Origin of the sequence: Reyranella aquatilis (assembly GCF_020880995.1) — a bacterium.
In the GTDB taxonomy this organism is placed as follows: Bacteria; Pseudomonadota; Alphaproteobacteria; order Reyranellales; family Reyranellaceae; genus Reyranella; species Reyranella aquatilis.
The window spans coordinates 279,478-392,428 of sequence record NZ_JAJISD010000004.1 but is presented as its reverse complement, the minus strand read 5'-3'; the positions used below and the strand labels follow the sequence as shown (position 1 = coordinate 392,428).

Sequence of the window (112,951 nt, the reverse complement as noted above, 5' to 3'; positions counted from 1 at the left end):
AAGGACGGGGCGGTCGAGCAGACCAACTTCGACAGCTACAACGTGATGCGCATCGACGAGATGCCCGACGTCGAGACGGTTCTCGTGCCGACCCACGATTTCTGGGGCGGCGTCGGCGAGCCGACCATCGCCGTCGCGGCGCCGGCCGTGCTGAACGCGATTGCCAAGGCGACCGGCAAGCGCGTGCGCAACCTGCCGCTGATGAACAACGATCTGAAGAAGGGCGCCTGATGCATCGCGCGCTGCTGTCGGGCCTGGCCAGCATCGTGCTGCTGGTCGGCCCGGCAACGGCGGCCGATGCGCCGCCGGGCGCCAGTTCCTGCACCGGCTGCCATGCGCCTAAGAAGGTGGCGGATTCGGTGATTCCGCACATCAACGGCCGCAAGGCCGAGGATATCGTCACCTTCATGCGCGAGTATCGCAGCGGCGCCTGGCCCTCGAGCGTGATGGGCCGCATCGCCAAGGGCTTCGACGACCAGCAGACCCAGGCCATCGCGGCCTGGTTCGCCGCGCAGCCCGAATAGCGGAGCGGGCATGGCGACGCGCCGGCATTTCCTGAAGTTCACCGTCGCCGCCGGCCTCGCGCCCGCGGTCGTGTCGGCGCAGGGCAAGGCCCGGGTCGTCGTGATCGGCGGTGGCTTCGGCGGCGCCACGGCGGCGCGCACGCTGAAGGCCCTGCAGCCCACGCTCGACGTCACCCTGGTCGAGCCCAATCCCATCTACACGTCCTGCCCGTTCAGCAACGCCGTGCTCGCCAACCTGCGCGAGATCGACCAGCAGCAGTTCCGCTACGACGGGCTCAAGGGCGCAGGAGTCACCGTCGCGCAGACGAGCGCGACGGCGGTCGATGCCGAGGCGAAGACGGTGGCGCTGGCCGACGGCAACCGGCTTTCCTACGACCGGCTGGTCATGTCTCCCGGGATCGATTTCAACTGGGGCGCCATCGCCGGCTACGACGAGGCCGCGGCGCAGAAGATGCCGCATGCCTGGAAGGCGGGCGCGCAGACCGTCCTGCTGCGCCGGCAGCTGCAGGCGATGGAGGATGGCGGGCTGGTCGTGATGTCGGCGCCGGCCAATCCCTTCCGCTGTCCGCCCGGCCCTTACGAGCGCGCCAGCCTGATCGCCTACTGGCTGAAGATCTGGAAGCCGAAGTCGAAGCTGCTGCTGCTCGACGCCAAGGATGCCTTCTCCAAGCAGCGCCTGTTCCAGAACGGCTGGGCCGAACTCTATCCCGGCATGATCGAATGGGTGCCGCTCAGCCAGGGCGGCAAGGTGACCTCGGTCGATCCCGCGACGCTGACGCTGACGACCGAATTCGGCAGCCACAAGGCCGCCGTCGCCAACGTGATCCCGCCGCAGAAGGCCGGCGCCATCGCCGCCCAGGCCGGCGTCGCCGACCGTACCGGCTGGTGCCCGGTCGAACCCGTCGCCTTCGAATCGACGCTGCGGCCGAACATCCACGTGCTGGGCGATGCGGCCATCATGGGCGGTATGCCGAAGTCCGCCTTCGCGGCCAATGCCCAGGCCAAGGTGTGCGCCGCCGCCCTCGTGCGCCTGCTGGCGGGAGAGAAGCCGCAGGAGCCGATCCTGATCAATACCTGCTACAGCCTTCTGGCGGCCGACTACGGGATCTCGATCGCCGGCGTCTATCGCCCCGACAAGGGCCAACTCGCCGACGTTCCCGGGGCTGGCGGCGTCAGCCCGCTGGTCGCCGTGGGCGGTCTGCGGGGCCAGGAAGCGCTCTACGCATCGAGCTGGTTCCACACCATCGTCGCCGAGACCTTTGGTTGACGCGATGCGGATCCTGCCTGTCCTCGCCCTCCTGCTCGGTGCCCAGGCCGCTGCCGCCCAACCCGTCACGCCGCAGATCGTGGACGATGCGATCCCCACCTCGCTCACCGGCAGGCCGGGCGATGCCGCACGGGGCCGCGCCATCGTGGCCAGTCGCAGCACCGGCCTCTGTCTGCTGTGCCATTCCGGGCCGATCGCCGAGGAGCGCTTCCAGGGAGATCTCGCACCCAGCCTCGCGGGCGCCGGCTCCCGCTGGTCGGAGGGTCAGCTGCGCCTGCGCATCGTCGACGGGACGCGTCTCAATGCCGACACGATCATGCCGGCCTATTATCGGACCGGTGGCCTGCAGCGGGTCGCCCGTGCATTCGACGGCAAGACGATCCTCTCGGCCGAGCAGGTCGAGGATGTCGTGGCCTATCTCGTGACCCTGAAGGATTGAATGGACCGACGTCGCTTCCTGACCGGCACCACCGCCGCCGTACTCGTCCTGCCGCTGGCGCCCGCGTCCGCGACACAGGAAGCCATGGCCGAGGCGATCCGCAAGGTCGTCGGAACGGCCACGCCGACCGAGGGCCGGGTCAAGCTCGACGTGCCGCCGCTGGTCGAGAACGGCAGCACCGTGCCGCTCACCGTGACGGTCGAGAGCCCCATGTCGGAGGCCGACCATGTGAAGGCGATCCATGTCTTCAACGAGAAGAACCCCCAGCCCAACGTCTTCTCGGCACGGCTCGGCCCGCGCAACGGCAAGGCCGTGGTCGGCACGCGCGTCAAGCTGGGCGACAGCCAGCGCATCATCGCCATCGCCGAGACGAGCGACGGCAGGTTCTGGAGCGGCGGCGCCGACGTGATCGTGACGCTGGCCGCCTGTCTCGAGGAGTCGCCCTGATGTCGAACATCCTGGTGAACGCCCCCAAGACCGCCAGGCGTGGCGAGGTCGTCGAGATCAAGGCGCTGATCCTGCACCCGATGGAGACCGGCTTCCGGCCCGGTCCGAACGGCCGCATCATCCCGCGCAACATCATCGAGCGCTTCACCGCGACCTGGAACGGCGCCGAGATCTTCGCGATGGAGATGTCGCCCGCGATCGCGGCCAACCCGTTCGTCTCCTTTTTCGCCCAGGCCCGCGAGAGCGGCACGGTGGTCCTGCGCTGGACGGGCGACGAGGGCTTCGCCGCCGAGGAGCGCGTGGCCATCGCCGTCGAATGACCGCGCGGCTTCTGGCCTTCGGTCTCGCGCTGGTCTTCGCCGCATCCTATGCCGCGGCCCAGGCGGGCGCGGACAAGCGCCGCTCCGGCTACCAGGACATGGGCGAGGCCCTGCAGAAGATGCAGGACGACGACACCGCCAATCCCGGCATGCTGTTCGTCCAGCTCGGTGGCCAGCTCTGGGCGAAGCCGGCGGGCGCCGAGAACAAGTCCTGTGCCGACTGTCACGGCGTCGCGGCCGACAGCATGAAGGGCGTCGCCACGCGCTACCCCGCGATCCCGCAGGGTGCCGACCGGCCGGTCGATCTCGAAGGCCGCATCAATATGTGTCGCACCGAGAACCAGAAGGCCGAGCGGCTGCCGCCGGAGAACCGCGACCTGCTTTCCCTCGAAGCCTACGTCGCCCACCAGTCGCGCGGCATGCCGATCGCGCCGCCGTACGGTCCCGTCGTCGATGCGTTCCGCGCGCAGGGCGAGGGCATCTATCGGCGCCGCCAGGGCCAACTCAACCTGTCCTGTGCGATCTGCCACGACGACAATGCCGGCAAGAAGCTGGCGGGGATCGTCATTCCCGAGGCGCATCCCACCGGGTATCCGATCTACCGCCTGGAATGGCAGGCGCTGGGTTCGCTGAAGCGGCGGCTGCGCAATTGCCTGGTCGGCATCCGCGCCGAAGCCTGGTCGCTCGATGCACCGGAGTATGTCGCGCTGGAGCTCTATCTCATGGAGCGAGCCAAGGGCATGAAACTCGAGACTCCGGCGGTCCGGCCTTAGAGTCCTTCCGAGCAGAGCGGGATCACACTCCTACCTCATGCTGAGGAGGCCCGAAGGGCCGTCTCGAAGCATGGGCACGAGCACCACGTTTGTTGCCCATCCTTCGAGACGCGCCGTGGAGTTTACCCCGAGGCACTCGAGGGGCGGCGCTCCTCAGGATGAGGTCAGTGCCTGAACCGATTCAATTTATGCCCGGTCAGACTCTCAGGATGAGGCGGATGTTTGATGCATCTGGATCGTGAAGCCTCAAGCGCCGCGGACGGGGAGAGATGAATTTTCTCCCGATGGCGATCCGAGAAGCTATTTCTGCCGTCTGCGCGCGCCGATTCGACCGACCGTTTCATTGCCGGTTTCGCCGGCCGGACCGTAGACTCCCCATCATGCTCAGCCTCGCCAGCACCCTCGTTGCCCGCGCCGCCCGGATGTTCCAGGCAGCCTATGAGGAGCCGTCCCTGTGGACGATCTCCGCGCACGGCCGCGTCGTGGGCTCGCTGGTGTGCGAGGCGGGTGAATGGCGCATTTCCTGGTTCAACGGCGCGGATCCGCGCCTGTTGAGCTATGGCGGGCGGGTCGACGGTGACGTCGACGCCCTTGCGACCCTGCTCAGCGAGCGTCTGGGGGCCCCGGTTCGCCTGGAGTTGCTTCCGGTCTAGACTGGCCGGCCGCTGCATATGGATGTTCGAAGCATGGATGCCATCGACAGGAAGATCGTGGCGCTCCTCCAGGAGGATGCGAGCCTATCGCTGGCGCAGATCGCCCATCGGGTCGGTCTCTCGCAAAGCCCCTGCTGGAAGCGCATCCAGCGGCTGGAGAAGTCCGGCGTCATCCTGAAGCGCGTGGCGCTGATCTCGCCCGAATCGATCGGCGTCGGCCTCACCGTGTTCGTGTCGATCGAGACGGGCGACCATTCCTCGGCCTGGCTCTCGAAGTTCGCCAGCACCATCACCGCCATGCCCGAGGTGATGGAATTCCACCGCATGGCCGGCGACATCGACTACATGCTGCGCGTCGCGGTCTCGGACATGCAGGCGTACGACGCCTTCTACAAGAAGCTGATCGACACGATGCCGCTGAAGAACGTCACCTCGCGCTTCTCGATGGAGCGCGTGAAGTCGACGACCGCCTATCCGATCGCGTCCGACCTCAAGCCCGTCCGTAAGCGCTAGGGCGGGCCGGCCCGAGGATCACGCGGTCGAGCGCGAGGCTGCCGGGACCGAACTTGGCGAGATAGAGCAGCGAGACCGCCCAGACGCCGTGCGTGTCGAAGGCGTTGGGATAGACGAAGATCTCGATCACCAGCGTCATGCCGAGCAGCGCGAGCGCGGCCGGCCGCGTGAACAGGCCGAGGAAGAGCAGGATCGGCAGGCTGAGCTCGGCCGCCGTGGCCATCAGGGAAGCGAGTTCCGGCGGCAGGAGCGGCAGCTGGTATTCCTCGCGGAACAGCGCCAGCGTGGTGCCGCTCTCCCAGCCCTCGAGCTTGAGCATGCCGGAGCGCAGGAAGATCGTGCCGATCGAGAGCCGTGCGAGGAGCGCCATCAGTTCGTGCGGAATGCCCGACAGGAGCGTGTCGAGGCGTCGAAGCAGAGAGATCATTCGGGGGCTCCCTTGAGAAGACCGGTGATGGCGCCGGCACCGAAGAGCACGGCGAGCATGTGGGGCAGGTCGAAATCGGCCGGCGCGCCGGCGATCGCTTCGCCGAGGGGGCGGCCCGCCTGCAGGCTGGCGATCGCCACCCCCGCACCGGCCGGCAGCCGGTGGATCAGGACGTCGTGCCGGGGGCGCGTGACGAGCGCGGTCTCGGCGCCGTGGTCGGGTCCGATCGGGCGCACTTCCTCGTCGACGCTGTTGGTGGTCCAGATCGACACGATGGGCCAGGGCGAATCGACGAGGGCGGCCGCCGGGTGGAGGACGAGCCTCGCGTCATGGAGATCCTCGGGGGCGAGGGCGGCGAGCCGGTCGATCCCGATCGGCGCCGCATCGGCCGCGTGATAGGCCGCGTGACGCGCCCATTCGAGACGTGCGACGTCCGGGAGATACGGCAGATCGGCCGCGGGCTCGAACCCTTCCAGGAAACGGGCGAAGCCGGCGCCGTACTCGGCGAGAACGGGGGAGAGGGGAGGATGCTGCCCGATGAACACGAGCGCCATCGCCTCGAAGAACTCGTCGCCCACGAGACGGCGGACCACCGGGAACCTGGCGGTCAGGGCCGCGACCAGGCTTGCCTTGACGTTGTTGCGATAGACGCGGAAGCGCCGCTCGCGCGAGGTTCCGGCCCGTTCGCCGACGGCGTCCGGCACCCGGAGCACGGGCTGCAGCAGGGCGTGCGTGAAGGTCCGCTGGATGTCGGCGAGTGCGCGCATGTCAGGCTGCCCGGGCGCGCGACACGCCGTCTTGGCGCAGCACCGATTGAGCCCGCGCCACCTCCGCCTCGAGGACAGGCCAGGCCGGCACGTCGGCGTCCCATTCGATGAGTGTCGGGAGGGGGCCCAGCCGCCCGATCAGATGGCGATGCAGGTCCCAGACCTCGTCGGAGACGGCCCGGTCGTGCGTGTCGACGAGAAGGCGCTCGCCGCCAGGCGCCGCGCCATCGTGCAGCACGGCATGGCCCGCCAGATGGATCTCCCCGACATGCTCGACAGGGAAGGCGGCGAGGTAGGCCGCGGGATCGAAGCCGAGATTGGCCGCGGATACGACGACGTTGTTGATGTCCAGCAGAAGGCCGCAACCGCTCTGCCGGGCGAGGGTGCGCAGGAACTCGGTCTCGGCCATCTCCTCGCCCTCGAAGCGGAGATAGGTCGATGGATTCTCGATCAGGATCCGCCTGCCCAGAACCGACTGGACCTCGTCGACATGCCGCGTCACCAGTGCCAGCGTGGCCTCGTCGTAGGGAAGCGGCAGCAGGTCGTTGAGGAACACGCCCTCGTGTGTCGACCAGGCGAGATGTTCGGAGACGACGAAGGGCTCGTAGCGATCGGCGACCGTCTTCAGGCGGGCGAGATGCCCGGGCGTCATGCCGCCGGCCGATCCGATCGACAGGCCCACGCCGTGCAGGGAAAGCGGGTAGAGCGCGCGGATGCGCTCGAGGAAGGAATGCGGCGGACCGCCCGCCCCCATGTAGTTCTCGGCATGCACCTCGAACCAGCCGATATCGGGCTGGGCGTCGAGGATGTGCCGCTGGTGCTCGGGCTTCAGCCCGGCGCCGGCACGAGGGGAGCGATCCGCCGTCACGACGCGCGTCCTTACATCGGCGACAGGGTGCCCTTGCGCTTCATGCCGTCCTTCAGCGTCACTTCCATGGTCGCGCACGAGCCCTTGGCGACGTACTTCCAGGCCTTGGCGTCGTAGTCGGCCTTGGACTGGCCGGCGCAGGAATTGTTGCCGGTGGCGGCGCAGTCGTTCTTGCCGGCCATCGCGATGCCGTAGCAGCGCTCCTTGTCGGCGTTGGCGGTCTGGGCGTTGGCGCCGGCCGACATCAGGGCGGCGGCGGCGACGGCGGCCGCGAGCGCGGCGTTGGTGGTACGATTGATCATGGAAAGATCCCTCTTGCTGTCGGGCCACTGTCGGCCCGCAAGAGGTCATTCGCAGGATCGTGTGGAAGCGTTACATCGCCGACGGTTTCTTTTTTCGGCGCAGGGCCTGTAATGTTTGTGCCCTTCAACACGAATACGTGAAGGATCGAGTCTGTTGCCTGATCCGGACGATCTCTCCGCACTCATGCGGGCAGCCCGGAAAGGGGACGACGAGGCCTATCGCCGCCTGCTGATCCTCGTTGCCGCTTGGTTGCGGGGCGTGGCCTCGCGCAGTCTCGCGGCCGCCGGCCGGCCACGGGCCGATTGTGAGGATGTCGTTCAGGAGACTTTGCTGGCCATGCATCTGAAGCGCGACACCTGGGACGAGACACAGCCGCTTCAGCCGTGGCTGCGGGCGATCGCGCGCCACAAGCTCGTCGATCACCTGCGCCGGCGCGGTTTCACCGATCACATCGACATCGACGAGCATGCGGAAACGCTCGCCGCGCCGCAGGCGGCGGAGGAAGGAAGCGCGCTGGACGCGCAGCAGATGCTGGCGGGACTTCCCGAGCGCCAGCGTCGCATCGTCGAGGGAATTTCCATCCAGGGTCAGACGGCCCGCGAGGTGGGCGCGCGGATGGGGCTGAGCGAGGGCGCCGTGCGCGTGGCGCTGCATCGCGCCCTTCGCTCGCTGGCCGAAGCCTATCGCAGGGGCAGGACATGAAAACCGAGCAACTCGTCGAGTCCCTGGTCGCGGATCGCGCGCGGTCCGCCACATCGCTCAGCCGCTCGGTGGCGCGTGCGGTGGCGCTGGGGTCGGTCCTGTCTTTGGGCATCTTCGTCCTGGAGCTCGGTCCGCGCGTGGACCTCGCGGCGGCGTTCGCGACGTGGCGATTCGATTTCAAGCTCGTCCTGGTGCTGACGGCGCTGCTCGCCGCCGCGTCCGCCTGCATCGCGCTGGCGCGGCCCTTGGCTTCGCGATCGTGGCGCCGGGGTGTCGTCGTGCTGGCCGTTCTCGCCGTGTCGGGCCTTGCGATCGAATTGATGCTGGCGCCCGCGGGAAGCTGGGGAACGCGACTGGTCGGCAGCAATGCCCGCGACTGCCTGAAGGCGATCCCCGTGCTTGCGCTGGGCCCGCTCCTCGGGTTGCTCCTGGTGCTGCGCCGCTCGGCGCCGGCCTCTCCGATCCTGGCCGGTGCGGCTTCCGGCGCGCTGGCCGCCGCCGCCGCCGCTGTCCTCTATGCCTTTCACTGCTTCGACGACTCGCCGCTCTTCGTGCTCACCTGGTATCCGCTGGCGGCGGTGCCGGTGATCCTCCTCGGTGCCGTCGTCGGCCATCGACTGTTGCGCTGGTAGCCGGTGCTCAACCCGGCTTGCGCAAGGCGTCGTACAACAGGCGGGCCGGACGCGTGAGACGACGGGAATCGCGCACGATCAGGCTGAGCTCCCGCAGTGACCACGCCTCGCTCAGACGCAGCGCCGCGATCGGCAGGACGCGCCGGTGGCGCGACAGGGTGGTCTCCGGCACGATGCCCACGCCGACGCCCGCCGCCACCATGGCGCAGACCGCGTCGAGGCTGTTCACGCGGACGCGCAGCCTGAGCGCCCGGCCGAGCCGGGCGGCCTGCATGGAAACGTGATCGTCGAGCGCCGTGCCGCGCGGCAGGCCGACGAAATCGAGATCGAGCAGCTCCGCGAAGCTGGACTTGCGCCTGCGGGCCAGTGGGTGGTTCGCCGGCACGGCCAATACCAGACGGTCGGTCCTGAAGGCGTGGCATTCCAGCCCCGGAACGAGGGCGGCCTGCGAGCCGATCCCGATATCCGCCTCGCCGGCCCGGATGGCGACGCCGATCGCCGGGCTCTCGCGATCCTCGAGGTCGACGTCCACCGTCGGGTGGGCGGCGAGGAAGCTGGCCAGCAGTGCCGGCAGGTGTTCCGACAGCGCGGACGTGTTGGCCAGGATGCGGACACTACCTTTGAGGCCGCGCGAGTAGGCGCCGAGGTCGCCGCGCATCGTTTCGATCTGCTGCAGCACGATGCGCGCGTGGTCGAGCAGGCTCCGACCCGCTTCCGTCGGCTCGACGCCGCGCCGGCCACGCGTCAGCAGGGGAACGCCCAGCGCCTCCTCCATGCCGCGGATGCGCGCGCTCGCGGAGGCCAGCGCCAGGTGGGCGCGCTCGGCGCCGCGCGTGATGCTGCCGGTCTGGATCACGAACTGGAACAGGCGGAGGTCGGTGAAGTCGAAGCGCAAGGATCGCTCCCGTGAGCCTTCGGGCTGTCCGAAGGCAGACTCCGTATTCTCCACATTGCGCATCGTCCGGCCAGATCTCATCAGTGCGGCATGATCCTCTCCACGTTCGGCTTCGTCCTGGCGGTCTTCCTGGTGGCGGGCTTCGCCAAGGGCATCATCGGACTGGGCCTGCCGACCATCTCGATGGGCCTGCTGGCCATCGTCCTGTCGCCTGTCGAGGCGGCGGCGCTGCTGATCCTGCCGTCGCTGGTCACCAATCTCTGGCAGATGGTCGACGGTCCGCATCTCGCGAGGCTGCTGCGACGGCTGTGGCCGCTGAACCTCGGTGTCTGTGTCGGCACATGGCTGGGCGCGTCCTTCCTCTCGGGCCTCGGCGGGCCCTACGCCGCGCCGGCGCTGGGCATCGCGTTGATGGCCTATGCCGTGTCCGGGCTGGCGGCCTTCAGGCTCGCGGTCCCGGCTTCGGCGGAAGGATGGCTGGGGCCGCTGGCCGGGGCGGCGACCGGGGCGATCACCGCCGCGACCGGCGTCTTCGTGATACCGGCGGTGCCGTACCTGCAGGCGGTCGGCCTCACCCGGGATGAACTCGTTCAGGCGCTGGGCCTGTCCTTCACGGTTTCGACCCTGGCCCTCGGCGCGACCCTGGCGGGCCGCCCGGGAATCGGCCTCGAGATGGCCTGGCCCTCGCTGGCCGGCGTGGCGGTGGCGCTGGCCGGGATGCGGCTGGGTCAGGCCGTGCGGACACGCCTGTCGCCGCAGGCGTTCCGGCTGTGGTTCTTCGCGGGTCTTCTGGCGCTCGGCGCCTATCTCGCAGCGCGCGGGCTCTTCTGAGCCATCGATGGACGCTCCGGGGCTTCGCGGCGTACGGTCCGGAACCCTTTCATTTCCGGAGCGTTTCAATGGCCGTGCACGCCCTCAAGACTTCCAAGGTTGCCGATCTCCGGTCGAACGTCTCGCCGGAAGAATGGCAGGCCCGCGTCGACCTCGCGGCCTGCTACCGGCTGATCGACCTCTACGGCATGTCCGACCTGATCGCGAACCACATCTCGGTGCGGGTGCCCGGCGAGCACGATGCTTTCCTCATCAACGCCTACGGTCTCCTCTACGAGGAGATCACCGCGTCGAGCCTCCTGAAGATCGACCACGAGGGCAACATCCTCAGCCGGCCGGAGTTCGCGGGCGGACTTGAGTATGGCGTCAACCGAGCGGGCTTCGTGATCCACAGCGCCATCCACATGGCCAAGCCCGAGGTCGCGTGCGTGATCCACACGCACACCTGGCCGGGCATGGCCGTGTCGACCATGGAATGCGGCCTGCTGCCCAACACCCAGACCTCGATGCGCTTCGCCAGGATCAGCTATCACGACTTCGACGGCGTGGTGCTCGATCTCGCGGCGCGCGAGGCGCTGGTGAAGAGCCTGGGCGACAACAACGCCATGATTCTGCGCAACCACGGTCTGCTGACCACCGGCGCGACGATACCCGAGGCGTTCAATGCCATGCACCGGCTGGAGCTGAGCTGCAAAACGCAGATCGCGGCCATGTCGTGCAACACCAAGCTGATCGACGTCCCCGCCGACGTGGTGGACGCGACCTACATGAACTATCAGCCGAAGACCCGCCGGCCGTTCGGCCTGCTGGACTGGCCGGCTCTCCTGCGGAAGCTCGACCGGATCGATCCGGGCTTCCGCGACTGATTGGATACACCGCACAGCTCGATACGCGCTTTCGCCGCCGTTGCCAGTGGTTACTGGACGGCGCCGGGGTATCGTGCCGTCGCCTGGTCCCTGACCGGCGGTCTGGTGGTGCTCGGTGCGGCCAATGTCGGCATCGCGCTATGGCTGAACATCTGGAACCGCGACTTCTTCAACGCGCTCGACAAGCGTGACGTCGGGCAGCTCATGGAGCTGCTCTGGATCCTGGCGGCCATCGTCGTGTCGGCCGGCGTGGCGGTGGCGATCCAGCTCCACATCAAGCGGCGGCTGCAGATCAACTGGCGGTCCTGGCTGTCGCACGTCACGGTCCAGCGCTGGCTGAACGCGGGTCGCCAGTACCAGCTCGGCATGCTGGCCGACGAGGTCGACAATCCCGACGGCCGCATCGCCGAGGACATCCGCATCTCGACCGAATACGCGGTCGAGTTCGCCCAGAGCATCCTGCAGTGCGTGCTGCAGCTCTTCACCTTCCTCAGCGTGCTGTGGATCCTGTCGGGCACGATGCCGATCAGGCTGTTCGGCTTCGAGTTCGACCTGCCGGGCTACATGGTCTGGGCCGCGGTCGCCTATGCGCTGGTCGGCTCTCTGCTCACCTATTTCCTCGGCCGTGGCCTCATCCACGCCGGCAATATCCGCCAGAGCCGGGAGGCCGACTTCCGGTCCGGCCTGACGCGCGCGCGCGAGCACGCCGAAGGCATCGCCCTGATGCGCGGCGAGGACGACGAGCGCGAACGGCTGCGCGGCTCGCTCTTCGACCTGCGCACCGCCTGGAACGTCCAGACCCGCGGCCAGGGCAACCTGTCCCTGCTCACCAGCTCGCTGGCCTATCTCGCGCCCATCGTGCCGCTGATCGTCGCGCTGCCGCGCTATCTCGGCGGCGAGATCGCACTGGGCGGCCTGATGCAGACGGCACAGGCCTTCTCCAGCGTGCAATGGGCGCTCTCCTGGCTGATCGACAACTTCCCGAAGTTCGCCGAGTGGCGGGCCTCGACCGATCGCGTCGTGCACCTGCACGTGGCGCTCACCGACCTAGAGGAAAGCAGCGAGGTGGCCGACGTGGAGCGGATCGTCGTCCACCCGCCGGCTGATTCGGACCGGCTCGTCATGCGCGAATTGGGGGTGGCGCGGCCCAGCGGCGAGATGCTCGTCGCCGAAGCGGAGGTCGAGATCCAGCGGGCCGAGCGGGTGCTGATCCGCGGCAAGTCCGGCAGCGGCAAGAGCACGATCATGCGCGCCGTCGCCGGGGTCTGGCCCTGGGGCCGCGGCGCCATCCACCTTCCGACCGGCAACATCACGTTCATGCCGCAGAAGCCCTACTTCCCGCTGGGAACGCTGCGCGAGGTGATGCACTACCCGATGGCGCCGGAAGGCATCACCGATGATGCCCTGAAAGACGTGCTGCACAAGGTGGGCCTCGACCATCTCCGCGACCGACTGGATGAGACCGAGCGGTGGGACCACATCCTCTCCGGTGGCGAGCAGCAGCGCGTCGCCTTTGCCCGGGTGCTGATCCACAAGCCCGACTGGATCTTCATGGACGAGGCGACCTCGGCGCTTGACGAAGCCGGTCAGGAGAACGTGATGAAGCTCCTGATCGAGGAGCTGCCCGAAACATCGGTCGTCAGCATCGGCCACCGCCCCGGGCTGGAAGTCTTCCATACGCGCGAGCTCACGCTGGAGCCCGGCGCCGATGGAACGACGTTGCGGGCCGACGCCAGCAAGCGGTCGCTCGGCGATCTCTACCGCAAGATGGCGGCGGCCAGCCGTTCGACGCCGCGGGACCCCGGTTTCTGGGCGCATGTCCGCGCCAACCTGCTGGGTCGCTGAACGCACCCGCCGTCTTTTGTCGGTCCGGGGACGGCGTGATATCTCCGCCGAAGCATGCTCCGCCGGCTGGCATCCCACGTTGGACTGACGAGACCCTATCGCTTCGAGCGGACGATCGCCGTGCTCGTGGCGCTGGTGTTGGGGATTGCGGCCCTCGCGGCTACCTGGCGCTACGGGCTCGCCGCAGAACTGATGCCGGGCCTGAGACGCAGCTGGTACTTCGCCTATCTCGCCTCGCTGTTGGTTCTCGGCATCGTCTGCGCACGCTGGCCGCGCGTCACCATGGTCGTGTTGTCGCTGGCCGCGATCGAGATTGGTCTCGGCTTCGGCTCGGTCGCGATGACGCGACACGACCTGGCCGACAGCGACCTGATGCCGGCAAACGCGCCGCGCGAAGTGGAACGGGTCTGGCATCCGCTCCTGCAGGCGACGAACCTGCCGACCGTGAAGGGGTCGCGCGGGATTCATCGTGTCGATTCGCAAGGATTGCGCGGGCGGGAGCGTTCGGCCGCGGAACTGCGCGACAGGACGGTCGTCGCGGTGTTCGGCGGGTCGACGACCGAGGATCTTGCCGTCGACGACGGCGAGACGTGGGCGGAGCGCCTGGAAGGACTTCTCGGCCGCGACCGCTTCGCGGTGCTGAACCATGGCGTCACCGCCAACAGCACCGTCCAGATCGTCATTCGCACGGCCTTCTACCAGCAGGCCTACGGCATCCTGCCCGATTGCGCCGTCTATTATGTCGGAGGAACCGACATCGCGAGTTCGCACATTCGCGACCTAGATCCCGGCTTTGCGACCTACCAGACGCCGCGACTGGTCGATGCGCTGGAAGTCCGCCGGGTCGAGCGCCTGCTGCCGCAGGTCTCGCCGCTGGTGCGCCTTCTCGGCCGGCTTGCGGCGTTCGCCTTTGACACGGCGCGCGCACCGCCGGCGCCCGAGGGGCGGGCGAGCGTCGAGCCGGATCGCGCACTGGAAGCGATCTTCCTGCGCAACGTACGCTCGATCTCCTCGATCAACCGCGAACGCGGCATCGCCACCCTCTGGATCGGCGAGATCTTCGACTTCGCCTCGCTGGTCGGATCCAGCGGCCGCCGGGACATGTGGGGTCCCCATCTGCGGGCGGGCGATCTGCAGGCGCTGCTGTCGCGTCTGAACTCTCTCCTGCAGCATGAGGCTGCGACCCTGGGGGATACCTACATCGCGCTCGACGGGAAGCAGTTCAGCCCCGACGACTTCGCCGACGGCGAACATTTCTCCGCCAAGGGCGCCGCCCGGTTCGCCTCCCTGATCGCGCCGCGTGTCGCCGAGGTCTGCCGCAAGAGGGAGCGGCCGGCGCGTCCCTAGAGCACTTCTGGGCGAGATTGAATCAAGCCGAACATTCAAACAACGACCTCACCCTGAGGAGCATCGCGCGGCGATGCGTCTCGAAGGGTGGGCACGCGCACCTTGCCTGTTGCCCATCCTTCGAGACGCGCTGCTCCGCAGCGCTGCTCAGGATGAGGTAAGTGGGTCAATGTGACGTGGAACGGCTCTAGAGCACCTCGTGGAAGCCGATCGCAACCCTGTCGGGCGCCCGCGTTGCGACCCCAACGAAGGTCGCGCGTTCCAGCCACTTGAGCGTGGGCTCCGACGTCTCGAAGCGCGGGGCGGTGCGGAAGTGGTAGCTGCCCGGCGGCACCAGCTCGCCCTTGGACATGCGTTCCAGGATCTCCGGGCTGGCGACGCGCAGGCCGTCGTTCTGGACGTAGATCATCGCGCCGGCGGCGCTGCGGATCGTGTAGCGCGCCACCACCTCGATCGTGCCGTCGGGCCGCACGATCTGCCAGTCGGCCCCGCCCGGCAGGATCTCGCCCTCCAGCCGCGGGCCGCGCACCTCGCCGCCCAGGATGTCGATGATGCGGCGATGGCCGCGGGCCGTCTGGCCGAGATCCTGGATGGGCCCCACCTTCGCCTTGATGGAAAAGGCGAAGCGCAGCGATGGCGCGGTCTGGATGAAAGTGTCGATGTCCATCTGGCTCATGCCTTCTGCTTGCCGAGCAGGTGGTCGGAAATGATGCGCTGCTGGATCTCGGAGGTTCCCTCGAAGATCTTGGTGAGGCGCGCATCGCGCCAGTAGCGCTCGACGGCGTGCAGCGTCGTGTAGCCGGCGCCGCCGAACACCTGCAACGCCTCGGAGGTGACGCGCTCGGCCATCTCGGAGGCGTGGAACTTCACCATTGCGGCTTCCTTGTCGCAGCGCCGCTTCTGGTCGATCTCGTCGCACACGAAGTACATCAGCTGGCGCGAGGCCTCGATCTCGGTGGCCATGCGCGCGAGGCGAAAGCGCGTGTTCTGGAAGTCGCCGATCGCCTGGCCGAACTGGCGGCGCTCCTGCGCGTAGGCGGTGGCGTCTTCGAGCGCCCCGCGCGCGAGGCCGATGGCGCGGGCCGCGGTATGGGCGCGGGCGCGTTCCAGGCCGGCCGAGATGTAATAGAAGGCGCGGCCTTCCTCGCCGATCAACGCCGAGCCCGGCAGCCGGCACTCGTCGAAGGCCAGCTCCCACGTCTTCCAGCCGAAATAGCCGATCTTGGGAATGGGCGATCCCTTGACGCCCGGCGGCAACGTGCCGCGCGGCTTCTCGATCAGGAAGGAGGAGAGGCCGACATGCTTGCGCTTGGGATCGGGCGCGTCGGAGGTGCGGGCGACCAGCATGATGTAGTCGGCGCCGTCGGCGAAGGTGCACCAGTATTTGTTGCCGGTGATCACCCAGTCGTCGCCGTCCCGCCGGGCGCGGCAGGAGATGCTGCCGAGGTCGGAGCCGACATTGGGCTCGGACATGGCGGCGGCGCCCAGGAACTCACCGCGGGCGGCGCGGGGCAGGAAGACGGCGCGCTGGGCCTCTGTCATGCCGCGGCCGGCGCTGAGGCCGTTGCCACGGGCGATGATCGAGGCCACGCTCATCCAGCCGCGCGCCAGTTCCTCGGTGATCAGGCAGTATTCGAAGACGCCGAGGCCCATGCCGCCATACTCTTCGGGGATCACGATGCCGAAATAGCCCATGTCCGCCAGCTTCCGGATCAGCTCCGGCGGGATGTCGCCCTTCTCCGGATCGAGCCTGTTCGCGACCGGCAGCACTTCCTTCATGACGAAGGCGCGCGCCGTCTCCTGGATCATGCGGCGCTCGTCGGTCATGTAACCCATGGATTTTCCCCGTTTCTTGCATGAGCATAGTATCGGACTCGAAGGAGATCACAGTGCGCAGATTTCTGCTTGGCGCCACGGCGCTTTTTCTCTCTGCGGCTTGCGCCGTCTTTCCCGCGGCGGCACAGGACTGGCCCACCCGGCCCATCAACATCGTCATGGGGTTCCCGCCGGGCTCCGGCACCGACGTCGTCGCGCGCATCCTGCAGCCGCTGCTCGACAAGGCGCTCGGCCAGCGCATCGTGATCGACTATAAGGCCGGCGCCGGCGGCAACGTGGCGTCCGAGTTCGTCGCCAACGCCAAGCCCGACGGATACACCTTCCTCTTGGGGACGGCCGGCACGCACGGCATCAATGCCGCGCTCTACAGCAAGCTGCCGTTCGATCCCGAGAAGGACTTCACGCCGATCTCGACCCTCGTCGACGTGTCGAACGTGCTGGCGATCAATCCCAAGGCGATCGACGCCAAGGACGTGAAGGACTTCATCGCCAAGGTGAAGGCGGCGCCCGGCAAGTACAATTACGCCTCGACCGGCAACGGCGCCGGCACGCACCTCGCCTTCGCCGAGTTCAACGCCAAGGCCGGGCTCGACATGGTGCACGTGCCCTACAAGGGCTCGCCCGACGCCATCCAGTCGGTGCTGAACGGCGACACCTGCTGCATCTTCGCCCAGGTCCAGATCGCGATGCCGCAGGCGGCGGCGGGCAAGATGAAGCTGCTGGGCGTCTCGACCAAGCAGCGCGTGCCGGCCATTCCCGACGTGCCGACCATCGACGAGGCGGGCCTGCCGGGCTTCGACAGCTACACCTGGTTCGGCATCTTCGCGCCGAAGGGGCTGGATCCCGCGATCGCCCTCAAGATGAACCTCGCGATCAAGTCGGCGCTGGCCGATCCCGACGTCCAGAAGAAGCTGGTCGAGCTCGGCAACACGCCGCGCTATGAAACGATCGAGCAGTTCCAGGCGACCGTGAAGCGCGACCGCGCGAAGTGGGCCGACGTCGTGAAGACGGTCGGTGCCAAGATCGAGTGAGCTGGAAAGAAAGAGGAACCGTTCCATGAAGAAGATGTTCGCCGCGATGGCGCTCGGTGCGGCGCTTGCCCTGCCGGCCGGGGAGGCACTGGCCGGCAAGGACCTCGATGCGGTGAAGGCCCGCGGGCAGCTCGTCTGCGGCGTCGCGGTGGGCGGCATCGCGGGCTTCATGGTGGTCGACAACCAGGGCAAGTGGACCGGCATGAACGTCGACATCTGCCGCGGCGTCTCGGCCGCGCTGTTCGGCGATTCGGAGAAGGTGAAGTATGTGCCGCTGTCCGGCCAGCAGCGCTTCACCGCGCTGCAGGCCGGTGAGGTCGACCTCCTGTCGAACAACTCGACCTGGACGCTGACGCGGGACACCGCGCTCGGTCTCGATTTCGTGGGCGTCACCTACTATGACGGCCAGGGCTTCATGGTGCCGAAGAAGCTCGGCGTGAAGAGCGCCAAGGAACTGAACGGCGCCTCGATCTGCGTGCTCACGGGCAGCACGTCGGAACTCAACATCGCCGACTATTTCCGCAGCAACAAGATGACCTTCAAGCCGGTCCTGTTCGAGGATCCGGACCAGAGCCGCAGCGCCTTCTTCAGCGGCCGGTGCGACGCCTATTCCGGCGACCAGGCGCGCCTCTACGCGACCCGCATCGCCAACGCACCCAACCCGGACGACTACATGGTGCTGCCCGAGGTCATTTCGAAGGAGCCGCTGGGACCGGTCGTGCGCCACGGCGACAACCAGTTCGAGGACATCGTGCGCTGGACCCAGTTCGCGATGCTGGAGGCCGAGGAATACGGCATCACCTCGAAGAACGTCGACGAGATGCTGAAGAGCGACAATCCCGCCATCAAGCGCATCCTCGGCGTCACGCCGGGCATGGGCAAGGCGCTCGGCGTCGACGAGAAGTGGGTCTACAACATCGTCAAGCAGGTCGGGAACTACGGCGAGATCTTCGAACGCAATGTCGGCTCGGGTTCGCTGCTCAAGATCCCGCGCGGCCAGAACGCGCTGTGGACCCAGGGCGGCCTGCAATACGCGCCGCCCATCCGCTGATCGCGAGTTTGAGGGGCAACAACACCCCCTCATCCTGAGGAGCGCGCCGCAGGCGCGCGTCTCGAAGGATGGGCATCAGACGTGTTGCGCGTGCCCACCCTTCGAGACGCTCACTGCGTTCGCTCCTCAGGGTGAGGCCGTTGATGAGCGAGGCGAAGGACCTTTGCTCATGTTGCAACCCGTCAGATCGGCTTCACCGGCTGCCGCAGGATCGTCTTGAGTTTCTCCGGTGCGGTGCGGCGCGGATCGCTGAGATAGATCTCGTGATGCGGGCCGGCGAAATCGAGGCCCCGGGCCGGCATGATCTCGTCGTGCAGATGGGCGAGGGTGGGGCCTTCGTCGTCGTAACGGCCGACGTGCAGCGTCTGCAGCGCGCGGCCCTCGGCGAGCGGCTCGAACCTCAGGGTCGCGGGTGCGTCGCCGAGCTTCTTCCTCGCCTTCTCGACCGCTGCCTCGAAGACCGACGGTTCGATGAAGTCGGGCGCCATGATCATCATCGTCCAGCGCCAGCGCTCCTTGCGCCGGGCCACGAAGTCCGCCGGATCGTCGGCCCACCAGAGGCCTTCCAGCGGAGGCACGACATAGTCCCTCCCGGCCGCCTTGGCGGCGAACTTCATCGCGTAGCTCACCGGATAGAGCCACTCGATCGCCCGCCTGTAGGCTGGTGCGACGTTGGGATCGCCCTCGCCGTCGACCTTCACGAAGCCGAGCGCCGGCACATCGATCTCGGCGAAGCGGCCGGCGGGCGCCGTGTAGAGCGCCGCCAGCGTCTTCCTGAAGTCGATCCTGCTCACCGAAGGGTCCGGCGATTTATGCGGCCGCGTCTTCCCGGATCATCGCCGCGCCCTTCTCGCCGATCATGATCGTGGGGGCGTTGGTGTTGCCGGTGGTCAGCGTCGGCATCACCGAGGCGTCGATAACGCGCAGGCCCTGGAGGCCGTGCACACGCAGGCGCGAATCGACGACGGCGCGCGGATCCTCGCCCATCCGGCAGGTACCCACCGGGTGGTAGAGGGTATTGCCGGCGCGGCGGGCATAGGCCAGCAGGTCGGCGTCGGTCTTCACGTCGGGCCCGGGCTGGATTTCGCCGGTGCTGTGCTGGGCGAGGGCGGGGGCGGCGAAGATGCGGCGCACGTGCCGGACGCCGCCCAGCAGCGCCAGCTCGTCGGTATGCGTCGAGAGGTAGTTGGGCTTGATGTGCGGCCGCGCGAAGGGATCGGCGGACGCCGCCATGATGGTGCCGCGGCTGTCGGGCTTCACGACGCAGACCACGCAGCTCATGCCGGGCTCCTCGTCGAGCTGGCCGAACTTCAGCGGATGGGTGCTGCCCGGCGTGAACAGAAGCTGCAGATCGGGCGAGGCCAGCCCCTCGCGGCTGTCGCAGAAGACCTGCGCCGTCGTCACGCCGAAGGTGAGCGCGCCGCGGCCGGTCAGGGCGAAGCGCAGGATCTCCGGCAGCACGCGCGGGAAGCGCGAAATCTCATTGACCGTCTCGGCCCCCTTCACGCGATGCACGACGCGCACGACATAGTGGTCGATCAGGTTGCCGCCGACTCCGGCGAGGTCGTGCACCACCGGGATGCCGAGCGACTGCAGGTGCGCGGCCGGTCCGATGCCGGAGATCTGCAGGATGTGCGGCGAGTTGATCGCGCCGCCCGAGACGATGACCTCGCGATTGGCGCGCACTTCCGTGAGGCTGCCGCCGCGCTGGAAGGTGACGCCGACGCAACGGCTGCCCTCGAAGATCAGCTTGCCGCCCTGCGCGTTGGTCTCGACGCGCAGGTTGGGACGGCCGCGCGCCTCGCGGAGATAGGTCTGCGCCGTCGATCCGCGCCAGCGGCCGCGCCGGGTCATCTGCGAGTAGCCGACACCCTGGCGCGTCTTGCCGTTGAGGTCCGGGTTGAACGGAATGCCCGCCTGCTGCGCGCCTTCGACGAAGCGGTGGGTGAGCGGCAGGATGGTCCGATAGTCCTCGACCTTGAGGGGGCCGTCCTGGCCGCGCACCTCCTTGTCGCCGCCCTGCACGTACTGCTCGGACTTCATGAAGAAGGGCAGCACGTCGTCGTAGCTCCAGCCGCGGCAGCCCATCTGCGCCCAGCCGTCGAAGTCGGCCGGCGCCCCGCGCACATAGAGCATGCCGTTGATCGAGCTCGAGCCGCCCAGCGTGCGGCCGCGCGGCCATTCGATGCGGCGATCGCCCGAGCCCTTCTCCGGCTCGGTCGTGAAGTTCCAGTTCACCAGCGGATTGCGGATCAGCGAGCGGATGCCGGCCGGAATGTGGATCATCGGATGCCAGTCGCTGGGACCGGCCTCCAGCAGGATCACCGAGGCGCCGGTCTCGCTGAGGCGCGCCGCGACCGTGCAGCCGGCCGATCCCGCGCCGACGACCACATAATCCGCCTGCATGTCTCTCTCCCTTTCAGAGCGTGCCGGACCGCTTGTCGCGCGGCACGAAATAGTCGGTCGGCGCCAGCTCCGGGTCTTCCTGTGCGAACATGTTCTGGACGTGCCGGTCGATGTCCGCGCGGAACATCGCATGCGAGATCGCCTGGACGAGGCGCGTCGAGCCGACGAAGAGACCGGGAATGTCGCCGGCCAGCGCGCCGTGACTGAGGATGCTGCCCCAGTTGAAGAGATGGATGTCGCCCATATGCGGCGTGCGCCCCGGCACCTTCTCGACCAGCTCGAAGCCCGGACCGAGATAGGGATAGCGGGCCGCCTCGGCGTTGGCCTGCGCCTCTTCGGCAGAGCGTCGGTCGCCCCACAGGGTCGCATTGCCGGCGAAGGACGCGAGTTCGGGCCGGCGCGACAGGTCGACGTCGAAGCCGGTGCCGATCAGCACGGCATCGAAGCGCTCCGTCGCCCTGGCCGTCTTCACGACGACGCCATCGCCTTCGATCCTCATGTCGAGCCAGGGTTCGGCGAAGCGAAAGGCGAAGCCCGGCAGCTTCTGGGCGCGCAGCACCGATTCGTGCGGCGGCGGCGAGCCGGCGGCCAGCATGTAGGTGTAGATCTTCCAGCGCCAGTCGTCGTCCAGCATGCCCTGCCCGCGCTGGAAGCCCGGGAAGGACACGCCCTTCGACTTGTTGACCTGCGGCAGGTGGGGCCGCCGCGCGTAGCAGATCGCCTCGCGCGCGCCAGCCTCCAGCGCCGTGCAGGCATTGTCGATCGCGGTCGCGAGCACGCCCAGGATGCCGATGCGCTTGCCCTTGAGCGCGTCGAAGTCGATGTCTTCCAGCGTGTGAAAGACGCGGCCGGCGCGGGCCGGGTCTTCCGGATCGAACGAGGGCAGCGACGGCCAGCGGAAGCCACCCGATCCGTCGCGGCCGTTGGCGAGCACGAGCTTGCGGGTCAGCACCGTCTCGCCGGTCGACAGGCTCGCCTGCAGGAAATCGCCCGCCGCCTCGACCTTCAGCAACGACACGCCGTTCTCGACCTTCAGGTCGACGACCTTGCGCACCCACAGGAGATAGGACAGCCAGTCGAGCCGCGCGATCTTGTAGAGCGTCTCCCAGCCCTCGGCGCCGTGCTGCGCCTCGTACCAGGCACGGAAGGTGAGGGACGGAACGCCGAGATCGGGCCCGGTGAGATGCTTGGGCGAGCGCAGGATCGGCATGCGCGCGGTGGTGTTCCACGGCCCTTCGTGGCCGTGGGTGTTGCGCTCGATCACCCGGATGTTGCGGACGCCCTCGCGCATCAGGCCCCAGCCGACGGTCTGGCCGCACATGCCGGCGCCGACCACCAGCACGTCGAGCACGCGCCTTCCGTCCGGGCCGGTCTTCTCCGGCACCCAGTTGGCCGCCGGATAGTTCAATCGCGCCAGATCGTGGCGCGCGATCTTCTCCAGCGCGTCCAGGCCCGCCGAATGCCGCTCGACAACACCGTCCATGCCGTGCTTCTGACCCTCCACGGATTTCCTTAGCAGGGCCGCCCGCATGATTGAACTGCCGTGCTTCTACAGCCTGTCCTCGCCCTGGGCCTATCTCATGGGGCCGCAACTGGAGGACATCGTGCGGCGCCACAAGGTGCGGCTGGTCCTGAAGCCGTTCGACTTCCAGGAGATCGTTCCGCGGACCGGTGGCGTGCCGCTGCGCACGCGGCCGCCGGCCCGCCGCTCGTATCACGAGGAGGAACTGGACCGCTGGCGGCGCTACCTGCAGATGCCGCTGGCGCTCAGGCCCCGCTACTATCCGGAGAAGGTCGCCGATCCGGACTGGAACAAACGGCCCGGGTGGATGGTGATCGCCGCGCAGTTGCGCGGTCTCGATGCCTTCCGGCTGAGCCACGCGCTGCTGCGCGCCCTGTGGGCGGAGGAGCGCGACACGGCGTCGGCCGAGGTGAGGATCGCGATCGCCGAGGAGAACGGGATGGACGGACACGCGCTGCACCAGGCGGAGACCAGTGCCGAGGTGCAGGCGGCCTACCGGACCTTCACGCAGGAGGCCGAGGCGCTGCAGGTGTTCGGGGCGCCGACCTTCATCGTCGATGGTGTGCGCTTCTGGGGGCAGGACCGGCTGGGATTCGTCGACCGGGCGCTGGATGCGCTGCGGTCGAAGCAGGGAAATTGAAAGGGAGAGATCAAATGCGCGGACGTCAGGTCCTTCTGGAAACGCTCATCAATCACGGCGTCGATCGCATCTTCGGCAACCCGGGCACGACCGAGAGCCCGCTGCTCGATTCGCTGCCCGACTATCCGGAGCTCCAGTACATCGTTCACCTGCACGAGGGCGTCGCGACCGGCGCGGCCAACTTCTATGCGCAGGCCAGCGGCAAGACCGCCTTCGTGAACCTCCACGTGGCGCCCGGCCTCGGCAATGCCATCGGGGCGATCTACAGCGCCCTCAAGAACAGTTCGCCGATGGTCGTGACGGCCGGCCAGCAGGACACGCGCATGCGCCTGCGCGATCCGATCCTCGGCCACGACCTTGCCGCCATCGCCGCGCCTGTCACCAAGTGGAGCGTGCAGGTCGAGCGCGCCGACGAACTCGGCCCGATCCTCCAGCGCGCCTTCAAGATCGCCAACGAGGCGCCGGCCGGCCCGGTGTTCGTGGCACTGCCGATCGACGTGATGGAGCAGGAGACCTCGATCCCCGCCGGCAAGCCCGGCCATTCCTACACCGCGACCCGTCCCGATCCGGCGGGCATCGCCGCCATGGCGAAGCTGCTGGCCGCCGCGAAGAACGCGGCCATCGTGGCGGGCGACGACATCGCGCGCGCCGGTGCCGACAGGACGCTGGTCAAGCTCGTCGACAAGCTGGGTGCCTCGGTGTGGTTCCAGGGCCTGCGCGGCCAGAATTCCTTTCCGACCGATCATCCGGCCTATCGCGGCACGCTGGCCTTCGACGCGCCGGGCGTCGCCAAACAGCTGGCCGAGAACGATCTTGTACTGATGGTGGGTGGGCCGTTCTTCGAGGAGGTGTGGTACGGGCCGGGTTCGCCCTTCGCGGCGGGCACCAGGGTGCTGCAGATCGAGGCCGGCGCCTCGCGTCTCGCCTACAATTTCGCGCTCGATGCCGGTGTGCTGGCGGACCCCGGCGCGGCGCTCGAAGCGCTCGATGCCGCGCTGACGGGTGTCGATGCCGCGGCGGCGAAGAAGCGAAATGACGCGATGAAGGCCCGCAAGGATGCCGACGATGCCGCGCAGAAGGCCCGCGTCGAGAAGGCCTGGTCGCGCACGCCGACCTCGATGGCGCGCGCGATGGCCGAGATCCATGCGGGCTCGCCGGAGGACGTCGTCGTTGTCGATGAGACGATCACGGCCAACCTCGATCTCTTCAAGACCTTCACCTTCAAGGGACCGGGCGACTACTACAGCGGCCGCGGCGGCGGCATCGGGCAGGGCCTTGCCGGCGCCATCGGCGTCGCGGTCGCGCAGACCAAGCGGCCGGTCCTCTGTGTCTCGGGCGACGGCTCGTCGATGTACTCGATCCAGGCGCTGTGGACCGCGGCCCATCACGACCTGCCGATCGTGTTCGTCATCCTGGCGAACCGCGAGTACCGCGTGCTCAAGCACAATATCGACGCCTACCGCGCGCGCTTCGACGTGAAGTCGAACAAGCCCTACATGCACATGGACCTGACCGGCCCGACCATGGGGTTCGTCGATCTCGCCAGGGGCATGGGCGTCGCCGGCACCTATGTCTCGAAGGCCGACGACATCAAGGCCGCCGTCGAAGCCGCCTTCAAGTCCGGCAAGCCGCACCTCATCGAGATCGAGATCGAGGGGAAGCGGTAGACGCTATCTGAGATCCTGCATGAGCCGCATGTGAGCGCCGTGAGGGTCGGAAAGGGGAAGACGCCAGGAGCAGTATCCAAGGGAAACGCCCGAACAGAGGCTTGCAAGTTCGGAGTCGAAATCTTCCGTTGCGATCAGGTGACCTGGCCAGAATGCAGGCTGGAACACCGTTGTGCCGGCCGGTATTCGACTCTCGATCAGCGTGATTGATTTGGCGCGCTGCCAGCGCGGGCACGAGACGTACTTCGCCCCATCGACATTCGCGAACTCCGATGCCAGCTCGGACGTGAGGCTGAGCGAGGTAAGGTCCTGTTCGAAGGGCACGATGTCCTCGCGGAAGGCGGGATGTCCGCGGTTGACTAGCGATCTGGTCAGATCGATGCAGTCGATCGTGCGCAGGATCTTCACCGCGAAGTAAGCTTCTCGCGGTGACTTTCCATCGTCGTGGCGGACGTCGATCCGAACGGCTTCCGCCTCGCCCCCTGCGATCCTGATCAGGAAGTTCCTTATCGTCTCTGAAGCGATGAAGAAGTCGTCGTAGTGGTAGATGTTCTGGACAATCTCCCGGCCGTCCAGGTCCGGCAGAGGATGGGACATCCGCCGGAAGGTGAACTTCTTATCGGCAATCCACCGAGGCAACCGGCTCGGTGCACATTCGTCCTGCGCCCCGACCATGCGTATGTCGGGGCGAGGTCCGACTGGGCCCGAGGCCTTTAGAGTGTTGCCGTAGGAGGACGGAATCAGGAGTTGGAAGTCCCTGGCTGGCCCAAGGCCCAGATCCCGTCGGTTCATTTCTGGAACGCCCGCACCTTGGCCTGGTGCGCGCGGGCGGCGGCGGTCAGCATCGGCAGGTCGTTGCCGGCCAGCAGGAACTTCATGCCCTTGTCGGTGTAGATCTTGAGCAGCTCCTCGGTGTAGGCGCCGCCCATGCCCGGCCACTTGCCGTGCTTCCGGCAGGCGGCGACGACCTTGTCGACGGCGGCCTGGACCTTCGGGTTGCCGGTGTCGCCCGGGATGCCCATTTCCATCGACAGGTCGCTCGAACCGACCAGCAGGCAATCGATGCCCGGCACCGCCGCGATCGCCTCGGCATTCTCGACCGCCCTGGGCGTCTCGATCATCACCACGATCAGCGTGTTCTCGTCGGACTTCGTCGTCATCTCGCCGAGCGGCATCGGCTCGTAGTCGAACTGCGCCTGGCCGCCGCCCACCGAGCGATGGCCGCGCGGCGGATAGCGCAGCTTGTCGGCGATCTCCTTCGCCTCCTCGGGCGTGTCGACATGTGGAACGACGATGCCCAGCGCGCCGCCGTCGAGGACGCGCGTCGCCATGGTGAGTTCGCCATACGGTACGCGCACGATGGGCGCGATGCCGGAATCCTGGGCGGCAATGGCGATCTCGCACGCCGTCTCGATCGACGTCGATCCATGTTCGAGGTCGATGAACAGCCAGTCGAAGCCCGCCGCCTTCATCACCTTCACGATGTCGACGTTGCGGACCAGCCGGATGCCGATGCCGATCGACAGTTCGTTCTTCTTCAGACGTGCCTTGGCGGCATTGACGGCGAACGCCATTCTCTCCTCCATGCTTTTCATGCCCTTGCCCGAAGGAGGCTATTCGCCATGACCTTCCGTGTCGAACGCATCGATCATGTCGTGCTGCGCGTCCGCGATCTCGCCGGCATGGTCCGTTTCTACGAGCAGGCGCTGGGGTTTCGCGAGGAGCGGCGCCTCGAGCGGCTGAACCTGGTGCAGATGCGGGCCGGCGCCTCGCTGCTCGACCTGATCGCGACGGACGCCTCGTCCGGCGCGCCGAACATGGATCATCTCTGCTTCCGCGTGGAGCCGTTCGATCGTGACGCCATCGTCATGCGGCTCGCGCCGTTCGGCATATCGGTCGGCGAAACGGTCGATCGCTACGGTGCCGAAGGCAACGGTCCCTCGGTCTATTTCCATGATCCGGAAGGCAACCAGATAGAACTGAAGGGTCCGGCGCATTAAGGCTTGGCCGTCGCACACGATGTGATAGCCTCCCGGGCAACGGGGAAGAAGAATCACGCCAACGAGCGTGTCTCTGGGAGGATTGAAATGCGTAAACGCCTGGCAACCATTGCCGGCGGTCTCGTGGCCGCCGTCGCGCTGTCCGCTCCCGCCTTTGCACAGAAGCAGGGCGGGACACTTCGTGTGTCCCATCGTGACAATCCGCCGAGCGCCTCGATCCACGAGGAAGCGACGATCTCGGTGAACATGCCGTTCATGGGCGTGTTCAACAATCTCGTCTTCTTCGACCCGAAGGAGAAGATCAACAGTCCCGACAAGATCGTGCCCGAGCTCGCCGAGAGCTGGTCGTGGAACGACGACAAGACCAAGCTTACCTTCAAGCTGCGCGAAGGCGTGAAGTGGCACGATGGCAAGCCGTTCACGTCCAAGGACGTGAAGTGCACGTGGGACGCGCTGCGCGGCGACGAGAAGCAGGAGATCATCCGCAAGAACCCGCGCAAGGTCTGGTACAAGAACGTCAAGGAGATCACCACCAACGGCGACAACGAGGTGACGTTCACGCTGGAGCGCCAGCAGCCCTCGTTCATGTCGATGCTGGCCGCCGGCTATTCGCCGGTCTATCCGTGCCATGTCGAGGCGCGGGTGATGCGCTCCAAGCCGATCGGCACAGGCCCGTTCAAGGTCGCCGACTTCAAGCGCAACGAGGCCATCAAGCTGGTGCGCAACCCCGACTACTGGCGGAAGGGACGCCCCTATCTCGACGCCATCGAGTTCAAGATCGTGCCGAACCGCAGCACCCGCGTGCTGGGCTTCGTGGCCGGCGAGTTCGACCTGACCTTCGATTCCGACATCACCTTTCCGCTCCTGAAGGACGTGAAGGACCAGAAGAAGGATGCGATCTGCGAGGCACGGCCGACCAACGTCCACAGCAACCTGCTGGTCAACCGGGACGCCCCGCCGTTCGACAATCCCAGGCTGCGCGAGGCGCTCGTCTATTCGCTCGACCGCAGCCCGTTCAGCGACATCCTGGCCCAGGGCAACGACCTGCGCGGCGCGACGATGCTGCCGCCGCCGGCCGGCGTCTGGGGCATGACGCAGGACGAGCTGCAGAAGCTCCCCGGCTTCGGGCCCGACATCGAGAAGAACCGCGAGGTTGCGCGCGGCATCATGAAGGAACTGGGCTACGGTCCGGACAAGCCGCTCAAGATCAAGGTGGCGACGCGCAACATCGCGATCTATCGCGATCCGGCGGTCATCCTCATCGACCAGCTGAAGCAGATCTACATCGACGGCGAGCTCGAGCCGATCGACACCACGATCTGGTACAACAAGATCCAGCAGAAGAACTATCAGGTCGGCATGAACCTGACCGGCGCCGGCCTCGACGATCCGGATGGCGTTTTCTACGAGAACTTCTACAGCACGTCGGACCGCAACTACACGGCGTACAAGAATCCCGAGATCGACAAGATGATCGACGAGCAGTCCGCCGAGACCGACGTCGCCAAGCGCAAGGTCCTCGTGTCGAAGATCGAGCAGGCCCTGCTCAAGGACGCGGCGCGGCCGCCGATCACGCACGGCGTCGCCAATACCTGCTGGGCGCCGGCCGTGAAGAACCTCGTGCTGCAGCACAACAGCATCTACAACGGCTGGCGTCTCGAAGACGTCTGGCTCGACAAGTAAACCGGCCCGCCGGACGGAGGCACGACGAGGATGGGAGCGTATCTTACCCGCCGCGTACTGTTGATGGCTCTGACACTCTTCGGAATGTCGGTACTCATCTTCGTCATGCTGCGTCTGGTGCCCGGCAACATCGCCGACATTCTGGTGGACTCAGCGGGCATCGCCGATCCCAAGGAGAAGGCCAAGATCGCCCGCGAGCTTGGCCTCGACCGCCCGATCTTCGACCAGTACCTGCAATGGATCGGCGGCCTAGTGCGCGGCGACCTCGGCTTCGCCTACGTGTCCGAGCGTCCCGCCCTCGAGGAGATCGCGCCGCGCATCCCGATCAGCGCCAAGCTGGCGGGGCTCGCGCTCTTCTTCTCGGTCATCCTCGGCGTGCCGCTGGGTGTCATCAGCGCCGTCCGGCAGAATTCCGTCGTCGACTATCTGCTGCGCATCATCAGCCTGAGCGGCCTGTCGCTTCCGTCCTTCTGGCTCGGCCTGCTGATCCTGATGGCGTCGGTCCAGTGGTTCGGCATGATCCCGATCTACACCAACGAGCCGCGAAGTTTCATCGACGAGATGCTGCTGCTCAGCATCCCGGCCGCCGCCGTCGGGTTCCGAAGTTCCGCCCTGATCATGCGCCTCACGCGATCGTCCATGCTCGAGGTGCTGCGACAGGACTATATCCGCACGGCGCGTTCCAAGGGCGCCTCGCAGACCACGGTCAACTACGTGCACGCGCTGCGCAACGCCCTGCTGCCGGTCGTCACCATCATCGGCATCGAGGCGGCGTTCCTGGTCGGCGGCCTGATCGTGACGGAAACGGTGTTCAACATCCCGGGCGTCGCGCGCTTCCTCGTCGAAGCCATCCTGTGGCGTGACTACCCGATCGTGCAGAACCTGGTGATGCTGATCGCCTTCTGCGTGGTCGTCGTCAATTTCCTGGTCGACATGGCCTACATGGCCCTCGACCCTCGCATCAAGTACGCGGACTGAGGCGCCCATGGCTGTCATCGACCACGATGCCGCTCTGGCCAAGGCCGGCGCCAACGTCTCGGGCTTCTGGAGCCAGGCGGGCTTCCTCGCCCGCCGCTATCCGCTCGGCGCGGTGGGGGCACTCCTCGTGCTGCTCTTCGTGCTGACAGCCCTGTTCGCCAACTTCATCGCGCCGCACGATCCGCTGTCGACCAACTCGCGGGCGTCGCTCGCCCTGCCGGGCGGCACCTACTGGCTGGGCGCGGACTTCATGGGCCGCGACATGTTCAGCCGCATCGTCTTCGGCGCGCGCATCTCGCTCGCCGTCGCCGTCGGGGCCACGCTGCTGGGCGGCATCCTGGGCGTCGCCATCGGCCTGATGTCCGGCTTCCTCGGCGGCTGGTTCGATCTGGCGACCCAGCGCCTGATGGACATCATGCAGTCGCTGCCGCTGCTGGTGATGGCGCTGGTCATGGCGGCATCGCTCGGACCGTCGCTGCAGAACACCATCATCGCCATCGCGATCCCGCTGGTGCCGAGCGTGGCCCGCGTCGTGCGGTCGAGCACCCTGTCGCTGCGGGAACAGCCCTTCGTCGAGGCCGCCCGGGCGATCGGCATGGGCGAGATGCGCATCGCCGTCCGGCACGTCCTGCCCAACACGCTGGCGCCGCTGATCGTCCTCGGCACCGCCCAGCTCGGCTCGGCCATCCTGACCGAGGCGTCGCTCTCCTTCCTGGGTCTCGGCATCCCCGAACCCTATCCGTCGTGGGGCCGCATGCTCTCTGAATCGGCGGCTGAGTATGTCCGCACCGCGCCGTGGCTGGTGATCTTCCCCGGCGTCGCCATCAGCCTCACGGTGTTCGGCACCAACCTGCTGGGCGACGCCCTGCGCGACATCCTCGATCCGAGACAGCGTACATGAGTTCACTTCTGGAAGTGTCCGATCTCGGCACGTGGTTCTACACGCGCCAGGGAATCGTCAAGGCGGTCGACGGCGTCGACTTCGAGGTCGCTGCCGGCGAGACGCTGGCCATCGTGGGTGAATCCGGCTGCGGCAAGAGCATGACGGCGCTGTCGCTGATGCGGCTGATCCCGGATCCGCCGGGTCGCATCGTGTCCGGCTCGATCCGGCTGGCCGGCCGCGACCTGCTCAAGATCTCCGAGGAGGAGATGCGCGACGTGCGCGGCAACGAGATCTCGATGATCTTCCAGGAGCCGATGACGTCGCTCAATCCGGTGATGACGATCGGCAAGCAGATTTCCGAATCGCTCATCCTGCACCGCGACATGGACCGCAAGCAGGCGATGAAGCGGGCGATCGAGATGCTCGATCTGGTCCGCATCCCCGAGCCCGCGCAGCGCGCCAAGGAGTATCCGCACCAGCTGTCGGGCGGCATGCGCCAGCGCGCGATGATCGCCATGGCGCTGGCCTGCAATCCGAAGGTGCTGATCGCCGACGAACCGACGACCGCGCTCGACGTCACCATCCAGGCGCAGATCCTCGAGCTGATCGTCGAACTGCAGCGCGAGTTCAGCGCCGCGGTCATCCTGATCACGCACGATCTCGGCGTCGTCGCCGAGACGGCGCACCGGGTCATCGTGATGTACGCCGGCCGCAAGGTCGAGGAAGCGAGCGTGGGCGAGCTGTTCGCCCGGCCGCTCCATCCCTACACGACCGGCCTGATGAACTCGATCCCGCGCCTCGACCTGATGCGCGGGCAGACCGACCGCTCGGCCGAGCGACTGCAGGAAATCCCCGGCATCGTGCCGCCGCTGTTCGACCTGCCGACCGGCTGCGCCTTCGCGCCCCGGTGCAGCAAGGCCGACGACAAATGCCGTGCCGAACGCCCGGCCTACGAGGAGAAGCAGCCCGGTCACTGGGCGGCTTGCTGGCACACCAATGGTTAGCGCAAATCCCCCCGTCCTCGAGGTCAGGGACCTCAAGAAGCACTTCCCGGTGAAGAAGGGCCTGCTGCGTCGCACCGTGGGCCAGGTCTACGCCGTCGACGGCGTGACCTTCACCGTTAATGCCGGCGAGACGCTGGGTCTCGTGGGCGAGTCCGGTTGCGGCAAGACCACGGCCGGCCGGGCCGCCATGCGCCTGGTTGAGCCGACCTCGGGCTCGATCAAGGTCGAGGGCCAGGAGATCATCGGCCTGTCCAAGGCGGAGCTGCGTCCCTATCGCCGGGAGATGCAGATCATCTTCCAGGATCCCTTCTCGTCGCTGAACCCGCGCATGACGGCGGGCGACATCGTGGGCGAGCCGCTGCTGGTCCATGGCGTTGCCAACAAGAAGGAGCGCGAGGAGCAGGTGTCGGCGCTGTTCGCGCGGGTCGGCCTGCGTCCGGCGCAGATGAAGAACTACCCGCACCAGTTCTCCGGCGGCCAGCGCCAGCGCATCGGCATCGCCCGTGCCCTGGCCCTGGGTCCGAAGCTGATCGTCGGCGACGAGCCGGTGTCGGCGCTCGACGTCTCGATCCAGGCCCAGGTGATCAACCTGCTGATGGACCTGCAGCGCGAGCGCGGGCTTTCCTACCTGTTCATCTCGCACAATCTCGCGGTGGTGGAGCATATCAGCCACCAGATCGCGGTCATGTATCTCGGCCGCATCGTCGAGTACGCCGACACGCGCTCGATCTTCACGAACGCGCAGCACCCCTATACCGAGGCCCTGCTGTCGGCCGTGCCGGTGCCGGACCCCGCCATCAAGCGCAAGAAGCTGGTGCTGCAGGGCGACGTGCCCAGCCCGGTGAAGCCGCCGCCGGGCTGCCACTTCCACACCCGCTGCCCCTACGCCGTGGCCCGCTGCAAGGTCGAGGTTCCTTCGCTGCGCGAAATCGCCCCGGGACACCAGGTCTCCTGCCACCTGCGCTAGGCGTTTCGGCATACGCGCCTCTGCCATGAGAGGGAGTCGCGCGCGCTCACAGACGCGCTACACTGTCTCCAAAGGGAGAGAGGACGCGTCATGGCCAATTGGGATTACATCGTCGTCGGCGGCGGCTCCGCGGGGTGCGTGCTGGCCAACCGGCTGACCGAGGATGCCAACGTCAAGGTGCTGCTGCTCGAAGCCGGCCCGGCCGACAAGTCGATGTGGATCGACATTCCCGCCGGCTTCACCAAGCTGCTGAACCACAAGAAGTTCAACTGGAACTTCGAGATGGAAGCGGAGGAGGGCATGGCCAACCGGCGCATTCCCTGTCCGCGCGGCCGCACGCTCGGCGGCTCGAGCTCGATCAACGGCATGCTCTACGTGCGCGGCCAGCCGCTCGACTACGACACCTGGGGACAGCTCGGCAATCGCGGCTGGTCCTACGAGCGGATCCTTCCCTACTTCAAGAAGTCCGAGAACTACGAGCCGGGCGGCGACGACAGCCGCGGCAAAGGCGGTCCGCTGAACGTCGCGGAGATGCGCGAGACCAACGAGCTTTGCGACGCCTTCATCGACGCCGCCGAAGCCAGCGGCTATCCCCGGAACAAGGACTACAACAACGGCAACCAGGAAGGCTTCGGCTACTTCCAGGTGACGATGAAGAACGGCAAGCGCTGGTCGACGGCGCGCGCCTTCCTCGACCCGATCCGCAACCGCCCCAACCTCCAGATCGTGACCGATGCGCTGGTCGACCACGTCATCCTCGAGGGCAAGCGCTGCGTCGGCGTCGCCTACACGGTGCATGGCCGCAAGCAGGAGGCGCGGTGCGGCCGCGAGGTCATCCTGTCCTGCGGCGCAGTGCAGTCGCCGGGCGTGCTCGAACATTCCGGCATCGGCCAGCCCGAACTTCTGCGGCGCTACGGCATCGAGGTGAAGCACGAGCTGAAGGGCGTCGGCGAAAACTACGGCGACCACTTCGCGCCGCGCATGAACTGGCGGGTCAAGCAGCCGATCACGCTGAACGAGAAGACGCGCGGCGTGAATCTCGTCAAGGAAGTGCTCAAGTACTACACGACGGGTCGCGGCGCGCTCAGCCTGACCGCGGGCATCGTGTACGGCTTCGTGCGCACGCGGCCGGGCCTCGAATCGCCCGACATGCAGTTCCACATGGCCCATGCCAGCTACGACACCGCGCAGAAGCGCGACCTCGAGCGCGAGCCGGGCATGACCGTCGTGATCGGCCAGTGCCGGCCCGATTCGCGCGGCTCGATCCACATCAAGTCGGCGATCCCCGGCAGCGAGCCCGCCATCCGGCCGAACTTCCTGTCGGCGCAGACCGATCGCGATGCCACGGTCGCGGGCATGCAGATCGCCCGCAAGATCGTCTCCCATCCGTCGCTGTCGAAGTACATCGCCTTCGAGAAGACGCCCGGCGACAAGGTCCAGAGTTACGACGAGTGGCTGAGCTTCGCGCGCGGCAACGGCCAGACGACCTACCACGTCATCGGCACCTGCAAGATGGGTTCGGACCCGATGGCGGTGGTCGACGACCGGCTGCGGGTCCACGGCATCGCCGGCCTGCGGGTGATCGACGCCTCGATCATGCCGACCGTGCCGTCGGGCAACACCAACGCGCCGACGATCATGGTTGCCGAGAAGGGCGCGGACATGATCAAAGAAGATGCGAAGGCGGGCCTCAAGGCCGCCGCCTGATTCGCATTGTGAGGGACATGATGAAGCCTGTGAGGTCCATTCTCGCCATCCTGGCGCTCGGCGGCCTGGTGGCGGCCTGCCAGGGCCAGATGCCCAAGACCGAGTCGAAGCGCGACATGCTGGCCGATTCGGGCTTCAAGGTGGTGTCGCTGAAGACGCCGGGCCAGGCGGCCTCGTTCAAGAAGCTGCCGCCGCACAAGCTCGTCCGCAAGACCTGGCAGGGCAAGCCGGTCTGGGTCTATGCGGATCCGACGATGTGCGGCTGCCTCTACATGGGCACCCAGGACAACTACAACGCCTACATCAAGGAGGCGTCGAAGCAGATGATGGCCACCGCGATGCGGGCCAACTTCGCCGACGATCCCTACAGCCCGAGCTCGATGGACGCGACCGTCGACAACGACTGGGACTGGGGCGAGTGGGGCAACCCCGGCTATTACGGCCTGCCCTACTGAGGCTGGCCCGGAACCGAAACGCCCGGCGGAGCGATCTGCCGGGCGTTTTTCTTTGATGATCCGGATCTGCTCCGACCTCCACCCCCTCATCCTGAGAGGCTGGCCGGGAATGAATGCAGCGAAAACAACGGGCTATGAAAAGCCCCTATGACCTCACCCTGAGGAGCATCGCGCAGCGATGCGTCTCGAAGGGTGGGAACGCGCACCTTGCCTGTTGCCCACCCTTCGAGACGCGCTCCTCGCGGAGCGCTCCTCGGGGTGAGGTCGTATTGCAGTTCGACCTACTTCGGCTGCGTCGCGGGCACGCCCAGCGAGAGCATGAGGCGGTTGGCCCAGTTGAAGAACGAGGCCGCGCCGATCAGGTCGGCGATGGCGGCATCGTCGAGGCCGACGCTGCGCAGGCGCTCGACATGCTCCTTGCCGAAGGTCATGGGCAGCGCCGTGAGCGCCACCGAGGCCGCGACGATCGCGTCCCAACGCTCGTCTAGCTTCGCCTCGACACCTTCGTCGAGCAGGCGCTGCACGTCGTCGACGCGCTTCGAATAGGTCGCGGCGAAGCGGGCGTGGACGGAGGCGCAGTAGATGCAGCCGTTGAGCCGCGACGTCGCCGCCGCCGCGAGCTCGCGCTCGGCGCGCGGCAGGCCGGCCTCGGGATTGTAGAAGATGTCCTTGTCGGTGCGCGTGCGCGCTTCCAGCACGTCGGGATCGCGGGCCAGCAGCCTGAAGTAGGGTGACTTCACGCGGGCGGCGTCGACCAGGCTCCTGATGTGATGCTCGGTCATCTCCGCTTCGGCCAGGGGCTCGAGCCACGGCAGCCAGTCGAGCATGTCGCGCGTGAAGACCACCGGCTCGGTGTGCGGCGGCGGCGTCAGGGTCTTGTCGGTCATAGCGTGCTCGCGAGGACGGTCAGGCCGGAGACGACCCGGATCTGGTAGGACAGGAAGGAGACGAGCTGCGAGACCGTCACGATGTCGGTGGTGGTCCAGCCGGCGTCGAGCAGCGACTGCAGCGACGCCGCCGACGCATCGCGTGGATGGAACACCAGCATGTGCGTGTGCTCGAAGGCGGCCGTCAGGCGCGGCCCGAGCGCGGCGCGTCCCGCATCGCTCACCTGCCAGCTCGGTCCCGGCGCATCCTCGACCGAGAGCGGTCCCTTGGGAAAGCGGCCATAGGGGCCCTTGCTCCGGGCCGCCGCGACTTCGGTAGCCACGGCCGCGCGCAGGTTTGCCGGCAGCTTGGCGGCATAGAAGGCGTCGGTCTTCGCCTCGCCGTGCAGACCCGCGACGAAGGCGGCGATGGCATGGCGCTCCTCGGCGCCGATGCCGCCAAGTTCTTTTGGCTCGAACAGCGAGGTGTAGCTTGCCTGCGCATGCTTGCGCGCTTCGGAACGCTGGGCGCGGATCGCGTCCAGCTTCGAGCCCGGTGCGATGCCCACCAGGCTGTCGATAACGTCTGTCATGCGACTTGTCTCGTTCCCATTCTGACTTCCGGCGCCCAGCCCAATGCGGGCGCCACTTTCTCGGCCAGCAATTCGATCGACCGCAGGATATAGGGGTGAGGCGGATCGATCGAGTGAACCTGCATGGTGAGGTCGGTGGCGCGTTCCAGGGTCGAATCGCCCTGCAGCGAGGCGATGACCTCGTCGGGCGTGCCGATATGCACGTCCATGGCCCTGATCAGGTCGCCGACCAGGCTGCCCGACGTGAAGTTGCCGGTGGCCGCCAGCCGGTGACGCAGGCGCGACAGGCCGGTCTCGGCCAGCCGCATGGCCTCGTCGTGGTCGTCGGCCACGAAGATGGTGCGCGACGCCAGGATGCGCGGTTCGACTCCCCGGGGCAGCGCTTCGAGATAGGCATCGAGCATCGGATTCTGGATGTCGGCCAGCGAAGCCTGCGGCGCGTCGGGAGAGCGCGGCTGGGTGCGCGACAGCATCAGCCCGTCGCCCGCCAGCCCGGCGCGCCGCGCGCCCGAGACGGTGAAGGTCGCCTGCCAGACGCGGTCGGTCAGCGTCGGGTTCGCCGGGTAGAGCCTGTCGCCACCGGGCAGGGCGTCGCCCGACCAGGCGGTCTTCAGCAAGGCGAGGTTGTTGTCGAACAGCACGTGCCGCTGGTCGCTCTCCAGCCCGAAGGCGGTGAAGGCGGTGAGGTTCCCGCCCGGTCCAACGCCCACTTCGAGGCGGCGGCCGCTCATCAGATCGGTAACGGCGGCGTCCTCGGCGACGCGGATCGGCAGTTCCAGCGGCAGCGTGACGATGCCCGTGCCGAGCCGGATGCGCGACGTGTGGGCGGCGACATGGGAGAGGAACACGAAGGGCGCGGGCAGCCCGCCTTCGCCCTCGTGGAAATGATGCTGGGCGATCCAGGCCGAATCGAAGCCGCACGCCTCGGCGTGCTGGATCTGCTGGGTGGCCAGACGATAGCGCTCGGCCGCGTCGACCTGGTCGAGGAGGCGGGTGAAGAAGCCGAGGCGCTTGATCGGAAACGTCGTCATGGGCTCAACCTTGAAGGATGTTCGGGCGGGACGGCAAGGGCGGGCAGGTCGGTCACCGGCAGGCTGCGGCCGGGAATCGCCTCGATCAGCTCGCGCGTATAGGCGCTGTCGGGCCGGCCGAAGACGGTCTCGATCGGGCCGCCATCGACCTGGCGGCCCTTGTGCATCACCGAAACGGTGTCCGAGATCTGCCGCACCACGGCGAGATCGTGCGAGACGAAGAGGTAGGTGAGGCCCAGCGTCTTCTGCAGCTCGTCGAGCAGCGACAGGATCTGCGCCTGCACCGTGACGTCAAGCGCCGAGACCGCCTCGTCGAGCACCAGCACGCGCGGATCGAGCACGAGGGCCCGGGCGATGGCGACCCGCTGCCGCTGGCCGCCCGACAGGGCGCGCGGATGGCGCTCCAGGAAGCTCTCGGAAAGCCCGACCCGGGCCAGCATGTCGCGCACCTTGCGGGCGCGATCGGCGGCGGGAATCGGCTCGAAGTTGAGCAGCGGCTCCTCGACGATGCGCGCGATGGTCTGGCGCGGATCGAGCGAGCCGTAGGGATTCTGGTAGACGAGCTGGATATGCTTGCGGAACTGCCGCAGCGCCTCGCCCTTCAGGGTCGTGAGGTCGACGCCGTCGATCAGGATGCGGCCGGCCGTGGGCTTGATGAAGCCGACGACGCTGCGGATCGCCGTGGTCTTGCCCGAGCCCGATTCGCCCACGATCGCATGCGTGGTGCCGCGCCGGACCTTGAACGACACGTCGTCGACGGCGCGGAACGACTTCGCTTCGCCGCCGGTCACCGGAAAGTCGTGGGTGAGGCCCGTGACCTCGATGGCGAAGTCCTGGCTCTCGGCGGCGGCCCGCGCGGGCCGCGGCTTGCCGAGCGAGGGTGCGTCGGCCAGCAGGCGGCGCGTATAGGCGCTGCGCGGCGTCGCCAGCACCTCCTTCACCGCGCCCTGTTCCTGGATGCGGCCGTTCTGCAGCACCACCAGCCGGTCGGCGCGATCGGCGGCGACGCCGAGATCGTGCGTCACCAGAAGCACGGCCGTGCCGCTCTCGCGGCGCAGCTCGTCGATCAGGTCGAGGATGCGCCGCTGCACCGTGACGTCGAGCGCGCTGGTCGGCTCGTCGGCCACGATCAGCGCGGGTTTCAGCGCCACCGCGATGGCGATCAGCACGCGCTGTTTCATGCCGCCCGAGAGTTCGTGCGGATACTGGCGCGCGCGCATCTCGGCCGGCGTCAGGCCGACCCGCTCCAGCAGCTCGATGACGCGCGCCTGGATCGCCTTGCGGTCGCCGCGCTTGTGAATCTGCATCACCTCGGCGAGCTGCGCGCCGATGGTGCGCACCGGATTGAGCGAGCTGCCCGGGTCCTGCGGGATCAGGCTGACGACCGCGCCGCGAATGGAATCCAGCCGCTTCTGCGACCAGTGCGTGATGTCGGTGCCGTTGAGGCGGATTGTGCCGGCCTCGACGCGGCCGTTGCCCGCCAGCAGGCCGAGGGTGGCCTGCGCCGTCGTGGTCTTGCCCGAGCCGGATTCCCCCACCAGCGCCACGACCTCGCCGGGTGCGACGCTGAAGGAGACGCCGTGCACCACCCGCTGCTCGCGATCGCCCGTCTTGTAGGCGATGGAGAGATCGTCGACCTGGAGAATGGGTGTGACGCTCATGGCGTGGTCCCGCCCAGCGCCTTGCTGATGCGGTCGGCCGACAGCACGACCAGCACCACGACGATGCCGGGCGCGGCGGTGAGCCACCAGGCGCGCGAGAGATAGTTGCGGCCCTCGGCGATCAGCAGGCCCCATTCTGGCGTCGGCGGCGGCGCGCCGTAGCCCAGGAAGCCGAGCGTCGAGATGGCGAGGATGGCGGAGCCGAACTGAAGGGCCGCCAGCGCGATCACCGACGTCAGCGAATTGGGCAGGACGTGGCGGTAGAGCACCGCCCAGAAGGTGCCGCCGCTGCCGAACGCCGCCTCGACATACTCGCTGCGCCGGACCCGGACGACCTCCGAGCGCGCCAGGCGGGCGAAGCGGGCGACCGAGACGGCGCCCACGGCGATGGCGACGTTGATGGTGCCGAACCCCAGCAGGACGATGATGCTGAGCGACAGCAGGAGCGAGGGAACGGCGAGCATCGAGTCCATCAGGCGCATGATCACGGCGTCGATCCAGCCGCCGCGGGCGCCGGCGATCAGGCCGAGCAGGGTGCCGAACAGCAGGCCGACCGTGACGGCCACGAAGGCGCCGGACAGCGAATGGCGCGAGCCGTAGACGATGCGCGCATAGACGTCGCGGCCGAGCCCGTCGGTGCCCAGCACATGCTCGGCGCTGGGCGCGCGGAGCTGTTCCCCGGGCACGCCCTCCGTGCCGCTGTAGCCCGTGAAGAGCTGCGGCAAGGCGGCCCAGGCAAGCACGATGAAGACGACGGTCCAGGCGAACAGCAGCGTGACCGGCACCCGCCTGAGGCGCGTGGTCCAGCCGGTGTGGATGTCGGCGCTGGCGCCGCTTGCGGTCTCCGCGCTCATGACAGCGCTCCCCCCTTCGTGCCGAGCCGGGGATCGAGCACCGGATAGAGCAGGTCGACGATCAGGTTGATGGTGACGAAGGCGAAGGCCGAGATCACGACGATCGCCTGGAGAACCGCCGTGTCGTGATTGCCGACCGCCTGATAGGTGAGGCCGCCGAGGCCGCTCAGGCCGAACACCGCTTCGGTGACGACGGCGCCCGCCAGCAGTTCGCCGAACAGGACGCCCGCGATGGTGAGCGTCGGCATGATGGCGTTGCGCGCCACATGCTTCCAGAGGACCCAGTTGCGCGACGCGCCCTTGGCACGCGCGACGGCGACGAAGGGTTGCGCCAGCACCTGGTCGATGTTGCGCATCAGGATCTGCGCCAGCGGCGCGGAGATCGGGATGGCGAGCGTCAGGACGGGCAGGACCAGCCGCTCGACCGGGCCGGGGCTGATGACCGAGACGAGGCCGAGCTGGAAGGAGAAGATCTGGATCAGCATGATGCCGAGCCAGAAGACCGGCACCGAAATGAACAGCGAGGGCAGGGACTGCAGTCCGGCCCGCAGCCATTCCATGCCGACCATGTTCGACAGGGCGGCGAGGATGATCGTCAGCACCAGCGCCGCGGTGAAGGCGAGCGAGGCCAGCAGCAGGGTCGGCGGCAGGTTGGTGGCGAGCTGCTGGCTCACCGGCACGCCGGCCTGGATCGAGATGCCGAAATTGCCGGTGAGGAAGTTGCCGACGGTCGTCAGGTAGCGTTCCCACAGCGGCCGGTCGGCGCCGTAGGAGGCGCGGATCTCCGCGATCTGATCGGCCGTGAGACCCATGTCGGGGCTCATGAACTTGATCATGATCGCATCGCCCGGCAGCACCTGCAGCAGCAGGAAGGCCGCGGTGAAGGTGAGCGCCAGCACGGCGAGGGCCTGCCCCACCCGGCCCAGGAGATAACGCGCCACGATCCGCCCCGCGCCTACTTCGGCGCGATCCAGGTCGCGTAGAAGCTCGGGCGTCCCACCGCCTCGAAGGTGAAGTCCTTGACCTTCGGCGAGGCGGCGAAGGCCTGCGGCTCCTCGAAGATCGGGATCGTGTAGGCCTGGTCGATCACGTAGGCCTGCACCTCGCCGACCAGCGCGATGCGCTTGACCGGGTCCGTGGCCGCCGCGATCTCCTCCAGCAGACCGTTCAGCTTCTCGTCGACGAAGCTCTGGACCTTCTGGCTGACGCCGCCCTTCTGCAGCAGAACGTTGCGCGTCGTCGGATAGTACTGGCTGCGGATCACGTCGGGATCGGCGCGGCCGACCATCGCCGGCGCGACGGGAGTCTTCATCGGGTCGAGGCTGTCGGCGACGCGGCTGCCGGCGTCGCCCGCCAGCACGTTCAGCTTCACGCCGACCTTGGCCCATTGCTGCGCCACCAGCTGCAGCGTCTCCTTGTTCTGCGGCTGCGGCGGCGATTCGTAGGCCGAGAGGATCAGTTCCTTGCCGTCCTTCTGGCGCAGGCCCTTCGGTCCCATCGTCCAGCCGGCCTCGTCGAGCAGCTTCGCCGCCAGCGCCGGGTCGTAGGCGAGCTTGGCCGACTGGTCGACATAGCCCTGCGCGGTCGAGGCGATGATCGACTTGGCCTGCGGATAGTTGGCGGAGAACAGCGTGGCCACGATCTCCTTCGCGTTGGTCGCGTGCAGCAGCGCCTTGCGGACGCGAACGTCGGAGACGAGCGCATTGTCGGGCCGGAACACGACGGTGTTGTTCACGCCGCGGGTCGGCGCGGCGTAGACGATGAAGCCCTTCGACTGGACCTGCTTCTCGTCATAGGCCTGGACCTGGCGGATGACATGGGCCTGGCCCGCCAGCAGCGCGCCGATGCGGACGCTGTCCTCGGGCGTCACGACGTACTTGATGCCGTCGAGATTGGCGCGGCCCTGGTGGGCGAGCTTGGCCGGGCCCCATTTGTAGTCCTTGCGTGCCTCCATCACGAGCTCGCGGCCGAGCACCTCGCTCTTCACGACGAACGGGCCGGAGCCGATGATCTTGGTGGCATCGCCCAGCGCATCGAAGGGCAGGGCCAGCGTCTTCAGCGAGACGAGGCCGGAGCCGATCACGGATGTGCCCTGCAGGAAGCCGACGGAGGGCTTGGTGAAGGTGAACTTGACGGTCAGCGGATCGATCACCTCGCTGCCCTTGTAGTTGGTGATGACCTCGGAGACCGGCTGCTTCAGCTCCTTGTTGCCGAGACCGTAGGTGTCGAAGTTCTTGGCCACGGCCGCCGCATCGAGCGGCGTGCCGTCGGAGAAGGTGACGCCGGGGCGAATCTTGAACGTGTATTCCGTGGCATCGGCGTTGACCGTCCAGCTCTCGGCGATCCACGGCTCGATCTCGAGCGTCTTGGGATTCTGGTAGGTCAGCTTGTCGGTGATCTGGTTGAGAATGCCGCCGTTCGGGTAGAAGCCGCCGGCGGGCGGGTAGAGGTTCGTGTGCGCCTGCTGCTCGAGATAGATCAGCGTCCCGCCCTTGGTGACCGGCGCCTGCGCGGCCGCGCCTCCGGCCAGGATCGCAACGGAGGCCAGCGACGCGAACGCGCCGGCCAGGAAACGCTGGTACTTCACCTGAATCACGAAAACCCCCTCGAGCCTTAAAGAGGCACAGGAGGAGCCATGCAGAATCTGGGCCGAGTCTCGCCGTGCGGACCAGCTATATGGCCGCGCGGGTCTGGCAATTACACAGAGCAGATTGTCAAAATTTACAGCCCGGCGGAGCAGATTTTCTCATCTGCTCCGACGGACGGAGTAAAATCACCCACCCAGCAAGGCGGCCGACGGCGTGAGCTCCTTGCGCTCGACCTTCTTCACGATCTCGGTGAGCTTGGCATGGGTCGGCGCCTTGACGCCGATATAGTTGCCGCGCTCGGCGATGTAGCCGTTCATGAACTCGATCTCGGTGCGGCGGCCCTTGATGATGTCCTGCGCCATCGAGGGACGCTGGATGTCGGCACGCGGATTGGGATTGGTGTTCGACCCCGGCCGCAGGAGCGCCTCGACCTCGTCGAGTGCGGCCGTGTCGCCCTCGGAGGCGCGGGCCAGCAGCTCCGGCTCGAACTTGCCGATCTTCTCGATGTGATAGCCCAGCGCCTGGCCGACGCGCACTGCCTCGCCGCCCAGCTTGATCGAGAAGCGGCGCACCGCGTCGTTGCGGTCGCAGTCGATGCCGGTCATGCCGGTGGCGGCGGAGACGCCGTTCTTCATGCCGTTCTGGCAGAGCTTGGACCAGCGCTCGCCCCACAGGTTGGTCGTGGTCTTGGCGCTGTCGATCATACCGACCATCTCGCGCAGTTCCTCGACGCGCTTGGTGATGCGGCCATGGACCTCGCCGACGCGGAACACGGTGTGCTTGTCGCCGCCCTTGGAGACGGTGCGGCGGATCTTGCCGGCCTCGTACATGTCGACCGAGATCAGCGAGGCGACCATGCCGACGGTCTTGCCCCAGCCGACGACGCCCGCGATGCGCTCCTCGTTCAGGCAGTTCTGCAGCGACACGACATAGCCGTCCGGCGCCAGATACTGCTTGATCAGCGCGGTGGCCCATTCGGTGTCGTAGGACTTCATCGCGACGAAGGCGATGTCGATCGGCTTCTGGCGCGAGAGGTCCTGCATCTCGGTGAGATGCATGGTCTTGGCCTTGGTGACGGTGAACTTCTCTTCCGGCGTCACGCCGTCGAGCTCGAGGCCGCGCTTGCGGATGATCTCGATGTTCTCGGGCCAGAAGTCGATCAGGGTGACGTCGTGGCCCGCATGCGCCAGGTAGCCGCCGACATAGCCGCCCAGGGCGCCCACGCCCACGACTGCGATTCTCTTGCCCATTCTGATCTCCCTTGAAAGCTGTTCGTTAAGGCGCGACGCGCGGCTCTCTGCGCGCGCGGTCGAGATAGCGTTCGGCGTCTTCGGCCAGCAGCAGCCGGTCGGCCATCAATGCGGTGACGACGGCCTGGACCTTGGCGACATAGTCGGCGCCGTCCCTGTAGCGCTCGGCGATCGACGGGCGCGGATCGCCCGCGGCTTCGCGGGCCGCCTTGTCGAGCGGCAGCGGCAGGCAGCTGCCATCGCGGTCGGCAATCTCGCCCTTTGGATAAGGCGGCTTGTACTCGTTCCAGCCGGTATAGGTGGCGAGCGGCACGGCGATGTCGGGCAGGCGGATGCCCGCGACCTCGTTGCCGTCGCCGTCGACCTTGCAGACCAGCGTGCGATAGACCTTGGCGGACGCCACCGGCTTCACCCAGTCGCCCGGCGGCGACACGGCGTTGGTGGTGCGCACGATCGCGGCGCCCGGCACCGCGGGAAAGCCGGTCCTGTCCGGCTCGACCAGCGTGCCGGCGGCGAGCGTCGGCACCCGGCTGGGCGGCGGCGCCTTGCCCGACACGACCCATTCGTCGAGCGCGACCAGCAGGGCGCGGATCGCGGGCATCGGATTGTGCGGGTTGCGCGGATTGATGTTGGGGCCGGGATCGGTCGTCGCCCCGGCGCGGCCGCCATGCTGCGTGCCGGCGATCATGTAGACCCGCGAATTCTCCGGCAGGGCCACGTCCCTGGTGCCGAGCGGATCGGTATGCAGGAGCGAGGCGCCCTTCTGCCAGTACTCGGTCGAGGTGTTGGTCTCGATCAGCAGCGGATCGCTGCCGTCGCCGCGGAACAGCGAGCCGCTCCGGCCGGTCAGCGGATCGTCGAGCGTCGCCGTCGAGAACGGAAACTCGTTCTCCGGGAAACCGTGATCCTCGTGTTGGGTGTTGGTGCGCGCCGGCTGGGCGAACGGCGTGTTGAAGAACACCCGGCCGACACCCGCGATGTGGCTGTGGATGCCGTCGAACACGCGGCGGCCCTGTTCGTCGCGGTTGAAGCCTTCGGAGATGTGGTTGCGCAGGTAACGCCCGGCCTGGGAGAAGCCGATGGCCAGCGCATGGGTGATGGGCCCGCCAGTGGCCTTCACCGCGTCGGGTGCGTGGCGCAGCCAGCTCACCACGTCGCGCGTGGCCGCGAAGCCCAGGCCCTGCACCTTCGGGTTCTTCGCCTCGTAATGGAATTCGTAGAGGAAGCCGGGCTTCGCCTGCGTGCCCTCGCGCAGCCGGATCGAGCGCGAATCGACGAACGACCACTGGTTCAGCGGCAGTTCGCGCGGCTCGTCGTCGGCGCGCTCGCGCACGGTGAGGCGGGCGCGCGGCTGCTCCAGCGTCGCGGCCTCGTGCGACAGCTTGAAGGTCTCGAGAATGCCGACGCGCGTGCCCGAGACCCATTCCTCGCGAACCGTCTGCACGATCGGCTGGCCGTTGTCGGTCGCGACCGGTGCCGTGAGGGCGAGGCCCATGTTGGCGCGGGGCGCATCCGGGTCCCAGCCCGACCACACGATCGTGTAGCCGCGGCGCAGCGGGAAGGCGTTGCCGAGATCGGCCAGGGTCTTCGGATCGTTCACGCCCTGCGGGCCGTCGGCGATGTTGCCGAACAGCATCTTGCGGCCGCGATTGTTCACTTCGTAGAGGATACGCCCGTTGCCGCGTGCAGAATCCTTCGGGCGCAGGATGAAGACGATGGTGGCGTACTCGACCCTCCCGGCGGCATTGCGCGGCGCCTTGTCGATCAGGGCGATGCCGCGGTTGGCGGGCGACGCCGGATCGACCTCGCCGCGGGCGGTGGCGATGACGCGCTCATAGGCGCCCGCGTCGCCGAACGGCGCGCCGTCGGCGAGCGGCTCGACCTTTTCGATCTCGAAGGTGAGGAGCACTAGGTCCTGGCTTCCGCCTGGACCTCTTCCGCCGGGAAGTTCAGTTCCACGCCGACGCCGTCGGGATCGTAGAGGAAGATCTGCGCCGCGCCGGTGCGCGGCACGATCTGCTCGCGGAACTTCACGTTCTTCGACTGCAGGCGCTTGCGCACGCCCGGCAGGTCGCTGGCCGCGAAGGCGATGTGGTCGAAGCGGCCGGTATCCTCGAACTTCTTCTCGGTGCCGCGCACCACGATGCCCTCGCGCGGCTTGCGCTCGCCCAGCAGATGCACGGTGGCCACGCCGCCGGAATAAAGCCAGTAGCCGGGGAAGCCGAGCGGCGGCCGGTCGCCGTTCTCGAGACCCAGCACGTCGCAATAGAAATTCTTGGTGGCTTCGAGATCCGACGGCTCGATCGTGTAGTGCTGAAGGGGGCCAAGCGGCATGGCTGTCTCCGTGTGGTCAGACGAACGTGAGATCGGCATCGGCACCCATCATCCAGGCGCCGACCGTTTCGAAATGGGAAAGCCGGCCCTGCAGCTGCTGGGTCACGGTGTGGATGTCGCGGAAGCGGCGCTCCAGCGGATGGTTCTCGAAGATCGCCGTGGCGCCCGCCGCGTTGTAGGCGAAGTCGACGGCGTCCTTGGCCTTGTGGATGGCGTTGGTCGCGGCCATGCGGATCGTGATGCGCTGTTCGACGGTGATCGTGTTGCCGGCCGAGAGATCCTTCCAGATGCCGGCCATCGACTGCAGCAGAAAGGCGCGCGCCGACCGGAGGTTGACCTCGGCCTGGGCAAGGTTCGACTGCACCACGGCGTTGTCGCGGATCGGGCTCTTGTGGCCGCGTGGCACCTTGTTGCGCGCGACGTCGAGGAAACAGTCGAGCGCGCCGCGGGCGATGCCGCAGGCCACGCCCGCGAAGCCCACCTGGTAACAGGTGCCGGCGCCCATCCGGTAGAGCGGTCCGCTCTCGCGGCACTCGCGGTCGAATTCGCGGGTGATCGAATGATCGGCGCGCACGAAGAAGTCGGTGAGGGCGAACTGGTCGCTGGCCGTGCCGCGCAGGCCAACCGTGTTCCAGATGTCGGTCCATTGCACGTCGCCGGTGCGCACCAGCATCGTGCGTTCCTGCTGGCGGCCGTTGGCGTCGAGACGCGGCGAGCCGTCGGCCTGGAAGATCGGGCAGTGCGCGCCCAGCCACGTCGCATGGCGGCCGCCGGACGCGAAGGCCCACACGCCGGTCACCCTGTATCCACCCTCGCACTCGACGGCCTTGACCTTGGGGCCGGGGCCCCAGGCCAGCACGGCGCGCGGATCGTCGCCGAAGATCGAACGGGCGACCGGCAGGTCGAGATAGGCCGCCGACATGGCGCAGCCGCCGGCCTGGCTGAGGCACCAGGCGGTCGAGGCGTCGCCGCGGGCGATCGTCTCGATCACGTGGAAGAAGGTGATGGGATCGGTCTCGATCCCGTCCGACGAGCGCGGCAGCAGCAGGCGGAACAGCCGCGCCTCATGGAGCCCGTCGAGCAGCGCCGGCGGCAGCCGGCGGGTCTCCTCGATCTCGTTCGAAGCGGCTTCCACGGCCGGCCGCAGGGCCTCGGCCCGGGAGACCACGGCCGGGTCGCCGGCAAGATCCGCGGCGGACAGGATGAGCGTATCCATGATCGACCTCTTCGAACGAGTGTGCCTGTCGGGCGGGGCCCAGCTCCCGGCCCGAGGAAAACCCCGAAGAAACAATACCATCCCGGCCATCGGGAACCAGCCGCCGGGGAGGGGAAGGCCTGGTCTCGTTTGCCCTTCGAAATCCGCCGCTGCAGGGCGCCCCTTCCGTTTGCTAAGGAGAAGCGAACGAGGGGAGACTCTTCATGCATTGGACCGATCGCCGGAAGCGTTTCCGGGCGCTGCTCGCGGGCGACCGCTGTATTCATCCGGGTTCGGTCTTCGATCCGATCTCCGCGCGCATCGCGGAGGATCTCGGCTTCGAGATCGGCATGTTCGCGGGCTCGGTCGCCTCGCTGACGGTGCTGGGCGCGCCCGACCTGATCGTCCTCACCCTGAGCGAATTCGCGGGCCAGGCCTATCGCATCAACCGGGCGGGCAACCTGCCGCTGATGGTCGATGCCGACCATGGCTACGGCAACGCGCTCAACGTGCGCCGCACCGTGGAGGAACTCGAGACCGCGGGCGTCTCCGGCATGAGCCTCGAGGACACCGATCTTCCGACGCCGCACGGCACGACCGCGCCGCGCCTGATCTCGATCGCCGAGGGTGTCGGCAAGATGAAGGCGGCACTCGGGGCGCGGCAGGATCCCGACCTTTGCATCGCGGGACGGACGAGCGCCGTTTCCATCACCAGCCTCGACGATGCGATCGCCCGCGGCCGGGCCTACGAGGAAGCCGGCGTCGACGCGCTGTTCTTCGTGGGCGTGCGCACCCGCGCCGAACTCGACGCGATCTCCGAGGCGACGAAGCTGCCGATCATCCTGGGCGGCGTGTCGGGCGATCTCACCGACCTTGCCTATCTCGGTGCGCGCCGCGTCCGCATCGCGCTGCAGGGCCACCAGCCCTTCGCCGCCGCCGTGAAGGCGACCTACGAGACGTTGAAGGCGCTACGCGAGGGCACGCAGCCGTCGAAGCTGCAGGGCGTCGCCAGCCCCGAACTGATGAAGAAGGTCACGCGCGACGCCGACTACGCGCGCTGGACGAAGGACTTCCTGGGCTAGAGTCTTTCCGAGTACGAGGGAATCACCGACACCAACCTCATGCTGAGGAGCGCTCCGCGGGAGCGCGTCTCGAAGCATGGGAACGAGCACCCCGTTTGTTGCCCATCCTTCGAGACGCGGCCTGAGGCCGCTCCTCAGGATGAGGTCAGTGGGTCAATATGAGGCGGAAAGACTCTTGGCGAAGCTTGGCCTCCTGAGCGTCAGGACATCGTTTTGCGATGTCCGAGAGCGCCGAAGGACGAACGGCGACTCATGACCCCTCCGTCGTCGCAAGACGACGACACCTCCCGGTTTGAATATCGAGGAGGGCGATTGAGCTCAGCCCGTCGGCACGAGGGTGACGGCGACGCCGTAGGAATGGGAATCGCCACCCAGGATGACGCCGCGCAACGGGCTCACGTCCGAGAAGTCGCGGCCCCAGGCGACGGCCACGTGATCCTCCTGGGCGATCAGGTCGTTGGTGGGATCGAGATGGACCCAGCCGGCATCCTCGCCGCACCACACCGCCACCCAGGCGTGGCTGGCGTCGGCGCCGCGCAGGGCGATCTCCTCGCGGGAATGGATCGTGCGGATGTAGCCCGAGACATAACCGGCCGCGAGACCGTGCGCCCTGAGCGCGGCGATCTGGACATGCGCGAAGTCCTGGCAGACGCCGGCCTTGCCGGCGAAGACGTCCCCCAGCGGCGTCGAGATGTCGGTGGCGCCGGGGTGGTACTCGAAGTCGGCCTTGATCCGCGAGGTGAGCTCGCGCGCCGCTTCGAGAATCGGCCGCCCGGGCGTGAGGGATACGGCGCCGTAGGCACGCAGCGCCTCGACGCTCGGCACCAACGGCGATTCGTGGATGAACTCGCTCACGTCGACGCGCCTGGGAAAACCGTCGCCGTGAAGGGCGGCACGGATTTCCTCCCAGGGCGGCGTGGAGGCGGCGACGGGCGGTTCCGGGAAGCGCACCTCCACCTCGGCACGCACCTCGATGTCGAAGCGCGTGTGCGGCTTGTCGATGCGGTAGATATCGATGAGATTGCCGAAGTGATCGACATGCTGTGTCGCTAGCGCCGGCAGGGGGCTGGTGACGATGCTGATGGAGGTCACCTTCTGCCCCGGAAAATCGCGCGCGCGCAGGTGCGCGATGTGATGCGCCGAGTCCACCGTGCTGGCGTAGGTGTAGGTCGTGCGGTGCGAGAGCAGGTAATGCACGGTCAGTCTCCGCCCGAGGAGCCGACGGCCTGGGCCGCCGGCACGTGCGAGAAGTAGGCGCGCGTGATCGCCTCGGAGAGCTTGTCGAGATGCTGCTCGGCGTCCGAGGTGACGTCGCGCAGCAGGGCGAGCGCCAGCCCCTCGTGACGCCATGCCTGTTCGTCGCCGCCGAACTGGCGCACGACCGATTCGAGATCGGCTTCCAGCGAGTCCGGCGGCGCGGCCACCGTGACGCCCGATGCGCGGGCGAGATAGTCGAGATGGCCCTTGATGGCGCGGAGCTGGAACACCAGGCCGCGCGGGTTGGCGTCGTCTAGGATGACGAGATCCAGCACCGGCGCCGGCTGGAGCTGGCCGAGGTAGCGCGTGCGGTAGGTGATCGTGCTGTCGCACAGTTCGAGTGCGAGACGCATGGAAGCGTCCCAATCGATCGGCGAGATGGAGAAGGGGGCCAGCGCCGCGTTCAGGATGTGCAGCCCGCGCTCGAGCCGGCGGCCGAGATCGAGGAAGCGCCAGCCGGTGCCGCGCGTCATGTTCTCCTGCGCAAGACCCGAGAGCGTGGCGACGAAGCGCACGATCTCGTCGAGCGCGGCGAGCAGCGGATCGAGGTTGCCGCGCGCCGCCAGCAGGCGCTTGCGCACCTCGATCATCTCCGGGCCGGCCGCCGTTGTCATGTCGATCGAGAAGCGGTCGCGCATCGTGGCGGTCAGGCGCTGGATGCCGTCGAGCACGGTGGCGAGGCCGCGATCGTCGGCGGCGACGGCCGCCAGCCCCTGCTGGAACAGGGCGCTCTCCGGCGGCGCCAGCGCCGACGTATGATCCATCAGGTTGGCCTGGTCGAGCAGGCGGCCGAGCAGCCGCAGTTCGACCGCGTCGCGCGGGCCGACCGCGCCCTGCGCCACGCGGGCCGCCGTCGTGCGCAGGAGGCGCGCATCGTTGTCGAGGCGTTCGATGTAGCGGCCGAGCCAGAACAGATTGTCGGCGACGCGGCTCTGCAGGTCCGCGCTGCTGCGCTCGACGGCGAGCTGGTGGAAGCGCCGCATCGGCGGCAGCTGAACGTCGGCCGCATCCTCGGCCAGCACCCAGACATCCTTCAGCGTGCCGTGCAGGCGGGCGAGCGAACGCAGCGCCGTGTCGCCGTCGGGCTCGCGCGCGAGCCCGCCCGGCAGCACGTGATAGGTGTCGTGGTCGGCCACCACATAGGCGCGCAGCACCACCGCCGATGGCACGAGCGACTGGCCGTCCCATTTCGGCGTGAGCGACGGCGTCATCGGATACTGCGCCACGAACTGGCCGGGCTGGGCGCGGATGCGGTCGACCAGCGCCTGGCGCTCGGCAGGTTCCAGCATGCCGACGATGATCGGCTCGCGATCCTGGCCGAGGCAGGGACGCACGATCATGAGGTCGAGGTTGGCCAGGGCGAAGCTCAACGCCGAGGGTTCGCCCAGCCACCAGACGTCGAGCGACGGCAGTTCGAGCGGCTCGCCCAGCAGCCGTTCGCTCACCCGTTCGAGGAACGGCATCATCGCCGGCGTCTCGACGACCCCCGACCCCAGCGCGTTGGCGAGCGCGATCCTGCCGCTGCGCGTCGCCTCGACGAGGCCGGTTACGCCAAGCGCCGAATCGGCGCGCATTTCCAGCGGATCGGCGAAGGAACTGTCGAGCCGCCGCAGCAGCACATGCACGGGCCGCAGGCCGGCCAGCGTCTTGATCGAGACCTGGCCGTCGCGCGCCACCATGTCGCCGCCCTCGACGAGCGGGATCCCGAGCACGCGCGACAGGTAGACATGCTCGAAATAGGTGGCCGACAGCGAGCCCGGCGTCAGCAGCGCCATGTTGGGCTGGCTCACGTTGGCCGGCGCGACGGAGCGCAGCGATTCGTGCCAGCGATCGAAGAAGGGCCGCAGGTGACGGACCGGGATGGAGCGGAAGGCCTCGGGCAGGCTGCGCGCCAGCACGCGGCGCATCTCGAGCGCATAGCCGGCGCCTGCCGGCAGTTCGGTGTGATCGGCCAGAACGTGCCAGCGGCCGTCGCTGAGACGCACGAGGTCGACGGCGTAGTGGCACAGGTGGCGTTGCGGCTCGGCGCCGTCGGTGACCTGCGCGGGCCGCAGGAAATGCCGGTTGGCATGCACCAGCATCGGCGGCAGCAGATGCTCCTTCAGCAGCTGCTGCGGGCCGTAGATGTCGGCCAGCACCTTGTCGAGCAGGCGGGCGCGCTGGATCAGGCCGCTTTCGATGCGCGACCATTCGTCGGGCGCGATGACCAGCGGCAGCGGATCGAAGGTCCAGCGTGCCGCGGCGCGGTCGTCGAGCAGGTTGACGGTGGCGCCCGATTCGTCGAGTTGGCGGCGTGCGCTCTCCACGCGTTCGCCCAGCCCGCCGGGAAGGGCGCGGATGACGCTCAGAATGCCTTGCCAGTGATAGCGGATCGACTTCTGGCCGGTGACCAGTTCGTCGTAAGCGCTAGCCGGCGAGGACGAGAGGCCGCGCAGCGACTCCATGGGCCCGGAAACAGAAGTGGAAACGAACGGTTGGACTGCCTGTGAGGCGGGCGAACTATAGGGCCTAGGCCCGCCGCAGGTCGAGCGTCAGCGGATGCTCCGGATTGTCGAGCGGCCGCGGTTCCGGCGACGTTCCGCCGGTATGTCCGATGGCGAAGAAGCGGGCACGGCGGCGCGCTTCGGCCTCGTTGGCGTTCACGGGGACGCGGTCGTAGTTGCGGCCGCCCGGATGGGCCACGTGATAGGTGCAGCCACCGATCGAGCGGCCGCTCCAGCTGTCGTGGATGTCGAAGGTGAGCGGCGCGTGTACGCCGATCGTCGGATGCAGCGAGTTCGCCGCCTGCCAGGCGCGATAGCGCACGCCGGCGACGTATTCGCCGGCCGTGCCGGTGGCGCGCAGCGGCAGCTTCCAGCCGTTGCAGGCGATGACGTGCCGCTGGTCGTTGAGGCCCGCGACCTTGACCTGCAGGCGCTCGACCGTCGAATCGACGTAGCGCACGGTGCCGCCGCCGCCGGGCTCCTCGCCCAGCACGTGCCACGGTTCCAGAGCGTGCCGCAGCTCGAGTTCGAGACCCCGCTGCGCCACTTCGCCCAGCCTCGGGAAGCGGAACTCGAAATGCGGCGCGAACCATTCCGGCTCGAAGCCGTAGCCCGCCTCGCGGAGATCGGCGAGCACGTCGGTGAAATCCTGCCAAACGAAATGCGGCAGCATGAAATCGTCGTGCAGGCGCGTGCCCCAGCGGCTGAGCGGCCGCTCGTAGGGCCGGTCCCAGAACTTGGCGACGAGGCCGCGCAGCAGGGCCTGCTGCGCCACGCTCATGCGCCAGTGGGGCGGCATCTCGAAGGCGCGCAGCTCCAGCAGGCCGCGCCGGCCGGCCGCCGAATCAGGCGTGAACAGCTTGTCGATGCAGAACTCGGTGCGATGGGCGTTGCCCGTGGCGTCGACCAGCAGGTTGCGGAACACGCGGTCGACCAGCCAGGGCGGCGTCTGCCGGCCCGGTGCGACTTGGCGGAAGGCAATCTCCAGCTCGTGCAGCGCGTCGTTGCGGGCCTCGTCGACGCGGGGATGCTGGCTGGTCGGGCCGATGAACAGGCCCGAGAAGAGATAAGACAGCGAGGGATGATTGAGCCAGTAGCCGAGCAGGCTCTTGAGCAGATCGGGCCGGCGCAGGATCGGCGATTCGGCCGCCGTCGGTCCGCCCAGCACGAAGTGGTTGCCGCCGCCGGTGCCGGTGTGGCGCCCGTCGATCATGAACTTCTGCGCGCCGAGACGCGTCGTGCGCGCCTCCTCGTAGACGATCTCGGTGCGTTCGACGAGATCGGTCCAGTTGGCCGCGGGATGGATGTTGACCTCGATCACGCCGGGATCGGGCGTGACGCTGAAGTGCAGGACGCGCGGATCGCCGGGCGGCGTATAGCCTTCGATGAAGATCGGCTGGGCGAGTTCCTCGGCCGTGTCCTCGAGCGCCGTCACGAGGTCGAGATAGTCCTCCATCCGCTCGGTCGGCGGCATGAAGACATGGAGATGGCCCTCGCGCGGCTCGAAGGCCATGGCGGTGCGAACGATCCCGGCGGCCGATGAGCCGACGGCAGGACCAAGCCCCTGGTCCGGCGCCAATGCGCGCCGCCACGCTTCCCGGCGTGCCTCGGCATCGCCGCCGGCGTCCGCGAGGCGCGGCTCCTGCCGGCGCAGGACCGGCGCGCGCCGGAAGGCGTCGAGCGGCGGCAGGTCGGGATGCGGCGCCATCGGATCGGGTTGCACGATGAAGTCGGTATCGCCGGGCGCCGCCCAGGGCAGCGAGTCGAGCGGCAACCGGTAGCCGATCGGCGAATCGCCGGGGATCAGGTAGCACTTCTCGCTGCGCAGGAACCAGGGACCGCTCTTCCAGCGACTCACATGGCCGTTGCCGGTGCTGCGCCCGTTGTAGTCGCGCATCACCGGCAGCACGTAGCCGACCGAACTCTCGAGGCCCTTCTCGAAGACCCGCGCGAGGCGCTCGCGCTCCAGCGGATCCTTCACCTTGGCTTCGTCGACCACGACGTTGCTGGGCAGGCGCCGTTCGCGCCACAGGTAGTACCAGGTGTCCTCGTAAGCGGGGAAAAGATAGTCGGGATCGAGCTGCAGCCGCTGCGCGAAGGCCAGGGCGAAGCGGTGCGCGGCCTCGACGGTCGCGCCGACCGGCTTGGATTCGAGCGCGTAGAGATGAGGGTTGCGCCAGATCGGCTCGCCGTCCTTGCGCCAGTAGCAGCCCAGTGCCCAGCGCGGCAGCTGCTCGCCGGGATACCATTTGCCCTGGCCGAAATGCAGCAGCGGGCCGGTCGCGAAGCGGTGCGCGAGCTTGCGAAACAGCACGCCCGCCAGCCGCCGCTTCTCGGGGCCGAGCGCCAGCGTGTTCCATTCCGCCCCGTCCATGTCGTCGACCGACACGAAGGTCGGCTCGCCGCCCATGGTGAGGCGCACGTCGTGCTTGCCGATGTCGCGCTCGATCGCCTCGCCGACCTTGAGCAGCGTCGCCCACTGCTCTTCGGTGTAGGGCTTGGTGGTGCGCGGCGTCTCGCGCACGCGCGACACCGTCATCTGGTGCTCGAACTTGACCTCGGCCTTCTCCAGCGCCCCTTCGATGGGCGCGGCGCTCGACGGTTCGGGCGTGCAGGCCAGCGGTATGTGGCCTTCGCCGGTCAGCAGGCCGGAGGTCGGGTCGAGACCGATCCAGCCGGCGCCCGGCAGGTAGACTTCGCACCAGGCATGGAGGTCGGTGAAATCGTGCGTCGGCCCTTCGGGACCTTCGAGCGGCTTTTCGTCGGCGACGAGCTGGATCAGGTAGCCCGAGGCGAAGCGCGCGGCGAACCCCAGGTGCCGCAGGATCATGACCAGCAGCCAGCCGGTGTCGCGGCACGATCCCTTGGCACGCGCCAGCGTTTCCTCGCAGGTCTGCACGCCCGGCTCGAGGCGGACGATGTAGCCGATCTCCTGCTGCAGGCGGGCATTCAGCCCGACGACGAAGTCGATGGTGCGCTGCTTGCTGCGATCCACCTTGGCCAGCCACGCCGACAGGCGGGGGCCCAGCGGCTCGAGCTTGCGGAACGGCGCGATCTCCTCGGCCAGCGACGCGTCGTAGGCGAACGGCCAGGTCTCGGCCGAGGGCTCCAGGAAGAAGTCGAACGGGTTGATGACCGACATGTCGGCCACGAGGTCGACCGTGACCTCGAACTTCCGGGTCTTTTCCGGGAACACCAGCCGCGCGAGGTGATTGCCCTGCGGGTCCTGCTGCCAGTTGATGAAGTGCTCCGCCGGGGAGACTTTCAGCGAGTAGGACAGCACGGGCGTCCGCGAATGCGGCGCCGGTCGGAGCCGAACGACCTGGGGCCCCAAGGCCACCAGCCGGTCATACGAATAGGTCGTTCGATGATGCAGCGCGACTTGGATACTCATGCGTCCCCGGGTCAGTCCAAGCAAGTCACGTGCCAGGCGCGACTCATCTCTAAATTCACAAACAGAAAGGCGAAAAATGACTTTTCTGTCAACGGGTTGCCGGAGTCATGCTCAAACGCCATATCTGCCATGCGACAAAAGACGCGCTCGGGATGAGCCGGGCCGCAGGGAGGTTAACAGCATGGCACAGACAAATCGGCGACACTTCATCTTTGGCGCGACGGCCCTCGGCCTTGGCGGAGCGGCGATGGCCTCGAGCGCCGGCGCGACGCAAAACTGGCCCAACCGGCCCGTCACGATCGTGGTCAACTTTCCGCCGGGCGGCCTGACGGACGCCATTGCCCGGACGTTCGCGCAGTACGCGTCCCAGAAGACGGGGCAGCAGTTCATCATCGAGAACAAACCGGGGGCCGGCGGCAACATCGGCGCCGCCCAGGTCTCCAAGGAGGCCGCCGACGGCTACACGTTCCTGCACACCGTCTCGAGCACGCTGGTCCAGGGGCGGGTGCTCTACAACAACCTGGGCTTCGATCCCGACAAGGACTTCACGCTGGTCGCCGGGACGAACTCGGGCGCCCTGCCGCTGGTGGTCCACAAGTCGGTGCCGGCCAGCAACGTCAAGGAACTGGTCGCCTGGGCGAAGACCAACAAGGTGAGCTTCGGCACCTGGGCCGCCGGCTCGGCCGCGCACATCGTCTGCCAGCAGCTCAACAAGCTCTACGATCTCAAGATGGAGCCGGTGCATTACCGCGGCGAAGCGCCGATGTGGCAGGACATGAACGCGGGCTCCCTGCAGGTCGCCATGGGCAGCTACCAGGCGCTGCGGCCGCTGCTCGAGAAGGACGTCATCCGGCCGATCGGCATTCCCGGCCCGGCACGCGCGCCGCTGCTGCCCAACGTCCCGACGATGGCCGAGCAGGGCTACGATCATCCGGCCTTCCGCATCTACGGCTATCTCGTGCTGGCCGCGCCGTCGGGCGTGCCCAAGGAGATCGTGGCGAGGCTGTCGACCCTCTGGATCGAGGCGGCGCAGTCGGAAGGCGGCCGCAAGATGATGGAGAGCTTCGGGCTGCGCGATCTGCCGCTCGGCCATGTCGAGATCTCGGCCGACTACGAGAACCTCAAGAAGCAGCTCATCCCGCTGGTCCAGGAGCTCGGCGTCAAGCTCGAGTAGCGGGCTGGCGCTTTCGCATGGCGCGATTCCCGGTACGGCCAGCCTCGCCTTTGGCGGGCGGCTGTGCTGGGATCGCGTCATGAGCACCAATTACTTCGATCTCACGGGCAAGGTCGCCCTCGTCACCGGCGGCAGCCGGGGTCTGGGCTATCAGATGGTGAAGGCGTTCGCCGCCCATGGCGCCGACGTCTTCATCACCAGCCGCAAGCTGGAGACCTGCGACAAGGTCGCTGCCGAGGTCCGCGCGATGGGCCGCAAGGCCGCGACCTATGCCTGCAACGTCGCCAACTGGCAGGAGCTCGACGGCATGGTCGATGCGGCCTATGCCACCTTCGGCAAGGTCGACATCCTGGTGAACAACGCCGGCTCCTCGCCGCTGGCCCCGTCGTCGCTGGAGACCTCGGAACAGCTCTTCGACCGCATCGTGGCGCTGAACTTCAAGGCGCCGTTCCGCCTGATGTCGCTGGTCGGCAGCCGCATGGCGGCGGGCGAGGGCGGTTCGATCATCAACGTCTCCAGCGCGGGCGCGCTCCGCCCGCGGCCGCAGATCGCGCCCTATGCCGGCGCCAAGTCGGCGCTCAACGCACTCACCGAGGCCTTCGCCTTCGAGTACGCGCCCAAGGTGCGGGTCAACACCATCTCGCCCGGCCGTTTCCTGACCGACGTCTCCAAGGCCTGGCCGGAAGAGCACAAGGCCAACCCGACGGCGGCGCTTAAGCGCAGCGGCCAGCCGGAGGAAATCGTGACCGCCGCGCTCTATCTCGCGTCGGGCCGGTCGAGTTTCACCACGGGATCGCTGGTCCGCGTCGACGGAGGAATAGCCTGATGAAGATGAAAGCCGGCGTTCTCACCACCTGCGGTGCGCCCCGCCCCTTCGCGAAGTCCAAGCCCATCCATGTGGTCGAAGTCGATCTCGACCCGCCGGGCGAGGGAGAGGTGCTGGTCAAGGTCGGCGGCGGCGGCCTCTGCCATTCCGACCTGTCGCTGATCAACGGCGACCGGCCGCGCCCCGTGCCGATCGTGCTGGGCCACGAGGGCTCGGGCGAGATCGTCGAAGTGGGCGCGGGCGTGCACGACGTGAAGGTCGGCGACCATGTCTGCTTCACCTTCAACGTGAGCTGCGGCCGTTGTCGCCGCTGTCTCGAAGGCCGCCCCTATATCTGCGAGCGTTCGATCAGCCCGCGCGCGGCGGGCCAGCTCCTCTCGGGTCATCATCGCCTGCATATGGACGGCAAGCCGGTGAACCATCACTCGGGCGTCTCCTGCTACGCCGAATACGCCGTGGTCGACCGCGGTTCGGTCGTGGTGATCGATCGCAGCCTGCCGCTCGACGTGGCGGCGCTGTTCGGTTGCGCCGTCGTGACGGGCGTCGGCGCCGTGGTGAATACCGGCAAGATCGAGCCCGGCAGTTCGGTCGCCATCGTCGGCCTGGGCGGCGTGGGCCTGAGCGGCCTGATGGGCGCGGTGCTCGCGGGCGCGGGCCGCATCGTGGCCATCGATCTCTCCGACGAGAAGCTCGGCCTCGCCCGCCAGCTCGGCGCGACCGACACGGTGAACGCCAAGGACGTCGATCACGTCACGCAGGTCCGCGACCTGACCAATGGCGGCGTCGACTATGCCTTCGACCTCGCCGGCACCATCAAGGCGATGGAGACCGCCTATCTCGTGACGCGCTGGGGCGGCACCACGGTGACGGCCGGCCTGTCGCCCATCCAGGCGGATTTCTCCTTCAAGCAGAGCGGCCTCGTGAGCGAGGAGAAGACGATCAAGGGCTCCTACATGGGGAGCTGCGTGCCGGTCCGCGACATCCCGCGCTTCATCTCGCTCTACCAGCAGGGCAAGCTGCCGGTCGACCGCATGGTCAGCCAGCGCATCGGCTTCGACGAGCTGAACGTGGGCTTCGACCGGCTGCAGGACGTCGCCACCGTTCGCCAGGTGCTGGTGCCGCACGGCTGATCGTCACGCGCGCGGAGCCAGAGCCGATGCCCCTGACCATCGCCGTCGAAACGCCGTTGCAGGACGACGTGCGCAGCCTGGTCGCGGAGCTGAATGCCGTGCTGCTCGAACTGACGCCGCCCGAGCACTGCCATCATCTCACGGTCGAGCAGATGGCGGGGGCGGACACCACGGTCTTCATTGCCCGCGACGACGGCGCGGCCGTTGCCTGCGGGGCGCTGAAGCGGCATCCCGGCGGGATCGGCGAAGTGAAGCGCATGTACACGCGGCCCAGCCATCGCGGGCGCAAGATCGGCGAGCGGATCGTGGCGCTGATCGAGGCGACGGCGCGCTCGGAGGGCTTGCAGCGGCTGGTTCTGGAAACCGGCGACCGCCATCACGCGGCGTGGAAGGTCTACGAGAATGCGGGCTTCGCGCGCTGCGGGCCGGTGCTCGACTATCCCGACGTGAAGTGGTCCGTCTTCTACGACAAGCAACTCGCGGGCTGATCGCGCCTCAGGCGGCTGGTTCGTAGACCTTGTCGAGGTCGGCGTCGTCGTAGGCGTATTCGGTCGAGCAGAACTCGCACTTCACCGCGACGCGGCCGGTCTTGTCGCGCAGGTCGTCGAGTTCCTCGCGCCGGATCGAGCGCAGCACGCGGTCGATGCGGTCGCGGCTGCAGCGGCAGCGCGCGGCGAAGGCGCGGCGCTCGAAGACGCGCGGCTGCTCCTGGTGGAACAGGCGATGCAGCAGTGTCGTGCCGGGCAGTGCCGGATCGAGCATTTCCTTCTCGGTGGCCGAGGCCATCAGGATCACTGCCTTGCGCCAGTCGTCCTCGCGCTGCTCGGGATCGACGTCGAGGCGGCCGGCGTCGAACTCGGGCATCTGCTGCACCATCAGCGCCGAGGCATGCCAGTGATGGCCGTCGGGCCCGTCGCTGCGGCGTGCCGTGATCTTGATCCCGGTCGGCAGCTGTTCGGACTGGCGGAAATAGGTGTGGGCGCAGTCCGCCAGCGTCGCGCCCTCGAGCGGCACCACGCCCTGGTAGCGCTCGGTGTGCTGACCCTGATCGACGGTGAAGGTGAGGCGGCCCTGGCCGAACAGCTTCGGGACATAGCCGTCGGGCGCATCCTCGTTGCCGCTGCCCAGCGCCACGGCGAGCTTCCAGGAATCGAACTGCGCGTAGCCGCGCAGCGCGCCGTCGCTGGTCAGGTCGGTGACCAGCAGCCTGATCGGCCCGTCGCCGCTGATCTGCAGCGTGAAGATGCCGTCGTATTTCAGCGAGGTGGCGAGCGTGGCGCACAGCACCATCGATTCGGCCAGCGGCCGCGCCACGGCGAGCGGATAACCGTGCCGCTCGATCACCTCGTCGAGGGTGGGGCCGAGGCGCACCAGCCGGCCGCGCACGCCGAGCGCATCCAGCTGGAAGGGAAGGACGCGATCCCAGTCGTCGGCACTCATGCTCCCGCCCCCGTCATGCGGGGAAGGGCCGGGGAGGGGCAATGCAATGCGACGGGACGCGGTAAGGACACGATCATGCTGGGGCTTGCCCCCACCCTAACCCTCCCCCGTCCGGCGGGGGAGGGAATTCGAAGTCAGGACAGGCACCAGGCCAGGATGCTCTTCTGCGCGTGCAGGCGGTTCTCGGCCTCGTCGAACACGACCGACTGCGGACCGTCGATCACCTCGGCGGTCACTTCCTCGCCGCGATGGGCCGGCAGGCAGTGCATGAAGATCGCGTCTTTCTTGGCCTGCTTCATCAGGTGACCGTCGACCTGATAGGAGCGCAGCAGGTTGTGGCGTCGCGCGGCGCTGGGGCTGTCGGGATCCTCGTCACCCATCGAGACCCAGGTGTCGGTTACGACGCAGTCCGCGCCCTTCACCATCGACTCGGGGTCGTGGCCGATCGAGATGCGGCCCTTCGACTTCTCGGCCCACTGGACCACGTCGGCCGGCGGCTTCAGCTCGGTCGGGCAGGCGATGCGCAGCTCGAAGTCGAACTGCACGGCCGCATGGATCCACGACGTCGCCATGTTGTTGCCGTCGCCCGACCAGACCACCGATTTGCCCTGGATGGGGCCGCGATGCTCCTCGTAGGTCATGACGTCGGCCATCAGCTGGCAGGGATGGGTCTTGTCGGTGAGCCCGTTGATCACCGGCACGGTCGCGTACTTCGCCATCTCGAGGAGCTTATCCTCGACGGTGGTGCGCATCATGATGATGTCGACGTAGCGGCTCAGCACGCGCGCGGTGTCGGCGATGGTCTCGCCGCGGCCGAGCTGGGTGTCGGTGCGGCCGAGCATGATCGTCTGGCCGCCGAGCTCGCGCATGCCGACCTCGAACGACACGCGGGTGCGTGTCGAGGGCTTCTCGAAGATCATGGCGAGCGTCTTGCCGGTGAGCGGCTTGTCGTGCCCCCCGTTGCTGCGCGCCTTCTTCATCGCCTTGCCGTGATCGAGGATCTGGCGAAGCGTCTTGGGATCGACCTGGTCGAGGTCGAGGAAGTGCTTGGGCGTGGTCATGGGCGGCCTACTCGGCGGCCTTGGACGCAGCCTCGAACGACTGGGCGGCCTGCTCGAGGATGGCGATGCCCTCGTCGAGCGCGGCCTTGTCGGCGATCAGGGCCGGGAAGATGCGCACGACGTTCTCGCCGGCCGGCGGCACCAGCAGGCCGAGCGACTGCAGCTTGTTCACCATGTCGCCCACCGGGATCGACGCGGCGCACTGCAGACCCTGCAGGAAGCCCATGCCACGCTGCTCGACGAACACGGTCGGGTGCTTCCGGCAGAGTTCCTCGAGCTTGCCCTTCAGGTACTCGCCCTTCTCGCGCACATCATCGATGAAGCCGGGCGCCAGCAGGACGTCGAGCACCGCGTTGGCGACGCCGGTGGCCAGCGGGTTGCCGCCATAGGTCGAGCCGTGCGTGCCCGGGACCATGCCGACCGCCGCCTTCTCGGTCGCCATGAAGGCGCCGATCGGGAAGCCGCCGCCCATGCCCTTGGCGATCGCCGCGACGTCGGGCTTCACGCCCGACCAGTCGTAGCCCCACATCTTGCCGGTCCGGCCGAAACCCGTGTGGATCTCGTCGTAGAACAGCAGCAGGCCGAACTCGTCGCAGATCGCGCGCAGGTCCTTGAGGAACTGCACGGTGGTGGCGCGGATGCCGCCTTCGCCCTGGATCGGCTCGACCAGGATGCCCGCCGTCTCGTCGTCCACCATGTCGCGCACGACGTTGGTGTTGTTGAGCGGCGCATGGCGGTAGCCGGGCGCCGGCGGGCCGAAGCCTTCGAGATACTTCTCGTTGCCGGTGGCGGCGAGCGCGTTCAGCAGGCGGCCGTGGAACGCCGCCTGGAAGGCGATGATCTTGTACCGCTGGGGCTGGCCGTTCATGTACTGATACTTGCGGATCAGCTTGATGCCGCCCTCGATCGCTTCCGCGCCGGAATTGCAGAAGAACATCGTGTCGGCGAACGAATTCTCGACCAGCCGCTTCGCCAGCTTCTCGCCGTTGCCGACCCGGAACAGGTTCGACGTGTGCCAGAGCTTCGAGCCCTGCTCGGTGAGCGCCTTGACGAGATGCGGGTGGCAGTGGCCCAGCGCGTTCACGGCGATGCCGGAGGTAAAGTCCAAGTAACGTCGGCCGTCCACCGCGTAGAGATAGTTGCCCTCTCCGCGTTCGAACACGACGTCCTTGCGACCGTACGTCGGCATAACAGCCGTAATCACAGTGAGCCTCCTCCAAAAACCAAAAACCCCCGCCGTTGCGACGTTTCCGGAATGGAAATGCCGGCTTTTAGCGAGGGCCGGGCACTATCTTACCGGGGTCCGGGTGTGTCAACTTGGGGCGGCCGGCCCGGAAGCACACACCTTGAGGGGTTTTTACCCCTCTGCTACGACACCCGCCTTCCGATGAAAGTGCTGCCCACCCGCAATTCCACGCTCGCCCTGCAACGCGCCGGCTTCGCCTGCGTGCCCGCGATGCTCGACTATGCGGCGAAGGGTGAGACCGGGGTGACCTTTTATAATGCCAAGGGCGAGCAACTCTCGGCCTTGGCCTGGCGGGAGATCCGCGAGCGGGCCCAGGTCGTCGCCCGCAAGATGATCGGCGCCGGGTTCGCCCCCGGCGAGCGCCTCCTGATCACCGCCGATACCTGGCCGGGTTTCTTCGACGCCTTCTTCGGCGCCCAGTATGCCGGCCTGCTGCCCGTGCCGGTCTCCATCCCGGTCGGGATCGGCGGCAAGGACGCCTATCTCGACCAGCTTCGCCGCCAGTTCGCCGCCTCCGGCGCGGTCGCCGCGGTCGGCCTGGACGATCTGGCGGGCTATCTCGCCGACGCCGCGCAGGAATTTCCGGCGGTCCGCCTGCACGGCGGCATGGACGTGCTGTATTCCCTGCCCGAGAAGCCGGTCGACCTGCGGCCGCTGGGCGCCGACGACCTCTGCTACATCCAGTTCTCATCGGGCAGCACCCGCAATCCGCACGGCGTGCAGATCACCCAGCGGGCGCTGATGGCCAATCTCGCCGGCATGGTCGGCCCGTCCGGGCTGGGCGTGGTGGAGGGCGATCGCGCGGTGAGCTGGCTGCCGCTCTATCACGACATGGGCCTGATCGGCTTCCTGATGGCGCCGCTCTCGACCCAGATCTCCATCGACTATCTGACGCCGCGCGACTTCGCGCGCCGGCCGATGCAGTGGCTGAACCTGATCGCGCGCAACCGCGGCACGATTTCCTACAGCCCGAGCTTCGGCTACGACCTCGCGGTGCGCCGTGGCGCGGCCCAGGTGCCGGCCGATCTCGACCTCGCCTGCTGGCGCCACGCCGGCATCGGCGGGGACATGGTGCGGGCCGACGTGCTGGAGCGCTTCGCCGCGACCTTCGAGCCGTTCGGCTTCAATCGAAAGGCCTTCATCCCGAGCTACGGGATGGCCGAGGTCTGTCTCGCCATCACCTTCTGTCCCCACGATACCGGGGTGCGGACGGATGCCGTCGACCGCACGGCGCTGGCCGAGGCGCAACGTGCGGTGCCGGCGGCCGATCCGGGCGACGATCACAAGTCGCGTCGCTTCGTGATCTGCGGCCGCGTCCTGCCGGGACACAGGCTGGAAGTGCGAGATTCCGAGGGTCGGGTGCTGCCGGACCGCGCGGTTGGCCGCATCTTTGTCTCCGGACCCAGCATCATGCCGGGCTATTTCGGCGAGCCCGAAGCCAGCCGCGAGGTCCTGTCCGACGGTTGGCTCGACACCGGCGACCTCGGCTACATGCTGGACGGCGAGATCGTCGTCACCGGCCGCGCCAAGGACCTGATCATCGTCAACGGCCGCAACGTCTGGCCGCAGGACATCGAATGGGCGGTCGAGGCCAAGCGCGTCGTGAAGAACGGCGATGCGGCGGCCTTCTCGATCGACACCGGCGAGGGCGAACGCGTGGTCGTGGCGGTGCTGGCGCGCGTCTCGGGCGACGAGGCGCGGGTAACCCTGGCGCGCGACGTGGCGGGCGCGGTGCGCGAGGCGATCGCTGTCGACTGCGACGTGGCGCTGGTGCCGCCGACGCTCGGCCTGCCCACCACCTCGTCCGGCAAGCTGTCGCGCGCCCGGACCAAGGCCAACTACCTCGCCGGCCTCTACGCGCCGAAGCCCGCGGCCGCCTGACCGCTCGCCATGGGCAAGCTGGTCGCCGTCACCGGGGCCACCGGCTTCGTCGGACCTCACCTCGTCGCCGCGCTCGCCCGTCGCGGCTGGCGGCTGCGGATCCTGGTCCGCCGCTGGACCCCGCTGCCCTCGCTGGCCGGCGTCGATGCCGACCTCATCCTGGGCGATCTCGCCTCCGAATCGGCGCTCCGCGAGCTCGTCCAGGGGGCCGACGCGGTGGTTCATGCCGCCGGATTGATCAAGGCCAAACGGGAGGCAGATTTCCTGCCGGTGAACCGGGACAGCGCCGCGCTCCTGTCAGCGCTGGCGCCCGACGCGCATCTGGTCCTGCTGTCGTCGCTGGCCGCGCGCGAGCCGCAGCTCTCTGCCTACGGAGCGAGCAAGCGCGCCGGCGAGGCAGTGGTCGCCACCCGCAGCGGACCCTGGGCCATCGTCCGGGCGCCGGCGGTGTACGGACCGGGCGACCGCGAGACCCTGGCCTATTTCCGGGCAATCAAGTCAGGTATTGCGCCACAGCCCCGGCTGCCGTCGGCGAAGCTGTCGCTGATCCATGTCGCCGACCTCGCCGAGGCGCTGGCCCTGACCGTCGAGCGCCCACCCGCCCCCGGCACCTACGAGGTCGACGACGGCCGGGCCTACGGCTACGCCGACATGGCCGACGCGGCGGGGGAGGCGATGGGGCGCCGGCCGTGGCGGGTCTCGGTCCCGCGCGGCGTCATGGCCTGTCTCGCGTCGTGGAACGAATTCCGCCAGACGCTGGGGGCAAGGGCCCAGATCCTGACCCGCGGGAAGGTGAACGAGATCTTCCACCCGGACTGGTCGGTGGCGGACCGCGGACTGGCCGCAGCGATTGGCCTCGAGCCTCGTTATGACCTCACGTCCGGCTTCCGCGACACGATCTTGTGGTATCGCGCCAGGCACTGGCTATAGGACGCGTGAAACACGGCGTAACAATTTGTTATTTCACTAGGAATCGGTGTTTCTGGCACAACGTGGCCGCCCACCCCCGGGCCTTGGAGAGCGTTTTGCGCACTGCCCATCAAATGATCGTCGAAACCGACGGCATGACCGAGACCCTCGAACGCACCCGCGTCAGCGGCCAGTCGCGCGCCGAGGTCATTCGCGAGATCTGCCGTCACCTGGCGCCGTTCCAGACCGGCGAGCGCCCGATCACGGGCGACACGGTGATCGCCAAGGACCTCACCATCGATTCGCTCGCCATCATGGACATGGTGATGGAGCTCGAGGACCATTTCGACATCTCGATCCCGATGAATGTCGTGGCCGAGATCCATACCGTCGACCAGCTCGCCGACACCATCCAGAAGCTCTGCGCCCGGCGTTAGCCATGGGCCTGTTCGATCGGTATGAGGGCCTGCTCGAGGCCTATCGCGACGTTCGGACCACCGGGTACGACCCTTTCCAGATCCGCATGGAAAGGGTGCTGTCGCCGACCGAGGCCATCATCAACGGCCGCAAGACGCTGCTCGTCGGCACCAACAACTATTTCGGCCTGACCTTCGATCCCAGCTGCATGGAAGCCGCCATCGAGGCGATCCGCGCCGAGGGCACGGGCACGACCGGCTCGCGCATCGCCAACGGCAGCTACACCGAGCACGTGGCGCTCGAGCAGGAGATCGCCGAGTTCTACGGCAAGAAGCACTGCATGGTCTTCACGACCGGCTACCAGGCCAATCTCGGCCTGATCTCGACCCTCGCGGGCGAGGGCGACCAGCTTCTGATCGACGCCGACAGCCATGCCTCGATCTACGACGCCTGCAAGATGACGCAGGCCGAGGTCGTGCGCTTCAAGCACAACGATCCGTCGAGCCTCGAGGCGCGCCTGCGCCGGCTGGGCGATCGCCCGGGCAACCGCGTGGTCGTGCTGGAAGGCATCTATTCGATGCTGGGCGACAGCGCGCCGCTGCGCGAGTTCATCGACGTCTGCAAGAAGTACGGCGCCTACGTGATCGTCGACGAGGCCCATTCGCTGGGCGCGCTGGGCGACAATGGCCGCGGCCTCTGCGAATCGGCGGGCGTGCTGGACGACTGCCACTTCATCGTCGGCACCTTCTCCAAGACGTTGGGCGCCATCGGCGGCTATTGCGTCTCGAACGATCCCGATTTCGACATCCTGCGCGTCACGGTGCGCTCCTACATGTTCACCGCCTCGCTGCCGCCGTCGATCGTGGCGTCGGTGCGCCAGGCGCTGAAGGTGGTGAAGGCCAAACCCGAGCTGCGCACGCAGCTCTGGTCGAACGTGGCGACGCTCTACGAAGGCCTCGCCGCCAAGGGCTTCAAGCTGGGTCCCGAGCACGGGCCGGTGGTCGGCGTGCACCTGCCGGACCGCATGATCGCCATCGGTTTCTGGCGCGCCATGCTCGATGCCGGCATCTACGTGAATGTCGCCGTGCCGCCCGCGACGCCCAACGGCGTGTCCCTGCTGCGCTGCTCGGTCTGCGCGGTCCACACCAAGGAACAGCTCGAGCACATGGTCGAGGTGATGACCGGCATCGCCCGCCAGTTCGGCGTTCTCGAAGACCGCACGCTCCGCGTGGTTGGCGGCGCCCACTAGGGCGCGCCGGCCATGTTCACCCTGGCGCATCTCTCCGACCCGCATCTGCCGATGCCGCAGGCGCGCGTCCTCGATCTCCTCGGCAAGCGCGCCACCGGCTACTACAACTGGTGGCGCAACCGCGTGCAGCTTCACCGGCCCGAAGCACTGGCCGGCATCGTGGCCGACATCAGGGCGCAGAAGCCCGATCACATCGCGCTCACCGGCGACCTCGTGAACATCTCCCTGCCCGACGAGTTCGCGCGCGCCTCGAAGTGGCTCGAAGGGCTCGGCACGCCCGCGCAGGTCACGGTGATCCCGGGCAACCACGATGTCTACGTCGCCACGCGGTGGCGCGAGAGCCTGGGACTCTGGGGTGCCTACATCGCGGGCGACGGCCAGAAGCCGGCCAACGACTTCTCGGTCTTCCCGACCCTGCGCCGGCGCGGCCCGGTCGCGCTGGTCGGGCTGAACAGCGGCGTGCCGAAGCCGCCGCTGCTGGCGACCGGCACGCTGGGCGAAGCGCAGATCGCCGCCGCGGAGAAGCTGCTGGCCGAACTCGGCCGCGAAGGGCTCTGCCGCGTTGTGCTGATCCACCATCCGCCGCTCACCACCGAATCGCGCTTCAAGCGCCTGACCGACGCCGCCGCCTTCCAGGCGATGATCCGCCGCGTCGGCTGCGAGATCGTGCTGCACGGCCACAACCATCGCAGCGAGGTCGCGCGCATCGCGGGGCCACACGGCGCGGTGCCGGTGGTCGGCGTCACCTCCGCGTCGGCGGCGCCCGGCAGCAAGTACGGCCGCGCGCGCTACCACCTGATCGGCATCGAGCGGGAGGGCGCGGGCTGGCGCATCGGCGTCGACATCCGCGCCCTGGCGGCCGACGGCTCCGGCTGCGAGCCCGACGGCCGGCTGGTGTTCAACAGCGGCGCCCCGGCCGCCCTGGCAGCGTGAGGCGGCAATGGCTTCGTCCGACATCATCGTCAGCCCGGTCGAGTCGAAGGCCGACCTGAAGGCCTTCATCGCGCTGCCGAAGCGCCTCTATGCCGGCCACAAGGGCTACATCGCGCCGCTCGACGTGGAGCGCATGGAAGCCTTCACGCCGGGCAAGAACCCGCTGTTCGAGCATGTCGAGGTGCGCTTCTTCCTGGCGCGCCGGGCGGGCAAGGTCGTCGGCCGCATCTCGGCGCAGATCGATCGCGCCCATCTCGAGCGCTACAACGACAGCACCGGCCATTTCGGCTGTCTCGCCGCCGAGGACGATCCGGCGATCTTCGCCGCATTGCTTGCCGCGGCCGAGGCCTGGCTGCGCGCGAAGGGCATGAAGCATGTGACCGGGCCGTTCAGCCTCTCGGTCAACGAGGAGGTCGGCCTTCTGATCGACGGCTTCGACAGCCGGCCGGTCCTGATGGTGCCCTACGATCCGCCCTATGCCGGCCCGCGCGTCGAGGCGTGCGGCTATGCCAAGGCCAAGGACGTCTTCTCCTACGACTACGACGTCCAGAACGCGCCCGAGACGATCGGCGCCAAGCTGCTGAAGCGCGGCGGCCTCGAGGGCCGGGTGAAGGTCCGCACCGCCAACATGAAGATGTTCGACGCCGAGGTCCGCACCCTGGTGAACATCTTCAACGATGCCTGGAGCGACAACTGGGGCTTCGTGCCCTTCACCCAGGCCGAGATCGACCATGCCTCCAAGGCGTTCGGCCCGGTGATCGTGCCCGAGCTCGCGGTGTTCGTGGACGTCGACGACGAGAGCGTGGCCTTCATCGTGGCGCTCACCAACCTCTACGAGGCGGTCAAGGAGTTCGACGGCAAGCTGGGGCCGGTGAAGCTCGCCAAGCTCCTGTGGCGGCTCAAGATCGCCGGCGTCGGCAGCACCCGCGTGCCGCTGATGGGCGTGAAGAAGAAGTTCCGCAACCATCCGCTGCTGGGCGCCGGGCTGGCGATGATCGCCATCGATCACCTGCGCGCCAACGGCAAGCGGCTGGGCAAGACCTCGGCCGAGCTGGGCTGGATCCTCGAGGACAACAAGGCCACCAACAACATCATCCGCTCGGTCGGCGGCGTCCATTACAAGACCCACCGCATCTACGAGAAGGCGCTGGCGGGGTGACGTCGACGATCCCCGGGCCGGCGCCCGCGCCGCCGCCCCAACGGCCGCCCTCCGCCTTCGCGCCGCTCGCCAACCGCTCGTTCCTGGCGATGTGGATTGCCAACCTGATGTCGAACGTCGGCGGCTGGATGCAGACCACCGGTGCCGCCTGGGAGATGACCAGCCTGACGCAGGAGCCGATCTTCGTGGCCCTGCTGGCCGCGGCCGGCACGCTGCCGATGTTCCTGTTCTGCTTCTTCGCCGGCATCCTGGCCGACCGTTTCGACCGCCGCCGCTACATCATCTGCTGTCAGGTCTGGATGATGGGCGTGGCCGCGACGCTGGCGGTCCTGGCCTTCCTCGGCCTGCTCAACCACTGGAACCTGCTGGCCCTGTCCTTCTGCATGGGCCTGGGCAACGCCATGAACGCGCCGGCCTGGCACGCCGTGGTGCCGGAGATCGTCACCGGCCCGCAGCTCCGCCCCGCCATCGCGCTGAACAGCGCCGGCTTCAACCTCGCGCGCACCATCGGCCCGGTGATCGGCCAGCTGCTGCTCGGCCTGGTCGGAGTCTTCCTCCTGTTCGCCATCAATGCCTTCACCTATGTGGGCGTGATCTTCGCCATGCGGGCCTGGAAGCGGCCGGCCGAAGCGCGCGCCGCCCAGCGCCGCGAGACCTTCGGGCAGGCGGCCCGCGCCGGCATCGCCTTCGTGCGCGGCTCGGCCGAGCTGCGGGCCATCTTCGCCCGCGGGCTCTGCTTCTTCGTGCCGGGCATCGCCATGGGCACGCTGCTGCCGGTGATCGGCCGCTTCGAGCTCGGCCTCGACGAGTTCACCTTCGGCATCCTCTACGGCGTGTTCGGCACCGGCGCCGTCGCCGCGGCCTTTGCGCTGCCCACCGTCAACCGGCTGCTCGGTCCCGACCGCGCCAACATCTGGGCCATGGGCCTCTCGGCGGCGGCCACGCTGGTCGCGGCGCTCGCCATGACGCCGCTCGTGGTCGGCGCCGTCGTCGCCCTCAACGGCGCCTGCTGGATCACCGTGATCGCCAACAACGGCGCCTCGGTGCAGATGATCCTGCCCAACTACATGCGCGCGCGCGGCATGGCCGTTCACCAGATGGTGTTCTTCGGCGCCATGGTGCTGGGCGCGCTGCTCTGGGGGAAGATCGCCAACTTTTTCGATGTGCGCACCGCCCTCATCGGCTCGGTGGTGATGCTGGTGCCGCTGACCGTGCTCGCGGCGTCGATCAAGCTGCCCGGCGCGTCGGTGCCGCGCGTCTGACGCTTTCCTGTGATTTTTGCACCACAAGTCATCGCGAAATTTTCGAGGCGGGGCAGATTCCTCTTGTAACCATGTCGATTAGTTGTAGATAGCACCCGTACAAGACGCCCAACGCACGTGCCGCTGGCCCTCTGTGGTTACGCAACGACGGAAAGTGTTCTTTTTGGCAGTGCCGGCCATTCGCCTTCGGGCGATCAGAGCCGGGTCCGGGAAGGAGCTTCTGAGATGGTTGCTTACCGCGCGGGGCGCGTTCCCCGCTATTATGTCATTTGCCCGACCCTGGCTCGGGCCTCCTTCCTCGATCAACCGCACAAACGGATCTTGGCTCAGTCGAGTATCGGCTGACGTATCGCGCCACGCTTGGCGCCGTACGTCATCGGCCGATCCTTTTCCGACAAGCTGACTATCCTACGGGGAACCCCCCAGCGATGACCGAGCGTATTTTCCGTTACCTCCGCGAGCAGCAGCCCGAGACGCCGTGCCTGGTGATCGACCTCGACGTGGTCGAGAGCAACTTCCGGCGCATGCGCGAACTGCTGCCGACGGCGCACATCTTCTACGCCGTGAAGGCGAACCCGGCTGCACAGGTGCTGGCTCGTCTCGCCACGGCCGGCTCCAAGTTCGACACCGCGAGCCGCGGCGAGATCGAGATGGTGCAGGCGACCGGCGTCGCCATGGACCGCATCTCCTTCGGCAACACGATCAAGAAGGAAAAGGACATCGCCTGGGCCTACCAGCAGGGCGTGCGCCTGTTCGCCTTCGACAGCGAGGCGGAGCTGCAGAAGCTCGCCCGCGTGGCGCCGGGCGCCCGCGTGTTCTGCCGCGTGCTGGTCGATTGCGGCGGCGCCGAATGGCCGCTCAGCAAGAAGTTCGGCTGCGCGCCCGAGATGGCCAAGGACCTGCTGCGCAAGGCCAAGCAGTGGGGCCTCGACGCCTACGGCATCTCCTTCCATGTCGGCAGCCAGCAGACCGACCTCGACCAGTGGGACAAGGCGCTGGGCCAGGTCTCGCAGATGTTCTTCGCGCTCGCCGAAGAGGGCGTGGACCTGCGCATGGTCAACCTGGGCGGCGGCTTCCCGGCGCGCTACCGCTCCGAGGTGAGCGGCATCGAGGCCTATTGCGAGGCGGTGACCCGCGCGCTGGTGCGCCACTTCGGCAACCGCATGCCCGAGGTGATCCTGGAGCCCGGCCGCTCGATGGTGGGCGATGCCGGCGTGATCCAGAGCGAGGTCGTGCTGGTCTCGCGCAAGGCGGCGGGCGACCGCAAGCGCTGGGTCTACCTCGACATCGGCAAGTTCTCCGGCCTCGCCGAGACGATGGACGAGAGCATCAAGTACCGGCTGCGCACGCCCGGCGAGGGCACGCGCATGGGCCCGGTGGTGCTGGCCGGCCCGACCTGCGATTCGGCCGACATCCTCTACGAGAAGACGGAGTACAGGATGCCGCTGTCGCTGAAGCCGGGCGACAAGGTCGAGATCCTCTCGACCGGCGCCTACACGACGACCTATTCGTCGGTCGCCTTCAACGGCTTCGCGCCGCTCAAGGCGGTCTGCATCTGAACTGACACAATTCGGGCGTACGGAACGACGGGGCCTTGAGAAAGGCCCCGTTGCTGTTTTTACTGACTGCGATCGAATGGAACGGGGACGCTGAAATGGCGAAGAAGACCGCACGCAAGCCTGCCGCGAAGAAGTACCTCGATTTCCATGGCCGCATGGTCATGGTCGGCTTCGGCTCGATCGGCCAGGGCGTGCTGCCGCTGATCCTGCGGCACATCAATATCAAGCCCGAGCAGATCACCATCATCACTGACGACATGCGCGGCGGCGAGAAGGAGGCCGAACGCTTCGGCATCGAGTACGTCGAGAAGCGCCTGACCGAATCGAACCTGCGCTCGACCCTCGACAACCGGCTGGGGCAGGGCGACTTCCTGGTCAACCTTTCGGTCGAGGTCGCCTCGACGGCGCTGATCGAGCTCTGCCAGAAGAAGGGCGTCCTCTACCTCGACACCTGCATCGAGCCTTGGCCGGGCGGCTACTCCGACCCCAACCTGTCGGTCTCGCGCCGCTCGAACTATGCGCTGCGCGACACGATGCTGAAGCTGAAGCAGCGTCACAAGGGCGGCACGACGGCGGTGGTGGCGCACGGCGCCAACCCGGGCCTGGTCTCGCACTTCACCAAGCAGGCGCTGGTGAACCTGGCGCGCGACACCGGCGTGAAGACGCCCGTGCCGACCACGCGCGAGGGCTGGGGCAGGCTTGCCCAGCGGCTGGGCGTCAAGGTGATCCACATCGCCGAGCGCGACACCCAGGTCTCGCCCAAGCCGAAGGAAGTGGGCGAGTTCGTCAACACCTGGTCGATCGACGGCTTCGTCTCCGAGGGCGGCCAGCCCGCCGAGATGGGCTGGGGCACGCACGAGAAGACCATGCCGCCCGACGGCAAGCGCCACACGTTCGGCTGCGACGCGGCGATCTACCTGAACCGCCCGGGCCTGCTCACCCAGGTGCGCACCTGGACGCCGATCGAGGGGCCGTTCCACGGCTTCGTCATCACGCACAACGAATCGATCTCGATCGCCGACTACCTGACCGTCCATGACGGCAAGAAGGTCGTCTACCGGCCGACCGTGCACTACGCCTATCACCCGTGCGACCAGGCGATCATCTCGATGCACGAGATCGCCGGCAAGAACCTGAAGCAGCAGAAGCGCCAGCGCCTGATCGTCGACGAGGTGACGTCGGGCCGCGACGAGCTCGGCGTGCTGCTGATGGGCCACAAGAAGGGCGCCTACTGGTACGGCTCGCAGATCGACATCCACGAGGCGCGCAGCCTGGTGCCCTACAACAACGCGACCTCGATCCAGGTCGTGGCGCCGGTGCTCTCGGGCATCGTCTGGGCGCTCGAGAACCCGAACGAGGGCATCGTCGAGGCCGACGAGATGGACTTCCGGCGCAACCTCGAGATCTGCATGCCCTATCTCGGCCCGGTCGTCGGCAAGTACAGCGACTGGACCCCGCTGCAGGGCCGCGGCGAACTCTTCCCCGAGGACCTCGACAAGTCCGACCCCTGGCAGTTCAAGAACTTCCGGGTGGTCTGACAAGGCATTGTTGTTGCGGGTCGTCCAGAGGCCGCGACGACGGTGCACAGGTCTGCCCAGTCAGGGATGCGAGCGATGGGCTCGCATCCTGTGCTCTGTGCCATCCGCAGGACGATCTGTTGAATGGCTCCACATCGCGCCATCCCTGAGATGGCCAAAGGGGCTGCAATAGACGTGGGCCGTCGCTTGCATCTGCAGGATCGATGGCGCGGATCCCGGAAAGATCATGGTCCGACTTGGCGTGGCCTGGACCTTCACGCTCTACGGCCAAGACTGCGTCGACCAGGAAGCAATGGCGCGGACGGAACGACTAGAGTCTTTCCGATGCAGATAGGTCAAACACCCGCCTCTTCCTGAGGAGCGCCGCCCCTCGAGTGCCTCGGGGTAAACTCCGCGGCGCGTCTCGAAGGACGGGCAACAAACGCGGTGCTCGTGCCCATGCTTCGAGACGCGCTCCTGAGGACGCTCCTTAGGGTGAAGTGGTCGTTACACTGGTGATTCTTTCTCGACCGGAAGGACCCTGGAGCGGCACGCGCACGACGGCGGATCGGCTTGGGATTGCCGGACGGATCGCCGGCATTGGGGAATCGAGTGCCAATCCGCGGCCGTTGGAGTGTTCGCGGCAAAGGGATTTGCGGCAGTGGGCGCGATGGGCCCTGCAATCGATCGACCATCCACGTCGTGGCGTTCCGAGCCGGACGAGATCGCGCCGGGATACCGAGAGCGCTCGCGATAGATGAAGGGCAAATCCTGTAAAACCGCAATGTGACTGAAAATTGCGGTTGAGAAGAAAATATCAATGATAAGTCTTATAATAGAGGGAAATTCTATAAACTAGTCCATAATTATAATTTTAATGACTTCCATCCAGTGCCGCTGCAAAATGTTCTTCGAGAGAGGGATCGATCCCCTATGGGAGTGGTTCCGGTCAAGGAGTGGTCGCTGTGGGTACGCTTGGTTGGAAGATTTTCCGGTCGCAGGGCTTGGCCGTGGTCCGCGGCATGGGTGTGTTCAACCCGGATACGCTGCGCTCGCTCGGACAAGCGGCCATGAAGGACGCGCGGTCCGATGACTGCGTTCCGGTCCGGAGCCGATTCGCACCCACTGCCTCACGAGATGTCGGCGCCAATGGCGGCGACAGCGAGTTGAGTCTGGCGGACCTTGCCGACAACGCCCGGCGCTTGCCCAGCAAGTCCTGGACGGTGGGCGTCGCTCTGATTGCGTTGGCACTGGTCGCGGCGCTTGTCGCCTTTGCGATGACGGTACGAAGGTCTTTCGAGTTGATGTGAGGCGAATGGACCGGGGAGTGGTGTCGCTGAACTTCCGAGCCCTTGCGGTCCCCAACCTCACGCCACGCCCTGATGCGTCCAAAGTCGTTGAAACATGCCGGTAGTGATTGCGAGATCCTTCTCACCTTCCAACCAGTCTTGCTGAGCCTTCGGAGCCGGATGGTTCGTGCGCAAGGTTCCGGAATTCGAATGAACCAGAGGAGGCGTCACGAACGATGGACGGCAAATCCAACGATGAGACCGAGACGCACGCATCGGCGCCGGTTGCGAAGAAGCCCTATGTCAAACCGGTCCTGGTCAGGCTGGGTGAACTGCAGGAGGTAACGCGGACGGTCGGCCAGGCCGGAGCACGCGATGGTGGCGGAGGCAGGAGGCCCAGAACCGCCTTTTAGACGTGCGGACTCTCCGCACACAAGCGCGTACTCAACACCGCATTCAGCATATGCTTGCCAACGGGCAGACTCCCTTTTTCAGCTCGTCGCGGGTGCCATTCCACAAATCCTCAGCCAGGCGTTCGGCTTCTGCCGGATTGGCTGTCTTGAGACCGCGATGGCGTACCCGTTCTTGCCCATATGGATGCGAGCCTGATAGAGCCCGTTTCGGCGACAGGGCAGCATCTTGCCGTCATGTTTGCGGATTGCATCTTGCATCTATCGCAAGCCTGCACATCCCGGTTGATCGTAGTTGACTGTCCTCGACCGGCCTGCCGCCATTGCCCTACAATACCTTCAATCGGCTTCTGAACCATCGCGCGAGCGCGGACGGGGCTTCGAAGTTCAAGAGTGCGGCGCCGATGGCCTTGGTGCCTCGCCGAGACGGGGGAGCACCATCCTGTCGAAACTCATCCGGAACACGATCGTGGCGGGTACAGCACCGCGGAGTTGCCGATGCCGGGCACGGCTGCCCGTGCCCGGCCGGGCGCACCCACAATCGCTCCGGCCGCACAAGTCCTTCGCTCGGGAGGGGCGGGGCGTCCGCGCCGCGCGGTGCCGGAACGCCGCGAACCCGGCAGGTCATGGACGCCGCCGCCGATGAGTCCCCTCCACGACTCGAGTCCGACGCCTTGAGGGTCGATCCACTCCGTTCGTGGCTCGGCCGGGGCATCCTCGTCGTGCTGGCGCTCGTGGGGATGATGGGTTTCGCGGCACTGGGCGTTTGGCAGCTCGAGCGTCGGGCCTGGAAGCTGGACCTGATCGACCGGGTCGAGCGGCGCATCCACGCCGAGCCGGTGCCGGTGCCGGGCCGCGAAGCGTGGCCTTCTATCGATGCGGCCGGATACGCCTATCGTCGGGTCCGCCTCGCCGGCCGGTTCCTGCACGACAGGGAGACCCTCGTGCAGGCCGTGACCGAACTCGGCGGCGGTTCCTGGGTGCTGACGCCGATGGTCACGCCGCAGGGCACGGTTCTCGTCAATCGCGGCTTCGTCGCGGGCGACCGCCGCGATCCCGGTGGGGCCGTGGCCGCCAACCCGGCGGGCGAGACGCAGGTGACGGGGCTGCTGCGCATCAGCGAACCCGGCGACGGCTTCCTGCGCCGCAACGATCCCGCCGCGGGACGCTGGTATTCGCGCGACGTCGCGGCCATCGCGGCGGCGCGCGGGCTCGTCGATGTCGCGCCGTTCTTCGTCGATGCCGACGCGTCGTCGTCCGCCGTGCCGTCCGAGGGGCCGGGCGGTCCCCGCGGCGGGCTGACGGTCGTGTCGTTCACCAACCATCACCTGATCTACGCGCTCACCTGGTTCGTGCTGGCGATCCTGGCGGCCGGCGCGGGCCTGTTCATGCTGCTCCCGGAACGGCGGCGGTGACGTCTCGCTGCGCCGGGGATCGCGGGCGCTGCCGACGCGGCCCGGCCCTCAGCGGAACCGCACGGGAAGCTGGATGACGAGGCCGGCGAAGATCTGGAAGGCCGCAACGCCCGGGCCGTTCTGGATCACCGAATATTGCGGCTCGACGAAGGTGTTGATGCTGGCGCCGTTGGGAAGCTCGAACACGCGGCCCAGCCCCAGCCCGACCGGCACCACGGCGTTCTTGCCGAGGGTGAACGACGCGATCCCCGTCGAGCGCAGATAGAACCGGTCGGGCAGGTTGAAGAACAGCAGCGGCTGCGCCGTCACGGTCTGCAGGCCGCTGCCGTCGAGCGTCTGCTGCCACGAGGCGAGGAGCGTCGTCAGGCCCCACGCATGCGGGGCGCTCACGACCGCCTCCACGCCGGCCTGCCATTTCCGGGTGCCGAGCGCCGGCGAGCTCGCCGTCGGCACGACCAGCAGCGGGCCGATGCCGGTCTTGATGTCGCCGAAATAGTGGACGGCGAGGTTGAAGATCGTGAAGTCGCCGACGCCGTTGATCGCCCGCTCCGGATCCCACGAACTCGCCACCACAGGCATCGACGCGCGCATCATCTGGTCGATGCCGAACGAGGCGTGCGGCAGCACGAAGCGGAAGTAGCCCTGGTCGGCGCCGCTTGCCGGCCGGTCCGTGAGCACCGGCTGGGCGTAGTTGTGGAACTCGAACGCCATCTTGGGCGTCAGCGGATCGTTGGACGTGTTCTGGAGATTGTCCACGCCGGTCTCCGCCATCGCTTGCGCGGCGACCAGGAACAGGCTGAGCTTCGCCAGCACGAAGGCCCAGGTCCGGACCAGCCCGGACCTCACGCGGCGGAGGGATCTGCCCGGGGCGCAGGCGGAAGACGAGCAGAGAGGCATGCCAGGCATGATCGCATCATTCGAACACCGGTTCATCTTCATCAAGACCCGCAAGACGGCGGGGACGGCCATCGAACTGGTGCTGAGCAGCCTCTGCGGCGCGGCCGACATCATCACGCCGATCCATCCCGACGACGAGAAGATTCGCCAGGCCCACGGCTGGCGCGGGCCGCAGAATTTCCGCATCGGACCGGCGCCGGCGGGCGCGCCCGAGGGCGTCCTCGAGAGAGGCGACGAGGCCGACTACCAGGAGATGATGAAGGGGCATCCCACCGGCAACGAGTACTACAACCACATGCCGGCGAGCCTGGCGCGCCAGATGCTCGGCGAGGATTTCTGGCAGAAGGCCCACAAGTGGACCATCGAACGGCACCCTTACGAGAAGGCGGTCTCGCAGGCCTATTGGAAGATGTGGTTCATGGGGAGGCCCGCCGCCGACTTCCAGTCCGTGCTCGACGACCTGATCGCCCACGACGACATCGACAACCGCGACCTCTACACGATCGACGGCAAGCTCGCCCTCGACGAGATCATCCGCCAGGAGGACCTGCCCGGATCGTTCCAGGCGGTGCTGGCGAAGTCGGGGCTGCGCTTCGACGGCCCGCTGCCGCGCGCCAAGACCGTGCAGCGCGCCGACCGCCGGCCGGCCGCGGAGATCCTGAACGACCGGCAGAAGAAGGCGATCTACGAATCGTGCCGCGAGACGTTCGAGCTGATGGGATACGAGCGCTGAGTCCGTCGATGGCGGGCCCGTTCCCGCCGACGGCGCGCCGCGTCCCCCGCAAGAGTTCTTCACGCTCACATTGGCCCACTCACCTCATCCTGAGGAGCGCCGCGAAGCGGCGCGTCTCGAAGGATGGGCAACAAACGTGGTGCGCGCCGCCCATCCTTCGAGACGCGGCCTGCGGCCGCTCCTCAGGATGAGGTAGGTGCTTGAATTGATTCAGTTCATTCCCGGCCAGCCTCTCAGGGTGAGATCGGCGTTGGAATGTTCTGCTCGATGCGATCTTGCCGATAAATGCCCTACCGCCGGATTGACACAAGCGGCAGGTCGAAGGGTGCGCTGGCGCCCTTGATGTTGTCGGGCAGCGGCGTGTAGGGCGCGCCGGCCAGTACACCGCCGTCGGCGCCGTCACCCCGATCTACGACACCAACGGCAACCTGACCTCGGACGGCACCTACACGCTGGGCTACGACGCCGAGAACCGGCTCGTCTCCGCAGCCGGCGCCGGCAACACCGCCAGCTACACCTTCGACGCCCAGGGCCGCCGCAAGGCCCGCACGGTCAACGGCACGACCACGGTATCGGTGACCGACGCCCAGAACCGCGAGGTGCTGGAATATGACGGCAGCACCGGCGCGCTGCTGCGCTGGTACGCCTACGGCCTCGGCCCAAACGCCGTGCTCGGCCAGATGAACATCCCCGTCGGCACCCGCACCACGCCCGTGCCCGACCTGCTGGGCTCGATCGTCGCGAGCATGGACGCGGGCACCGGTGCGCTGACCAAATTCGCCTACCGGCCCTATGGCGCGAGCGCCACGCCGGCGACGCCGTTCGGGTTCACCGGCCAGAGGTTCGATGCCGAGAGCGGGCTCTACTACTACCGCGCAAGGATGTACTCGGCCGCGTGGGGGAGGTTCCTGCAGGCCGATCCCATCGGTTACGAGGGCGGACTCAATCTCTATGCGTATGTCGGCAACGATCCGCTGAATGCGGTCGATCCGAGCGGCAACTGTCCATGGTGTATCGCCGCCGGCATTGGGGCCATCGTCAGTGCTGGCATCGACTTAGGAGTTCAACTCTACAGCAATGGCGGCAGTTTGGGTCAGGTAAACTGGACAAGCGTTAGCGTGTCCGCGCTGGCGGGCGCTGCGTTCTCAGGGCTGGGGCCTTCTGGATTCCTTCTCGGGCGCGGTGGAACTCGAGCGGCATTGAGCGGCGGCTACGATCAAGCGCCGGGGCTTCTGAATCAGGGAGCAACAAGGTTCGGGTGGAGCTACAATTCACAGATCGGCTCGGAGGTCCTAAGCCTCCGGGTCGGCAGTACTCATTTTGACCTTCCAGGTATAGCGATTGCGGCGGGTCAAAATGCAATCCGGGATGGTCTGGTCTCGGGTACAGTGGTCGGGACACTCTTTGCGCCGGGCTCAGCAAGCGGCAGTGAACCTTCTCCATTCTCTGCTCCCGCGCTCACCACTGCTGAAGAACTGTCTTTCGGAGTTCCATGGAGCGTCCCGACGGGCGCTGGTCCCTTCATCGGCGAAACTGCCACCAAGTAGCAGGCACTAATGGTCATCGAAGAGATTCGTTCCGTATTCGCCATTGGACTCCAGCTGACTTCGCGGCGCGGGGAATCCTCTTCAATGAGAATCTTGAACCTGCCTACAACCCATTGCAGGACGACTACCGCGTCGTTTACGAAGTTTCGTTCGAGCCCGAAAAACTCTACAAGGCACGGCTGGAATTCTGGCTGACCGACAGCGGTCATGTGTCAGTGGGAGTTGAAACCTACACCCGGCTTGCAAGACGCCTGTCGTCACCCGTCGTCCGCCGGGGAATGGCGACCGGGTGTGAGCCCGGCGCGATCTCACGAGATGCGCTGGTCAGACTCTTCCGGGTAGTGACCCATGGTAGCTTGGTGATGACGGTGAGTACGTTCTTTGGCGTTATCACGTCGCCCAAACTATACATGCCGGAAGCCGATTTCAGAATGATCGTCGATGCCGACAGCTTTTCCGCTCGCTGGTTCCAGCCGATATCAGATGAAACCCGCGCATTGAAATTTCGCGGATCGGGGAAGGTGCTGCTGTTTGAGCCGTGGTGATCTGCCGGTAGCCAGTGGAAGTCGAGATACTTCGCGAGTGCCTTGATGCTGTCGTTCCAGAAGGACCACCCGGTTGACGATCGCCGGGGGCGGTGACGGCTACCGCCGGATCGACACCAGCGGCAGGTCGAAGGGTGCGCTGGCGCCCTTGATGTTGTCGGGCAGCGGCGTGTAGGGCGCGCCGGCGCGGACGCCGGCCAGCACGCCGTTGTCGAACTCCGGCTCGCCGCTCGAACTGATCACGGTCGCGTCGAGCAGGCGGCCGTCGCGGGCGATGACGATCCGCACCACCGTCACGCCCTGTCGCCGCTGCGTGTTCGACTGGTAGCGGAAGCCGACGATCTTGCGCAGCACCTGGGCCAGGTAGTTGTCCGCGACGCGGGCGCGCGCATAGGTGTCCGCGGGATTGACGAACGTGTGCTGCGACGGTGGCTCGGCCGAGGAGGCGGAGGGCGGCCGCTTGGCCGGCGCGGTCGACAGCGGCGACGGCTTCAGCTCCGGCTTCGGCGCGGGCGGCGGCGGCCGCGGCGGCGTCGCGAGCGCCTGCTGCTGCGGCATCGGCCTGGGCGTCGGCTCGGGCTCGGCCTGCTTCGGCGGCTGGGGCTGCGGCGCGGGCTGGGACTGCGCGGGCTGGGGCGGGGGCGGTGTCGGCGCCTTCTTCAGCCCCTGCTCGGTCGGCGCCTCCGGCGGCGGCTTGTCCATCGGCGCCGGCTGCGGCGCCGGAGTCGGCATGGGCGTCGGCACGGGCGTCGGCTGTACCCGCGCCTCGACCGGTGGCGTCGGAGTCGGAGGAGTCGGCGGCGGCGGCGCGACCTGAGGCTCCGGCAGGAGCATCGTCTCTTCCTTGCTCTCCGGCGGCGGCGGTGGGGCCGGCGGCGCCTTCGACACCTGGTCGGTGGGCGGGACCTGGGTCGGCTTGTCCGCCTCGACAGGCGCCGGCGGGCGGATCACCGGGAAGTTGGGCGGCAGGGTCTGCGGCAGCGGGACCGGCTGGGGCTGGGCCGCGGGCGGCTGGGGTGGCGGCGGAGGCGGCGGCGGCTCGGGCGGCTTGGGCGCCTCGAAGGTGACGTTGATCGCTTCCTCGACCGGCGGCGGCGGCTTCTGCTGCGACAGCCACCACAGCGCCGCCGCCACCAGGACATGCAGCAGGATCGCCAGCGCGAGCGCGACCGGCGACATGCGGCTTGAACGTTCGAAGGAGGCGCTGACGGCGTGGGCCACGGGGCGGTTCTACAGCTTTTCGCCGGAGACTTGGCTCCCCGGCGCGATGGCCGCCGGGAAGAAGAGGGGACGTCCAGCTCAAGCCTTTACCCCATCCTGAGGAGCGGTGCGAAGCACGGTGTCTCGAAGGATGGGCAACGGACGCGGCGCTCGTGCCCCTCCTTCGAGACGGCGCTGCCGCGCCTCGTCAGGATGAGGTCGGTGGCGTGATTTAGGCTTGTCGCCCCTTCGGCGGTTTCTTGCCCGCTAACTCATTGAAATCGCGCATGAAATTACTGAAATTCTAGCGGCCCGGCGCGACCCACATCCACAGCGCGGTCCGGTCGCGGGCGCCCTGCACCGTCAGGGTATCGCCCGGGCGCATGTCGAGAACGCTGGGCAGGCGCTGGAACATCACGCCCCAACACGAGGTGGCACCGGGGCCCGGCCGGTTCTCGTAGACGCCCTCGGCATCCATGCGCAGCCGGATCCACTGGACGATGCCGTTCACGGGCCCGCCCGTCGCGGTCAGGGTGACGGAGGCGCGGTGATTGTCGAACGGGCCGCCCGACGCGAAGTCGAACGCGAAGAGATCGGCGGGTTCGCTCCGGAGGTCGAGATTCCTGTTGCCGGCCGCCAGGGCGATCCGCCCGTCGAGGATCTCCATGGGCGACAGGTCGAACCCCTGGACCGACGCGAGGTTCGGGCTGGCGGGTTTGCCGTAGTGGGCGAGGGCGATGCGGACGGCGCCGTGCGAGGGAATGATCGCGGCATCCGGCCGGGTCAGCCGGCCGACCGCGTCTTCGAGGCACCCCAGCACGTCCTCGGCCAGCAGGTCGTTGGTGACGATCTCCGACACCAGGATGTCGACGGGCTCGGCCAGGTCCGTGCCGACGGCGAGGTCGCGCGAGTTCTTTCCGACGATCGTGATGCGATCGGCGTAGCCGTTGCGCTCGACGATTTCGGCGGCGACGCCGGCCATGGCGGGATTCATCTCGCAGCTCACGACCGAGGCGGCCCCGGCGCGGGCCGCCATCATCGCGAGCAGGCCCGAGCCCGCGCCGATGTCGAGGACCCGCGAGCCTTTGCCAATGGCGCGCCGCAGCGCCGCGTCATAGGCGGCGTTCCGCGCCTCGTCGGCCAGGATCGTGCGATGCCAGTTCGGCACGCTGCGACCCAGCACCAGCCTCACGATCCGCTCGACCTCGGGATCGTCCGGCGCGAGCTGGCGGGCCCGGTGCGCGAGATCGACGGCACGCTCGCTCTCGCCGCCGGAGAGCAGCAGCTTGGCGAGCTGCGCCAGGCGGGCGGGCTGCGCGGCGAGACGCTCGGCGGTCTCCGCCGCCGCGAGGTGCTTCAGCAGGTCAGCGGAAGAAGACAAAGGTCAGCACCACGAACAGCGGCACGAGGATGGCGCACGACCAGGCCATGTAGCCGAAGAAGCTCGGCATGCGGATGCCCGCGTCCTCGACCACCGCCTTGACCATGAAGTTGGGCGCGTTGCCGATATAGCTGTTGGCGCCCATGAACACCGCGCCGCAGGAAATCGCCGCCAGGGTGCTGGCGAGCGTGCCCATCAGCACCTCGGCGTCTCCGCCCGCCAGGTTGAAGAAGACGAGATAGGTCGGGGCGTTGTCGAGGAAGCTCGACAGGATACCGGTCAGCCAGAAGTACCAGACGTCGTCGGGCTGCCCGTCGGGACCGGTCACGAGCGCCACCAGCGGCGCCAGCGCGCCGTCCTTGCCGGCCTTCAGGATGGCGATCGCCGGCGCGATGGTGATGAAGATGCCGGCGAACAGCTTGGCGACCTCCAGCATCGGGCCCCAGCCGAAACCGTTCTCGCTGCGCGACTTCTGCGAGGTCAGGCGCAGCGACAGGAAGCAGATCGCCACCAGGGCCAGGTCGCGCAGCACGTTCTGCAACTCGAGCGTGACGTGGAAGACCGTGAAATGGATGCCGGGTTTCCAGGTCCCGCTCGCCAGCACGACGCCGACAATCAGCGCCAGCAGGATGATGTTCACGCCGCCTTCGATCCGCACCGGCGTCTCCGGTGTCGGGTCGGGCTTCTTGCGGCCTTCCTTGCGATACCAGTAGCTGTCGAGGACATAGAACAGCGCCAGCAGCACGATGGCGCAGAGAAGCATCTCGCTGAACAGGTGAGTCGTCGTCCAGAAGAAGCTCACGCCCTTCAGGAAGCCGAGGAACAGCGGCGGATCGCCGAGCGGCGTCAGCGCGCCGCCGATGTTCGACACCAGGAAGATGAAGAACACGAAGACGTGGATCTTGTGCCGCCGGTCGTCGTTGGCGCGGATCATCGGGCGGATCAGCAGCATCGACGCGCCGGTCGTGCCCATCCACCCGGCGAGCACCGTGCCGATCGCCAGCAGGGCCGTGTTCATCGAAGGCGATCCGTGCAGGTTGCCCTTGATGTGGATGCCGCCGGTCACCGTGAACAGCGCCAGCAGCAGCACGATGAAGGGAATGTAGTCGAGCAGCAGCAGGTGGATGATCTCGTACGCGGCGCTGGGCACGCCGTGGATCAGGGCGAAGGGGATGACGATCAGCGCCGCCCAGGCGGCCGACACCTTGCCGAAATGGTGATGCCAGAAGCCCGGCGTCGCCAGCGGCAGGATGGCGATCGACAGCAGGATGCCGACGAACGGGATCAGCCAGGTGAGACCGAGATGGCGTCCGTCGATCGCCGGCGCGTCGGCGCCGGCCGCGAAGGCCGGCAGGGCGAAGGCGAGCGTCAGGACGCCTGCCAGGAGAGTCCGGAATGTCATCAGACCATGTAGGTTGCGGTGACGCCGCCGTCGACGGTGAGCGTGTGTCCGTTGACGTAGCTGGCGGCCGGGGAGGCGAGGAAGATCGCGGCACCCGCGATCTCGGCGGGATCGGCCCAGCGCTTCGCAGGGCATCGCAGGCGCATGCGCTCGCCGGCGGACGAGGCGATCAGCGCCTCGTTGGTCTCGGTGGCGAAGAAGCCGGGCGAGATGGCGTTCGAGGTGATGCCCTTGTCGCCGAGTTCGGCTGCCAGGGCGCGGCAGAGCGCTTCGAGCCCCGCCTTGGCCGCGATGTAGGACGAGGCGCCGGGCGCCGCCAGCGTCGCGGCGATCGATGTCACGAGGATCAGCCGGCCCCAGCCGCGCTCGACCATGCCCGGCACGAGCAGCCGGATCAGCGCCTGCCCGGCCGACAGGTCGGTGTCGACCAGGCGCGCGAAGTCGGCGGACTCGATCTCGGCGAAGGGGCGGCGGTCCCGCTCGCCGACATTGTGGATCAGGATGTCGACGGGGCCGGCGGCGGCCAGCGCCAGCCGCATGGCCGTGCGGTCGGCGATCTCGAAGACGACGCCGTCGGTGGCGCGCCCGGCCGCCCGCAGTTCGGCCAGCCGCGGCGCCAGCCGCTCGTGCGAGCGACCATGCAGCAGCACGCGGGCGCCGGCTTCGGCCAGTCCCCGGGCCATTTCCCAGCCGAGGCCGCGTCCCGATCCGGTGATGAGCGCGGTGCGGCCGTCGAGGCGGAACTTGTCGGGAAAGGTGGTCATGCGGATGGGGCGGGACAGGGAACGGACATTCGGCTATTGCGACAGCCCGAGTTAGCTTCGGATTCGCACATGCTGCAACTGCCTAAAGTCGTCGGCCATCGCGGCGCCATGGCCTATGCGCCGGAAAACACGCTGGAGTCCTTCCGGGAGGCCCATCGCCGCGGCGCCACCTGGGTCGAGATCGACGTCAAGCTGACGAAGGACGGCGTGCCGATCGTGATGCACGATTCCTCGCTCAGGCGGACGACCGGGGTCGACCGGCTCGCCTCGGAGATGACCGCCGCGGAACTGCCGCCGTCGGTGCCGACCTTCGCGCAGGCCATCGCCTGCTTCGCCGAGCTGGGCCTCGGCTGCAACGTCGAGATCAAGCCCTGCGAGGGCCGCGAGGCCGAGACCGCGCGCGTCACCGTGGCGGCCCTTCGCGCGCAGTGGCCCGCGACGCTGCCGGCGCCGCTGCTCTCGAGCTTCAAGGATGCCTCGCTCGCCGCCGCCCGCGAGGCCGCGCCGGAATTCGCGCGCGCCCTGCTGATCGACGAGGTGAAGGACGACTGGCAGGTCCGCGCCGAGGCGGTCTCAGCGGTCGGCATCAACACCAACGGCAAGCGGCTGACCGCCGTGCGGGCGGTCGAGATCCGCAAGGCCGGCTATGTGCTCAGCGTCTACACGATCAACGACGGCGACGTCGCGCGCGCGCTGGTGGGCATGGGCGTGCAATGCGTCATCAGCGACGCCCCCGACGTGATCCTGGCCGCCCTCGCTTAGGTTCGACCATTTGGGGGTTGCGCTCGGTGCGCAGTCTTGGTGTTCTGTCATCAGACTGAAACAAATCAGACACATGGCAGTCTTGCCGCCCGCCGATACAACGGCGGCGTTTCATCGGGAGGTTTGTTCGATATGACACGGATACTGCTTTCTTCCGTCGCGGCTGCGGCGGTGCTCGCGAGCGCACAGGGCGCCCTGGCGCAGACCGAGATCCAGTTCTGGCACGCCATGGGCGGCAACCTGGGCGATTCGGTCAACGCGCTGGCCGACGGATTCAACAAGTCCCAGACCGAGTACAAGGTGAACCCGGTCTACAAGGGCTCCTATACCGAGACGCTGACGGCCGCGATCGCGGCCTTCCGCGCCAAGCAGGCGCCGCACATCGTGCAGGTGTTCGAGGTCGGTACCGCCAACATGATGGCGGCCAAGGGCGCCGTCTATCCGGTGTACCAGCTGATGGCCGACGCCAAGGAGCCGTTCGATCCCAAGGCCTATATCGGCCCGGTCTACGGCTACTACTCGACGACCGACGGCAAGCTGCTGTCGATGCCGTTCAACTCCTCGACGCCGGTCCTCTACTGGAACAAGGAGCTGATGCAGAAGGCGGGCCTCGATCCCAACACGCCGCCGAAGACCTGGCCGGAGCTGGGCGAGATGGCCAAGAAGGCCATCGCGGCCGGCGCCAAGTGCGGCTTCACCCCGCAGTGGCAGACCTGGACGATGATCGAGAACTACGGCGCCTGGCACAACCTGCCGTACGCGACCAAGGACAACGGCTTCGGCGGCACCGACATCGAGCTGAAGTTCAACGACGCGCCGCGCGTGAAGTTCATCCAGATGCTGGCCGACTGGGGCAAGGACAAGACGTTCGTCTACGGCGGGCGCGAGGGCAAGTCGACGGCGCTGTTCACCGCCGGCGACTGCGTCTTCCATGTCGCCTCGTCCGGTTCGGCCGCGGGCATCGAGAAGGCGCTGGGCGGGGCGTCCAAGTTCGGCATCGGCATGATGCCCTACTCGCCCGACGTCATTGCCAAGCCGCAGAACTCGATCATCGGCGGCGCCACCCTGTGGGTGCTGCAGGGCCGTCCGGCGGCCGAGTACAAGGGCGTTGCCAAGTTCATGAGCTACCTCGCCAGCACCCCGGTGCAGGCCAAGTGGCATCAGGAGACGGGCTACGTGCCGATCACGACCGCCGCCGCCGAGGCGACCGAGAAGGCGGGCTTCTACAAGCAGTTCCCGGGCCGCGACGTGGCCGTCCAGGAGCTGACGCTCAACCCGCCGACCGCCAACTCGAAGGGCCTGCGCATCGGCAACTTCGTGCAGATCCGCGACATCGTCGACGGCGAGCTCGAGGCCGTCTGGTCGGGCAAGAAGGACGCGAAGACCGCGCTCGACGACGCCGTGAAGGCGGGCAACGAGCAGCTGAAGCGCTTCGAAGCGGCCAACAAGTAGGATGGCCTTGCCTGTGATCTTCCTCATGTTCCTCTCCCCCGATGGGGGGAGAGGTCAGGTGAGGGGGTTACAGGAGGTGCGTCGCCCCATCACCCAGCCTCTCCCCCAAGCGGGGGAGAGGAGAGTTGAAAGCGGGGCGCGTCGCTGAGCCATGGAAAAACGCGTCACCTTCAACGAGCGATGGCTGCCCTACCTGCTGGTGGGACCGCAGATCGTCATCACGCTCGTCTTCTTCTTCTGGCCGTCCGGCCAGGCGATCTACCAGTCGGTGCTGCTCGAGGACGCCTTCGGCGGCAACACGAAGTTCGTGTTCCTCGACAACTTCATTCACCTGTTCAACGACCCGGGCTACTACCATTCGGCGCGGCTGACCGTGGTCTTCAGCTTCCTGGTCGCCGCCGTCGGACTCGCCGCGTCGCTGCTGCTGGCGGTGATGGCCGACCGCATCATCCGTGGCGCGACCGCCTACAAGACCTTCCTCGTCTGGCCCTATGCCGTGGCGCCCGCCGTGGCCGGCGTGCTGTGGGGGTTCCTGTTCAATCCCTCGGTCGGCATCATCGCCTGGATGCTCCAGGGCATCGGCATCGAGTTCAACTACGTGATCAACGGCAACCAGGCGCTGCTGCTGGTGGTCATCGCCGCGGTCTGGAACCAGATCAGCTACAATTTCCTGTTCTTCCTGGCCGGCCTGCAGTCGATCCCGAAGTCGCTGATCGAGGCGGCGGCGATCGACGGCGCCGGTCCGGGGCGCCGCTTCTGGGACATCGTGTTCCCGCTGCTGTCGCCCACCGGCTTCTTCCTGCTGGTCGTGAACATCATCTACGCCTTCTTCGGCACCTTCGGCGTGGTCGATTCGCTCACCAAGGGCGGTCCGGCCAAGGCCACGGAGATCCTGGTGTTCAAGGTCTACAATGACGGCTTCCGCGGCCAGGACCTTGGTGGCTCGTCGGCCCAGTCGGTCATCCTGATGCTCGTGGTCGTGCTGCTGACCGTGGTCCAGTTCCGCTTCATCGAGCGCCGGGTGCATTACTGATGCCCATACTCACATGGTAGAGAACCGGCCCTTCCTCACGATCCTGAGCCACGTCGTGGTGCTGATCGGCGTCGCCATCATCGCCTTCCCGGTCTGGATGACGTTCGTGGCCTCGACGCACAGCCAGCAGACCATGCTGCAGTCGCCGATCCCGATCTGGCCGGGCCCGCACCTGATCGAGAACTATGCCAAGGTCCTGACCGACGGCTACGGCCGGGTCGGCAGCACGCCGGTGATGATGACGCTCACCAACAGCCTCATCATGGCGCTGGGCGTCGCGCTCGGCAAAATCGCCATCTCGATCATCTCGGCCTTCGCCATCGTCTATTTCCGCTTCCCCGGTCGGATGTATTTCTTCTGGGCGATCTTCGTCACGCTGATGCTGCCGGTCGAGGTTCGCATCGTCCCGACCTACGGCGTCGTGGCCTCGCTCGGCATGCTCGATTCCTATTCCGGCCTGATCATCCCGCTGATTGCCTCGGCAACGGCGACCTTCCTGTTCCGCCAGTTCTTCCTCAGCGTGCCGGACGAACTCACCGAGGCGGCGCGCGTCGACGGGGCGAGTCCGATGCGCTTCTTCTGGGACATTCTGCTGCCGATGAGCCGGACCTCGATCGCGGCGATGTTCGTGATCCAGTTCATCTACGGCTGGAACCAGTATCTCTGGCCGCTGCTGATCACGACCAAGGAAAGCTATTACACCGTTGTCATGACGGTCTCGCGCCAGGCCAACGTGGTCGATTCGGTGCCGAGCTGGAACCTGCTGATGGCCATGGCGATGCTCGCCATGCTGCCGCCGGTCCTGGTGGTCGTGTTCATGCAACGCCAGTTCGTGCGCGGGCTGGTCGAAACGGAGAAGTAGGGCATGGCGCAAGTCCACCTGCGCGGCGTCAGGAAGAGCTACGACAAGCTCGAGGTCATCCATGGCGTCGACATCGAGATCGCCGACGGGGAGTTCGTCGTCATCGTCGGCCCCTCGGGCTGCGGCAAGTCCACCCTGCTGCGCATGGTGGCGGGCCTGGAGCGCATCACCGGCGGCGAGATCGCGATCGGCGACCGCGTCGTCAACGAGCTGGAGCCCAAGGATCGCGACATCGCGATGGTGTTCCAGAACTACGCGCTCTACCCGCACTTCAGCGTCTACGAGAACATGGCCTACGGCCTCAAGATCCGCGGCCTCTCCAAGGCCGAGATCGACCAGCGGGTGCAGAAGGCCGCCAAGATCCTGGAGCTGGGCACGTTCCTGCAGCGCAAGCCGCGCCAGCTCTCGGGCGGCCAGCGCCAGCGCGTCGCCATGGGCCGCGCCATCGTGCGCGAGCCGGCGGTGTTCCTGTTCGACGAGCCGCTGTCCAATCTCGACGCCAAGCTGCGCGTGCAGATGCGCCTCGAGATCAAGCGCCTGCAGCGCGAGCTCGACGTCACCTCGATCTACGTGACGCACGACCAGGTCGAGGCGATGACGCTCGCCGACCGGCTGATCGTCATGAACGCCGGTGTGGCCGACCAGATCGGCACGCCGATGGACGTCTACGAGCGGCCGGCCTCGGTCTTCGTCGCGGGCTTCATCGGCTCGCCGGCCATGAACTTCCTCGCCGGCAAGGTGTCGGCGGGCAGCCGCGCCATCGAACTGGCCGGCACCGGCGCGGTGCACGTGACGCTGCCGCTCGCCGTTCCCACCGTGGCACCCGCCGGCACGCCGGTCGCCGTCGGCATCCGCCCCGAGCATCTCCATCCCGCCGCCGACGGTGCGCTGGAATTCGAGATCGAGCTGGCCGAGCCGCTGGGCGCCGACACGCTGCTGCACGGCCGCTTCGGCGAGGCGCGCGAGGTCGTCACCGTGCGACAGGGTGGCCATGTGCTGGCGAAGTCGGGCGAGAAGCGCCGCTTCAAGGCCGAGCCCGAGCATATCCACCTGTTCGATTCGCAGACCGGCAAGCGCATCGCCGACGCGCCATGACTCTTTGGGCGCGCATCGAGCATGAGGGACGTCCGCGCGTCGGTGCCCTCGACGGCGACACGATCCAACTCCACGAAGGCACGATCTTCGAGCCCGGCGCGGCGACCGGCGAAGCGGTGGCCGCGGCCGACGCGCGCTGGCTCACGCCCACCGAGCCCACCAAGATGGTGGCGCTGTGGAACAACTTCCGGGCCGCCGCCGAGAAGAACGGCTGGGCGATCCCGGCCGAACCGCTCACCTTCCTGAAGGCACCGAACAGCTTCGCCGCGCACGGCCGTCCGATCCCGGTGCCGAAATCCTATGACGGGCGCGTCGCCTACGAGGGCGAACTGGGCATCGTCATCGGCAAGGCCTGCTCGGGCGTGTCGCCGGCGGAGGCCGCGAGCCATATCCTCGGCTACACCTGCGTGAACGACGTCACGGCCATGGAGCTGCTGAACCGCGATCCGTCGTTTGCGCAATGGACGCGGGCCAAGAACTTCGACGGGTTCGGCGTGTTCGGTCCGGTGGTGGCGACCGGCCTCGATCCGCAGTCGCTCACGGTGCGCACCCTGGTGAACGGACGCGAGCGGCAGAACTACCGCGTCGACGACATGATCTTTTCGCCGGCCGAACTGGTCAGCCGCCTCTCGCAGGACATGACTCTCGTCCCGGGCGACGTCATCGCCTGCGGCACGTCGCTCGGCGTGCTGCCGATGAAGGCCGGCACCGTCGTCGAGATCGCCATCGACGGCATCGGCACGCTGCGCAACCAGTACGGCTAGAGTCTTTCCGCTGCGGATGGATGTAGCGCCCGCCTCATGCTGAGGAGGTCCGAAGGGCCGTCTCGAAGCATGGGCACGAGCACCCCGTTTGTTGCCCATCCTTCGAGACGCGGCCTGAGGCCGCTCCTCAGGATGAGGTCGGTGGGTCAATCCGGGACGGAAGACCCTAATTCCCCGCCCGCGAGAGCGCGCGGCGCACGGCGGGCTCCAGCAGCCTGCCCGCGGCCGCGTGTCCCGCCGCGTTCCAGTGTCCGTCCTGCGGGAAGTAGAGCGCCGCGCCACCCTGCTCGCGCAGCGCGGCCGCCAGCTCGACCGGCTCGGCGCCGTGACGCCGCAGCATCGCGGCGAAGCGCGTGGCGGGCAGGGTGACGTCGATGCCGGGCGGCGGCGTGGAACCCATCCAGCCGACATGGCTCCACTGCGTGCCGCCCACTTCCACGCTGGCGGGGATGAGGAAGGGCACGTAGGCGATGCCCGCCGCGCGCAGCAGGCGGGCGGTCTCGCCGATCAGCGCGTCGGTCTCCGCCCACAGCGCCGCGTCGCGCGTCGAGCCCGGGCGCATGTAGTCGACCCAGTCGGCGGCGCGTTCGCGCAGGTCGCGGTTGAGCACCGCGCGCGCCACGAGCGCCACGAGCTGGGAACCGAGCGGCGGCCGCTCCAGCCAGTCGGAGCGGAACTTCAGCACACCGCGCGGATCGACGTGGATCTTGGGGTCGAGCACCGCCCGCAGGGTGCCATCCGCATTGCGCTCCAGCTGGTGGTTGAACAGCGACCGGACATGCATCCAGTAGAAGCCCTGCACGACCACCGCGGGCCGGTGCCGCTCGATCAGTTGCCGCATCAGGAGGAGCTGCTGGTCGAACGTGTACATCCAGTGGCCGGCGTTGACGGTGCGGACTCCGCCGAGCTGCCTGCCGATCGCGTCCGTGTATCGCTCGGCCTCGCTGACGCCCCAGCCGAACGTGAAGGAGTCCCCGATGAACAGGACGGTGGGCCCGGGTCCGGCGGACGTCGCCGCGCTACGCAGCCCCTCCTCGTTGGTCCGGACCTGCATCTCGAACTCCGGCGCACGGTAGGTGAGCCGCACGTCCGGCTTGTACCGCCAGACGGTGAGGGGATCGGCCCGGCACATCGGGAGCTGGTCGTCCTGGTCGGTCCGGTCCGCGCCGGACGTCAGGCGCACGCCGACCTCCGCAGCGCCCAGCACCAGGGCGATGGCCGCGAGATTGAAGGCGGCCACCGCTGCCCAGCGCCTTGTCGTTCTCCACGTCATCGTCGTTCGCCACGTCATCGTCATTCGTCACGTCATCGTCATTCGCCACGTCATCACTGCGGAGATTAATCACGGTTGTGCGTTTCACACGCACTGTTATCGCCTGTATTGGCGGCGCGTTCGGCCACCGATAAGACAGGGGCAATGCTTGCGTTCCTCGCCGATGCCTATTCGGTCGCCTATGGCCTCGTGAATTCGCTGCTCATCCGGCTGATGTACCCGGCGGGCGCCTGCTTTCTGTATCTGTTGCCCGAGCTTCTGCTGCCCCGGACACGCAACTCGCTCCAGTCCTACCTGCGGGCCACGACCTTCCTGGTGGTCGCCATCGCCATCAACACGGTGGTGCTCAAGGCGATGGAGGGCAGTACCGGCTTCCTCGACGTGAAGCCGCTCGCCTTCCTCGACCTCCGGCCGCTCACCGAATCGGACTCCCTGCCGCTCAGGATCGCCGGCTGGCTGATCGCGGCGCTCGGCATCGCCATGGTCGGGAACGTCTTCTACTACTGGATGCATCGTGCCCAGCATCGCTTCGGCTGGATGTGGCGGTTCCACAAGGTCCACCACTCGATCACCGAGATGAGCGCGACCGCGAGCTATCATCATGTCGCGGAGGACCTGTTCCAGTTCGCGGCCGTCACCATGCCCCTGTCGGTCCTGCTGGGCGTCGCCTCCGGTCCCGTCCCGTGGCTGGTCATCGTGCTGGCCAACACGCATTCCTACTTCATCCATACATCGGCCCGCCTGAACATCGGTCCGCTGCGCTACCTGATCTGCGACAACCGCTTCCATCGCATCCATCACTCGCGGGAGGCGCATCACATCAACCACAATTTCGGCACGTCGACGCCGCTCTGGGACATACTTTTCGGGACCGCCTACTTCCCGCGCGACGGGGAATGGCCGGCGGTCGGCCTCGACGACACGCCCGAGCCGCGCACCGTCCGCGACTTCCTGCTGATGCCCTTCCGGCGCCCGTAAGCCGGGCCGTGGCATCCGAGGACGGGTTCCGATATCACTCCCGGACCCGCCCGTTGCCGCGATGACGATGAGTGACCGAACCATAGTTCCGACCTGGCGCCGCCCGATGGAGACGATCCGGCGCTGGCTGCCCGCGCTTCAGATCCTCGGGCTGATTGCCTGCGTCGGCCTCGTGCTCTGGCCGCAGCTCGAATGGTCGTTCGAGGCGGCCAAGCGGTATCGCGGCGACGAAGCGTCCGACTGGAAGGCCACGAACGTCTGGCTGGAGAGCGCCGAATGCGCCCGCGAGAGCGGCGCCTGGCTCGCCATCTGCGACGAGGGCAGGCTGGTTCCGATTTCCGACCGGGCGCTTGCGGACGATCCGGGCCATGCGCTGGTCCTCGCTCTTTGGGCGCTCGCAGCCGATCGCTCCATCCTCGTGATCGACGTCGCGCACCTGAACCTCGCCATCAACCTCGCCGGCCTGCTGCTGCTGGCGGGCCTTCTGCTGGTGCTCGGCTCCTATGCGTCCGCCGTCGTGCTGCTGCTGCTGGGCCCTTACGTCTTCCTCGAATGGTTCGGGACGTCGCCCCACTGGGCCTTCATCGGCCTCACCGCGATGCAGCCGATCCTGCCGCTGGCGCTGATCGCCCGCTGGCAGCGCTGGGTACCGCCGTGGGCAAGCGCGGGTCTCATCCTGCTGGGATTCGTGACGCTGGCGTTCGCTTCCCTGGTCCGGGAGGCGATCGCCCAGATGACCTTCGTCGTCACCCTCGGCACCCTGGCCTGGATCGCGGTGGCGTCCCGGGGAAACGGGCGACGTGTCGCCGGCCTGCTCGTCCTTGCACTGGCGACGGTGCTCGCATCGCAGGCGGCCCGGCTGACGGTGGCTCTTCGGGACAGGGTTCATCCGGTGGTGCCGGCCGAGCTGGTGGCGACCCACGGGCTCGCGCACACGCTCTACATCGGGCTGGGGACCGTGCCGAACAGGTTCGGACTCCGTTACGACGATTCCGTCGGCCGGGAAGCCGCCGCGCGGGTGGCGCCGGAGGTGAAGTATCTGTCCAAGGATTACTTCCGGGTGATGTGGTCGCTCTACTTCGCGCGATGGGCGGAGGACCCGGTCGAAGTGATCCGCATCTACCTCGAGAAGTCCTGGTCGATCCTGCGCAACAGGATACCGGACTATTTTCCCCCGCCCTGGCTGTTCCTGTCGCTCGCCCTGATGGTCCACTACGTTTCCAACGGTCGGGCCGCGAGCTGCGGAACGGCGGCATGCGACAAGCGCCTCGCCATCAGTCTCGTCTGCCTGGCGTTCGTCGGCCTGTTCTTCGCCCAGGCCGTGCTCGCCTATCCGACGCGCTTCTACGCAGCGCCGCTTGGAGCCTTCACGATCGTGATGCTGGGTGTCGCAATAGAGAACCTGGCCCATGGGGCCGGGCGACTCGTCGCCAGCGGACGGTTGCCGACGTCGTTCCGGACACCCTCCAGGTCGTCCGGCGGGTCGCTTCCCTGAGGGGCCCAGACGCCCCTGTTCGCTTCCATCTAATGGACGACGCGCGATCGTTCGATTTTCTGCAGGGCCGATTTCGACGCAGCCTGACCGTCCGGTTGGGTCACCATGGCCGGGTGAATTAGGCGACGCTGCGCAGGGCGCGGTGAGAATCCTCCGTCACTTCAGCTCGAACGGATAGATCACCTTCCAGTCGTTCTTCATGTCCACGATCGTCCAGCCGCGGCGCAGCGCTTCGTTCCAGGCCTTGTCGAGCTGGCCCACGAGCGAGGGGCGGTCGTAGGCATATTCGCGCACGCCGTCGGTGTGGTGAACGAGGCCCATGAAGCGCGCGCCGCTGCCGGCCGCCGTCCATTCCAGCATCTGCTGGTCGCCGTCGGAGTTGCCGAAGGCGAAGACGGGGCGCCGGCCGATGAACTGGTTGATGCCCACCGCCTTGCCCGGCCCGTCGTCGATGAACATGACCTTCGGGTCCTTCACCAGCACGGGCGTGCCGTCGGGGCGCAGTTCGTATCGGGTGACGCCCGAGGAGCCCACGACCTGCTCGGGCGGGATGCCGTAGACGCGTTCCGTCCAGGGCCGCATGAACTCGATGCCGCCACCGGAGACGATGTAGGTCTTGAACTGGTGGGCACGCAGCAGCGCCAGCAGTTCGAGCATCGGCTGATAGACGAGGTCGGTATAGGGACGGTTGAAGCGGGGATGGCGGGCGGTGGCGAGCCAGTCGAGCACGGCCTTGCCGAAGGCCTCGGTGGTCAGCCCGGTATGCGTGGCCGCCATGACCTCGAGGAATCCCTTCTCGCCCAGGGTCGCGAGCGTCGCGCGGTCGTCGGCCAGGATGGACCTGAAAGGCTCCTGCGTGCGCCATTCGGGATGGCGCGGCGCCAGCGCCTTCACGCGGTCGAAGGCGAAGGCGATCTGGAAATAGACCGGCTGCTCGGTCCACAGCGTGCCGTCGTTGTCGAAACAGGCGATGCGCTCGGGAACCGGCACCCAGTCGCGTCCGCCGGCCTGCGTCGTGCGCGCAATGAAGTCGAGTATCGCGCGTTTGGTCGGACCGTCGTTCCACGAGGGCAGGAGGTCGCCTTGCGCGAAGGCCGGGCGCGCCATTGCCGCAAGCCCGGTCGCGGCCATGCCCGCCAGTAATGTCCGCCGTCTCATCGAATGCCCCCGAGGTTCATACGATCTTACCGTGGTTCCCCGTGGAGGATGAAGCGCGTAGAGTTTCCTCTCGAGCAAACGGAGGAAGACATGGGCGCCGGATTGAGGACCACCGCGGGGCGCGGTCGGCTGTACGACAACGTTCTCGACACGATCGGCGACACGCCCTGCATCCGGATCAATGCGCTGGCGCCCAAGGGCGTCACGATCTACGTGAAGGCCGAGGCCTTCAATCCGGGCGGCTCGGTCAAGGATCGCCTCGCCGTCAACATCATCGAGGCGGCCGAGCGCAACGGAACGCTCAAGCCCGGCCAGACCGTGGTCGAGGCGACCAGCGGCAACACCGGCATCGGCCTCGCGATGGTCTGCGCCCAGAAGGGCTATCCGCTGGTCGTCACCATGGCCGACAGCTTCTCGATCGAGCGGCGCAAGCTGATGCGCATGCTGGGCGCCAAGGTCGTGCTGACCCCGCGGGCCCAGAAGGGCTTCGGCATGTACCAGAAGGCCGTCGAGCTGGCGAAGGCGAACGGCTGGTTCCTCGCCCACCAGTTCGAGACCGACGCCAATGCCGAGATCCACGAGGCCACGACGGCGCGCGAGATCCTGGCCGACTTCAAGGGCCAGCGGCTCGACTATTTCGTGAGCGGCTATGGCACCGGCGGCACGGTGACGGGCGTGGCCCGCGTGCTGCGCAAGGAGCGGCCCGAGACGAAAATCATCCTGACCGAGCCCGCGAACGCCCAGCTCGTCGGCAGCGGCAAGGCCCAGGAGCGCAGCGCGGACGGCTCACCTGCGGTCAGCCATCCCGCGTTCGAGCCGCATCCGATCCAGGGCTGGACGCCGGATTTCATCCCGCTGGTGCTGCAGGAATCGATCGACCGGAAATTCTACGACGAACTGCTGCCGGTCGCCGGCGCCGAGGGCATCAAGTGCGCCAAGGCGCTGGCGCAGAAGGAGGGCATCTTCACCGGCATTTCGGGCGGCTCGACCTTCGCCATCGCCCTGCAGGTCGCGGCCAGGGCGGCCGCCGGGTCGGTCATCCTCTGCATGCTGCCCGACACCGGCGAGCGCTATCTCACCACGCCGCTGTTCGAGGGCATCCTCGACGACATGGACGAATCGGAGATCGCCATCTCGAAGTCCACGCCGGGCTATCAGATGGGGTAGCGGAGATCGGACCGTCGCAGAGAAGGGAAGGGTCCCTCGCTGACGCTCGGGATGACAACTTTCGTGAAATCGGCGCACTGCGTCGTTTCTGAAAGAATTTGTCATCCTGAGCGGAGCGAAGGACCTTTAGGCCGTTGCGGGCTTGGTCACGTCACTCCCGGTTGGTGAACCGCGCGTTGCCGAGGCCGGTGCCGATCGTCATCACGCCCCAGTGCTCGACGTCCTTCATGTTGGGGACCTCGCTCAGGCCCTGGACGACGGCGTCGTTGTGGATCTGGATGAAGATGTCATGGCCGCCGATCCTGGGAAGGTGGGCCGAGAGGGCGGCCGCCAGGCTGAAATCCTTGCCCTCCCAGTTGCCCGGCAGGTTCTGGCCGCCCTTCAGGATGAAGCCGTGTTCGTCGATCAGGCCGGGGCAGCCTATGCCCATGAAGGGCGCGAGCTTCATCTTCTCCTCGCCCGCACGGTCGATCAACTTGGCGAGCATGGCGGCGATCTTCTCGATCGCCTCGTCGCGCTCGGGCTTGTCGTCGGCGTGGCGCCAGAGCTGGCGCTTCCAGACATCGGCTTCCTCGACCTCGCCGCGCTTGCCGGCATTCAGTTCGACGATGCCGACGCGCACGTTGGTGCCGCCGATGTCGACGGCGAGGATGGCGTCGTGTCCCGCCATCACCCAGCTCGGCGCGAGATGCACGGCGCCGATCAGCCCCGCCTCGTCGGGATCGTTCTGGATGGCCCGGAGTTCGATGCTCACGCCGTCCGCCGCCAGCATGATGCTGGCCCGGCCCATCGCGAGCTCGCCGATCCGGCTACCGATCATGCCGCCGCCGATGACGATGCGCTGCGTGCCCTTCCAGGTCTCGAGGCGCAGGAAGCGGCGAACGACGGTCGCCAGTTCGCCCGCGAACTCCTCGACCACGGTGTGGACGAGGCCGGCCGACACCGGATCGGCGCTCGCCAGCATCTTGTCGAGCTTGGACTTGGAGATTTCCTCCATCGGCACGTCTCCGAACGGATCCTCGCCCCGCTCCTTCATCCGGTCGCGCCAGTCGGCCAGGATGGCGCGGAAGGCGCGGCGGCTGGCGCGATCGCCGACGAAGCCTTCCTCGTCGCGCAGTTCCTCGTTGTAGGTGTCGACGGTGACGGCGGGCAGGACGCGACCGCCGTGGATCAGGACGGAGGGCGCGGCGGCCGGCTCATCGGTGGGGGCCGCGTCTCGAGCTTCTGACTTCACGCCCATGCGGCATCTCCCTCTTGTGCGGCTTGAACGGGCGGGGCGGGCACAAAGTTCCACCTGCGGCGCAATGGGGAGGCAACATGGCGGGGCGCCGGGCGTTGTGCGGGCCATGAAACTCTTCAAGTGCCAGAGCTGCCGGCAGATCCTGTATTTCGAGAACGATGTCTGTGTGAAATGCGGGCACAAGCTCGGCTACGTACCCGAGGCGGCGACGCTGTCGGCGCTGGAGCCGGAGGGTGAGCTGTGGCGCTCGCTGGCGTCGCCCAGCGTCCTCTACCGGTTCTGCGCCAATGCCCAGCATGCCGCCTGCAACTGGCTGGTGGAATCGACCTCTGCGGAGAATTTCTGCCTCTCCTGCCGGCACAACAGGATGATCCCCGACCTGTCGATCGCCGATAACCTCGCCAACTGGCAGAAGATCGAGATTGCCAAGCACCGGATGTTCTATTCGTTACTGCGGTTCAAGCTGCCGGCCCCGACCAAGGCCGAATCGCCGGACACGGGGCTTGCCTTCGATTTCCTGGCGGAGCTGCCGGATCCCAATGCACCCAAGGTCATGACGGGGCATGACAACGGGCTCATCACCCTCGCCCTGGCCGAGGCCGACGATGCCTGCCGCGAGCAGAACCGGGTCGCGATGCATGAACCCTATCGCACGCTGATCGGCCACTTCCGGCACGAGATCGGGCATTACTACTGGGACCGGCTGGTGCGCGACGGCGGCCAGCTCGACGCCTGCCGGGCGGTGTTCGGCGACGACCGCCAGGATTACGGCCAGGCGCTGCAGAACCACTACGCCAACGGCGCGCCGCCCGACTGGCAGGAACACTTCGTCAGCCAGTACGCGACCTCGCATCCGTGGGAGGATTTCGCCGAGACCTGGGCGCACTACCTCCACATAGTCGACACGCTCGAGATCGCGCGCGCCTTCGGCCTGTCGACCCAGCCTCGCCTGGCCAAGGGCGACGAGCTGGACGCCAGCGTCGACTTCGATCCTTATCGGGCGCGCGAGATCGGCCAGCTCATCGACAGCTGGCTGCCGCTCTCGCTGGCGCTCAACAGCCTCAACCGCGCGATGGGCCAGCCCGACCTCTATCCCTTCGTGCTGTCGCAGCCCGCGATCGACAAGCTGGCCTTCATTCATCAACTCGTGCACGGCGGACTGGCCCCGGCCGTCGTCACCCCGGCTATGGCGGCGGCAGCCGAAGCGCCGCCGGTCGCGCCCGTGGCGCCCGTCACATAGCCCGCCTCAGCGGTGCTTCTGCTGGCGGTAGTGGTCGGCGAGCGCGTCGCGGCCGAAGTCGGCGGCGAGGTCGCGCCACACCGCGTGGACATGATTGGCGCCGTTCTGGGTGTTGTCGTGCTCGATCAGTGTCACGGGACCGTGGACGCGGAAGTAGTGCGCGTCGCCCGGCGTCAGTGAACCGGCCCAGGCGAAGCGAAAGCCTGCGAGGCCCTGTTCCATCACGCGCTGCTTCTGCTGCGCCAGGAGATCGGCGGCGAGCGTACCGAGAAACCGGTCCATCAGTGCTTCGACCAGCGTGCGCTGCGCGCCGGTCATCTCGCCGAGGAGCAGGCCCCTGGGGCTGCCGAGATCCTGCTCGCGCTGCGGGCTCGCCACGATCTCTCCGAACGAACGGTCGGCAATGGTCGCGGCCTTACGCTGCCGATCGTCGAGACCGGCCATGATCTGGCGCGCGAGATCCTCCGACGCGCCGAGCAGGCGGAAGCCCGCATTCGGCCCGTCGCGTACCGTGGCGGGATGGGCGCCGGTGAAGAACGGCGTCACCGAGACATGCCCCGCGGCGGGGAGCGACACGTTCAGCGACAGATGATGACCCTCGAAGCGCCAGCCCCAGGGAAAGCGGCCGGGCGTGCCGAAGACGGTGACGTAGTAGCGTCCGGGGTCGCGGAAGCTGCCCTGCTGCTCGCGCAGCACGCCTTCCAGCAGGCGCACGCCGTCGAGCAGTTCGAGGCCGCGCCGGTTCAGGACCGAGGCGAAGAGGGCGCGGGCGGCATCCGCCTGCGGGGCGCGCATCTCGCCCAGGGCAAGGCCCAGGCGACTGCGCGGGATGTAGTGCCAATCGAGGCGATTGCCGGAATCGAAGGCGATCATCGCCTTCTGGCGCTGGCCCTCGTCGAGCGAGACCAGGAAGCGATTGGCGGCGTCGGCGATGCGCTGGGCGGCATCTACCGTCTGGGCACTGGCAGCACCGAAGGGCAGCAACGCGGCCGCCGCGAGCACGGTCCGCCGCGTTGGCGGGCCGTGATGGTGATGAGGGTGCTCGTCGTGCGGATGCCAGCCGTCGTGCGGCACGGCCGTTCCGTCAGCTCGAGGTCTTCGGATATTTCAGCGTGCAGCCATAGGCGCGGGTCGATGCGTCGGCGACCGGCTGGCCGGCCAGCACCTGGCCCAGCGCCACGCGAACATACTGCGTGGCCTTCGGGATATCGGCGGCGCTGGACGACGGGATCGAATCGATGCCGCCCTTGTAGACCAGCGTACCCTTGGCATCGATGATGTACATGTGCGGCGTCACGGTGGCGCCGTAGGCGCGCGCGACCTTGCTCTGCGGGTCGAGCAGCACGGCGGCCGGCGCGGCATTGCGGCTCTTCGTGAGGTCGTTGGCCTGCTGCGCTGTCACATGGCCCTGCTCGCCGGTGGCGGAGGAGGCGACGGTCAGCCAGACGACGCCCTTGGCGGCGGCTTCACGCTGCTGGTCCTGCATGTTGTTGGCGTTGTAGTGCTTGCGCACGTAGGGGCAATCGTGATTCGTCGTTTCTAGGACGACGACCTTGCCCTTCAGGTCCGCCAGCGACCAAGTCTTGCCGTTGCTGTCGACGGCGGTGAAGGCGGGCGCGGGCTTGCCAATGTCGGGGCTGGTGGTGGCGAAGGCGGCGGCCGGGGCGAGGACGATCGCGGCGCTGCCCAGCAGCAGGGTACGACGGGGGACATTCAGCTTCGACATGTTTGCCTCCTCTAACGCTTGGCTTGCTGGATCGATGACAGTTCCGAGAGGATCAGCGACTCGGTGAGCACCTGCGGCAGGATCTTCGGTCGATCCGCCCCCGGTGCCCAGAACAGGTAGAGCGGCACGCCCGCCCGGCCCAGTTCCTTCAGCACGCCCGTGATCTCGGCATCACGGTTGGTCCAGTCGCCCTTCAGCTTGACGACACCCGCCTGCTCGAAGGCCTTGCGGACGGCGGGCACCTCGAGTGCGACGCGCTCGTTCACCAAGCAAGTAATGCACCAGGCGGCGGTGAAGTCGACGAACACCGGCTTGCCTTCGGCCACCGCCTCGGCCATCCGGGCGCGCGAGAACCGCTCCCAGCCGTCGAAGCTGACGCCGGCCTGCGCGCCGCCCGAAGCCGAAGCGGCGGTCGCGGGACTGTCGTCCAGCTTCAGCGTCGCGGCGAAGGCCAGCAGTACGGCGGCGGCGGCGAGGCCGCGGCGCAGCCACGTCCCGGTCGAGGCGCCGGTGCCGATGCGCAGCAGCCAGATGGCGAAGGCGATCAGGATCATGCCACCCAGCGCATAGAGCACGCCGTCGGCGCCGGTCTGCTGGGTCAGCACCCAGATCATCCAGACGGCGGAGGCATACATCGGGAAGGCGAGGAACTGGCGCAGCCGGTCCATCCACGGGCCCGGCCGCGGCATCAGCCGCTGCAGCGCCGGCGTCATCGACAGCGCCAGGTAGGGCAGGGCGAGGCCCAGACCCATCGCCAGCAGCACCGCCACGGTGGCCGGCGCGGGCTGGCTGAGCGCGAAGCCCAGCGCCGCGGCCATGAACGGCGCGGTGCAGGGCGTCGCCACGATCACCGCCAGAACGCCGGTGAAAAAGGCGCCGGTCGTGCCGCCGCGCGAGACGAGGCCCTGACCGACACCGGCCAGGCGGCCGCCGACCTCGAACACGCCGGAGAGGTTCAGGCCGACGACGAAGAAGAGATAGGCGATCAGCAGTGAGAAGACCGGCGATTGGAACTGGAAGCCCCAGCTCACCTCGCCCGCCGCCGAGCGGATCGCGATCACCACACCCGCCATGGCGGCGAAGGAGATCAGGACACCCGCGGTATAGGCGATGCCGTCGCGACGCATCGCGCTCTGCTCGTGGCCGGCGAGGCGCGCGAAGGCCGCGGCCTTCATCGCCAGCACCGGGAACACGCAGGGCATGAGGTTCAGGATCAGCCCGCCCAGCAGCGCGAACAGCAGCGCCTGCACCAGCGAGATCTGCTCGGCGCCGACCGCGTTCGCCAACGAGGCCGACGCGCCGGTGGGCACGAAGGCGGGATCGAGCTTCGCCGACAGGTCGAAGGCCTGCTTCACGCGGCCGTCGGCGGTCTTCTCGGTGAGGACCAGCGTGCCCGCGAGCTCCGCCGGCATCGCGGCCTTGGCATCGCCCTTCTTCAGCGGGATGCGGATACCCTCGGCGGTGACCGTGGCGTTCTGCTTCGCCATGGTGGCGACCGGGCCCCATTCGGCCGGGAAGAAATAGATGTCGCTGATCGCGTCGGCCTTGAGCCCCTTGGCCTCGACCAGCAGCGTCGGATCGCCGGCCTTCGACACGCCGTAGCGCGCCGGCCACGGGCTCTGGGTCGGCAGGGCGCGCCGCGCCTGCTCGAACAGAGCGCGCGTCTCCGGCGAGGCCGGTGTCGCAGTGGCGCCCGACGGCAGGACCAGCTCGAACTTGCCCTCTTCGGGAATGCAGACGTCCTCGCAGACCAGCCAGTTGGCTTCGGCGGCGAGGGTGAGCGGCCCCGAGAGATTGGCCGGCGGCGTGATGCGCACCAGCAGGACCGATTCGTCCTTGAAGCCGTAATTGATGATGCCGCCGATATCGAACCGCATCGGCGCCGGCCAGACGATGGGATCGGCCTTCGCACCCTCGGGCAGCTTCCAGGCGATCTCGGTCGGCAGGCCGGATTCGCCCGGGTTCTTCCAGTAGGTGTGCCACTTCGGCTTTATCGTCTGGCGCAGGCCGACCCAGAAGGGCTCGCCGGCCTTCACCGCCGCGACTTCGGAGACGAGTTCGGAGCGCACGTTCTCGGTCTGCACGACCGCTTGCGCGGACGCCGACTGCGCAAAAGCCGGACTTGCCAGCAGAACGAGCAAAAGGGCGAGGAAGCGTGCCATCGCTTCCCTAAGTGACCCCGGGCCGTGGCGCTGGCAAGGCAATCCCGGTTCAAGCCACCGTGATATTTTGCCCGCTCTCCGGTGAAGGGCTAAGGTCTTGGAACGATTGGAGAATTCATGCTGCGACTGAACGAACAGCGTCTGCTCGGCGCGCTGGACGAGCTGGCTTCCATCGGCGCCATCGAGGGCGGGGGCTGCGCGCGGCTGGCGCTGACCGACGAGGACCGGCTCGGCCGCGATCTCGTCGTGGGCTGGATGAAGGCGCTCGGGCTCGCCGTGACCGTCGATGCGATCGGCAACGTGATCGGCGTGCGCGCCGGGACCGAGAACCTCGCGCCCGTCATGACCGGCAGCCACATCGACACCGTGCGCACGGGCGGGCGCTACGACGGCAATTACGGCGTGCTCGCCGGCCTGGAGGTCGTGCGGACCCTGAACGAGGCCGGGGTGACGACGCGCCGGCCGATCGCGGTGGCCTTCTTCACCAACGAGGAGGGCGCGCGCTTCCAGCCCGACATGATGGGCAGCCTCGTCTATGTCGGCGGCATCGGGCTGAACGAGGCCTATGCCGCCGTCGACAAGGACGGCGCCGCGGTCGGCGACGAGCTCAGGCGCATCGGCTATCTCGGGGCGGCAAAGCCCGGCGCGCTGAAGCCGCATGCCTTCGTCGAGCTGCATATCGAGCAGGGCCCGATCCTCGACGAGGAGAAGGTGCAGATCGGCGTCGTGGAGAGCGTGCAGGGCATCTCGTGGACCGAGTACACCGTGACCGGCGTCTCCAACCATGCCGGCACGACGCCGATGCGGCTGCGCCGCGATGCCGGCTATCTCGCGGCCTCCGTCAACCTGTTCGCGCGAAAGCTCGCTTGGGAGATGGGCGGCGACCAGGTGGCCACGGTCGGCTCGCTGGCGCTGCGGCCCAACCTCATCAACGTCGTGCCCAACCGAGCCGTCTTCTCCGTCGACCTGCGCAACACCGACGAGGCCAGACTCCAGGAAGCCGAGGCGCGCGTCGCTGCCCACATCGCCGAGGTCGCAATGGCCGAGCGCGTCGAAGTCGAGGCGAAGGTGCTGGCTCGCTTCGAGCCGGTGATCTTCGATGCCGGGCTGGTCGATCGCGTCGAACACCATGCCAGGGCGCTGTCGCTGAGCACGCGGCGCATGCCGTCGGGCGCCGGCCACGACGCCCAGATGATGCAGCGCCTCTGCCCGACGGCGATGATCTTCGTGCCGTCGGTCGCGGGCCTCAGCCACAACGTGAAGGAGCATACCGAGGCCGCCGATCTCGCCGCCGGCGCGCAGGTGCTGCTGAACGTGATGCTGGAACTCGCCGACACCTGACTTCTGCACGGCGGGCGGCGCGCCGGGATGATCGCCGTTCTCAATTGTCCGACAACTTGACCATCGCTAGCATCGTGCCGATGGCCGACAAGCAGCCCGCCAACAATCTTGCCGAGCAGGTGATGGCGCGGCTCGGCGCCGACATCCGGGGCGGCCGGCTGGCGCCCGGTACGCGCCTCCCGACCGAGCAGGATCTGACGACGCAGTTCGGTGTGAGCCGCACCGTCGTGCGCGAGGCGGTCGCCGCCTTGCGCGCCGACGGGCTGGTGGTGACGCGGCGCGGCTCCGGCGCCTATGTCGCCGATCCGGCGGCCGGCCCGTTCCGCATCGTCCCGCCGCGCGCGACCTCGCTGCCCGACATCATCAACGTCATGGAGCTGCGGCTGGCCGTCGAGGTGCAGGCCGCGGCCCTGGCGGCCGAGCGCGCCAGCCGCAAGCAACTGGCGGCCATCCGGACGGCATGGCGTGCCATCGACGCCGCCCTGCAGCGCGGCGAGGGCGCGGTGGCCGAGGATTTCGCGTTCCATCGCGCCATCGCCGAGGCGACCGGTAACGACCAGTTCCCGCGATTCCTCGCCTATCTCGGCAGCCACGTGATTCCGCGCCAGAGCGTCCGGCTCGAGGTCGATACGCCGGCCGAACGACGTCTTTATCTCGAACGCATCCAGGTCGAGCACACGCGTATCGTGATGGCAGTCACCGGCGGCGATCCTGTCGAGGCGCGGCGCGCCATGCGCGACCATCTCACGCGTTCGCTCGAACGCTATCGAAAGCTGGCAGGAGGAAAGAAGAATGGCCGAGGCTAGCAACGCCGCCCGTCGGATCGTCCTCACGGGCGCCGCCGGCGGCATCGGCACCATGACACGCCCGCTGCTGGCGAAGCTCTATCCCGGCCTGGTGCTGAGCGACCGGGTCACGCCGCCGGACCTTCAGCCGGGCGAGACCTTTCTTGCCGCGGATCTCACGAATCCGGACGAGGTGGCTGCGGTGCTGAAGGGCGCCGACGGCGTGATCCATCTCGGCGGCCATTCGGTCGAGGGCACGTGGGACCAGATCCTGCAGGCGAACATCGTGGGCTGCTACAACGTCTTCGAGGCGGCGCGCGAAGCCGGCGTGAAGCGCGTGATCTTCGCCTCGTCCAACCACGCGATCGGCTTCTATCCGCGCAAGAAGCGCATCGGCACCAATCTGACCGTGCGGCCCGACAGCCGCTACGGCGTCAGCAAGGTGTTCGGCGAGGCACTGGGCTCGCTCTACTCCGACAAGCATGGGATCGCGGTGACCTGCCTGCGCATCGGCAATGTCGGCCCGCGTCCGCTCGACGTGCGGCGCCTGTCGATCTGGATCTCGCCGCGCGACCTCGTGCAGCTCTTCCGGATCGGTCTCGACCATCCCGATCTGCGCTACGAGATCTTCTACGGCGCGTCCGACAATGCGGCGGGCTGGTGGGACAATTCGCGGGCCGAGCAGCTCGGCTATCGCCCGCAGGACAAGGCCGAGGACCATCGCGCCCACGCCGAGGCGGAGCAGGCAAAGATCGGACCAGATCCGGTCGGCGATCTCTTCCAGGGCGGCACATTTTGCTCGGCTGAATTCACCAACGACGTGAAGCGGATCGTCTCCTAGGCGCTATACTCGTCGCCGAAGAGGTGACGATGACTCGTTTTCTGACAGTCGGCGCGGCCCAGATGGGCCCCATCCAGCGCAGCCATACCCGCCGCGACGTGGTCGAGCGGCTGATCGCCCATCTGCGCGAAGCCCGGCGCATGGGCTGCGATCTTGTAGTGTTCCCCGAACTCACGCTCACGACCTTCTTCCCGCGCTGGTGGATGCAGGACCAGGCCGAGATCGATTCCTTCTTCGAGCAGGAGATGCCGTCGAACGAGACGGCGGCGCTGTTCAACGAGGCGAAGCGGCTCGATATGGGTTTCTGTCTCGGCTACGCGGAACTCGCGAACGAGGACGGGCGTGTCCGGCGCTTCAACACCTCAATCCTGGTCGAGCGCGACGGGCGCATCGTCGGCAAGTACCGCAAGGTCCATCTGCCCGGTCATGCCGAGCACGAGCCGCAGCGTCCCTTCCAGCATCTCGAGAAGCGTTACTTCGAGGTCGGCAATCTCGGCTTCCCGGTCGTCCGGGCGTTCGGCGCCAACATGGGCATGTGCATCTGCAACGATCGCCGCTGGCCCGAGACCTATCGCGTGATGGGCCTGCAGAACGTCGAGATGGTGCTGCTGGGCTACAACACGCCGCTGCACAACGCGCCATCCCCCGATCACGACGAGCATTCCTGGTTCCATAACCAGCTCTCCATGCAGGCGGGCGCCTACCAGAATGGCACCTGGGTGGTCGGCGTCGCCAAGGGCGGCAACGAGGAGGGCGTGCCCTCGCTCGCCGACAGCATGATCGTGGCGCCCTCGGGCAAGGTCGTGGCGCGTGCGGCCGGCGACGGTGACGAGCTGGTCGTGCATCGCTGCGACCTCGATGCCGGCAGGAGCTACAAGACGACGACCTTCAACTTCGCCGTCCATCGCCAGCCCGACCAGTACCGCATGATCGTCGAGCGCAAGGGCGCGCAGGATCCGGCGTGACCCTCTGACTCAAAGGTCCCTCATGGCGTTCGGGATGACAGCTTTTCCGTGGTGAGCGCACTGCGCAAACCCCGACACAACTGTCATCCCGAACGCAGTGAGGGACCCTTCCTCTTGTTACGCCACCGTAACGTCTTGCGCCGTCTTCGCGATCCGCTTACCTGACCTTGCGCCCGGCGGGGACGACCCCGCTTCCAAGGGGCAAGTGTCGGGACGACCCGGCTTCTTGCAAGGGTGCGTCCCATGGCTTGGTTCATTCTGTTCATCGCCGGTCTCTGCGAGATCGGCTGGGCGATCGGTCTCAAGTACACCGACGGCTTCTCGCGGCTGTTGCCGTCGGTCCTTACCGGCTCAGCGATGGTCGTGAGCGTCATCCTGCTCGGCGTTGCGCTCAAGACGCTGCCGGTCGGCACCGGTTACGCTGTCTGGACGGGTATCGGTGCCGTCGGCACGGCGGTCCTCGGCATCTTCCTGTTCGGTGAAGCGGCCGACCTGCCGCGCCTTGCCTCGATCGGCCTGATCGTGGCGGGCATCGTCGGCCTCAAGCTCACCAGCCCGGGCTAGGGCTCGACTTCGCTTTTCGCGAAGTTGCCGTAGCTGCGCTCGGGTGTGCCGCGGAACAGCGACATGTGGGTGTGGGTGGCCACGAACGGATCGCCCACCGCCTTGCGTCCCATCACCGTGGTGGTGCGGCCCGGCCGGTCGAAGCGGTCGCCGTTGGGATGGAAGCCGTAGGATTGCCACACGCCCATGCCGACGGCGGTCAACCGGTCGGCCGAGACGATGGCCTCGATCTTCGAGAGGTCGTAGCGGAACTCGCGGATCGTGCCCCAGACGTTGCGCCACTGCTTCTGCTCGGCCAGTTCGCGGCCGATCATGAAGTCGGTGAAGGTGCCGAAGGCGATCATGTCGTCGGCGAAGATCGCGCGGGCGCCCTCGTAGTCGACGGCGCGGCAGTGCTTCGACAGCGTGTCGAACCATTGCCGCACGGCGGCCAGGTCCTCGGCGGCGACGGGGGTACGAAGGTTCATCGCAAGTCTCTCCTAGAGTCCAAAACGCTGCCAGAGCGCCCGCTCGTCGAGGGCCGCGAGCGTGGCCGGTCCGAGAGTGTCGAGGCCGCCGGGCCCGCCTTGCAGGCCGAAGCGCGACAGAAGGCGGCGGCGCGGACCGATGACGGGCAGGCGCACCTTCTCGCCGTATCGTTGCTGCAGGGTCGCGCGCAACTCGCCGAATCCGTCGACCAGCCCGTATTCGAGGCCGCGTCGCGCCGTCCAGAACTCGCCGGTGAACAGCAGGCTCTCGTCCGCCTTGAGGAGTCGGCCGCGGCGCTCACGCACCCAGGCCTTGAAGCCCTCGTGGATCTCCGCCTGGAGTCGCTTCAGGCGTTCGACATCCTCCGGCTGCTCGGGCCGAAAGGGATCGAGCATCGACTTGTTCTCGCCCGACGTATGGACGCGACGCTCCACGCCGATGCGCGCGATCAGGTCCTGGAAGCCGAAGCCCGCACTGATGACGCCGATCGAGCCGACGATGGAACTGGGATCGGCGATGACCTCGTCGGCGGCACAGGCCAGCCAGTAGCCGCCGGAGGCTGCCACGTCCTCGACGAAGGCGATGACGGGCAGGCCCTTTTCGCGGGCATGCAGCCGGATGCGTTGGGCGATCAGCGACGACTGGACGGGCGAGCCGCCGGGGGAGTTGAGCGACAGGGCCACGGCCTTGGCGCCCTTCGTCTCGAAGGCGCGCCTGAGCAGCGGCGCGACCGATTCGAGCGAGAGGCTGCGGCCGCCGAGCAGGCCGCCACTGGCGATGACACCCGAAAGGCGCACGACGGGCACGACGGGCCCGCGGCGGAAACGATCGCTGATCCACTTGAACATGGCGGGCACTGTCGCGGCGGCGCTTCTAGAAGGCAAGCGGCTGGCCGTGGCGCAGGATCGCCTCGGCCTCGTCGGTATAGCCGCCGTCCGGGCGGTGCAGGACCAGCGGTGGGGCTTCGTGCCGTCTCGAACTGTCCGCACGGCGGGCGCGCACCAGGACGCGGGCGGCGGGCGGCAGCCGCTTCACCGTGATGTCTCCCCAGCCCAGCCGCGCCAGCACATCGACGATCTCTTCGAGGCGGTCGCTGCGATGGATTGCAAGCAGCGTCCCTGCAGATTTGAGGGCGCCGGTCGCGACGGTGAGCCAGCGAAAGAGATCGGCGCTCGATTCGATGGTGGCGAGGGCCTTGCCGGGATCGGGCGGCGGATCGGCGACGGCCGGCGTGAGGTAGGGCGGGTTGGTGGCGACGTGATCGAACCCAGCGAGTGCCGTCGGCAGGGGATGAGCCAGATCGTGGACGAGCGTGCGGACCCGCGATTCCATTCCATTCAGCCGGGCATTGCGCTCGGCGAGCGCTGCCAGCGCCGGTTGCAGCTCGATGCCGGTGATGTCGGATCCCGCCACCCGCGCGGCGATGCAGAGTCCCACGGCTCCCACGCCGGCGCCAAGATCGAGGATGCGATCGCCGGCCTTCGCTTCGGCGGCCGCGGCGAGCAACACCGCATCGACCGCGATCCGGTATCCGCGTCGGGGCTGCAAGAGTCGTACGCGACCGCCCATTACGGTGTCTTCGGTTGTCGCGGATTCCATGCTACTCATCCGGCTCGCTAACGTGTCGCAATAACAGGCTTTATTGGAGAGTTTAGTCTCCCGTCATGGCAACCGTCGTCTCCCTCGAAGGCAAGCGCAAGTCGCCCAGTCTCGAACCTCTCCTGCGGCTCTGCGCCGATGACATGTCGCGTGTCGACCGCGAGATCGTCGTGCGTATGCGCTCCCCGGTGGCGCTGATTCCCGAGCTCGCAAATCATCTGGTCGGTGCCGGCGGCAAGCGGATGCGTCCCCTGCTCACGGTCGCGGCGGCGCGGTTGTGCGGCTACGGCGACGACAGCGACCGGCATATCAAGCTCGCGACCTGTGTCGAGTTCATCCATTCGGCCACGCTGCTGCACGACGACGTCGTCGACGTGAGCGCCTTGCGCCGCGGCAAGCCGACCGCCAACACCGTGTACGGCGACAAGGCCTCGGTGCTGGTCGGCGACTTCCTGTTCACGCGCGCCTTCGAGCTGATGGTCGAGGTCGGTTCGCTCGACGTGCTGGGCGTGCTTTCCAACGCCTCCTCGACGATCGCCGAGGGCGAGGTGCTGCAGCTCGTCAGCCAGCGCGACATCAGCACGCCCGAGGCAACCTATCTCGAGATCATCAAGGCGAAGACCGCCAAGCTGTTCGCCGCGGCGTCCGAGGTCGGCGCCATGGTGGCGGGCCGCAATGGTCCGGAGCGCGTGGCGCTGCAGAGCTTCGGCATGAATCTCGGCATCGCCTTCCAGCTCGTGGACGATGCGCTCGACTATTCGGGCCGCGAGGCCAAGCTCGGCAAGTCGGTGGGCGATGATTTCCGCGAGGGCAAGATCACCCTGCCGGTGATCCTCGCCTTCCTGCGCGGCGGCGCCGTCGACCGCGAATTCTGGAAGCGCACGATCGAGAAGCTCGACCAGCGCGAGGGCGATCTCGAACAGGCCTACAGCCTGATCGAACGGCATAGCGCGCTTTCCGACACGCTGGAGCGGGCGCGCCATTACGGCGCCATGGCGCGCGACGCGCTCGGCCTGTTCCCGAGCACGCCGCTCAAGTCGGCGCTGCTCGAAGCGGTCGACTTCGCCATAGATCGCGCGCACTAAGGCGCCTTCGGCGAAGCCGAAGGCGCTGGCGGGCGGCAGCGCTTGTCATCAAGCGCGAGAGCTCGCGCGGTTCAAGAAAGACAAAGGTGCTGGCCAAAGGCGAGTGTGTTCTAATCCGACATGCCTGTCCGCCACATCCTCGCCATCGACCAGGGCACGACCAGCACCCGCGCCATCGTCTTCGACGACACCGGCCGCCCGGTCGCGTCGGCCCAGAAGGAACTGCCGCAGATCTTCCCCAAGCCCGGCTGGGTCGAGCACGATCCTGAAGAGATCTGGTCGGCCACGGTCGAGGTCTGCCGCGGTGCACTGGCCCAGGCGAAACTCGACGCGGCGAGCCTGGCCGGCATCGGCATCACCAACCAGCGCGAGACCACGGTCGTCTGGGACCGCGCCACCGGCAAGCCGATCCACAACGCCATCGTCTGGCAGGATCGCCGCACCGCCGACCGCTGCGCCGCGTTGAAGAAGGCGGGCCACGAAAAGCTCTTCACCGACCGCACCGGCCTGCTGCTCGATCCGTATTTCTCGGGCACCAAGATCGCGTGGATCCTCGACCATGTCGCGGGCGCCCGCGCCGCGGCGGAGAAAGGCGCGCTCGCAGCCGGCACCATCGAGTGCTTCCTGCTATGGCGCCTGACCGGCGGCAAGGTGCATGCGAGCGACGCCACCAATGCGAGCCGATCGCTGCTGCTCGACATCCGGAATGGGACTTGGGACGTCGAGCTGATGAAGCTTCTGGACGTGCCGGGATCCTTGCTGCCCAAGGTCGTCGACTGCTCGGGGGGGCTGGGCGTCGCCGATGCGAAGATCCTGGGCGCGCCGGTGCCCATTCTCGGCATGGCGGGCGACCAGCAGGCCGCGACCGTGGGCCAGGCCTGCATCAAGCCCGGCATGGTGAAGGCGACCTACGGCACGGGCTGCTTCGCGCTGCTCAACACCGGCAGCATCGCCGTGCATTCGCGCCATCGGCTGCTCACCACCATCGCCTATCAGATCGACGGACGGCGCACCTATGCGCTCGAAGGCAGCATCTTCATTGCCGGCGCGGCCGTGCAGTGGCTGCGCGACGGTCTGGCGCTGATCGAGAAGTCCGCCGACGTGGAGAAGGTCGCCGCCGGCGCCCGCGAAGGCCATGGCGTCTACATGGTGCCGGCCTTCGTCGGGCTTGGCGCGCCGCATTGGGATCCGGAAGCCCGCGGGGCGATCCTCGGTCTCACGCGCGATTCCGGCCCTGGCGAGATCGCCGCCGCCACTCTCGATTCGGTCTGCTACCAGACCCGCGACCTGCTGGAGGCGATGCGCGGCGACGGGGCGCAGATCGACGAACTCCGGGTCGACGGCGGCATGGTGGTGAACGATCCGCTGATGCAGCGGCTGGCCGATACGGTGGGCACTCCGGTGGAGCGGCCGGAAGTGACCGAGACGACGGCCCTGGGTGCGGCATTCCTCGCCGGTCTTGCGGCCGGCCTGTGGCCCTCGCTGGAGGCCCTGTCCAGGACCTGGGTGCTCGACCGGGCGTTCAGGCCGGCGGAGGACAGCGCCGCCCGCGACCGCCGCTATGCCGGCTGGAAGGACGCGGTTCGCCGGGTGCGCAGTTCCTGATTGCTGGTGAGGGGCGCGGCCATTAGGTTGCGCCCGCCATGAAAAGCCGCGCCAATCCCGTCTACTGCAGCATCGACACGACCGATCTTGCGCACGCCACCAAGCTGATCCAGAGCATCGCCGGAGGGCCGAAGCCGGCCGTCGGCGGCATCAAGCTGGGGTTGGAGTTCTTCCTCGCGCACGGCGCGCCCGGCGTGCGCTATGCCTTCCCGATGCCGGTCCGCGCGACCGGCGTGGGCTTCTTCCTCGATCTCAAGCTTCACGACATTCCCAACACCGTGGCGGGCGGCATCCGCGCCGTGGTCGAGCTCGCGCCGACCTTCATCACGATCCATGCGGGCGGCGGTCGCGAGATGATGAAGGCGGCGGTCGACGAGGCGGGCGCGCAGGCGGCCAAGCAGAACGTCGCGCGGCCGAGGCTGCTCGGCGTCACCGTGCTGACCTCGCTCGACCGGTCCGATCTCGAAGCCACCGGCGTCAATGCCGATCCGTCCGATCAGGTGGTCCGCCTGGCGGCGCTGGCGCAGGAAAGCGGCCTCGACGGCGTGATCTGTTCGCCGCTCGAGATCGAGGCGCTGCGCAAGCGCTGCGGCCCCGACTTCGTGCTGATGGTGCCGGGCATCCGCCCCGTCGGCAGCGCCGCCAACGACCAGAAGCGGGCGATGACGCCGCGCCAGGCGGTCGATCTCGGTGCCACCAACCTCGTCGTCGGCCGGCCGATCTACCAGGCGGCCGATCCACGCGCCGCCGCCGAAGCGATCGCGCGCGAGGCCGGCGTCAACGACCTGTGATGGTCGGCGCATGACCGTCGAAGCCAAGATCTGCGGACTGTCGACGCCCGAGACGGTCGATGCCGCAGTCGCGGCCGGCGCAGGCCTGGTGGGCTTCGTCACGTTTCCGCGCTCGCCGCGCCACGTCGAATCGCTCGATCTGCTGAAGGCTTTGGGCGCGCGCGTGCCGAGCTCCGTGATCCGCGTCGGACTGTTCGTCGATGCCGCCGATGCGCTGATCGATGCGCGCCTGGGGACGGGCGCGATCGACATGCTGCAGCTCCACGGCGCGGAGACGCCCGAGCGCGTCGCCGCCCTCAAGGCGCGGACGGGCAAGC

General features: G+C 67.7%; 109 protein-coding genes (2 of these 109 running past the window's edge). 66 read left to right on the top strand and 43 right to left on the bottom strand.

The genetic code is table 11. From position 1 onward, the window contains the following. From LJ725_RS12295 to LJ725_RS12255, 9 genes are all read left to right on the top strand, one after another. Positions 1-231, top strand: partial view of a xanthine dehydrogenase family protein molybdopterin-binding subunit gene (locus LJ725_RS12295; RefSeq protein WP_230550945.1) — the end only. It extends 1,941 nt beyond the left edge of the window; the window shows 231 of its 2,172 coding nt (coding positions 1,942-2,172); the start codon falls outside the window, past its left edge; it ends in the stop codon at positions 229-231. After that, entirely contained in the window at positions 231-524 is a 294-nt protein-coding gene (locus tag LJ725_RS12290; protein WP_230550944.1) for a c-type cytochrome, read from the top strand. The genes LJ725_RS12295 and LJ725_RS12290 overlap by 1 nt, the downstream gene beginning before the upstream one ends. Positions 525-534: 10 nt before the next feature. Beyond that, the gene (locus tag LJ725_RS12285; RefSeq protein ID WP_230550943.1) at positions 535-1,791 is read left to right on the top strand and encodes an NAD(P)/FAD-dependent oxidoreductase; all 1,257 of its coding nucleotides are present in this window, start codon (positions 535-537) and stop codon (positions 1,789-1,791) included. Positions 1,792-1,795: 4 nt separating this feature from the next. Then, positions 1,796-2,230: a sulfur oxidation c-type cytochrome SoxX gene (gene soxX, locus LJ725_RS12280; protein ID WP_230550942.1), complete on the top strand. Its 435-nt coding sequence runs from the start codon at positions 1,796-1,798 to the stop codon at positions 2,228-2,230. After that, the gene (locus tag LJ725_RS12275) at positions 2,231-2,677 is read left to right on the top strand and encodes a SoxY-related AACIE arm protein (protein ID WP_230550941.1); all 447 of its coding nucleotides are present in this window, start codon (positions 2,231-2,233) and stop codon (positions 2,675-2,677) included. Then, positions 2,677-2,997 (top strand): thiosulfate oxidation carrier complex protein SoxZ, encoded by a 321-nt coding sequence (soxZ, locus tag LJ725_RS12270; RefSeq protein WP_230550940.1) that lies wholly within the window; start codon positions 2,677-2,679, stop codon positions 2,995-2,997. Before LJ725_RS12275 ends, soxZ begins: the two co-directional genes overlap by 1 nt. Beyond that, entirely contained in the window at positions 2,994-3,770 is a 777-nt protein-coding gene (gene soxA / locus LJ725_RS12265; RefSeq protein ID WP_230550939.1) for a sulfur oxidation c-type cytochrome SoxA, read from the top strand. The genes soxZ and soxA overlap by 4 nt, the downstream gene beginning before the upstream one ends. 380 nt (positions 3,771-4,150) lie before the next feature. Next, positions 4,151-4,423, top strand: coding sequence for a hypothetical protein (locus LJ725_RS12260; RefSeq protein ID WP_230550938.1), 273 nt, complete (start codon positions 4,151-4,153; stop codon positions 4,421-4,423). Positions 4,424-4,456: 33 nt separating this feature from the next. Next, a complete protein-coding gene (locus LJ725_RS12255) occupies positions 4,457-4,936 on the top strand; it encodes an Lrp/AsnC family transcriptional regulator (protein ID WP_230550937.1) in 480 nt (159 codons plus the stop codon). Here the strand turns inward: LJ725_RS12255 and LJ725_RS12250 are convergent. Genes LJ725_RS12250 through LJ725_RS12235 form a run of 4 tightly spaced genes read right to left on the bottom strand, consistent with a single transcriptional unit; the run spans position 4,914 to position 7,300 of the window. Beyond that, positions 4,914-5,363 carry a DoxX family protein gene (locus LJ725_RS12250; RefSeq protein ID WP_230550936.1) on the bottom strand — a complete coding sequence of 150 codons (450 nt, stop codon included), beginning with the start codon at positions 5,361-5,363 and terminating at the stop codon, positions 4,914-4,916. The two genes, LJ725_RS12255 and LJ725_RS12250, sit on opposite strands and share 23 nt — an antisense overlap. Then, positions 5,360-6,130: an HvfC/BufC N-terminal domain-containing protein gene (locus LJ725_RS12245; RefSeq protein WP_230550935.1), complete on the bottom strand. Its 771-nt coding sequence runs from the start codon at positions 6,128-6,130 to the stop codon at positions 5,360-5,362. Before LJ725_RS12245 ends, LJ725_RS12250 begins: the two co-directional genes overlap by 4 nt. Before the next feature lies 1 nt (position 6,131). Beyond that, entirely contained in the window at positions 6,132-6,998 is an 867-nt protein-coding gene (bufB, locus tag LJ725_RS12240) for an MNIO family bufferin maturase (RefSeq protein WP_230550934.1), read from the bottom strand. A gap of 11 nt (positions 6,999-7,009) precedes the next feature. Then, on the bottom strand, positions 7,010-7,300 hold the full coding sequence (locus tag LJ725_RS12235) for a BufA1 family periplasmic bufferin-type metallophore (protein ID WP_230550933.1): 291 nt from the start codon (positions 7,298-7,300) through the stop codon (positions 7,010-7,012). A 154-nt stretch (positions 7,301-7,454) separates the two neighbouring features. Between LJ725_RS12235 and LJ725_RS12230 the strand changes: the two genes are divergently transcribed. Together LJ725_RS12230 and LJ725_RS12225 are read left to right on the top strand one after the other, a co-directional pair. Beyond that, positions 7,455-8,003, top strand: a complete 549-nt coding sequence (locus LJ725_RS12230; RefSeq protein WP_230550932.1) for a sigma-70 family RNA polymerase sigma factor — start codon at positions 7,455-7,457, stop codon at positions 8,001-8,003. Beyond that, complete coding sequence (locus tag LJ725_RS12225) at positions 8,000-8,635, top strand: NrsF family protein (protein WP_230550931.1); 636 nt, start codon at positions 8,000-8,002, stop codon at positions 8,633-8,635. The genes LJ725_RS12230 and LJ725_RS12225 overlap by 4 nt, the downstream gene beginning before the upstream one ends. 7 nt (positions 8,636-8,642) lie before the next feature. On the opposite strand, the gene LJ725_RS12220 is transcribed toward LJ725_RS12225, so the two are convergent. Further along, the gene (locus LJ725_RS12220; RefSeq protein WP_230550930.1) at positions 8,643-9,530 is read right to left on the bottom strand and encodes a LysR family transcriptional regulator; all 888 of its coding nucleotides are present in this window, start codon (positions 9,528-9,530) and stop codon (positions 8,643-8,645) included. A gap of 90 nt (positions 9,531-9,620) precedes the next feature. On the opposite strand from LJ725_RS12220, the gene LJ725_RS12215 reads away from it, so the two are divergent. From LJ725_RS12215 to LJ725_RS12200, 4 genes are all read left to right on the top strand, one after another. Continuing rightward, positions 9,621-10,361: a sulfite exporter TauE/SafE family protein gene (locus tag LJ725_RS12215; protein WP_230550929.1), complete on the top strand. Its 741-nt coding sequence runs from the start codon at positions 9,621-9,623 to the stop codon at positions 10,359-10,361. Between the two features lie 68 nt (positions 10,362-10,429). After that, entirely contained in the window at positions 10,430-11,227 is a 798-nt protein-coding gene (locus tag LJ725_RS12210; RefSeq protein ID WP_230550928.1) for a class II aldolase/adducin family protein, read from the top strand. After that, positions 11,228-13,072 carry an ABC transporter ATP-binding protein/permease gene (locus LJ725_RS12205; RefSeq protein ID WP_230550927.1) on the top strand — a complete coding sequence of 615 codons (1,845 nt, stop codon included), beginning with the start codon at positions 11,228-11,230 and terminating at the stop codon, positions 13,070-13,072. It abuts the gene before it with no gap. Between the two features lie 54 nt (positions 13,073-13,126). Further along, entirely contained in the window at positions 13,127-14,419 is a 1,293-nt protein-coding gene (locus tag LJ725_RS12200) for a hypothetical protein (protein ID WP_230550926.1), read from the top strand. A 187-nt stretch (positions 14,420-14,606) separates the two neighbouring features. Here the strand turns inward: LJ725_RS12200 and LJ725_RS12195 are convergent, their stop codons facing one another. Then, complete coding sequence (locus LJ725_RS12195; protein ID WP_230550925.1) at positions 14,607-15,095, bottom strand: DUF3237 domain-containing protein; 489 nt, start codon at positions 15,093-15,095, stop codon at positions 14,607-14,609. Then, positions 15,092-16,255, bottom strand: a complete 1,164-nt coding sequence (locus LJ725_RS12190; RefSeq protein WP_230550924.1) for an acyl-CoA dehydrogenase family protein — start codon at positions 16,253-16,255, stop codon at positions 15,092-15,094. Before LJ725_RS12190 ends, LJ725_RS12195 begins: the two co-directional genes overlap by 4 nt. Positions 16,256-16,308: 53 nt before the next feature. On the opposite strand from LJ725_RS12190, the gene LJ725_RS12185 reads away from it, so the two are divergent. Together LJ725_RS12185 and LJ725_RS12180 are read left to right on the top strand one after the other, a co-directional pair. After that, complete coding sequence (locus LJ725_RS12185; RefSeq protein WP_230550923.1) at positions 16,309-17,286, top strand: Bug family tripartite tricarboxylate transporter substrate binding protein; 978 nt, start codon at positions 16,309-16,311, stop codon at positions 17,284-17,286. Between the two features lie 25 nt (positions 17,287-17,311). Then, a complete protein-coding gene (locus LJ725_RS12180; protein WP_230550922.1) occupies positions 17,312-18,337 on the top strand; it encodes an amino acid ABC transporter substrate-binding protein in 1,026 nt (341 codons plus the stop codon). A 182-nt stretch (positions 18,338-18,519) separates the two neighbouring features. On the opposite strand, the gene LJ725_RS12175 is transcribed toward LJ725_RS12180, so the two are convergent. From LJ725_RS12175 to LJ725_RS12165, 3 genes are read right to left on the bottom strand one after another with little or no spacing between them, the layout of a single operon-like run. Further along, the gene (locus tag LJ725_RS12175) at positions 18,520-19,131 is read right to left on the bottom strand and encodes a GyrI-like domain-containing protein (RefSeq protein WP_230550921.1); all 612 of its coding nucleotides are present in this window, start codon (positions 19,129-19,131) and stop codon (positions 18,520-18,522) included. 16 nt (positions 19,132-19,147) lie between these two features. Beyond that, positions 19,148-20,743 (bottom strand): GMC family oxidoreductase, encoded by a 1,596-nt coding sequence (locus tag LJ725_RS12170; protein ID WP_230550920.1) that lies wholly within the window; start codon positions 20,741-20,743, stop codon positions 19,148-19,150. Between the two features lie 13 nt (positions 20,744-20,756). After that, positions 20,757-22,226, bottom strand: a complete 1,470-nt coding sequence (locus LJ725_RS12165; protein WP_230550919.1) for an FAD/NAD(P)-binding protein — start codon at positions 22,224-22,226, stop codon at positions 20,757-20,759. A gap of 46 nt (positions 22,227-22,272) precedes the next feature. Here LJ725_RS12165 and LJ725_RS12160 point away from each other — a divergent pair, with 46 nt between their 5' ends. Continuing rightward, positions 22,273-22,905 (top strand): 2-hydroxychromene-2-carboxylate isomerase, encoded by a 633-nt coding sequence (locus LJ725_RS12160; protein ID WP_230550918.1) that lies wholly within the window; start codon positions 22,273-22,275, stop codon positions 22,903-22,905. A gap of 14 nt (positions 22,906-22,919) precedes the next feature. After that, positions 22,920-24,572: a thiamine pyrophosphate-binding protein gene (locus LJ725_RS12155; RefSeq protein WP_230550917.1), complete on the top strand. Its 1,653-nt coding sequence runs from the start codon at positions 22,920-22,922 to the stop codon at positions 24,570-24,572. A gap of 3 nt (positions 24,573-24,575) precedes the next feature. Here the strand turns inward: LJ725_RS12155 and LJ725_RS12150 are convergent, their stop codons facing one another. Next, positions 24,576-25,247 carry an imm11 family protein gene (locus LJ725_RS12150; RefSeq protein ID WP_230550916.1) on the bottom strand — a complete coding sequence of 224 codons (672 nt, stop codon included), beginning with the start codon at positions 25,245-25,247 and terminating at the stop codon, positions 24,576-24,578. 113 nt (positions 25,248-25,360) lie between these two features. Then, on the bottom strand, positions 25,361-26,146 hold the full coding sequence (locus LJ725_RS12145; RefSeq protein WP_230550915.1) for an HpcH/HpaI aldolase family protein: 786 nt from the start codon (positions 26,144-26,146) through the stop codon (positions 25,361-25,363). A gap of 48 nt (positions 26,147-26,194) precedes the next feature. Between LJ725_RS12145 and LJ725_RS12140 the strand changes: the two genes are divergently transcribed. The 8 genes from LJ725_RS12140 (at position 26,195) to LJ725_RS12105 (ending at position 34,249) form a co-directional block, all read left to right on the top strand. Next, a complete protein-coding gene (locus LJ725_RS12140) occupies positions 26,195-26,572 on the top strand; it encodes a VOC family protein (RefSeq protein WP_230550914.1) in 378 nt (125 codons plus the stop codon). A gap of 87 nt (positions 26,573-26,659) precedes the next feature. After that, positions 26,660-28,255, top strand: coding sequence for an ABC transporter substrate-binding protein (locus LJ725_RS12135; protein ID WP_230550913.1), 1,596 nt, complete (start codon positions 26,660-26,662; stop codon positions 28,253-28,255). A 30-nt stretch (positions 28,256-28,285) separates the two neighbouring features. Next, complete coding sequence (locus LJ725_RS12130) at positions 28,286-29,233, top strand: ABC transporter permease (RefSeq protein WP_268990595.1); 948 nt, start codon at positions 28,286-28,288, stop codon at positions 29,231-29,233. A 7-nt stretch (positions 29,234-29,240) separates the two neighbouring features. Beyond that, a complete protein-coding gene (locus LJ725_RS12125) occupies positions 29,241-30,134 on the top strand; it encodes an ABC transporter permease (RefSeq protein WP_230550911.1) in 894 nt (297 codons plus the stop codon). Beyond that, entirely contained in the window at positions 30,131-31,120 is a 990-nt protein-coding gene (locus LJ725_RS12120; protein ID WP_230550910.1) for an ABC transporter ATP-binding protein, read from the top strand. The genes LJ725_RS12125 and LJ725_RS12120 overlap by 4 nt, the downstream gene beginning before the upstream one ends. Beyond that, entirely contained in the window at positions 31,113-32,087 is a 975-nt protein-coding gene (locus LJ725_RS12115) for an ABC transporter ATP-binding protein (protein WP_230550909.1), read from the top strand. The genes LJ725_RS12120 and LJ725_RS12115 overlap by 8 nt, the downstream gene beginning before the upstream one ends. Before the next feature lie 90 nt (positions 32,088-32,177). Continuing rightward, positions 32,178-33,794 (top strand): GMC family oxidoreductase, encoded by a 1,617-nt coding sequence (locus tag LJ725_RS12110; RefSeq protein ID WP_230550908.1) that lies wholly within the window; start codon positions 32,178-32,180, stop codon positions 33,792-33,794. Positions 33,795-33,823: 29 nt separating this feature from the next. Further along, positions 33,824-34,249, top strand: coding sequence for a hypothetical protein (locus LJ725_RS12105; RefSeq protein ID WP_230550907.1), 426 nt, complete (start codon positions 33,824-33,826; stop codon positions 34,247-34,249). A 281-nt stretch (positions 34,250-34,530) separates the two neighbouring features. Here the strand turns inward: LJ725_RS12105 and LJ725_RS12100 are convergent, their stop codons facing one another. The 11 genes from LJ725_RS12100 to LJ725_RS12050 all read right to left on the bottom strand — a co-directional run bounded on the left by LJ725_RS12100 (position 34,531) and on the right by LJ725_RS12050 (position 46,642). Further along, on the bottom strand, positions 34,531-35,136 hold the full coding sequence (locus tag LJ725_RS12100; RefSeq protein WP_230550906.1) for an alkylhydroperoxidase domain protein: 606 nt from the start codon (positions 35,134-35,136) through the stop codon (positions 34,531-34,533). Further along, complete coding sequence (locus LJ725_RS12095; RefSeq protein WP_230550905.1) at positions 35,133-35,708, bottom strand: CMD domain protein; 576 nt, start codon at positions 35,706-35,708, stop codon at positions 35,133-35,135. The genes LJ725_RS12100 and LJ725_RS12095 overlap by 4 nt, the downstream gene beginning before the upstream one ends. Further along, positions 35,705-36,739 carry a putative FMN-dependent luciferase-like monooxygenase gene (locus tag LJ725_RS12090; protein WP_230550904.1) on the bottom strand — a complete coding sequence of 345 codons (1,035 nt, stop codon included), beginning with the start codon at positions 36,737-36,739 and terminating at the stop codon, positions 35,705-35,707. Before LJ725_RS12090 ends, LJ725_RS12095 begins: the two co-directional genes overlap by 4 nt. Then, positions 36,736-38,400: a dipeptide ABC transporter ATP-binding protein gene (locus tag LJ725_RS12085; RefSeq protein ID WP_230550903.1), complete on the bottom strand. Its 1,665-nt coding sequence runs from the start codon at positions 38,398-38,400 to the stop codon at positions 36,736-36,738. The genes LJ725_RS12090 and LJ725_RS12085 overlap by 4 nt, the downstream gene beginning before the upstream one ends. Further along, a complete protein-coding gene (locus LJ725_RS12080; protein WP_230550902.1) occupies positions 38,397-39,254 on the bottom strand; it encodes an ABC transporter permease in 858 nt (285 codons plus the stop codon). Before LJ725_RS12080 ends, LJ725_RS12085 begins: the two co-directional genes overlap by 4 nt. After that, positions 39,251-40,195, bottom strand: a complete 945-nt coding sequence (locus tag LJ725_RS12075) for an ABC transporter permease (RefSeq protein ID WP_230550901.1) — start codon at positions 40,193-40,195, stop codon at positions 39,251-39,253. Before LJ725_RS12075 ends, LJ725_RS12080 begins: the two co-directional genes overlap by 4 nt. A 14-nt stretch (positions 40,196-40,209) precedes the next feature. Further along, on the bottom strand, positions 40,210-41,850 hold the full coding sequence (locus LJ725_RS12070) for a TIGR04028 family ABC transporter substrate-binding protein (protein WP_408015737.1): 1,641 nt from the start codon (positions 41,848-41,850) through the stop codon (positions 40,210-40,212). Positions 41,851-42,027: 177 nt separating this feature from the next. Beyond that, a complete protein-coding gene (locus LJ725_RS12065) occupies positions 42,028-43,092 on the bottom strand; it encodes a ketopantoate reductase family protein (protein WP_230550900.1) in 1,065 nt (354 codons plus the stop codon). Between the two features lie 25 nt (positions 43,093-43,117). Next, a complete protein-coding gene (locus LJ725_RS12060) occupies positions 43,118-45,001 on the bottom strand; it encodes an alpha/beta hydrolase domain-containing protein (RefSeq protein ID WP_230550899.1) in 1,884 nt (627 codons plus the stop codon). Then, positions 45,001-45,426: a VOC family protein gene (locus tag LJ725_RS12055; protein WP_230550898.1), complete on the bottom strand. Its 426-nt coding sequence runs from the start codon at positions 45,424-45,426 to the stop codon at positions 45,001-45,003. The genes LJ725_RS12060 and LJ725_RS12055 overlap by 1 nt, the downstream gene beginning before the upstream one ends. A gap of 16 nt (positions 45,427-45,442) precedes the next feature. Continuing rightward, on the bottom strand, positions 45,443-46,642 hold the full coding sequence (locus LJ725_RS12050; protein ID WP_230550897.1) for an acyl-CoA dehydrogenase family protein: 1,200 nt from the start codon (positions 46,640-46,642) through the stop codon (positions 45,443-45,445). Between the two features lie 203 nt (positions 46,643-46,845). Between LJ725_RS12050 and LJ725_RS12045 the strand changes: the two genes are divergently transcribed. Then, positions 46,846-47,703, top strand: coding sequence for an isocitrate lyase/PEP mutase family protein (locus tag LJ725_RS12045; protein WP_230550896.1), 858 nt, complete (start codon positions 46,846-46,848; stop codon positions 47,701-47,703). 318 nt (positions 47,704-48,021) lie between these two features. Here LJ725_RS12045 and LJ725_RS12040 read toward each other — a convergent pair whose 3' ends face one another. The 3 genes from LJ725_RS12040 to LJ725_RS12030 all read right to left on the bottom strand — a co-directional run bounded on the left by LJ725_RS12040 (position 48,022) and on the right by LJ725_RS12030 (position 54,837). Beyond that, the gene (locus LJ725_RS12040) at positions 48,022-48,900 is read right to left on the bottom strand and encodes a transglutaminase family protein (protein WP_230550895.1); all 879 of its coding nucleotides are present in this window, start codon (positions 48,898-48,900) and stop codon (positions 48,022-48,024) included. A gap of 2 nt (positions 48,901-48,902) precedes the next feature. Then, positions 48,903-51,404, bottom strand: a complete 2,502-nt coding sequence (locus tag LJ725_RS12035) for a circularly permuted type 2 ATP-grasp protein (protein WP_230550894.1) — start codon at positions 51,402-51,404, stop codon at positions 48,903-48,905. A 64-nt stretch (positions 51,405-51,468) separates the two neighbouring features. Next, positions 51,469-54,837, bottom strand: a complete 3,369-nt coding sequence (locus tag LJ725_RS12030; RefSeq protein ID WP_230550893.1) for a transglutaminase family protein — start codon at positions 54,835-54,837, stop codon at positions 51,469-51,471. Between the two features lie 181 nt (positions 54,838-55,018). On the opposite strand from LJ725_RS12030, the gene LJ725_RS12025 reads away from it, so the two are divergent. From LJ725_RS12025 to LJ725_RS12010, 4 genes are all read left to right on the top strand, one after another. Next, positions 55,019-56,011, top strand: coding sequence for a Bug family tripartite tricarboxylate transporter substrate binding protein (locus LJ725_RS12025; protein ID WP_230550892.1), 993 nt, complete (start codon positions 55,019-55,021; stop codon positions 56,009-56,011). Positions 56,012-56,090: 79 nt separating this feature from the next. Next, complete coding sequence (locus LJ725_RS12020; RefSeq protein ID WP_230550891.1) at positions 56,091-56,837, top strand: SDR family NAD(P)-dependent oxidoreductase; 747 nt, start codon at positions 56,091-56,093, stop codon at positions 56,835-56,837. Further along, positions 56,837-57,967, top strand: coding sequence for a zinc-binding dehydrogenase (locus tag LJ725_RS12015; protein WP_230550890.1), 1,131 nt, complete (start codon positions 56,837-56,839; stop codon positions 57,965-57,967). Before LJ725_RS12020 ends, LJ725_RS12015 begins: the two co-directional genes overlap by 1 nt. 26 nt (positions 57,968-57,993) lie before the next feature. Then, positions 57,994-58,455: a GNAT family N-acetyltransferase gene (locus tag LJ725_RS12010; protein ID WP_230550889.1), complete on the top strand. Its 462-nt coding sequence runs from the start codon at positions 57,994-57,996 to the stop codon at positions 58,453-58,455. 7 nt (positions 58,456-58,462) lie between these two features. Here LJ725_RS12010 and hslO read toward each other — a convergent pair whose 3' ends face one another. The 3 genes from hslO to LJ725_RS11995 form a co-directional block, all read right to left on the bottom strand. Further along, on the bottom strand, positions 58,463-59,407 hold the full coding sequence (hslO, locus tag LJ725_RS12005) for an Hsp33 family molecular chaperone HslO (protein WP_230550888.1): 945 nt from the start codon (positions 59,405-59,407) through the stop codon (positions 58,463-58,465). Positions 59,408-59,541: 134 nt separating this feature from the next. Continuing rightward, the gene (gene argF / locus LJ725_RS12000) at positions 59,542-60,468 is read right to left on the bottom strand and encodes an ornithine carbamoyltransferase (RefSeq protein WP_230550887.1); all 927 of its coding nucleotides are present in this window, start codon (positions 60,466-60,468) and stop codon (positions 59,542-59,544) included. A gap of 7 nt (positions 60,469-60,475) precedes the next feature. After that, positions 60,476-61,672: an aspartate aminotransferase family protein gene (locus LJ725_RS11995; RefSeq protein ID WP_230550886.1), complete on the bottom strand. Its 1,197-nt coding sequence runs from the start codon at positions 61,670-61,672 to the stop codon at positions 60,476-60,478. Positions 61,673-61,855: 183 nt separating this feature from the next. On the opposite strand from LJ725_RS11995, the gene LJ725_RS11990 reads away from it, so the two are divergent. The 12 genes from LJ725_RS11990 to LJ725_RS11940 all read left to right on the top strand — a co-directional run bounded on the left by LJ725_RS11990 (position 61,856) and on the right by LJ725_RS11940 (position 75,714). Further along, a complete protein-coding gene (locus tag LJ725_RS11990; RefSeq protein WP_230550885.1) occupies positions 61,856-63,595 on the top strand; it encodes a fatty acyl-AMP ligase in 1,740 nt (579 codons plus the stop codon). Positions 63,596-63,604: 9 nt separating this feature from the next. Continuing rightward, entirely contained in the window at positions 63,605-64,525 is a 921-nt protein-coding gene (locus LJ725_RS11985; RefSeq protein ID WP_230550884.1) for an NAD-dependent epimerase/dehydratase family protein, read from the top strand. Positions 64,526-64,638: 113 nt separating this feature from the next. Then, the gene (locus LJ725_RS11980) at positions 64,639-64,941 is read left to right on the top strand and encodes an acyl carrier protein (RefSeq protein WP_230550883.1); all 303 of its coding nucleotides are present in this window, start codon (positions 64,639-64,641) and stop codon (positions 64,939-64,941) included. A 2-nt stretch (positions 64,942-64,943) separates the two neighbouring features. Beyond that, positions 64,944-66,170: a serine palmitoyltransferase gene (gene spt / locus LJ725_RS11975; RefSeq protein WP_230550882.1), complete on the top strand. Its 1,227-nt coding sequence runs from the start codon at positions 64,944-64,946 to the stop codon at positions 66,168-66,170. A 12-nt stretch (positions 66,171-66,182) separates the two neighbouring features. Beyond that, the gene (locus LJ725_RS11970; RefSeq protein WP_230550881.1) at positions 66,183-67,103 is read left to right on the top strand and encodes a metallophosphoesterase family protein; all 921 of its coding nucleotides are present in this window, start codon (positions 66,183-66,185) and stop codon (positions 67,101-67,103) included. A 7-nt stretch (positions 67,104-67,110) separates the two neighbouring features. Beyond that, positions 67,111-68,262, top strand: a complete 1,152-nt coding sequence (locus LJ725_RS11965; RefSeq protein WP_230550880.1) for a dATP pyrophosphohydrolase — start codon at positions 67,111-67,113, stop codon at positions 68,260-68,262. Continuing rightward, a complete protein-coding gene (locus tag LJ725_RS11960) occupies positions 68,259-69,524 on the top strand; it encodes an MFS transporter (protein ID WP_230550879.1) in 1,266 nt (421 codons plus the stop codon). The genes LJ725_RS11965 and LJ725_RS11960 overlap by 4 nt, the downstream gene beginning before the upstream one ends. A 428-nt stretch (positions 69,525-69,952) precedes the next feature. After that, positions 69,953-71,083 carry a type III PLP-dependent enzyme gene (locus LJ725_RS11955; RefSeq protein ID WP_230550878.1) on the top strand — a complete coding sequence of 377 codons (1,131 nt, stop codon included), beginning with the start codon at positions 69,953-69,955 and terminating at the stop codon, positions 71,081-71,083. Between the two features lie 95 nt (positions 71,084-71,178). Beyond that, on the top strand, positions 71,179-72,621 hold the full coding sequence (locus LJ725_RS11950) for a homospermidine synthase (protein WP_230550877.1): 1,443 nt from the start codon (positions 71,179-71,181) through the stop codon (positions 72,619-72,621). Positions 72,622-73,565: 944 nt separating this feature from the next. Further along, on the top strand, positions 73,566-73,910 hold the full coding sequence (locus LJ725_RS11945; RefSeq protein ID WP_230550876.1) for a hypothetical protein: 345 nt from the start codon (positions 73,566-73,568) through the stop codon (positions 73,908-73,910). Positions 73,911-74,125: 215 nt separating this feature from the next. Beyond that, entirely contained in the window at positions 74,126-74,302 is a 177-nt protein-coding gene (locus LJ725_RS29320) for a lasso RiPP family leader peptide-containing protein (RefSeq protein WP_408015736.1), read from the top strand. Between the two features lie 737 nt (positions 74,303-75,039). Next, positions 75,040-75,714: an SURF1 family protein gene (locus LJ725_RS11940; protein ID WP_230551014.1), complete on the top strand. Its 675-nt coding sequence runs from the start codon at positions 75,040-75,042 to the stop codon at positions 75,712-75,714. 48 nt (positions 75,715-75,762) lie between these two features. Here LJ725_RS11940 and LJ725_RS11935 read toward each other — a convergent pair whose 3' ends face one another. Next, a complete protein-coding gene (locus LJ725_RS11935) occupies positions 75,763-76,560 on the bottom strand; it encodes a hypothetical protein (RefSeq protein WP_230550875.1) in 798 nt (265 codons plus the stop codon). Between the two features lie 58 nt (positions 76,561-76,618). Between LJ725_RS11935 and LJ725_RS11930 the strand changes: the two genes are divergently transcribed. The 3 genes from LJ725_RS11930 (at position 76,619) to LJ725_RS11920 (ending at position 79,436) form a co-directional block, all read left to right on the top strand. Then, positions 76,619-77,344 (top strand): hypothetical protein, encoded by a 726-nt coding sequence (locus LJ725_RS11930; RefSeq protein WP_230550874.1) that lies wholly within the window; start codon positions 76,619-76,621, stop codon positions 77,342-77,344. Positions 77,345-77,919: 575 nt separating this feature from the next. Then, on the top strand, positions 77,920-78,891 hold the full coding sequence (locus tag LJ725_RS11925; RefSeq protein ID WP_230550873.1) for an RHS repeat-associated core domain-containing protein: 972 nt from the start codon (positions 77,920-77,922) through the stop codon (positions 78,889-78,891). After that, positions 78,837-79,436, top strand: coding sequence for a hypothetical protein (locus LJ725_RS11920; protein WP_230550872.1), 600 nt, complete (start codon positions 78,837-78,839; stop codon positions 79,434-79,436). Before LJ725_RS11925 ends, LJ725_RS11920 begins: the two co-directional genes overlap by 55 nt. A 99-nt stretch (positions 79,437-79,535) precedes the next feature. On the opposite strand, the gene LJ725_RS29175 is transcribed toward LJ725_RS11920, so the two are convergent. The 4 genes from LJ725_RS29175 to LJ725_RS11900 all read right to left on the bottom strand — a co-directional run bounded on the left by LJ725_RS29175 (position 79,536) and on the right by LJ725_RS11900 (position 84,183). Next, positions 79,536-80,657, bottom strand: a complete 1,122-nt coding sequence (locus tag LJ725_RS29175) for a TonB family protein (protein ID WP_230550871.1) — start codon at positions 80,655-80,657, stop codon at positions 79,536-79,538. Between the two features lie 283 nt (positions 80,658-80,940). Then, positions 80,941-82,017, bottom strand: coding sequence for a 50S ribosomal protein L11 methyltransferase (locus LJ725_RS11910; protein WP_230550870.1), 1,077 nt, complete (start codon positions 82,015-82,017; stop codon positions 80,941-80,943). Further along, complete coding sequence (locus tag LJ725_RS11905) at positions 82,001-83,419, bottom strand: sodium:proton antiporter (RefSeq protein WP_230550869.1); 1,419 nt, start codon at positions 83,417-83,419, stop codon at positions 82,001-82,003. Before LJ725_RS11905 ends, LJ725_RS11910 begins: the two co-directional genes overlap by 17 nt. Further along, entirely contained in the window at positions 83,419-84,183 is a 765-nt protein-coding gene (locus LJ725_RS11900; RefSeq protein ID WP_230550868.1) for an SDR family oxidoreductase, read from the bottom strand. The genes LJ725_RS11905 and LJ725_RS11900 overlap by 1 nt, the downstream gene beginning before the upstream one ends. Before the next feature lie 69 nt (positions 84,184-84,252). On the opposite strand from LJ725_RS11900, the gene LJ725_RS11895 reads away from it, so the two are divergent. From LJ725_RS11895 to LJ725_RS11870, 6 genes are all read left to right on the top strand, one after another. Next, a complete protein-coding gene (locus tag LJ725_RS11895; RefSeq protein ID WP_230550867.1) occupies positions 84,253-84,945 on the top strand; it encodes a glycerophosphodiester phosphodiesterase family protein in 693 nt (230 codons plus the stop codon). 132 nt (positions 84,946-85,077) lie between these two features. Continuing rightward, positions 85,078-86,397 (top strand): sn-glycerol-3-phosphate ABC transporter substrate-binding protein UgpB, encoded by a 1,320-nt coding sequence (ugpB, locus tag LJ725_RS11890; RefSeq protein WP_230550866.1) that lies wholly within the window; start codon positions 85,078-85,080, stop codon positions 86,395-86,397. A gap of 151 nt (positions 86,398-86,548) precedes the next feature. Further along, positions 86,549-87,430, top strand: a complete 882-nt coding sequence (gene ugpA, locus LJ725_RS11885) for a sn-glycerol-3-phosphate ABC transporter permease UgpA (protein ID WP_230550865.1) — start codon at positions 86,549-86,551, stop codon at positions 87,428-87,430. A gap of 13 nt (positions 87,431-87,443) precedes the next feature. Next, positions 87,444-88,292 carry a sn-glycerol-3-phosphate ABC transporter permease UgpE gene (gene ugpE / locus LJ725_RS11880; RefSeq protein ID WP_230550864.1) on the top strand — a complete coding sequence of 283 codons (849 nt, stop codon included), beginning with the start codon at positions 87,444-87,446 and terminating at the stop codon, positions 88,290-88,292. Between the two features lie 3 nt (positions 88,293-88,295). After that, positions 88,296-89,387 (top strand): sn-glycerol-3-phosphate import ATP-binding protein UgpC, encoded by a 1,092-nt coding sequence (locus LJ725_RS11875; RefSeq protein WP_230550863.1) that lies wholly within the window; start codon positions 88,296-88,298, stop codon positions 89,385-89,387. Beyond that, entirely contained in the window at positions 89,384-90,151 is a 768-nt protein-coding gene (locus LJ725_RS11870; RefSeq protein WP_230550862.1) for a fumarylacetoacetate hydrolase family protein, read from the top strand. The genes LJ725_RS11875 and LJ725_RS11870 overlap by 4 nt, the downstream gene beginning before the upstream one ends. A 166-nt stretch (positions 90,152-90,317) precedes the next feature. Here the strand turns inward: LJ725_RS11870 and LJ725_RS11865 are convergent, their stop codons facing one another. Next, the gene (locus LJ725_RS11865; RefSeq protein WP_230550861.1) at positions 90,318-91,424 is read right to left on the bottom strand and encodes an alginate O-acetyltransferase AlgX-related protein; all 1,107 of its coding nucleotides are present in this window, start codon (positions 91,422-91,424) and stop codon (positions 90,318-90,320) included. Between the two features lie 144 nt (positions 91,425-91,568). On the opposite strand from LJ725_RS11865, the gene LJ725_RS11860 reads away from it, so the two are divergent. Together LJ725_RS11860 and LJ725_RS11855 are read left to right on the top strand one after the other, a co-directional pair. Further along, complete coding sequence (locus LJ725_RS11860) at positions 91,569-92,402, top strand: sterol desaturase family protein (RefSeq protein WP_230550860.1); 834 nt, start codon at positions 91,569-91,571, stop codon at positions 92,400-92,402. Between the two features lie 67 nt (positions 92,403-92,469). Further along, positions 92,470-93,897, top strand: coding sequence for a hypothetical protein (locus LJ725_RS11855; protein ID WP_230550859.1), 1,428 nt, complete (start codon positions 92,470-92,472; stop codon positions 93,895-93,897). A gap of 156 nt (positions 93,898-94,053) precedes the next feature. Here the strand turns inward: LJ725_RS11855 and LJ725_RS11850 are convergent, their stop codons facing one another. Further along, positions 94,054-95,055 carry an HAD family hydrolase gene (locus tag LJ725_RS11850; RefSeq protein WP_408015735.1) on the bottom strand — a complete coding sequence of 334 codons (1,002 nt, stop codon included), beginning with the start codon at positions 95,053-95,055 and terminating at the stop codon, positions 94,054-94,056. A gap of 90 nt (positions 95,056-95,145) precedes the next feature. Here LJ725_RS11850 and LJ725_RS11845 point away from each other — a divergent pair, with 90 nt between their 5' ends. Further along, a complete protein-coding gene (locus tag LJ725_RS11845; RefSeq protein WP_230550858.1) occupies positions 95,146-96,222 on the top strand; it encodes a PLP-dependent cysteine synthase family protein in 1,077 nt (358 codons plus the stop codon). A 151-nt stretch (positions 96,223-96,373) separates the two neighbouring features. On the opposite strand, the gene LJ725_RS11840 is transcribed toward LJ725_RS11845, so the two are convergent. Further along, positions 96,374-97,462: an ROK family protein gene (locus LJ725_RS11840; RefSeq protein ID WP_230550857.1), complete on the bottom strand. Its 1,089-nt coding sequence runs from the start codon at positions 97,460-97,462 to the stop codon at positions 96,374-96,376. Between the two features lie 106 nt (positions 97,463-97,568). Between LJ725_RS11840 and LJ725_RS11835 the strand changes: the two genes are divergently transcribed. Beyond that, entirely contained in the window at positions 97,569-98,702 is a 1,134-nt protein-coding gene (locus LJ725_RS11835) for a zinc-binding metallopeptidase family protein (protein ID WP_230550856.1), read from the top strand. Positions 98,703-98,708: 6 nt separating this feature from the next. Here LJ725_RS11835 and LJ725_RS11830 read toward each other — a convergent pair whose 3' ends face one another. From LJ725_RS11830 to LJ725_RS11820, 3 genes are read right to left on the bottom strand one after another with little or no spacing between them, the layout of a single operon-like run. Beyond that, entirely contained in the window at positions 98,709-99,776 is a 1,068-nt protein-coding gene (locus tag LJ725_RS11830) for a DUF3500 domain-containing protein (RefSeq protein ID WP_230550855.1), read from the bottom strand. A gap of 10 nt (positions 99,777-99,786) precedes the next feature. Beyond that, positions 99,787-100,428 (bottom strand): thioredoxin family protein, encoded by a 642-nt coding sequence (locus LJ725_RS11825; protein ID WP_230550854.1) that lies wholly within the window; start codon positions 100,426-100,428, stop codon positions 99,787-99,789. Positions 100,429-100,439: 11 nt separating this feature from the next. Beyond that, positions 100,440-102,590 (bottom strand): protein-disulfide reductase DsbD family protein, encoded by a 2,151-nt coding sequence (locus LJ725_RS11820; protein WP_230550853.1) that lies wholly within the window; start codon positions 102,588-102,590, stop codon positions 100,440-100,442. Between the two features lie 117 nt (positions 102,591-102,707). On the opposite strand from LJ725_RS11820, the gene LJ725_RS11815 reads away from it, so the two are divergent. The 5 genes from LJ725_RS11815 to sugE all read left to right on the top strand — a co-directional run bounded on the left by LJ725_RS11815 (position 102,708) and on the right by sugE (position 107,086). Continuing rightward, positions 102,708-103,931 carry a Zn-dependent hydrolase gene (locus LJ725_RS11815; protein ID WP_230550852.1) on the top strand — a complete coding sequence of 408 codons (1,224 nt, stop codon included), beginning with the start codon at positions 102,708-102,710 and terminating at the stop codon, positions 103,929-103,931. 44 nt (positions 103,932-103,975) lie between these two features. Further along, entirely contained in the window at positions 103,976-104,737 is a 762-nt protein-coding gene (locus LJ725_RS11810; RefSeq protein WP_230550851.1) for a FadR/GntR family transcriptional regulator, read from the top strand. After that, the gene (locus LJ725_RS11805; RefSeq protein ID WP_230550850.1) at positions 104,724-105,557 is read left to right on the top strand and encodes an NAD-dependent epimerase/dehydratase family protein; all 834 of its coding nucleotides are present in this window, start codon (positions 104,724-104,726) and stop codon (positions 105,555-105,557) included. Before LJ725_RS11810 ends, LJ725_RS11805 begins: the two co-directional genes overlap by 14 nt. 29 nt (positions 105,558-105,586) lie before the next feature. After that, complete coding sequence (locus tag LJ725_RS11800; protein ID WP_230550849.1) at positions 105,587-106,522, top strand: N-carbamoyl-D-amino-acid hydrolase; 936 nt, start codon at positions 105,587-105,589, stop codon at positions 106,520-106,522. 243 nt (positions 106,523-106,765) lie between these two features. Further along, positions 106,766-107,086, top strand: a complete 321-nt coding sequence (sugE, locus tag LJ725_RS11795; RefSeq protein WP_230550848.1) for a quaternary ammonium compound efflux SMR transporter SugE — start codon at positions 106,766-106,768, stop codon at positions 107,084-107,086. Here sugE and LJ725_RS11790 read toward each other — a convergent pair. From LJ725_RS11790 to LJ725_RS11780, 3 genes are read right to left on the bottom strand one after another with little or no spacing between them, the layout of a single operon-like run. Continuing rightward, positions 107,083-107,553, bottom strand: a complete 471-nt coding sequence (locus LJ725_RS11790; RefSeq protein WP_230550847.1) for a YybH family protein — start codon at positions 107,551-107,553, stop codon at positions 107,083-107,085. The genes sugE and LJ725_RS11790 overlap by 4 nt on opposite strands. Positions 107,554-107,565: 12 nt before the next feature. Further along, complete coding sequence (locus LJ725_RS11785) at positions 107,566-108,402, bottom strand: S49 family peptidase (RefSeq protein ID WP_230550846.1); 837 nt, start codon at positions 108,400-108,402, stop codon at positions 107,566-107,568. A 25-nt stretch (positions 108,403-108,427) separates the two neighbouring features. Continuing rightward, the gene (locus LJ725_RS11780) at positions 108,428-109,153 is read right to left on the bottom strand and encodes a tRNA1(Val) (adenine(37)-N6)-methyltransferase (protein ID WP_230550845.1); all 726 of its coding nucleotides are present in this window, start codon (positions 109,151-109,153) and stop codon (positions 108,428-108,430) included. 65 nt (positions 109,154-109,218) lie between these two features. Here LJ725_RS11780 and LJ725_RS11775 point away from each other — a divergent pair, with 65 nt between their 5' ends. The 4 genes from LJ725_RS11775 to LJ725_RS11760 form a co-directional block, all read left to right on the top strand. Continuing rightward, positions 109,219-110,238, top strand: coding sequence for a polyprenyl synthetase family protein (locus LJ725_RS11775; RefSeq protein ID WP_230550844.1), 1,020 nt, complete (start codon positions 109,219-109,221; stop codon positions 110,236-110,238). 120 nt (positions 110,239-110,358) lie between these two features. Next, on the top strand, positions 110,359-111,843 hold the full coding sequence (glpK, locus tag LJ725_RS11770; RefSeq protein ID WP_230550843.1) for a glycerol kinase GlpK: 1,485 nt from the start codon (positions 110,359-110,361) through the stop codon (positions 111,841-111,843). A gap of 38 nt (positions 111,844-111,881) precedes the next feature. Beyond that, positions 111,882-112,634 (top strand): orotidine-5'-phosphate decarboxylase, encoded by a 753-nt coding sequence (gene pyrF / locus LJ725_RS11765; RefSeq protein ID WP_230550842.1) that lies wholly within the window; start codon positions 111,882-111,884, stop codon positions 112,632-112,634. A 10-nt stretch (positions 112,635-112,644) separates the two neighbouring features. Further along, positions 112,645-112,951, top strand: the start of a protein-coding gene (locus LJ725_RS11760) for a phosphoribosylanthranilate isomerase (RefSeq protein ID WP_230550841.1). The gene runs 332 nt beyond the window's last position; 307 of the gene's 639 nt are visible here — the first part of the coding sequence; it begins with the start codon at positions 112,645-112,647; its stop codon lies beyond the right edge, outside the window.

Bases quoted from the DNA above. Each gene is read 5' to 3' on its own strand.
- LJ725_RS12245 (WP_230550935.1), bottom strand. From the start codon at position 6,130: ATGCGCGCACTCGCCGACATCCAGCGGACCTTCACGCACGCCCTGCTG.
- LJ725_RS12170 (WP_230550920.1), bottom strand. From the start codon at position 20,743: ATGCAGGCGGATTATGTGGTCGTCGGCGCGGGATCGGCCGGCTGCACG.
- LJ725_RS12235 (WP_230550933.1), bottom strand. From the start codon at position 7,300: ATGATCAATCGTACCACCAACGCCGCGCTCGCGGCCGCCGTCGCCGCC.
- LJ725_RS12255 (WP_230550937.1), top strand. From the start codon at position 4,457: ATGGATGCCATCGACAGGAAGATCGTGGCGCTCCTCCAGGAGGATGCG.
- LJ725_RS11965 (WP_230550880.1), top strand. From the start codon at position 67,111: ATGGCTTCGTCCGACATCATCGTCAGCCCGGTCGAGTCGAAGGCCGAC.
- LJ725_RS12260 (WP_230550938.1), top strand. From the start codon at position 4,151: ATGCTCAGCCTCGCCAGCACCCTCGTTGCCCGCGCCGCCCGGATGTTC.
- LJ725_RS11970 (WP_230550881.1), top strand. From the start codon at position 66,183: ATGTTCACCCTGGCGCATCTCTCCGACCCGCATCTGCCGATGCCGCAG.
- LJ725_RS12025 (WP_230550892.1), top strand. From the start codon at position 55,019: ATGGCACAGACAAATCGGCGACACTTCATCTTTGGCGCGACGGCCCTC.
- LJ725_RS12290 (WP_230550944.1), top strand. From the start codon at position 231: ATGCATCGCGCGCTGCTGTCGGGCCTGGCCAGCATCGTGCTGCTGGTC.
- LJ725_RS12120 (WP_230550910.1), top strand. From the start codon at position 30,131: ATGAGTTCACTTCTGGAAGTGTCCGATCTCGGCACGTGGTTCTACACG.
- soxZ (WP_230550940.1), top strand. From the start codon at position 2,677: ATGTCGAACATCCTGGTGAACGCCCCCAAGACCGCCAGGCGTGGCGAG.
- spt (WP_230550882.1), top strand. From the start codon at position 64,944: ATGGGCCTGTTCGATCGGTATGAGGGCCTGCTCGAGGCCTATCGCGAC.
- soxX (WP_230550942.1), top strand. From the start codon at position 1,796: ATGCGGATCCTGCCTGTCCTCGCCCTCCTGCTCGGTGCCCAGGCCGCT.
- LJ725_RS11990 (WP_230550885.1), top strand. From the start codon at position 61,856: ATGAAAGTGCTGCCCACCCGCAATTCCACGCTCGCCCTGCAACGCGCC.
- LJ725_RS12130 (WP_268990595.1), top strand. From the start codon at position 28,286: ATGGGAGCGTATCTTACCCGCCGCGTACTGTTGATGGCTCTGACACTC.
- LJ725_RS12095 (WP_230550905.1), bottom strand. From the start codon at position 35,708: ATGACAGACGTTATCGACAGCCTGGTGGGCATCGCACCGGGCTCGAAG.
- LJ725_RS11835 (WP_230550856.1), top strand. From the start codon at position 97,569: ATGAAACTCTTCAAGTGCCAGAGCTGCCGGCAGATCCTGTATTTCGAG.
- hslO (WP_230550888.1), bottom strand. From the start codon at position 59,407: ATGAGTGCCGACGACTGGGATCGCGTCCTTCCCTTCCAGCTGGATGCG.
- LJ725_RS29320 (WP_408015736.1), top strand. From the start codon at position 74,126: ATGGACGGCAAATCCAACGATGAGACCGAGACGCACGCATCGGCGCCG.
- LJ725_RS11875 (WP_230550863.1), top strand. From the start codon at position 88,296: ATGGCGCAAGTCCACCTGCGCGGCGTCAGGAAGAGCTACGACAAGCTC.
- LJ725_RS11900 (WP_230550868.1), bottom strand. From the start codon at position 84,183: ATGACCACCTTTCCCGACAAGTTCCGCCTCGACGGCCGCACCGCGCTC.
- ugpE (WP_230550864.1), top strand. From the start codon at position 87,444: ATGGTAGAGAACCGGCCCTTCCTCACGATCCTGAGCCACGTCGTGGTG.
- soxA (WP_230550939.1), top strand. From the start codon at position 2,994: ATGACCGCGCGGCTTCTGGCCTTCGGTCTCGCGCTGGTCTTCGCCGCA.
- LJ725_RS11920 (WP_230550872.1), top strand. From the start codon at position 78,837: ATGGAGCGTCCCGACGGGCGCTGGTCCCTTCATCGGCGAAACTGCCAC.
- LJ725_RS12110 (WP_230550908.1), top strand. From the start codon at position 32,178: ATGGCCAATTGGGATTACATCGTCGTCGGCGGCGGCTCCGCGGGGTGC.
- LJ725_RS12250 (WP_230550936.1), bottom strand. From the start codon at position 5,363: ATGATCTCTCTGCTTCGACGCCTCGACACGCTCCTGTCGGGCATTCCG.
- LJ725_RS11790 (WP_230550847.1), bottom strand. From the start codon at position 107,553: ATGAACCTTCGTACCCCCGTCGCCGCCGAGGACCTGGCCGCCGTGCGG.
- LJ725_RS11825 (WP_230550854.1), bottom strand. From the start codon at position 100,428: ATGTCGAAGCTGAATGTCCCCCGTCGTACCCTGCTGCTGGGCAGCGCC.
- ugpA (WP_230550865.1), top strand. From the start codon at position 86,549: ATGGAAAAACGCGTCACCTTCAACGAGCGATGGCTGCCCTACCTGCTG.
- LJ725_RS12090 (WP_230550904.1), bottom strand. From the start codon at position 36,739: ATGACGACGTTTCCGATCAAGCGCCTCGGCTTCTTCACCCGCCTCCTC.
- sugE (WP_230550848.1), top strand. From the start codon at position 106,766: ATGGCTTGGTTCATTCTGTTCATCGCCGGTCTCTGCGAGATCGGCTGG.
- LJ725_RS12115 (WP_230550909.1), top strand. From the start codon at position 31,113: ATGGTTAGCGCAAATCCCCCCGTCCTCGAGGTCAGGGACCTCAAGAAG.
- LJ725_RS11820 (WP_230550853.1), bottom strand. From the start codon at position 102,590: ATGGCACGCTTCCTCGCCCTTTTGCTCGTTCTGCTGGCAAGTCCGGCT.
- LJ725_RS12030 (WP_230550893.1), bottom strand. From the start codon at position 54,837: ATGAGTATCCAAGTCGCGCTGCATCATCGAACGACCTATTCGTATGAC.
- LJ725_RS12225 (WP_230550931.1), top strand. From the start codon at position 8,000: ATGAAAACCGAGCAACTCGTCGAGTCCCTGGTCGCGGATCGCGCGCGG.
- glpK (WP_230550843.1), top strand. From the start codon at position 110,359: ATGCCTGTCCGCCACATCCTCGCCATCGACCAGGGCACGACCAGCACC.
- LJ725_RS11950 (WP_230550877.1), top strand. From the start codon at position 71,179: ATGGCGAAGAAGACCGCACGCAAGCCTGCCGCGAAGAAGTACCTCGAT.
- LJ725_RS12190 (WP_230550924.1), bottom strand. From the start codon at position 16,255: ATGGGTTACATGACCGACGAGCGCCGCATGATCCAGGAGACGGCGCGC.
- LJ725_RS12035 (WP_230550894.1), bottom strand. From the start codon at position 51,404: ATGGAGTCGCTGCGCGGCCTCTCGTCCTCGCCGGCTAGCGCTTACGAC.
- LJ725_RS11800 (WP_230550849.1), top strand. From the start codon at position 105,587: ATGACTCGTTTTCTGACAGTCGGCGCGGCCCAGATGGGCCCCATCCAG.
- LJ725_RS11805 (WP_230550850.1), top strand. From the start codon at position 104,724: ATGGCCGAGGCTAGCAACGCCGCCCGTCGGATCGTCCTCACGGGCGCC.
- LJ725_RS11985 (WP_230550884.1), top strand. From the start codon at position 63,605: ATGGGCAAGCTGGTCGCCGTCACCGGGGCCACCGGCTTCGTCGGACCT.
- LJ725_RS11940 (WP_230551014.1), top strand. From the start codon at position 75,040: ATGATGGGTTTCGCGGCACTGGGCGTTTGGCAGCTCGAGCGTCGGGCC.
- LJ725_RS12015 (WP_230550890.1), top strand. From the start codon at position 56,837: ATGAAGATGAAAGCCGGCGTTCTCACCACCTGCGGTGCGCCCCGCCCC.
- LJ725_RS12135 (WP_230550913.1), top strand. From the start codon at position 26,660: ATGCGTAAACGCCTGGCAACCATTGCCGGCGGTCTCGTGGCCGCCGTC.
- LJ725_RS12080 (WP_230550902.1), bottom strand. From the start codon at position 39,254: ATGAGCGCGGAGACCGCAAGCGGCGCCAGCGCCGACATCCACACCGGC.
- LJ725_RS11865 (WP_230550861.1), bottom strand. From the start codon at position 91,424: ATGACGTGGAGAACGACAAGGCGCTGGGCAGCGGTGGCCGCCTTCAAT.
- LJ725_RS12200 (WP_230550926.1), top strand. From the start codon at position 13,127: ATGCTCCGCCGGCTGGCATCCCACGTTGGACTGACGAGACCCTATCGC.
- LJ725_RS11855 (WP_230550859.1), top strand. From the start codon at position 92,470: ATGAGTGACCGAACCATAGTTCCGACCTGGCGCCGCCCGATGGAGACG.
- LJ725_RS12140 (WP_230550914.1), top strand. From the start codon at position 26,195: ATGACCTTCCGTGTCGAACGCATCGATCATGTCGTGCTGCGCGTCCGC.
- LJ725_RS11895 (WP_230550867.1), top strand. From the start codon at position 84,253: ATGCTGCAACTGCCTAAAGTCGTCGGCCATCGCGGCGCCATGGCCTAT.
- LJ725_RS11785 (WP_230550846.1), bottom strand. From the start codon at position 108,402: ATGTTCAAGTGGATCAGCGATCGTTTCCGCCGCGGGCCCGTCGTGCCC.
- LJ725_RS12145 (WP_230550915.1), bottom strand. From the start codon at position 26,146: ATGGCGTTCGCCGTCAATGCCGCCAAGGCACGTCTGAAGAAGAACGAA.
- LJ725_RS11815 (WP_230550852.1), top strand. From the start codon at position 102,708: ATGCTGCGACTGAACGAACAGCGTCTGCTCGGCGCGCTGGACGAGCTG.
- pyrF (WP_230550842.1), top strand. From the start codon at position 111,882: ATGAAAAGCCGCGCCAATCCCGTCTACTGCAGCATCGACACGACCGAT.
- LJ725_RS11775 (WP_230550844.1), top strand. From the start codon at position 109,219: ATGGCAACCGTCGTCTCCCTCGAAGGCAAGCGCAAGTCGCCCAGTCTC.
- LJ725_RS12085 (WP_230550903.1), bottom strand. From the start codon at position 38,400: ATGAGCGTCACACCCATTCTCCAGGTCGACGATCTCTCCATCGCCTAC.
- LJ725_RS12165 (WP_230550919.1), bottom strand. From the start codon at position 22,226: ATGGACGGTGTTGTCGAGCGGCATTCGGCGGGCCTGGACGCGCTGGAG.
- LJ725_RS11845 (WP_230550858.1), top strand. From the start codon at position 95,146: ATGGGCGCCGGATTGAGGACCACCGCGGGGCGCGGTCGGCTGTACGAC.
- LJ725_RS11930 (WP_230550874.1), top strand. From the start codon at position 76,619: ATGATCGCATCATTCGAACACCGGTTCATCTTCATCAAGACCCGCAAG.
- LJ725_RS11980 (WP_230550883.1), top strand. From the start codon at position 64,639: ATGATCGTCGAAACCGACGGCATGACCGAGACCCTCGAACGCACCCGC.
- LJ725_RS12100 (WP_230550906.1), bottom strand. From the start codon at position 35,136: ATGACCGACAAGACCCTGACGCCGCCGCCGCACACCGAGCCGGTGGTC.
- LJ725_RS11860 (WP_230550860.1), top strand. From the start codon at position 91,569: ATGCTTGCGTTCCTCGCCGATGCCTATTCGGTCGCCTATGGCCTCGTG.
- LJ725_RS12180 (WP_230550922.1), top strand. From the start codon at position 17,312: ATGAAGAAGATGTTCGCCGCGATGGCGCTCGGTGCGGCGCTTGCCCTG.
- LJ725_RS12055 (WP_230550898.1), bottom strand. From the start codon at position 45,426: ATGCCGCTTGGCCCCCTTCAGCACTACACGATCGAGCCGTCGGATCTC.
- argF (WP_230550887.1), bottom strand. From the start codon at position 60,468: ATGACCACGCCCAAGCACTTCCTCGACCTCGACCAGGTCGATCCCAAG.
- LJ725_RS11905 (WP_230550869.1), bottom strand. From the start codon at position 83,419: ATGACATTCCGGACTCTCCTGGCAGGCGTCCTGACGCTCGCCTTCGCC.
- LJ725_RS11870 (WP_230550862.1), top strand. From the start codon at position 89,384: ATGACTCTTTGGGCGCGCATCGAGCATGAGGGACGTCCGCGCGTCGGT.
- LJ725_RS12285 (WP_230550943.1), top strand. From the start codon at position 535: ATGGCGACGCGCCGGCATTTCCTGAAGTTCACCGTCGCCGCCGGCCTC.
- LJ725_RS12155 (WP_230550917.1), top strand. From the start codon at position 22,920: ATGCGCGGACGTCAGGTCCTTCTGGAAACGCTCATCAATCACGGCGTC.
- LJ725_RS12065 (WP_230550900.1), bottom strand. From the start codon at position 43,092: ATGGGCAAGAGAATCGCAGTCGTGGGCGTGGGCGCCCTGGGCGGCTAT.
- LJ725_RS11780 (WP_230550845.1), bottom strand. From the start codon at position 109,153: ATGGAATCCGCGACAACCGAAGACACCGTAATGGGCGGTCGCGTACGA.
- LJ725_RS12195 (WP_230550925.1), bottom strand. From the start codon at position 15,095: ATGAGCCAGATGGACATCGACACTTTCATCCAGACCGCGCCATCGCTG.
- LJ725_RS12045 (WP_230550896.1), top strand. From the start codon at position 46,846: ATGCATTGGACCGATCGCCGGAAGCGTTTCCGGGCGCTGCTCGCGGGC.
- LJ725_RS12020 (WP_230550891.1), top strand. From the start codon at position 56,091: ATGAGCACCAATTACTTCGATCTCACGGGCAAGGTCGCCCTCGTCACC.
- LJ725_RS12150 (WP_230550916.1), bottom strand. From the start codon at position 25,247: ATGGTCGGGGCGCAGGACGAATGTGCACCGAGCCGGTTGCCTCGGTGG.
- LJ725_RS11840 (WP_230550857.1), bottom strand. From the start codon at position 97,462: ATGGGCGTGAAGTCAGAAGCTCGAGACGCGGCCCCCACCGATGAGCCG.
- LJ725_RS12050 (WP_230550897.1), bottom strand. From the start codon at position 46,642: ATGGATACGCTCATCCTGTCCGCCGCGGATCTTGCCGGCGACCCGGCC.
- LJ725_RS12160 (WP_230550918.1), top strand. From the start codon at position 22,273: ATGATTGAACTGCCGTGCTTCTACAGCCTGTCCTCGCCCTGGGCCTAT.
- LJ725_RS12215 (WP_230550929.1), top strand. From the start codon at position 9,621: ATGATCCTCTCCACGTTCGGCTTCGTCCTGGCGGTCTTCCTGGTGGCG.
- LJ725_RS11955 (WP_230550878.1), top strand. From the start codon at position 69,953: ATGACCGAGCGTATTTTCCGTTACCTCCGCGAGCAGCAGCCCGAGACG.
- LJ725_RS12210 (WP_230550928.1), top strand. From the start codon at position 10,430: ATGGCCGTGCACGCCCTCAAGACTTCCAAGGTTGCCGATCTCCGGTCG.
- LJ725_RS12010 (WP_230550889.1), top strand. From the start codon at position 57,994: ATGCCCCTGACCATCGCCGTCGAAACGCCGTTGCAGGACGACGTGCGC.
- LJ725_RS12125 (WP_230550911.1), top strand. From the start codon at position 29,241: ATGGCTGTCATCGACCACGATGCCGCTCTGGCCAAGGCCGGCGCCAAC.
- ugpB (WP_230550866.1), top strand. From the start codon at position 85,078: ATGACACGGATACTGCTTTCTTCCGTCGCGGCTGCGGCGGTGCTCGCG.
- LJ725_RS11850 (WP_408015735.1), bottom strand. From the start codon at position 95,055: ATGAGACGGCGGACATTACTGGCGGGCATGGCCGCGACCGGGCTTGCG.
- LJ725_RS12275 (WP_230550941.1), top strand. From the start codon at position 2,231: ATGGACCGACGTCGCTTCCTGACCGGCACCACCGCCGCCGTACTCGTC.